105 protein-coding genes and 1 pseudogene (2 of these 106 cut by a window edge) are annotated in these 112,406 nt (G+C 62.8%); 62 read left to right on the top strand and 44 right to left on the bottom strand.

Annotation, left to right across the window (positions count from 1 at the left end; translation table 11 throughout):
- The 5 genes from M1D78_RS17525 to M1D78_RS17505 form a co-directional block, all read left to right on the top strand.
- Window positions 1-1,719: the 3' portion of a Lon protease family protein gene (locus M1D78_RS17525; protein ID WP_437421259.1), read on the top strand. Its footprint begins 732 nt before the window's first position; only the last 1,719 of its 2,451 coding nucleotides appear in the window; its start codon lies off the left edge, out of view; its stop codon occupies window positions 1,717-1,719.
- Between the two features lie 176 nt (window positions 1,720-1,895).
- Window positions 1,896-2,231 (top strand): PA4575 family protein, encoded by a 336-nt coding sequence (locus M1D78_RS17520; protein WP_437421258.1) that lies wholly within the window; start codon window positions 1,896-1,898, stop codon window positions 2,229-2,231.
- Between the two features lie 155 nt (window positions 2,232-2,386).
- Complete coding sequence (locus M1D78_RS17515) at window positions 2,387-2,875, top strand: TIGR00645 family protein (RefSeq protein WP_437421257.1); 489 nt, start codon at window positions 2,387-2,389, stop codon at window positions 2,873-2,875.
- A 105-nt stretch (window positions 2,876-2,980) separates the two neighbouring features.
- Entirely contained in the window at window positions 2,981-3,286 is a 306-nt protein-coding gene (locus M1D78_RS17510; RefSeq protein WP_437421256.1) for a DUF6482 family protein, read from the top strand.
- 72 nt (window positions 3,287-3,358) lie between these two features.
- Window positions 3,359-3,976, top strand: a complete 618-nt coding sequence (locus tag M1D78_RS17505; RefSeq protein WP_437421255.1) for an FKBP-type peptidyl-prolyl cis-trans isomerase — start codon at window positions 3,359-3,361, stop codon at window positions 3,974-3,976.
- Between the two features lie 9 nt (window positions 3,977-3,985).
- Here the strand turns inward: M1D78_RS17505 and M1D78_RS17500 are convergent, their stop codons facing one another.
- Both M1D78_RS17500 and M1D78_RS17495 read right to left on the bottom strand, forming a co-directional pair.
- A complete protein-coding gene (locus M1D78_RS17500; RefSeq protein WP_243605827.1) occupies window positions 3,986-4,213 on the bottom strand; it encodes a PA4570 family protein in 228 nt (75 codons plus the stop codon).
- A 108-nt stretch (window positions 4,214-4,321) separates the two neighbouring features.
- Complete coding sequence (locus M1D78_RS17495; protein ID WP_437421254.1) at window positions 4,322-5,290, bottom strand: polyprenyl synthetase family protein; 969 nt, start codon at window positions 5,288-5,290, stop codon at window positions 4,322-4,324.
- 247 nt (window positions 5,291-5,537) lie between these two features.
- Between M1D78_RS17495 and rplU the strand changes: the two genes are divergently transcribed.
- The 5 genes from rplU to M1D78_RS17470 all read left to right on the top strand — a co-directional run bounded on the left by rplU (window position 5,538) and on the right by M1D78_RS17470 (window position 9,211).
- Window positions 5,538-5,849 (top strand): 50S ribosomal protein L21, encoded by a 312-nt coding sequence (gene rplU / locus M1D78_RS17490; RefSeq protein WP_243605829.1) that lies wholly within the window; start codon window positions 5,538-5,540, stop codon window positions 5,847-5,849.
- 35 nt (window positions 5,850-5,884) lie between these two features.
- Window positions 5,885-6,142 (top strand): 50S ribosomal protein L27, encoded by a 258-nt coding sequence (gene rpmA, locus M1D78_RS17485; protein WP_437421253.1) that lies wholly within the window; start codon window positions 5,885-5,887, stop codon window positions 6,140-6,142.
- Between the two features lie 159 nt (window positions 6,143-6,301).
- Window positions 6,302-7,516 carry an Obg family GTPase CgtA gene (gene cgtA, locus M1D78_RS17480; protein WP_437421252.1) on the top strand — a complete coding sequence of 405 codons (1,215 nt, stop codon included), beginning with the start codon at window positions 6,302-6,304 and terminating at the stop codon, window positions 7,514-7,516.
- A 103-nt stretch (window positions 7,517-7,619) separates the two neighbouring features.
- The gene (gene proB, locus M1D78_RS17475; RefSeq protein ID WP_437421251.1) at window positions 7,620-8,738 is read left to right on the top strand and encodes a glutamate 5-kinase; all 1,119 of its coding nucleotides are present in this window, start codon (window positions 7,620-7,622) and stop codon (window positions 8,736-8,738) included.
- A gap of 11 nt (window positions 8,739-8,749) precedes the next feature.
- The gene (locus M1D78_RS17470; RefSeq protein ID WP_437421250.1) at window positions 8,750-9,211 is read left to right on the top strand and encodes a CreA family protein; all 462 of its coding nucleotides are present in this window, start codon (window positions 8,750-8,752) and stop codon (window positions 9,209-9,211) included.
- 83 nt (window positions 9,212-9,294) lie between these two features.
- On the opposite strand, the gene rpsT is transcribed toward M1D78_RS17470, so the two are convergent.
- On the bottom strand, window positions 9,295-9,570 hold the full coding sequence (gene rpsT, locus M1D78_RS17465; RefSeq protein WP_217477651.1) for a 30S ribosomal protein S20: 276 nt from the start codon (window positions 9,568-9,570) through the stop codon (window positions 9,295-9,297).
- 214 nt (window positions 9,571-9,784) lie between these two features.
- Here rpsT and murJ point away from each other — a divergent pair, with 214 nt between their 5' ends.
- The 6 genes from murJ to ispH all read left to right on the top strand — a co-directional run bounded on the left by murJ (window position 9,785) and on the right by ispH (window position 17,287).
- The gene (gene murJ / locus M1D78_RS17460) at window positions 9,785-11,332 is read left to right on the top strand and encodes a murein biosynthesis integral membrane protein MurJ (protein ID WP_437421249.1); all 1,548 of its coding nucleotides are present in this window, start codon (window positions 9,785-9,787) and stop codon (window positions 11,330-11,332) included.
- A gap of 84 nt (window positions 11,333-11,416) precedes the next feature.
- The gene (gene ribF, locus M1D78_RS17455; protein ID WP_437421248.1) at window positions 11,417-12,367 is read left to right on the top strand and encodes a bifunctional riboflavin kinase/FAD synthetase; all 951 of its coding nucleotides are present in this window, start codon (window positions 11,417-11,419) and stop codon (window positions 12,365-12,367) included.
- Window position 12,368: 1 nt separating this feature from the next.
- Window positions 12,369-15,200: an isoleucine--tRNA ligase gene (gene ileS, locus M1D78_RS17450; protein WP_437421247.1), complete on the top strand. Its 2,832-nt coding sequence runs from the start codon at window positions 12,369-12,371 to the stop codon at window positions 15,198-15,200.
- Between the two features lie 66 nt (window positions 15,201-15,266).
- Window positions 15,267-15,770, top strand: a complete 504-nt coding sequence (lspA, locus tag M1D78_RS17445) for a signal peptidase II (RefSeq protein ID WP_437421246.1) — start codon at window positions 15,267-15,269, stop codon at window positions 15,768-15,770.
- Window positions 15,763-16,200, top strand: a complete 438-nt coding sequence (fkpB, locus tag M1D78_RS17440) for an FKBP-type peptidyl-prolyl cis-trans isomerase (protein WP_437421245.1) — start codon at window positions 15,763-15,765, stop codon at window positions 16,198-16,200. The genes lspA and fkpB overlap by 8 nt, the downstream gene beginning before the upstream one ends.
- Window positions 16,201-16,342: 142 nt before the next feature.
- On the top strand, window positions 16,343-17,287 hold the full coding sequence (gene ispH, locus M1D78_RS17435) for a 4-hydroxy-3-methylbut-2-enyl diphosphate reductase (RefSeq protein ID WP_437421244.1): 945 nt from the start codon (window positions 16,343-16,345) through the stop codon (window positions 17,285-17,287).
- Window positions 17,288-17,339: 52 nt separating this feature from the next.
- Here the strand turns inward: ispH and M1D78_RS17430 are convergent, their stop codons facing one another.
- From M1D78_RS17430 to M1D78_RS17400, 7 genes are all read right to left on the bottom strand, one after another.
- On the bottom strand, window positions 17,340-17,783 hold the full coding sequence (locus M1D78_RS17430) for a type IV pilin protein (protein WP_437421243.1): 444 nt from the start codon (window positions 17,781-17,783) through the stop codon (window positions 17,340-17,342).
- Window positions 17,780-21,535, bottom strand: a complete 3,756-nt coding sequence (locus tag M1D78_RS17425) for a pilus assembly protein (protein WP_437421242.1) — start codon at window positions 21,533-21,535, stop codon at window positions 17,780-17,782. The genes M1D78_RS17430 and M1D78_RS17425 overlap by 4 nt, the downstream gene beginning before the upstream one ends.
- 1 nt (window position 21,536) lies before the next feature.
- Window positions 21,537-22,052: a pilus assembly PilX family protein gene (locus M1D78_RS17420; protein ID WP_437421241.1), complete on the bottom strand. Its 516-nt coding sequence runs from the start codon at window positions 22,050-22,052 to the stop codon at window positions 21,537-21,539.
- Window positions 22,049-23,122, bottom strand: a complete 1,074-nt coding sequence (locus M1D78_RS17415) for a PilW family protein (RefSeq protein ID WP_437421240.1) — start codon at window positions 23,120-23,122, stop codon at window positions 22,049-22,051. Before M1D78_RS17415 ends, M1D78_RS17420 begins: the two co-directional genes overlap by 4 nt.
- On the bottom strand, window positions 23,119-23,589 hold the full coding sequence (pilV, locus tag M1D78_RS17410) for a type IV pilus modification protein PilV (protein ID WP_437421239.1): 471 nt from the start codon (window positions 23,587-23,589) through the stop codon (window positions 23,119-23,121). Before pilV ends, M1D78_RS17415 begins: the two co-directional genes overlap by 4 nt.
- Window positions 23,586-24,068, bottom strand: a complete 483-nt coding sequence (locus M1D78_RS17405; protein ID WP_457933080.1) for a GspH/FimT family pseudopilin — start codon at window positions 24,066-24,068, stop codon at window positions 23,586-23,588. The genes pilV and M1D78_RS17405 overlap by 4 nt, the downstream gene beginning before the upstream one ends.
- Before the next feature lie 99 nt (window positions 24,069-24,167).
- Window positions 24,168-24,842, bottom strand: a complete 675-nt coding sequence (locus tag M1D78_RS17400) for a GspH/FimT family pseudopilin (RefSeq protein ID WP_437421237.1) — start codon at window positions 24,840-24,842, stop codon at window positions 24,168-24,170.
- Between M1D78_RS17400 and thiO the strand changes: the two genes are divergently transcribed.
- The 3 genes from thiO to speA all read left to right on the top strand — a co-directional run bounded on the left by thiO (window position 24,834) and on the right by speA (window position 28,478).
- The gene (thiO, locus tag M1D78_RS17395) at window positions 24,834-25,928 is read left to right on the top strand and encodes a glycine oxidase ThiO (RefSeq protein ID WP_437421236.1); all 1,095 of its coding nucleotides are present in this window, start codon (window positions 24,834-24,836) and stop codon (window positions 25,926-25,928) included. The two genes, M1D78_RS17400 and thiO, sit on opposite strands and share 9 nt — an antisense overlap.
- A 147-nt stretch (window positions 25,929-26,075) precedes the next feature.
- Complete coding sequence (locus tag M1D78_RS17390) at window positions 26,076-26,447, top strand: translation initiation factor Sui1 (protein ID WP_437421235.1); 372 nt, start codon at window positions 26,076-26,078, stop codon at window positions 26,445-26,447.
- Window positions 26,448-26,564: 117 nt separating this feature from the next.
- The gene (gene speA / locus M1D78_RS17385) at window positions 26,565-28,478 is read left to right on the top strand and encodes an arginine decarboxylase (RefSeq protein ID WP_437421234.1); all 1,914 of its coding nucleotides are present in this window, start codon (window positions 26,565-26,567) and stop codon (window positions 28,476-28,478) included.
- Window positions 28,479-28,627: 149 nt separating this feature from the next.
- Here speA and M1D78_RS17380 read toward each other — a convergent pair whose 3' ends face one another.
- Together M1D78_RS17380 and M1D78_RS17375 are read right to left on the bottom strand one after the other, a co-directional pair.
- Window positions 28,628-28,966, bottom strand: a complete 339-nt coding sequence (locus M1D78_RS17380) for a zinc ribbon domain-containing protein YjdM (RefSeq protein WP_437421233.1) — start codon at window positions 28,964-28,966, stop codon at window positions 28,628-28,630.
- Between the two features lie 99 nt (window positions 28,967-29,065).
- Window positions 29,066-29,548, bottom strand: coding sequence for an acyl-CoA thioesterase (locus M1D78_RS17375; protein ID WP_437421232.1), 483 nt, complete (start codon window positions 29,546-29,548; stop codon window positions 29,066-29,068).
- Window positions 29,549-29,798: 250 nt separating this feature from the next.
- Between M1D78_RS17375 and M1D78_RS17370 the strand changes: the two genes are divergently transcribed.
- The 3 genes from M1D78_RS17370 to M1D78_RS17360 all read left to right on the top strand — a co-directional run bounded on the left by M1D78_RS17370 (window position 29,799) and on the right by M1D78_RS17360 (window position 32,867).
- A complete protein-coding gene (locus tag M1D78_RS17370; RefSeq protein WP_437421339.1) occupies window positions 29,799-30,479 on the top strand; it encodes a c-type cytochrome in 681 nt (226 codons plus the stop codon).
- 217 nt (window positions 30,480-30,696) lie between these two features.
- Window positions 30,697-32,235: a catalase gene (locus tag M1D78_RS17365; protein ID WP_437421231.1), complete on the top strand. Its 1,539-nt coding sequence runs from the start codon at window positions 30,697-30,699 to the stop codon at window positions 32,233-32,235.
- Between the two features lie 80 nt (window positions 32,236-32,315).
- Window positions 32,316-32,867 carry an ankyrin repeat domain-containing protein gene (locus tag M1D78_RS17360; protein WP_437421230.1) on the top strand — a complete coding sequence of 184 codons (552 nt, stop codon included), beginning with the start codon at window positions 32,316-32,318 and terminating at the stop codon, window positions 32,865-32,867.
- Here M1D78_RS17360 and cynS read toward each other — a convergent pair whose 3' ends face one another.
- The gene (gene cynS, locus M1D78_RS17355) at window positions 32,868-33,317 is read right to left on the bottom strand and encodes a cyanase (protein ID WP_437421229.1); all 450 of its coding nucleotides are present in this window, start codon (window positions 33,315-33,317) and stop codon (window positions 32,868-32,870) included. It abuts the gene before it with no gap.
- Window positions 33,318-33,398: 81 nt separating this feature from the next.
- Window positions 33,399-34,160: a phytanoyl-CoA dioxygenase family protein gene (locus M1D78_RS17350; RefSeq protein ID WP_437421228.1), complete on the bottom strand. Its 762-nt coding sequence runs from the start codon at window positions 34,158-34,160 to the stop codon at window positions 33,399-33,401.
- A gap of 392 nt (window positions 34,161-34,552) precedes the next feature.
- Between M1D78_RS17350 and M1D78_RS17345 the strand changes: the two genes are divergently transcribed.
- Together M1D78_RS17345 and M1D78_RS17340 are read left to right on the top strand one after the other, a co-directional pair.
- Window positions 34,553-35,011: a tetratricopeptide repeat protein gene (locus tag M1D78_RS17345; protein WP_437421227.1), complete on the top strand. Its 459-nt coding sequence runs from the start codon at window positions 34,553-34,555 to the stop codon at window positions 35,009-35,011.
- Window position 35,012: 1 nt separating this feature from the next.
- Window positions 35,013-35,624: a superoxide dismutase gene (locus M1D78_RS17340; RefSeq protein ID WP_437421226.1), complete on the top strand. Its 612-nt coding sequence runs from the start codon at window positions 35,013-35,015 to the stop codon at window positions 35,622-35,624.
- 389 nt (window positions 35,625-36,013) lie between these two features.
- On the opposite strand, the gene M1D78_RS17335 is transcribed toward M1D78_RS17340, so the two are convergent.
- The 3 genes from M1D78_RS17335 to M1D78_RS17325 all read right to left on the bottom strand — a co-directional run bounded on the left by M1D78_RS17335 (window position 36,014) and on the right by M1D78_RS17325 (window position 42,142).
- Window positions 36,014-39,670 (bottom strand): AAA family ATPase, encoded by a 3,657-nt coding sequence (locus M1D78_RS17335; RefSeq protein WP_437421225.1) that lies wholly within the window; start codon window positions 39,668-39,670, stop codon window positions 36,014-36,016.
- Window positions 39,667-40,902 carry an exonuclease SbcCD subunit D C-terminal domain-containing protein gene (locus tag M1D78_RS17330; RefSeq protein WP_437421224.1) on the bottom strand — a complete coding sequence of 412 codons (1,236 nt, stop codon included), beginning with the start codon at window positions 40,900-40,902 and terminating at the stop codon, window positions 39,667-39,669. The genes M1D78_RS17335 and M1D78_RS17330 overlap by 4 nt, the downstream gene beginning before the upstream one ends.
- A 367-nt stretch (window positions 40,903-41,269) precedes the next feature.
- Window positions 41,270-42,142: a helix-turn-helix transcriptional regulator gene (locus M1D78_RS17325; RefSeq protein ID WP_437421223.1), complete on the bottom strand. Its 873-nt coding sequence runs from the start codon at window positions 42,140-42,142 to the stop codon at window positions 41,270-41,272.
- A gap of 325 nt (window positions 42,143-42,467) precedes the next feature.
- Here M1D78_RS17325 and M1D78_RS17320 point away from each other — a divergent pair, with 325 nt between their 5' ends.
- A complete protein-coding gene (locus tag M1D78_RS17320; RefSeq protein ID WP_437421222.1) occupies window positions 42,468-42,683 on the top strand; it encodes a hypothetical protein in 216 nt (71 codons plus the stop codon).
- A gap of 17 nt (window positions 42,684-42,700) precedes the next feature.
- On the opposite strand, the gene M1D78_RS17315 is transcribed toward M1D78_RS17320, so the two are convergent.
- Genes M1D78_RS17315 through M1D78_RS17300 form a run of 4 tightly spaced genes read right to left on the bottom strand, consistent with a single transcriptional unit; the run spans window position 42,701 to window position 45,313 of the window.
- Complete coding sequence (locus M1D78_RS17315) at window positions 42,701-44,038, bottom strand: sensor histidine kinase (RefSeq protein WP_437421221.1); 1,338 nt, start codon at window positions 44,036-44,038, stop codon at window positions 42,701-42,703.
- Complete coding sequence (locus tag M1D78_RS17310) at window positions 44,035-44,700, bottom strand: response regulator transcription factor (protein ID WP_437421220.1); 666 nt, start codon at window positions 44,698-44,700, stop codon at window positions 44,035-44,037. The genes M1D78_RS17315 and M1D78_RS17310 overlap by 4 nt, the downstream gene beginning before the upstream one ends.
- Window positions 44,700-45,005: a PepSY domain-containing protein gene (locus M1D78_RS17305; protein ID WP_437421219.1), complete on the bottom strand. Its 306-nt coding sequence runs from the start codon at window positions 45,003-45,005 to the stop codon at window positions 44,700-44,702. Before M1D78_RS17305 ends, M1D78_RS17310 begins: the two co-directional genes overlap by 1 nt.
- Window positions 45,005-45,313 carry a PepSY domain-containing protein gene (locus tag M1D78_RS17300; protein WP_437421218.1) on the bottom strand — a complete coding sequence of 103 codons (309 nt, stop codon included), beginning with the start codon at window positions 45,311-45,313 and terminating at the stop codon, window positions 45,005-45,007. The genes M1D78_RS17305 and M1D78_RS17300 overlap by 1 nt, the downstream gene beginning before the upstream one ends.
- A 159-nt stretch (window positions 45,314-45,472) precedes the next feature.
- On the opposite strand from M1D78_RS17300, the gene M1D78_RS17295 reads away from it, so the two are divergent.
- Window positions 45,473-45,832, top strand: coding sequence for a copper-binding protein (locus tag M1D78_RS17295; RefSeq protein ID WP_437421217.1), 360 nt, complete (start codon window positions 45,473-45,475; stop codon window positions 45,830-45,832).
- 115 nt (window positions 45,833-45,947) lie between these two features.
- Complete coding sequence (locus M1D78_RS17290) at window positions 45,948-46,211, top strand: PepSY domain-containing protein (RefSeq protein ID WP_437421216.1); 264 nt, start codon at window positions 45,948-45,950, stop codon at window positions 46,209-46,211.
- A 44-nt stretch (window positions 46,212-46,255) separates the two neighbouring features.
- On the opposite strand, the gene M1D78_RS17285 is transcribed toward M1D78_RS17290, so the two are convergent.
- Both M1D78_RS17285 and M1D78_RS17280 read right to left on the bottom strand, forming a co-directional pair.
- Window positions 46,256-48,046 (bottom strand): thiamine pyrophosphate-requiring protein, encoded by a 1,791-nt coding sequence (locus M1D78_RS17285; RefSeq protein WP_437421215.1) that lies wholly within the window; start codon window positions 48,044-48,046, stop codon window positions 46,256-46,258.
- Window positions 48,047-48,173: 127 nt separating this feature from the next.
- On the bottom strand, window positions 48,174-48,947 hold the full coding sequence (locus M1D78_RS17280) for a DUF899 domain-containing protein (protein ID WP_437421214.1): 774 nt from the start codon (window positions 48,945-48,947) through the stop codon (window positions 48,174-48,176).
- Between the two features lie 161 nt (window positions 48,948-49,108).
- Between M1D78_RS17280 and M1D78_RS17275 the strand changes: the two genes are divergently transcribed.
- From M1D78_RS17275 to M1D78_RS17265, 3 genes are all read left to right on the top strand, one after another.
- Window positions 49,109-49,990: an RluA family pseudouridine synthase gene (locus M1D78_RS17275; RefSeq protein WP_437421213.1), complete on the top strand. Its 882-nt coding sequence runs from the start codon at window positions 49,109-49,111 to the stop codon at window positions 49,988-49,990.
- A 320-nt stretch (window positions 49,991-50,310) separates the two neighbouring features.
- The gene (locus M1D78_RS17270) at window positions 50,311-51,087 is read left to right on the top strand and encodes a DNA-formamidopyrimidine glycosylase family protein (protein ID WP_437421212.1); all 777 of its coding nucleotides are present in this window, start codon (window positions 50,311-50,313) and stop codon (window positions 51,085-51,087) included.
- Between the two features lie 65 nt (window positions 51,088-51,152).
- Window positions 51,153-51,578, top strand: coding sequence for a DUF192 domain-containing protein (locus M1D78_RS17265; RefSeq protein ID WP_437421211.1), 426 nt, complete (start codon window positions 51,153-51,155; stop codon window positions 51,576-51,578).
- Window positions 51,579-51,653: 75 nt separating this feature from the next.
- Here M1D78_RS17265 and M1D78_RS17260 read toward each other — a convergent pair whose 3' ends face one another.
- Window positions 51,654-52,121 (bottom strand): Lrp/AsnC family transcriptional regulator, encoded by a 468-nt coding sequence (locus M1D78_RS17260; RefSeq protein ID WP_437421210.1) that lies wholly within the window; start codon window positions 52,119-52,121, stop codon window positions 51,654-51,656.
- A gap of 310 nt (window positions 52,122-52,431) precedes the next feature.
- On the opposite strand from M1D78_RS17260, the gene M1D78_RS17255 reads away from it, so the two are divergent.
- The 7 genes and pseudogenes from M1D78_RS17255 (at window position 52,432) to M1D78_RS17225 (ending at window position 64,403) form a co-directional block, all read left to right on the top strand.
- Window positions 52,432-55,902 carry an indolepyruvate ferredoxin oxidoreductase family protein gene (locus M1D78_RS17255; protein ID WP_437421209.1) on the top strand — a complete coding sequence of 1,157 codons (3,471 nt, stop codon included), beginning with the start codon at window positions 52,432-52,434 and terminating at the stop codon, window positions 55,900-55,902.
- Between the two features lie 256 nt (window positions 55,903-56,158).
- Window positions 56,159-57,253, top strand: coding sequence for a Glu/Leu/Phe/Val dehydrogenase dimerization domain-containing protein (locus tag M1D78_RS17250; protein ID WP_437421208.1), 1,095 nt, complete (start codon window positions 56,159-56,161; stop codon window positions 57,251-57,253).
- Between the two features lie 146 nt (window positions 57,254-57,399).
- Window positions 57,400-58,806, top strand: coding sequence for a sodium-dependent transporter (locus M1D78_RS17245; protein WP_437421207.1), 1,407 nt, complete (start codon window positions 57,400-57,402; stop codon window positions 58,804-58,806).
- 423 nt (window positions 58,807-59,229) lie between these two features.
- The gene (locus tag M1D78_RS17240; protein WP_437421206.1) at window positions 59,230-60,690 is read left to right on the top strand and encodes a sodium-dependent transporter; all 1,461 of its coding nucleotides are present in this window, start codon (window positions 59,230-59,232) and stop codon (window positions 60,688-60,690) included.
- A gap of 254 nt (window positions 60,691-60,944) precedes the next feature.
- Window positions 60,945-61,928 (top strand): annotated as a pseudogene (locus M1D78_RS17235) (cache domain-containing protein); the annotation flags it as partial.
- 141 nt (window positions 61,929-62,069) lie between these two features.
- Complete coding sequence (locus tag M1D78_RS17230) at window positions 62,070-62,834, top strand: methyl-accepting chemotaxis protein (RefSeq protein ID WP_457933599.1); 765 nt, start codon at window positions 62,070-62,072, stop codon at window positions 62,832-62,834.
- 885 nt (window positions 62,835-63,719) lie between these two features.
- Window positions 63,720-64,403: a type 1 glutamine amidotransferase domain-containing protein gene (locus M1D78_RS17225; RefSeq protein WP_437421204.1), complete on the top strand. Its 684-nt coding sequence runs from the start codon at window positions 63,720-63,722 to the stop codon at window positions 64,401-64,403.
- Window positions 64,404-64,411: 8 nt separating this feature from the next.
- Here the strand turns inward: M1D78_RS17225 and rimA are convergent, their stop codons facing one another.
- The 4 genes from rimA to phhA form a co-directional block, all read right to left on the bottom strand.
- The gene (gene rimA / locus M1D78_RS17220) at window positions 64,412-65,236 is read right to left on the bottom strand and encodes a S6 modification regulatory phosphodiesterase RimA (RefSeq protein ID WP_437421203.1); all 825 of its coding nucleotides are present in this window, start codon (window positions 65,234-65,236) and stop codon (window positions 64,412-64,414) included.
- A 233-nt stretch (window positions 65,237-65,469) separates the two neighbouring features.
- Window positions 65,470-66,666 (bottom strand): amino acid aminotransferase, encoded by a 1,197-nt coding sequence (locus tag M1D78_RS17215; RefSeq protein ID WP_437421202.1) that lies wholly within the window; start codon window positions 66,664-66,666, stop codon window positions 65,470-65,472.
- Window positions 66,663-67,019 (bottom strand): 4a-hydroxytetrahydrobiopterin dehydratase, encoded by a 357-nt coding sequence (locus M1D78_RS17210; RefSeq protein WP_217475340.1) that lies wholly within the window; start codon window positions 67,017-67,019, stop codon window positions 66,663-66,665. Before M1D78_RS17210 ends, M1D78_RS17215 begins: the two co-directional genes overlap by 4 nt.
- A gap of 276 nt (window positions 67,020-67,295) precedes the next feature.
- Window positions 67,296-68,081, bottom strand: coding sequence for a phenylalanine 4-monooxygenase (phhA, locus tag M1D78_RS17205; RefSeq protein ID WP_437421201.1), 786 nt, complete (start codon window positions 68,079-68,081; stop codon window positions 67,296-67,298).
- Window positions 68,082-68,351: 270 nt separating this feature from the next.
- Between phhA and M1D78_RS17200 the strand changes: the two genes are divergently transcribed.
- On the top strand, window positions 68,352-69,908 hold the full coding sequence (locus tag M1D78_RS17200; protein ID WP_437421200.1) for a sigma-54-dependent transcriptional regulator: 1,557 nt from the start codon (window positions 68,352-68,354) through the stop codon (window positions 69,906-69,908).
- 682 nt (window positions 69,909-70,590) lie between these two features.
- Here the strand turns inward: M1D78_RS17200 and M1D78_RS17195 are convergent.
- From M1D78_RS17195 to M1D78_RS17185, 3 genes are all read right to left on the bottom strand, one after another.
- Window positions 70,591-74,760 (bottom strand): CheR family methyltransferase, encoded by a 4,170-nt coding sequence (locus M1D78_RS17195; RefSeq protein ID WP_437421199.1) that lies wholly within the window; start codon window positions 74,758-74,760, stop codon window positions 70,591-70,593.
- Window positions 74,761-74,894: 134 nt separating this feature from the next.
- A complete protein-coding gene (locus M1D78_RS17190) occupies window positions 74,895-76,271 on the bottom strand; it encodes an L-serine ammonia-lyase (protein WP_437421198.1) in 1,377 nt (458 codons plus the stop codon).
- A 78-nt stretch (window positions 76,272-76,349) separates the two neighbouring features.
- Window positions 76,350-77,291 (bottom strand): NAD(P)/FAD-dependent oxidoreductase, encoded by a 942-nt coding sequence (locus tag M1D78_RS17185; RefSeq protein WP_437421197.1) that lies wholly within the window; start codon window positions 77,289-77,291, stop codon window positions 76,350-76,352.
- A gap of 357 nt (window positions 77,292-77,648) precedes the next feature.
- Here M1D78_RS17185 and M1D78_RS17180 point away from each other — a divergent pair, with 357 nt between their 5' ends.
- Both M1D78_RS17180 and M1D78_RS17175 read left to right on the top strand, forming a co-directional pair.
- Window positions 77,649-78,644, top strand: coding sequence for a TRAP transporter substrate-binding protein (locus M1D78_RS17180; RefSeq protein ID WP_437421196.1), 996 nt, complete (start codon window positions 77,649-77,651; stop codon window positions 78,642-78,644).
- Between the two features lie 346 nt (window positions 78,645-78,990).
- A complete protein-coding gene (locus M1D78_RS17175) occupies window positions 78,991-79,989 on the top strand; it encodes a TRAP transporter substrate-binding protein (RefSeq protein WP_437421195.1) in 999 nt (332 codons plus the stop codon).
- 2 nt (window positions 79,990-79,991) lie between these two features.
- On the opposite strand, the gene M1D78_RS17170 is transcribed toward M1D78_RS17175, so the two are convergent.
- Entirely contained in the window at window positions 79,992-80,393 is a 402-nt protein-coding gene (locus M1D78_RS17170) for a DUF488 domain-containing protein (RefSeq protein ID WP_437421194.1), read from the bottom strand.
- Window positions 80,394-80,592: 199 nt separating this feature from the next.
- Here M1D78_RS17170 and M1D78_RS17165 point away from each other — a divergent pair, with 199 nt between their 5' ends.
- The 14 genes from M1D78_RS17165 (at window position 80,593) to M1D78_RS17100 (ending at window position 96,786) form a co-directional block, all read left to right on the top strand.
- Window positions 80,593-80,913 carry a hypothetical protein gene (locus tag M1D78_RS17165; RefSeq protein WP_437421193.1) on the top strand — a complete coding sequence of 107 codons (321 nt, stop codon included), beginning with the start codon at window positions 80,593-80,595 and terminating at the stop codon, window positions 80,911-80,913.
- 87 nt (window positions 80,914-81,000) lie between these two features.
- Complete coding sequence (locus tag M1D78_RS17160; protein WP_437421192.1) at window positions 81,001-81,441, top strand: CopD family copper resistance protein; 441 nt, start codon at window positions 81,001-81,003, stop codon at window positions 81,439-81,441.
- 237 nt (window positions 81,442-81,678) lie between these two features.
- Window positions 81,679-82,950, top strand: a complete 1,272-nt coding sequence (locus M1D78_RS17155) for an acyl-CoA dehydrogenase family protein (protein WP_437421191.1) — start codon at window positions 81,679-81,681, stop codon at window positions 82,948-82,950.
- Window positions 82,951-83,400: 450 nt separating this feature from the next.
- On the top strand, window positions 83,401-85,575 hold the full coding sequence (gene nosR / locus M1D78_RS17150; RefSeq protein WP_437421190.1) for a transcriptional regulator NosR: 2,175 nt from the start codon (window positions 83,401-83,403) through the stop codon (window positions 85,573-85,575).
- Window positions 85,576-85,648: 73 nt separating this feature from the next.
- Window positions 85,649-87,553, top strand: coding sequence for a TAT-dependent nitrous-oxide reductase (gene nosZ / locus M1D78_RS17145; protein ID WP_437421189.1), 1,905 nt, complete (start codon window positions 85,649-85,651; stop codon window positions 87,551-87,553).
- A 68-nt stretch (window positions 87,554-87,621) separates the two neighbouring features.
- Window positions 87,622-88,935, top strand: coding sequence for a nitrous oxide reductase family maturation protein NosD (locus M1D78_RS17140; RefSeq protein ID WP_457933068.1), 1,314 nt, complete (start codon window positions 87,622-87,624; stop codon window positions 88,933-88,935).
- Complete coding sequence (locus M1D78_RS17135; protein ID WP_437421188.1) at window positions 88,932-89,858, top strand: ABC transporter ATP-binding protein; 927 nt, start codon at window positions 88,932-88,934, stop codon at window positions 89,856-89,858. The genes M1D78_RS17140 and M1D78_RS17135 overlap by 4 nt, the downstream gene beginning before the upstream one ends.
- Window positions 89,855-90,682: an ABC transporter permease gene (locus tag M1D78_RS17130; RefSeq protein WP_437421187.1), complete on the top strand. Its 828-nt coding sequence runs from the start codon at window positions 89,855-89,857 to the stop codon at window positions 90,680-90,682. The genes M1D78_RS17135 and M1D78_RS17130 overlap by 4 nt, the downstream gene beginning before the upstream one ends.
- 25 nt (window positions 90,683-90,707) lie before the next feature.
- Window positions 90,708-91,256: a nitrous oxide reductase accessory protein NosL gene (locus M1D78_RS17125; RefSeq protein ID WP_437421337.1), complete on the top strand. Its 549-nt coding sequence runs from the start codon at window positions 90,708-90,710 to the stop codon at window positions 91,254-91,256.
- 33 nt (window positions 91,257-91,289) lie between these two features.
- Entirely contained in the window at window positions 91,290-91,463 is a 174-nt protein-coding gene (gene tatA, locus M1D78_RS17120; protein WP_437421186.1) for a twin-arginine translocase TatA/TatE family subunit, read from the top strand.
- Window positions 91,464-92,150: 687 nt separating this feature from the next.
- Window positions 92,151-93,341, top strand: coding sequence for an NnrS family protein (locus M1D78_RS17115; RefSeq protein ID WP_437421185.1), 1,191 nt, complete (start codon window positions 92,151-92,153; stop codon window positions 93,339-93,341).
- A 98-nt stretch (window positions 93,342-93,439) separates the two neighbouring features.
- Window positions 93,440-94,183 carry an SDR family NAD(P)-dependent oxidoreductase gene (locus tag M1D78_RS17110; protein WP_437421184.1) on the top strand — a complete coding sequence of 248 codons (744 nt, stop codon included), beginning with the start codon at window positions 93,440-93,442 and terminating at the stop codon, window positions 94,181-94,183.
- A gap of 216 nt (window positions 94,184-94,399) precedes the next feature.
- Window positions 94,400-95,539, top strand: coding sequence for an HPP family protein (locus M1D78_RS17105; protein WP_437421183.1), 1,140 nt, complete (start codon window positions 94,400-94,402; stop codon window positions 95,537-95,539).
- Between the two features lie 107 nt (window positions 95,540-95,646).
- A complete protein-coding gene (locus M1D78_RS17100; protein ID WP_437421182.1) occupies window positions 95,647-96,786 on the top strand; it encodes an HPP family protein in 1,140 nt (379 codons plus the stop codon).
- Window positions 96,787-96,807: 21 nt separating this feature from the next.
- Here the strand turns inward: M1D78_RS17100 and M1D78_RS17095 are convergent, their stop codons facing one another.
- The 4 genes from M1D78_RS17095 to nirJ form a co-directional block, all read right to left on the bottom strand.
- The gene (locus tag M1D78_RS17095; RefSeq protein ID WP_437421181.1) at window positions 96,808-97,668 is read right to left on the bottom strand and encodes a LysR family transcriptional regulator; all 861 of its coding nucleotides are present in this window, start codon (window positions 97,666-97,668) and stop codon (window positions 96,808-96,810) included.
- A 186-nt stretch (window positions 97,669-97,854) separates the two neighbouring features.
- The gene (locus M1D78_RS17090) at window positions 97,855-99,351 is read right to left on the bottom strand and encodes a cytochrome D1 domain-containing protein (RefSeq protein ID WP_437421180.1); all 1,497 of its coding nucleotides are present in this window, start codon (window positions 99,349-99,351) and stop codon (window positions 97,855-97,857) included.
- Window positions 99,342-100,187, bottom strand: a complete 846-nt coding sequence (gene cobA / locus M1D78_RS17085) for a uroporphyrinogen-III C-methyltransferase (RefSeq protein WP_437421179.1) — start codon at window positions 100,185-100,187, stop codon at window positions 99,342-99,344. Before cobA ends, M1D78_RS17090 begins: the two co-directional genes overlap by 10 nt.
- Before the next feature lie 65 nt (window positions 100,188-100,252).
- Window positions 100,253-101,434, bottom strand: coding sequence for a heme d1 biosynthesis radical SAM protein NirJ (gene nirJ, locus M1D78_RS17080; protein WP_437421178.1), 1,182 nt, complete (start codon window positions 101,432-101,434; stop codon window positions 100,253-100,255).
- Between the two features lie 303 nt (window positions 101,435-101,737).
- On the opposite strand from nirJ, the gene M1D78_RS17075 reads away from it, so the two are divergent.
- Both M1D78_RS17075 and M1D78_RS17070 read left to right on the top strand, forming a co-directional pair.
- Window positions 101,738-101,986, top strand: a complete 249-nt coding sequence (locus tag M1D78_RS17075) for a hypothetical protein (RefSeq protein WP_437421177.1) — start codon at window positions 101,738-101,740, stop codon at window positions 101,984-101,986.
- Window positions 101,987-101,991: 5 nt separating this feature from the next.
- Window positions 101,992-102,225, top strand: coding sequence for a hypothetical protein (locus tag M1D78_RS17070; protein WP_437421176.1), 234 nt, complete (start codon window positions 101,992-101,994; stop codon window positions 102,223-102,225).
- Here the strand turns inward: M1D78_RS17070 and ahbB (M1D78_RS17065) are convergent.
- Genes ahbB (M1D78_RS17065) through M1D78_RS17030 form a run of 8 tightly spaced genes read right to left on the bottom strand, consistent with a single transcriptional unit; the run spans window position 102,203 to window position 107,745 of the window.
- Window positions 102,203-102,754 carry a siroheme decarboxylase subunit beta gene (ahbB, locus tag M1D78_RS17065; protein WP_437421175.1) on the bottom strand — a complete coding sequence of 184 codons (552 nt, stop codon included), beginning with the start codon at window positions 102,752-102,754 and terminating at the stop codon, window positions 102,203-102,205. The genes M1D78_RS17070 and ahbB (M1D78_RS17065) overlap by 23 nt on opposite strands.
- Window positions 102,729-103,172, bottom strand: a complete 444-nt coding sequence (locus M1D78_RS17060; RefSeq protein ID WP_437421174.1) for an Lrp/AsnC family transcriptional regulator — start codon at window positions 103,170-103,172, stop codon at window positions 102,729-102,731. Before M1D78_RS17060 ends, ahbB (M1D78_RS17065) begins: the two co-directional genes overlap by 26 nt.
- Window positions 103,165-103,680: a siroheme decarboxylase subunit beta gene (gene ahbB / locus M1D78_RS17055; protein WP_437421173.1), complete on the bottom strand. Its 516-nt coding sequence runs from the start codon at window positions 103,678-103,680 to the stop codon at window positions 103,165-103,167. Before ahbB (M1D78_RS17055) ends, M1D78_RS17060 begins: the two co-directional genes overlap by 8 nt.
- Window positions 103,677-104,135 (bottom strand): Lrp/AsnC family transcriptional regulator, encoded by a 459-nt coding sequence (locus M1D78_RS17050; RefSeq protein ID WP_437421172.1) that lies wholly within the window; start codon window positions 104,133-104,135, stop codon window positions 103,677-103,679. Before M1D78_RS17050 ends, ahbB (M1D78_RS17055) begins: the two co-directional genes overlap by 4 nt.
- A gap of 1 nt (window position 104,136) precedes the next feature.
- Window positions 104,137-105,312 (bottom strand): cytochrome D1 domain-containing protein, encoded by a 1,176-nt coding sequence (locus tag M1D78_RS17045; protein WP_437421171.1) that lies wholly within the window; start codon window positions 105,310-105,312, stop codon window positions 104,137-104,139.
- The gene (locus M1D78_RS17040; protein WP_437421170.1) at window positions 105,309-105,650 is read right to left on the bottom strand and encodes a c-type cytochrome; all 342 of its coding nucleotides are present in this window, start codon (window positions 105,648-105,650) and stop codon (window positions 105,309-105,311) included. The genes M1D78_RS17045 and M1D78_RS17040 overlap by 4 nt, the downstream gene beginning before the upstream one ends.
- A gap of 16 nt (window positions 105,651-105,666) precedes the next feature.
- Entirely contained in the window at window positions 105,667-105,981 is a 315-nt protein-coding gene (locus M1D78_RS17035) for a c-type cytochrome (RefSeq protein WP_437421169.1), read from the bottom strand.
- A 54-nt stretch (window positions 105,982-106,035) separates the two neighbouring features.
- The gene (locus tag M1D78_RS17030; RefSeq protein WP_437421168.1) at window positions 106,036-107,745 is read right to left on the bottom strand and encodes a cytochrome D1 domain-containing protein; all 1,710 of its coding nucleotides are present in this window, start codon (window positions 107,743-107,745) and stop codon (window positions 106,036-106,038) included.
- 329 nt (window positions 107,746-108,074) lie between these two features.
- On the opposite strand from M1D78_RS17030, the gene M1D78_RS17025 reads away from it, so the two are divergent.
- The 6 genes from M1D78_RS17025 to M1D78_RS17000 form a co-directional block, all read left to right on the top strand.
- The gene (locus tag M1D78_RS17025; protein ID WP_437421167.1) at window positions 108,075-108,881 is read left to right on the top strand and encodes a CbbQ/NirQ/NorQ/GpvN family protein; all 807 of its coding nucleotides are present in this window, start codon (window positions 108,075-108,077) and stop codon (window positions 108,879-108,881) included.
- On the top strand, window positions 108,865-109,446 hold the full coding sequence (locus M1D78_RS17020) for a cytochrome c oxidase subunit 3 (protein ID WP_437421166.1): 582 nt from the start codon (window positions 108,865-108,867) through the stop codon (window positions 109,444-109,446). The genes M1D78_RS17025 and M1D78_RS17020 overlap by 17 nt, the downstream gene beginning before the upstream one ends.
- A gap of 10 nt (window positions 109,447-109,456) precedes the next feature.
- Window positions 109,457-109,708, top strand: coding sequence for a cytochrome C oxidase subunit IV family protein (locus M1D78_RS17015; RefSeq protein ID WP_437421165.1), 252 nt, complete (start codon window positions 109,457-109,459; stop codon window positions 109,706-109,708).
- Between the two features lie 590 nt (window positions 109,709-110,298).
- Window positions 110,299-110,739 (top strand): c-type cytochrome, encoded by a 441-nt coding sequence (locus tag M1D78_RS17010; RefSeq protein ID WP_437421164.1) that lies wholly within the window; start codon window positions 110,299-110,301, stop codon window positions 110,737-110,739.
- Window positions 110,740-110,784: 45 nt separating this feature from the next.
- Complete coding sequence (locus M1D78_RS17005; protein ID WP_437421163.1) at window positions 110,785-112,212, top strand: cbb3-type cytochrome c oxidase subunit I; 1,428 nt, start codon at window positions 110,785-110,787, stop codon at window positions 112,210-112,212.
- An 81-nt stretch (window positions 112,213-112,293) separates the two neighbouring features.
- Window positions 112,294-112,406 carry the beginning of a nitric oxide reductase activation protein NorD gene (locus tag M1D78_RS17000; protein ID WP_437421162.1) on the top strand. Its footprint extends 1,732 nt past the window's final position, so only the first 113 of its 1,845 coding nucleotides appear in the window; its start codon is at window positions 112,294-112,296; its stop codon lies beyond the right edge, outside the window.

The following is a 112,406-nucleotide window of genomic DNA, read 5'->3' as shown; positions in this document are numbered from 1 at the left end:
ACCATCACCCAAGCGCTGCAGCCATTGCTCGCGCCGCTCTCGGAAAAGTACGCCGAGAACGCAGGGATCGAGGCTTACCTGCAGGCTGTGCAGGTCAACTTGCTAAAAACGGTGGTCGAGCAGCTGGTCGACGAGAACCGCCCCGACGCCCAGACCCGCCAGTTGCTCGAAGAGCAATACAGCCCCAGCCTGGTCGTAGGGCACCCGTTCGACGGCGGCGCGCCGGTGGTATTCGAACCGCATCCGACGTATGACAACCTCTTCGGCCGCATCGAATACAGCACGGATCAGGGCGCGCTTTACACCAGCTACCGCCAGCTTCGCCCCGGCGCGCTGCATCGCGCCAACGGCGGCTTTCTGATGCTCGAAGCGGAGAAGATGCTGAGCGAGCCCTTTGTCTGGGAAGCGCTCAAGCGCGCACTGCAATCGCGGCGCCTGAAGATGGAGTCGCCGCTGGCAGAAATGGGCCGCCTGGCGACGGTCACGTTGAACCCCGCAGTGATTCCGCTCAACGTAAAAGTCGTGATTATCGGGTCGCGGCAGCTCTACTACACCCTGCAGGACCTGGATCCGGACTTCCAGGAGATGTTCCGTGTGCTGGTGGATTTCGACGAGGAAATCCCGCTGGCCGAGGACAGCCTCGAGCAATTCGCCCAGTTGATGAAGACGCGGACCTCGGAAGAGGGCATGGCGCCGCTTACCGCCGCTGCGGTGGCACGCCTGGCGACCTACAGCGCGCGGCTGGCCGAGCACCAGGGGCGGCTGTCGGCGCGTATTGGCGACATCTTCCAGCTGGTCAGCGAGGCGGATTTCATCCGCCAACTGGCGAAGGACGAAGTCACCGATGTTGGCCACATCGAGCGTGCGCTCAAGGCCAAAGCCACCCGGACCGGGCGCGTCTCGGCGCGCATCCTGGAGGATATTCTCGCCGGGGTGATTCTCATCGACAGCGAAGGCGCGGCCATCGGTAAGTGCAACGGGCTGACGGTGCTGGAAGTCGGCGATTCGGCGTTCGGCATGCCGGCGCGCATCTCCGCCACCGTTTATCCAGGCGGTTCGGGTATTGTCGACATCGAGCGCGAGGTCAACCTGGGGCAGCCGATCCACTCCAAGGGCGTGATGATCCTGACAGGCTTCCTTGGCAGCCGCTACGCGCAGGAATTCCCGCTGGAAATCTCGGCAAGCATCGCGCTGGAGCAGTCCTACGGTTATGTGGACGGCGACAGTGCATCGCTTGGCGAATGCTGCGCATTGATCTCGGCCATCTCCCGCACACCTCTAAAGCAGTGCTTCGCCATCACCGGCTCGATCAACCAGTTCGGCGAAGTACAGGCCGTCGGTGGGGTGAACGAAAAGATCGAAGGCTTCTTCCGCCTTTGCGAGGCGCGGGGGTTGACCGGCGAGCAGGGTGCGATCATTCCGTTCGCCAACGTCACAACCTTGATGCTCGACGAGCGCGTGCTCGAGGCTGTGCGCCAGCAGCGCTTCCACATCTACGCGGTGCGTCACGTGGACGAGGCCCTGTCGCTGCTGGTCGGCGAACCGGTCGGCGCGGCGGACGAAAACGGCCACTTCCCCAAGGGCAGCGTCAATGCGCGGGTCGTCGAGCGGCTGCGGGATATCGCCGAAATCGAACTCGAGGACGACTCGAGGACCGATGCGGCTTCGCCGGAAGAGGTGCTGGCAACTGCTGCGGCGATTGCGGGTGAGAAAGGCTGAGGAACTCTGCGCTGACGATTATTTGAACGGAACGATACGGCCACCGGCGGGTCTGCACTGGAAGAGAGTTCCCACTCTTTTTCCACATGATTATCCACAGCCTTTGGGGATAAACAGGTTGACCTGCCGCTGCGTTCAAAAGCGACGCGGCGCAACCGAGCGCGAGGACCGCCGTCATGTCACATACACTTTGCCTCAACCGCCAGTGCCTGGGCCTGGTCACCCGAATCGAATGCGTTATTCGTCCGCTTTCCGGAGGCAACGGTTTGTGGACCTTGCTCTGCGCGGCCGGACTGGATGACGGTCAACCTACGGCGATCAAGGCGCAGGGCCCATTCCACGGGCCTCGGGCGGCTGAGTCGGTACTTGAGGCTATCGCCAATAATCTCTATGGGCAGGGCTACAGCCAGTCGGACTCGCCTTCGATCTGGCAGCTGCACATGCAGGCGGAGCTGCGTAAGGTCAACGCCAACCAGGCGCGCTACCTCGGTGGTTGGGAGTCGCGGACCTGAGCCACTTCAAGGCTCGATAGCCAGGGTCGCGCGTGCTGCTTGCACGGCTGCTGGAAATTGTTATCCACACATTTCATCCGCCGCGAGGCGCCTTGAATGGCGCGTTGCGCTGCGTATACTCGCCGGCGAATAACACACTCCCACAGTGAGATCAGATGGAACGTTTCATCGAGAACGGCATGTACGCGGCGCGCTGGTTGCTTGCGCCGATCTACTTTGGTTTGGCGTTCGCGCTGCTGGCGCTCGCCATCAAGTTCTTTCAGGAAATCTTGCACATCCTTCCGTCCATCCTCTCGCTAAGCGAGGGCGATCTGATCCTCAAGTTGCTGTCGCTGATCGACATGGCCCTGGTCGGGGGGCTGCTGGTTATGGTGATGCTGTCCGGCTACGAGAACTTCGTATCGCAGCTGAACGTCGACGAAGGCAAGGAGAAGCTCGACTGGTTGGGCAAGATGGATTCCGGCTCGTTGAAGATGAAGGTTGCCGCGTCGATCGTAGCCATCTCGTCGATCCATTTGCTGCGGATGTTCATGGATGCCCAGCAGCTCGAGAGCGAGCAGCTGATGTGGTACGTGATCATCCACTTGACGTTCGTATTCTCGGCCTTCGCGATGGGTTATCTTGACAAGCTCACCAAACACTAAGCCACGGACGGGGTCTGTGCGCGCCTAGGGCATAAGGCGCCTACGGTTGTAATGCGTTGGGCGTGCGTTGTACAAAAGAAGTCGTCTTGTAAAGGAGGCTTCTCGATGAACCTGCAGGTATTGCTTCAAGAGGCGCAGGCGTCGCGTGTCCAGTCGCTGGATCTGGTTTCGCTGGAGGGCGGGTTCTATCTGCTAAGCGTGCAGGCCCAGGGGCGCTCGCAGGTTTTACGCGACGAGCATGGCGCAGTCATTCATGTGCGGTCGGTCGAGCATGCGCGTGATTTGCTCAGCGAGGTTCCGGTAGTCCCCATGTACCTCGTGCATAGCTCGGCTTATGACGAGATGTGTGGCCTGGCGAGCGGTACGAGAGAGCCGTTGCGGGTAGCGGTCGGCATGCGCTCGGCCTGGTGAGCACCGGCTTCGGCGGTCAGGTCGGCGACGGCTGTGCTAGGCTGTGCGCCCTTTTTCCAGCGGAGCCCAGGCATGACCGATCTCAACTTAAACACCGACGAAACCCGGGTCAGCTATGGCATCGGTCGCCAGCTGGGTGACCAGTTGCGCGACAACCCACCGCCCGGGATTAGCCTGGACGCCGTCATTGCAGGCATCCGCGATGCATTTTCCGGTGCGCAGAGCCGTGTCGATGCCCAAGCCTTGAATGCCAGCTTTGCCGTCATCCGCGAGCGCATGCAGGCTGAGGCGCAGCAGAAAGCCGAGGCGGCGGCGGGTGAGGGCAAAGCTTTCCTGGCCGAAAACGGCAAGCGCGACGGCATCACTACCCTGGCGTCCGGTTTGCAGTACGAAGTGCTGAACGCAGGCGACGGCGCCAAGCCGAGTCTGCAGGACCAGGTTCGCACGCATTACCATGGCACCCTGATCGATGGCACCGTCTTCGACAGTTCCTACCAGCGTGGGCAGCCTGCCGAATTCCCGGTTGGAGGCGTCATTGCAGGCTGGACCGAGGCGCTGCAGTTGATGAGCGTTGGCAGCAAGTGGCGACTCTACGTGCCGAGCGAACTGGCGTATGGCGCGCAGGGCGTTGGCAGCATTCCGCCCCACAGTGTGCTCGTCTTCGATGTCGAACTGCTTGCCGTGCTCTGATACCTCTGCTCAGGGGCGCAACGCCCGGGCATAGGAGAACAGGAACAGGTTGCGCACCTGTTCCTTGAGCACACAGGGTTCGCTGGTGCTCAACTCCTGCAGATCAAGGTCCCCTTGCTCCCTCAATTCTTCGAGCGCGTCACCGTCGAGCGAGACGCATACTGCGCCCGTGTGGCGGTCGAGAATGCGCAGGTAAGGGTGTGGGCGGTCCAGCCAGGCGTCGATCAGATAAGTCATGAGAGCCTCCAATTAATCTCGTTAATGAGAATAATTGTTATTTGCAAACATGCAAGCGTAAAAGAAGGCGCGCCGATCGGTGGGATCGGCGGTGGGCGCTGGGATTTGTCAGTGGGTGCGTGCGACGGCGAAGCGGGTCAGTTCGACTAGAGCGTCACGATAAGGGTTGGCGGGGATCAGCTCGAGGCAGGCAATCGCCCGCTCGGCATAATCGCGAGCCAGGCGCGCGGTATAGTCGAGCGCGCCGCAGCTTTCGACAGCCTTGCGAATGTCTTCGAGATCTTCGATGCCACCCTTCTGAATCGCGCGGCGAACGAGCGCGGCCTGCTCTTCGGTGCCCTCGCGCATCGTGTAGATCAGCGGTAGCGTCGGCTTGCCTTCGGCCAGGTCGTCTCCGACATTCTTGCCGAGCGTCTCGGCGTCGCCCTGGTAGTCAAGCAGGTCGTCGACCAATTGGAAAGCGACACCCAAGTGGTCACCAAAGGTGCGCAGCGCCTCGCACTGTTCGTCACTGGCGCCGGCCAGTGTCGCGGCGCTGTGGGTGGATGCCTCAAACAGCATCGCGGTCTTGCCGCGAATTACCTCCATATATATGGCTTCGGTGGTGCTGGCGTCGCGCACCTTGGAGAGCTGGAGCACTTCGCCTTCGGCGATCACACGCGTCGCTTGGGAAATGATGCGCATCACCGGCATCGAGCCGAGGCTGACCATCATTTCGAACGAGCGGGCATAGAGGAAGTCACCGACCAGCACGCTCGGTGCGTTTCCCCAGAGGGCGTTGGCGGTCGAGCGGCCGCGCCGCATGCCGGACATGTCGACGACGTCGTCATGCAGCAAGGTAGAGGTATGAAGAAATTCGATGATCGCAGCCAGCAGGCGAAGCTGATCGCCCTTCAAGCCAAGCGCATTGCCGCTGAGCAGTACCAGTAGTGGGCGCAGGCGCTTGCCGCCGGCCGAGGTGATATAGTCCCCGATCTTTTCCACCAGCGGCACGCGAGAAGTCAGCTGATTGCGAATGATGCCGTCAACGGCGGCGAAATCATCAGCCACGACTTGGTAAAAGGCCTGGGGTTGCATCGGGGAAGCGTACTCCTCGGAGATTGCGCGGCATGCTATGGGGCGGGTCAGGCACTGTCAAGGCGAGCCCCGGCGGCTCTTGCGTCTCTGCTGGGGCATGCGTACAATCGCGGACCCTGAACTTTCCCCCTGGGCATTTCCCTGCCTTACGCAATTGCAAGGGCGTCCCTTCCGGCCCCGAGCAGCCATGCCAGCCCCTAACTATTTCGCTAAAGCGCTGGGTGAGCAGGATCAACGGAGATACACGATGTACGCAGTTATCGTTACTGGCGGCAAGCAATACAAGGTTGCCGAAGGCGAATACCTCAAGATTGAAAAACTCGAAGTTGCGACTGGCGAAGCTGTCACCTTTGACCGCGTTCTGCTCGTTGGCAACGGCGACGATGTGAAGATCGGCGCTCCGGTGGTCGATGGTGCCAAGGTCACTGCCGAAGTGATCGCTCAAGGTCGTCACGACAAGGTCAGTATCATCAAATTCCGCCGTCGTAAGCACCACATGAAGCGTCAGGGCCACCGTCAGTGGTTCACTGAGGTCAAAATCACTGGTATCCAGGGCTAATCGGGCCTGAATGCCCCAATAGGAGTATTGAACTCATGGCACACAAAAAAGCTGGCGGTTCTACCCGCAACGGTCGCGACTCAGAAGCCAAACGCCTTGGCGTGAAGATGTATGGCGGCCAGGTCATCAAGGCCGGCAACATCATCGTGCGTCAGCGCGGCACCCAGTTCCATGCCGGCTACGGCGTAGGTATGGGCAAGGATCACACCCTGTTCGCGAAAGTGGAAGGCGTGGTCAAGTTTGAAGTGAAGGGCGAGTTCGGCCGTCGCTACGTGAGCGTTGTCGCGGCCTAATCGCGACCTCGCTGGAAAAGCCCTGTCATGCGACGGGGCTTTTTTGTTTCTGTATCCTCCATAGGGCTCTTGCGCAAAGCTGCTGCGCCCCGGCTCCGCTGGGTTTCGCAAGACCCTTATTTCTGTTTCTAACCCGTCGTCGCGGCGGGAGGCGTTCCCATGAAATTCGTCGATGAAGTATCGATTTTTGTAAAAGCCGGCGACGGCGGTAACGGCATGATGAGCTTTCGACGCGAGAAGTTCATCGAAAAAGGCGGTCCCAATGGTGGTGACGGTGGAGATGGCGGCTCGGTATTTCTCGAGGCCGACGAAAATCTCAATACGCTGGTCGACTACCGCTATACGCGCAGGTTCAATGCCCCCAATGGCCAGAAGGGCGGCAGCACTGAGTGCACGGGCGCGAAAGGCGATGACCTGATCCTGCCGGTCCCGGTCGGCACGACGGTCATTGATGCGGCGACCCAGGACGTCATTGGTGACCTCACGCAGCCGGGGCAGCGCCTGTTGGTCGCGCAGGGTGGCTGGCACGGGTTGGGCAATACTCGCTTTAAATCCAGTACTAACCGTGCGCCGCGTCAGACCACCCCGGGTAAACCCGGCGAGGCGCGTGACCTCAAGCTTGAGCTCAAGGTGCTGGCTGACGTGGGCTTGCTGGGGCTGCCCAATGCCGGCAAGAGTACGTTCATCCGTTCGGTGTCGGCGGCCAAGCCAAAGGTGGCCGATTACCCCTTCACTACCCTGGTTCCTAATCTCGGCGTCGTCAGTGTCGGTCGTTACAAAAGCTTTGTGATCGCCGACATCCCAGGTTTGATCGAGGGTGCATCGGAAGGTGCAGGTCTGGGGATCCGCTTTCTCAAACACCTGGCGCGCACCCGTCTGTTGTTGCACCTGGTCGACATGGCGCCCCTGGACAACAGCGATCCGGCCGAGGCGGCTGAGATCATCCTCAACGAGCTGGAAAAGTTCAGCCCGGCCCTGGCGCAGCGCGACCGTTGGCTGGTTTTGAACAAGGCTGACCAGCTGCTCGAAGAAGAGCGTGAGGCGCGTGTGCGTGCGGTTGTCGAGCGCCTGGAGTGGACTGGCCCCGTGTTCGTGATCTCTGCGCTGGAGCGCGAGGGTACCGAGGCGCTTGCCCAGGCGATCATGCGCTACTTGGATGAGCGTACGGTGCGTATCGCTGAGGAGCCCTCATTTGCGGAGGCGCTCGCTGAGCTCGATCAGCAGATCGAAGACGAGGCGCGGGCGCGTCTTCAGGAGCTGGATGATCAGCGAGCGCTGCGTCGTGCGGGCGTGAAGTCGTCAGACACCGAGGATGACGATTTCGATGATGACGACGATGACGAAGGCGGCGCTGAGATTTTCTACGTTCGCTGATGATGCCCGCAGGGGTTGTTGATGTCCGAGCGAGTGGTTGGTGGGCGGGACGCGTGAGCTCACCGATGTGGTTTGGCCTGTTACGGAATTGAAGGCGGGATCGATGCGGGACAAGGTGAGCGGCGCGCGGCGCTGGGTAGTGAAGATCGGGAGCGCATTGTTGACGGCCGATGGTCGGGGGCTGGACCAGGACGCGATGGCGGTCTGGGTCGATCAGATGGTGGCCTTGCGCGATGCCGGCATCGAATTGGTGCTGGTTTCGTCCGGCGCTGTTGCTGCTGGCATGAGTCGGCTCGGCTGGGCTGCCCGGCCCAAGGCGGTGCACGAGCTGCAGGCGGCCGCTGCGGTCGGGCAGATGGGGTTGATCAGGGCCTGGGAGAGCAGCTTTGCGCGCTGCGGCCAGCAGACGGCCCAGGTGCTGGTTACCCATGACGACCTGTCTGACCGTAAGCGCTATCTCAATGCCCGTAGCACGCTGCGCACGTTGATCGATTTGCAGGTGGTTCCGGTGATCAACGAAAACGATACCGTGGTCACCGACGAAATCCGTTTCGGCGACAACGATACCCTCGCTGCGCTCGTGGCGAATCTCGTCGAGGCGGACCTATTGGTCATCCTCACCGACCGCGACGGTATGTTCGATGCCGATCCACGCAACAACCCCGACGCTAATCTCATAAGCGAGGCGCGCGCCGACGATCCGACCCTCGATGCCGTTGCCGGTGGCACGGGAGGAGCGCTTGGCCGTGGTGGCATGCAGACCAAGCTGCGTGCGGCCCGTCTGGCGGCGCGCTCCGGGGCTTATACAGTGATTGTGGGTGGCCGCATCGAGCAAGTATTGGCTCGTCTACAGGCGGGTGAAAGACTGGGGACGCTGCTGGCGCCTGAGTGCACCCGGCATGCCGCACGCAAGCAGTGGCTGGCGGGTCATCTGCAGACACGCGGCACCGTCACGCTGGATGAGGGGGCGGTGCACGCTTTACGCCAAGGCAATCGCAGCCTGCTGCCTGTAGGCGTCAAGGCGGTGCAGGGCGGTTTCAGGCGCGGCGAGATGGTGGTCTGCGTTGGCCCGGATGGTCGAGAGGTTGCCCGTGGCTTGGTCAACTACAGTGTGGCTGAGACGCAGCGGATCCTGGGGCGGCCGTCCGACGAAATCGAGAAGTTGCTTGGCTACGTCGACGAGCCTGAGCTGATCCATCGCGACAACATGATCCTGGTTTGAGGAGTTTGTCTATGCGCTTGGCGGGAACCCTGATGCTCCTTGCGGCGTGGCCATTGATTGGCATGGCACGTGAAGTCGGAGAGGTCGATACGGCGTTCAAGTGGGTAGGGCCGAACCACAAGATCGTCGTGGAGGCGTTCGATGATCCCAAAGTCGAGGGTGTTACCTGCTACCTGTCTCGTGCCAAGACAGGTGGGATCAAGGGTGGGCTTGGGTTGGCGGAAGATCGTGCCGAGGCGTCGATTGCCTGTCGGCAGGTTGGGCCGATACGCATGAGCGATACGCTAGAAGAGGGCGAGGTAGTCTTCAAGGAACGGACGTCGCTGGTGTTCAAGACAATGCAAGTGGTGCGTTTCTTCGACGAGCCGCGGAATACGCTGGTTTATCTTGTCTACAGTGATCGCGTTATCGAAGGCAGTCCGCAAAACGCGGTCACGGCGATTCCAATACTGCCTTGGGGTTCTGTTCGCTAGTTGACGGTGTTGTGGTTGCCAAGCCCTGGGATTCAGGCACAAAAAAACCGGCGCTAGGCCGGTTTTTTTCAAGAACGAACAGCTTAGGCAGCAGCGGCGCCGAGAGCCTTGATGTGGCCGTTCAGGCGGCTCTTGTGACGAGCGGCCTTGTTCTTGTGGATGATGCCTTTGTCGGCCATGCGGTCGATCACGGGCACGGCTGCGGTGTAAGCAGTACGAGCTTTTTCCAGATCTTTAGCATCGATGGCCTTGACTACATTTTTGATGTAGGTACGAACCATGGAGCGCAAGCTGGCGTTGTGGCTGCGACGCTTCTCAGCCTGAATTGCGCGTTTTTTGGCGGAAGGGCTGTTGGCCACCGTCGAACTCCTCGAAAACGTGGGATACAAAGCAAATAAGGCCGCGAATCATGCCGATGCGGCCGGGGGTTGTCAAGTGCGTTGAGGCTGTGATGAGCACTGGCCGGACAGGAGGCCTGTCGCTAAACTCGCCGCCTTTTCGTCTGTCGTATTTGCCCGTCGATCCGGTGGCGCAGGCCTGGCCGGACCTCTGCATCCCCATCTAGGAACCTACATGTCCGAGACATCCGGAAAAGGCGGATTGCTGCGCTCGAGCGCGGTAGTCAGCGTGATGACACTGCTGTCGCGCGTGCTGGGCATGGTACGCGACATGGTGGTGGCGAGCTACTTTGGCTCCGGCGCGTCTGCCGACGCCTTTTTCATCGCCTTCAAGATTCCAAATTTCCTGCGTCGGCTGTTCGCTGAAGGTGCCTTTGCCCAGGCATTCGTCCCGGTGCTGTCGGAATACCGCACCCAGCGCACCCTGGCCGAGGTGAAGCTGCTGGTGGATCGGACGGCTGGCATGCTTGGGCTGATCCTGACCGGCATCACGGCGATCGGAGTATTGGCGTCGCCCTATGTCGTGATGCTCTTTGCGCCCGGTTTTCATGACGAGCCAGCGAAAATGGCGCTCGCCGGCGACTTGCTGCGTATTACCTTCCCTTACCTGCTGCTGATCTCGCTGACAGCCTTCACCTCGGGTGTTCTCAACAGCTACGGGCGCTTTGCCGTACCGGGCTTCACGCCGGTCCTGCTGAACGTTTGCATGATCACGTCTGCGATCTTCCTGACACCTTATTTCGACGAACCGATCAAGGCGCTCGCCTGGGGCGTATTCATTGCTGGGTTCGCGCAGCTGGGCTTCCAGTTGCCCTACGTGGCGAAGCTCGGGCTGTTGCCGCGGCCGCGCCTGCGCATCGGGGACGAAGGCGTACGGCGCATCATGCTGCTGATGGTGCCGGCGTTGTTTGGCGTATCGGTCAGTCAGATCAACCTCCTGCTCGACACGGTTCTGGCGTCTTTCCTGCAAACCGGCAGCGTGTCTTGGCTCTATTACGCTGATCGCCTGTCGGAGCTGCCGCTGGGTGCCTTCGGCATCGCCATTGGTACCGTCATTCTGCCGAGCCTGTCGCGGCAGCATGCCGGAGCGGACCCGAAGGCCTTTTCCGATACGCTCAACTGGGCGCTGCGCATGGTCCTGCTGGTCGGCGTGCCGGCGGCGCTTGCGCTCGGCATTCTTGCCGAGCCGCTGATAGCCAGCCTGTTTTTCTACGGCGCCATGACCGAAGAGGCCGTGCTGCAGTCGGCCCGTGCGCTGGAGGCATATTCCCTAGGGGTCCTGGCATTCATGTTGATCAAGGTGCTTGCGCCGGGATTCTTTGCCCGCCAGGACATGAAGACGCCCGTGCGCGTGGCGGTGACCTGCATGATCGCCAACATGGTGATGAACCTGATCCTGATCTGGCCGCTCCAGCACGTTGGCCTGGCGCTGGCCACTTCGTTGTCTTCGATGCTCAATGCGGTCCTGCTGTTCTGGGGGCTGTACCGGATCGGCGTGTTCCGCCTCGCGCCGGGCTGGGGGCTCTTCCTGCTGCGGCTGTGCGGTGGTTGCGCTGCCATGGTCGCCGCGGTCTGGTGGCTGAACGTGCCAACAGCCGACTGGTTCGCTTGGGGTTGGCAGCAGCGCGCCTTGCAGCTGGGCATTCTTGTCGTGGCCGGCATCGTGGCCTTTGTCGCAGGCTTGGTGGTCTTGGGGCTGCGACCCAGGCATCTGCGGCATTGACGAGCCCGTACCGGGCAGCGCAAACCTGTCCGGCATCCGCTGCTCATGCGTATAATCGGCGCCTTTCCAAGCAAGAAGTGCGGTATGCAGCTGGTTCGAGGTCTTCACAACCTGCGGCCCCGGCATCGGGGCTGCGTCGCCACTATCGGCAATTTCGACGGGGTTCACAGAGGGCACCAGGCGATCCTGGCGCGCCTGCGTGAGCGTGCGGCCGAGTTGGGGTTGCCGAGCTGCGTGGTGATCTTCGAGCCACAGCCGCGTGAATTTTTCGCTCCGCACAGCGCGCCGGCCAGGCTGACGCGGCTGCGCGAAAAGCTCCGCTTGCTGGACGAGCAAGGCGTCGACCTGGTGCTCTGCCTGGCCTTCAATCGTCGTCTGCGTGAGCTGAGCGCAGCCGAGTTCGTTCATGCCACGCTGGTCGAGGGGTTGGGCGTCAAGCATCTGGAAGTGGGCGATGATTTTCGCTTCGGTTGCGATCGAGCGGGGGATTTCAACTTCCTGACGCAAGCTGGGGCGCTCGAAGGCTTTAGCGTTGAAGCGGCGCGCACCATCGAGGTGGCAGGCGAGCGGGTCAGCAGTACACGTATTCGCCAAGTGTTGGCCGCGGGTGAGCTGGCATTGGCGGAAAAGCTGCTCGGGCGCCCCTTCAGCATCACCGGGCGTGTCATGCACGGCCAGGCCCTGGGCCGCACGCTGGGTGCACCAACCGCGAACATCCAGCTCAAGCGCAAGAGCACACCGCTGAGTGGTGTGTTCATGGTCAGCACCGAAGTCGATGGCGGGCTCCAGCCTGCCGTGGCCAACATCGGGCTGCGGCCCTCCGTCGACAGCGATGGTAACCCTCATCTCGAGGTGCACTTGCTGGACTATCAGGGCGACCTTTACGGTCGCCTGCTGCGTGTGACCTTTCACCGCAAGCTGCGTGACGAGCAGCGCTTCGCCTCCCTCGAGGCTCTCAGGACGGCAATCGAAGCCGACATCGCCGCGGCTCGCGACTACTGGCGGGCTTCACTCTCTACCACGAGTCAGGACTGAAATGACCGATTACAAAGCGACCCTCAATCTGCCGTCGACGGCATTCCCGATGAAGGCCGGTCTGCCCCAGCGCGAGCCGGAGATCCTGCAGCGCTGGAGCAGCATCGACCTCTACGGGAAGCTGCGCCAGATTGGCGAGGGTCGTCCGAAGTTCGTCCTGCACGACGGCCCGCCCTACGCGAACGGCAGCATTCACATTGGGCACGCGGTCAATAAGGTGATCAAGGACATCATCGTTCGTTCCAAGACACTGGCCGGCTTCGACGCGCCGTACGTGCCAGGCTGGGATTGCCACGGCCTGCCGATCGAGCACAAGGTCGAGATCACCTACGGCAAGAACCAGCCTGCGGACCTGACCCGCGAACGCTGCCGCACCTATGCTGCCGAACAGATCGAAGGGCAGAAGGCTGACTTCATCCGGCTCGGCGTGCTGGGAGAATGGGACAACCCCTACCGCACCATGGACTTCGTCAACGAGGCCGGGGAGATCCGTGCACTGGCGAAAATGGTCGAGGGCGGTTTTGTCTTCAAGGGCTTGAAGCCCGTCAACTTCTGTTTCGACTGTGGCTCCGCGCTGGCTGAGGCAGAGGTCGAGTACCAGGACAAGAAATCCGATGCCATCGACGTCGCCTTCGAGGTTGAGGACGCCGACAAACTGGCCGCCGCCTTCGGGCTCTCTAACCTGCCGAAGTCGGCCAGCATCGTTATCTGGACTACCACCCCTTGGACGATCCCGGCCAACCAGGCGCTCAACGTCCATCCTGAGTTCATCTATGCGCTGGTCGACGTCGGCGACCGTTTGCTGGTGCTGGCCGAGGAGCTGGTCGAGTCGTGCCTCTCGCGCTATGGCCTGCAGGGCGAAATCATCGCCCGTTGCGAAGGGCAGGTACTTGAACTGATCCGCTTCCGCCATCCCTTCTACGAGCGTTTCGCGCCGGTCTACCTGGCCGAATACGTGGAAACCGGGGCGGGCACCGGCATCGTCCACTCCGCGCCGGCCTACGGTGAGGACGACTTCCGTTCCTGCAAGCAGTACGGCATGGAGAACGACGACATCCTCGGCCCTGTGCAGAGCAACGGCGTGTACGTACCGGACCTGCCATTTTTTGGCGGCCAGTTCATCTGGAAGGCCAACCCGAACATCGTCGCCAAGCTGGACGAAGTCGGCGCGCTGCTCAAGCACGAAAGCATCCAGCACAGCTACATGCATTGCTGGCGGCACAAGACGCCGCTGATCTATCGCGCCACCGCCCAGTGGTTCGTCGGTATGGACAAGGTCGCCCACGACGGCAGCTCGCTGCGTCGCCGCGCGCTGGACGCGATCGAACAGACCGACTTCGTCCCCGCCTGGGGCCAGGCGCGCCTGCACGGCATGATCGCCGGGCGCCCGGATTGGTGCATCTCGCGCCAGCGCACTTGGGGTGTGCCGATCCCGTTCTTCCTGCACAAGGAAAGCGGCGAGCTGCATCCCCGTACTGTCGAGCTGATGGAGCACGTTGCCCAACGTGTCGAACAGGGCGGTATCGAGGCTTGGTCAAGGCTGGAGCCGGCCGAGTTGCTGGGTGACGAGGCGGCGCAGTACGAGAAGATCAGCGATACGCTGGACGTCTGGTTCGACTCCGGCACCACCCACTGGCACGTGATGCGCGGCTCGCATCCGATGGGCCACGACAGCGGCCCACGTGCGGACCTTTATCTGGAAGGTTCCGACCAGCATCGCGGCTGGTTCCATTCGTCTCTGCTCACCGGCTCGGCGATCGATGGCCACGCGCCCTACAAGGGGCTACTGACGCACGGCTTCGTGGTCGACGAGAACGGACGCAAGATGTCTAAGTCGCTGGGCAACGTCGTGGCGCCGCAGGAAGTCACCGACAGTCTGGGTGCGGACATCCTTCGCCTCTGGGTGGCCTCGACCGACTACTCCGGCGAGATGGCGGTCTCCAAAGTCATCCTGCAGCGCAGCGCGGATTCCTATCGCCGCATCCGTAACACCGCGCGTTTCCTTCTCTCGAACCTTGACGGCTTCGATCCGGCGCAGCACCTGGTGCCCGCCGATCAGCTGATCGCTTTGGATCGTTGGGCCATCGACCGCGCTCTGCTGTTGCAGCGCGAGATCGAAGAAGCCTACTCGACTTACAAGTTCTGGAACGTCTATCAGAAGGTGCACAATTTCTGCGTTCAAGAGCTGGGTGGCTTCTACCTCGACATCATCAAGGATCGTCAGTACACCACCGGCACCGACAGCCTGCCTCGCCGATCCTGCCAGACCGCCCTGTACCACATCGCCGAAGCGCTGGTGCGCTGGATCGCGCCGATCCTGGCCTTCACCGCCGACGAAATCTGGCAGTACCTGCCGGGCGAGCACAACGAATCGGTGATGCTCAATACGTGGTACGACGGCCTCGTCGAACTGCCGACGGGCGCCGAGCTGGATCGGGCGTTCTGGGATCAGGTCATGGCCGTCAAGGCGGCCGTGAACAAGGAGCTAGAAACGCAGCGTGCCGCCAAGACGATCGGTGGCAACTTGCAGGCTGAAGTGGTGCTCTACGCCGACGACGCGCTTGCCGCGACCTTAGCGAAGCTGGGCGGCGAGCTGCGCTTCGTTCTGATCACCTCAGGGGTGCGTGTCGCTCCGCTGGCTGAAGCGCCGGCCGCGGCGGTCGTCAGCGAACTGGCTGGCCTCAAGTTGGAAGTCGTGAAGACCGCCGATCCCAAGTGCGGCCGGTGCTGGCATCACTTGCCTGACGTTGGCTCCAACGCGGCGCACCCGGAAATCTGCGGGCGCTGCGTGGAAAACATCGAAGGCGAGGGCGAGGTTCGTCACTATGCGTGACGGCATGATTGGCAGGGGTGCCCTGGTGCCCCGTGGGACGCATGCAATGACCGCGTGGTTTCAATCATGACTGCGCGTTTCGGCAAGCTTGCCTGGCTGTGGCTCAGCGTGCTGGTCATCGCGCTGGACCAGGCAACGAAGCATTATTTCGAGGCCCGGTTCGAGCTTTACCAGACGCTGGATGTCATCCCCGGCTATTTCGCCTGGACGCTGGCCTATAACACGGGCGCGGCGTTCAGCTTTCTGGCTGATCATTCGGGCTGGCAGCGCTGGCTGTTCGCGCTGATCGCTATCGGCGTCAGTGTCGTGCTGGTGGTCTGGATGAAGCGCCTCAAGCCTTCCGAGACCTGGCTGGCAGTGGCTCTGGCGCTGGTCCTCGGTGGTGCACTGGGCAACCTCTATGACCGCATGGTGCTTGGCCATGTCGTCGATTTCATCCTGGTTCACTGGCAGTACCGCTGGCGTTTTCCGGCGTTCAATGTCGCCGACAGCGCGATTACGGTCGGCGCCGTGATGCTGGCCCTGGACCTGTTCCGTAGCAGTAATACGAGAGAAACGGCAAATGAGTGAGCAGCGCATTGGGCCGGAGACGCAAGTGACATTGCATTTCGCCCTCGGTATCGAGAACGGCGAGCAGGTCGACAGCACCTTCGACAAGCAACCGGCCACCTTCAAGATCGGCGACGGCAGCCTGCTGCCGGGCTTCGAACAGCAGCTCTACGGCCTCAAGGCCGGAGACCGTCGTACCTTCCAGATCGCTCCGGAGCAGGGTTTCGGCCAGCATAACGAGCAGAACGTACAGGTGATGCCGCGGGCCCAGTTCGAGGGCATGGAGCTGTCGGAAGGCCTCTTGGTGATCTTCAACGATGCCGCTAAAACCGAGCTGCCCGGAGTCGTCAAGCGCTTCGATGAACGCCAGGTGACGGTAGATTTCAACCATCCGCTGGCAGGCAAGGCATTGACGTTCGAAGTGGAGATTTTCGAGGTCAAGCCGGTCTGAGCAGTCAGCTTATCCCTGACGAGGCGTTACAAGCGCTAGGGATAGGGGATCCTGGCTGGCAATTCATGCCGTAGCATTTCAGGTCACTGCTGGAACAGTCGGTACACTCACAACTTACCCGCTCTGAGCGTCGAGAATTCATATGCAGATCAAACTCGCCAATCCGCGCGGCTTCTGTGCCGGCGTCGACCGCGCCATCGAAATCGTCAACCGTGCGTTGGAAGTCTTCGGCCCGCCGATCTACGTTCGCCATGAAGTGGTGCACAACAAGTTCGTGGTTGAAGATCTGCGCGAGCGAGGGGCGATATTCGTCGACGAGCTGGACCAGGTGCCGGACGGTTTCATCGTCATTTTCAGTGCTCATGGTGTGTCTCAGGCCGTGCGCATGGAGGCTGAAGGGCGCGGGCTGAAGGTGTTCGACGCAACCTGCCCGCTGGTGACGAAGGTGCACCTCGAGGTGACCAAATACAGCCGCGAGGGCCGCGAATGTATCCTCATCGGTCATGCCGGGCATCCGGAGGTCGAGGGCACCATGGGGCAGTATGACACCGCAAACGGCGGCTCGATCTATCTTGTCGAGGACGAGGAGGACGTGGCCCGGCTACAGGTCCGCAATCCCGACGCCCTTGCCTTCGTCACCCAAACGACGCTCTCAATGGACGACACCAGCCGAGTCATCGACGCCCTCCGTGCGCGCTTTCCAAGCATCGGCGGTCCGCGAAAAGACGATATTTGCTACGCCACCCAAAATCGCCAGGACGCCGTCAAGCAGCTGGCTGCCGAGTGCGATGTAGTGTTGGTGGTCGGCAGCCCGAACAGTTCCAATTCCAACCGCCTACGCGAGCTGGCCGAACGCATGGACACGCCGGCTTACCTGATCGATGGCGCACAGGATCTCAAGCAGGAATGGTTCGGCGCGAGCACTCGTGTCGGCATCACCGCCGGCGCCTCGGCACCCGAGGTGCTGGTGCGAGGCGTGATCGACCAGCTCCGTGAGTGGGGCGCCACCGGAACCAATGAGCTGGATGGCCGGCCGGAGAACGTGACGTTCTCCATGCCGAAGGAGTTGCGGTTGAAGGCGGTTTGAACGTATCTGAAAGCAAGAAGCCCGGCATCTCGCCGGGCTTCTTGCTTTCAGGTTAGCGTTTCCAGCATTCGGCAAGGGTCGACGCACTTTGTCCCTTGGCACCCGTGTTTGACAGCGTCAAGGTGCCACATTTGTCATTCGCCATGCTTCCGGTCGGTACGGCCTGCAGCACATAGGCGGTAGCTGAGGTGCTGGCCGCGACCAAGCTGATGTCGTAGGCCTTGGTTCCGCCATCCTTGGGCGCTTGCGTAAAGGGAAGGTCGGGCTCATCTCCATTGCTTTCGTCGTAGCGCCCATTAGCGGTGTAGTAGCGCTCCATGAAGTGCGCCAGTTCCATCAGGGCGGTTTCGGCGTCCGCGCGCTTAGCGGCGCGGACGTATTCTTGATAGCTGGGATATGCGATCGCGGCGATGATGCCGATGATGGCCACTACAATCATCAGTTCAATCAGAGTAAAACCACGGCTCGACCGCCGAGTCGATAAGAACGTCTTCAAAGGTTTTCCCTCACTTCATGCCAGGACAGGCGATTGGAGTCGTTGTTGTCTCCCATGACCTCGATGCATACCGGGGTTACGCCATCCTCGTCGGTACTAGATGCCGAGCTGGCATAACACAGGTAGCGTTTGCCGGTTGTCTGGTCGTTAAGTCCGATGGTGCCCTTGACCGCACCCTCATCCGGGTCGGCAACGCCGCTTACCGGAACCTTGGTACCGTCTTCCAGCTCGATGTAGTCGTTCTCATCGATATTGCCGTCGCCGTTGTAATCGAAGTACGAATAGGCAAGGCGACTACCGGTTGCCAGATCAAGACTCATGATCCAGCTGGTGCCCCCAGCATCACATGGGTTGGCTGAGGGAATCAGGGTGCTGAAAGTGACGCGGTTGCCGCCGAGTTGAGCTTGGGAGATTACCCGCTCGCCCTTGGCACCCGGTCCGCCTTTGGAGGTTTTCCACAACAGATCCAGGTACCAGCCCTTATGGCTGTCGGTCATGGTGCTCCCGCTGACTGCTCGGCCATTGAGTTCAGTACCGGTTACCTCTCTGAGAATCTCTTGCTCCAACAAATTGCTGCGTCCATCGATTTGCTCGCCGCTATCGATAATGCCGTAGAAGGACTGGACTTGAGGGGAGGTCGGAATCTCGTTGTCCGTGGTTTGGTAGAAGCTGCCGGTTCCAAATACGAGCATTAACTGGCGGTCTTTCGTGTAGGCGGCATCCAGCGGGGCGGTGATCGGTTGCGCGGCGCCCGCGGAATCTTTAGCGAGGAACAACGGAGCGATATTTCCGCCTGACTTCAGATCGCTCGGCGCATCCCAGCCACTGGGTGTCGTGCCGTTGATGTCCAGGCGCCATACCTTGCCCAGCGTGTCGGCTACGTAGATGCGATCCGCTACACGGTCGTTATCCAGGTCGACCGTCAGCGGTGCGCCCAGGTCGCCGCTTTCTGGCAAATCGAAACGTTTGATCACGCTGCCGTCCGAGGCATCCAGTATCCATACATAACCAGCAGCGGTGTCAGTCGGGCGATCATAACCGCTGGTTACGATAACGCCGAACTTACCGTTGTAGAGCGGAACCAAGCTGGGACGGCCGAGGCTGTAGCCCATTTCCGCGTGGGTGAATTCCCAGAGAACATTGCTAGCGGACATGTTGTTTGCGTTCGAAATATCCAATGCGAAGATGCTACGACCTCCCGCGCCGGACGAGCCGACCACAAGCGTTTTCCAATGGCCGCTGACGAGTGCGTCACCGATACGGGGCGTACCGTCCACATAGTAGCGGTGCGCATAGGTCGGGTCCGTCAGTTCGTGAAGTTCGTCAATCAGGTCATTCGGGACATAGGCGAACAGTTCTTTGCCGCCTGTGGTGCCGAGACTCGCGTCGAAGCCGTGCAGCATGCCGTCGTTTGCCCCGACAACCACAAGCGGTGGACGGTTCTGATAGGTGCTTTGCGAGCGGAAGGTGGTGTATGCGCTTTTGATCGTGCTCGTGAATCCGGCGCTCTCGGGTAGCTGTGAATAACCGAAGTTCGGTTTGTAGATGTACTGCGGATCAGAGTTGGCAATATCACCCAGCCGGCTGTCACGCTGCCGGAACGGGTTGTTGGGCGCAGCATCGGTGCGCTCCTGGCTGCGGTCACCCCGAATGAAGGCGAGTCGCTCCTGACCACGTTGTTCAGTCACCAAGGTTCCGCTGGCGGTGGCGCGAAGAGCGTTCTGTTGTGCAGTGTCAAGCTGGCCCCAGAGAAAGGTCCGGCCTGTGTTCGATACCCGAGCGCCTGTCGTGGCGTCAGCAGTAGGCGGTGTGGATGTCAGGATGACGCGATCCGACGTTTGGGCGTTGGTCAGGGCATCGAGCTTCTGTGCAGCCTTCCAAGTAGGGGTTTCGCTCACGGTGCCGTTGCTCGAAACTGCCTTGGCCAGCAGGTCCCCACTCCACTTGGAGCTGTCGAGCATCGACTGAAATACGACAGTATCGGTTTCCAGCTTAGTCGAATTAGTCGAAAGAGCGGCCGTGGTGCTACGAACCTCTTTTGCGATTTTGGCAAACGCGATTTTCAAGCTTTCAACCATCTTGGTGGCGTCGCTTGCTACATAAAAATTACTAGGACGAAAATCTCCGCTCGAGAGTATCTCACCGGTATTCCAAGATTCGTCTGTAAGTGCGTCCCCGAATTTATAATCGTCGGGTACGTCAAAACCACCATATTTAGCGGCAAGCCAATACTGATTGGAAGCCTTTGGTTCGAGCGTCTGGCTTTCCCGCACGTCTACCCAATGAGTGGAGACGGTCTGATCTCCTGCTTTGTCCTCGCGTAAGTCCGAGGTGTTAGCATAGTAGGCCAAACCAGCAATATAGGCGGAATTGTCGCGACCAGAAAATTCATTTGATGCAGTCTTAACGATACCTTCAAGATCGAAGACCTTCTGGGTCCAAAGGTTCACGTTAAGATTATCCCCGGCGACGGGAAGATCACGATCAGCGTGCGTGTACACGTCGCCAATACCAAGGATAACGTTCTTTTGACAAGCGTACTGAATCGGGTCTGTCCAATCCGTAATGACTGGGAATTTATCTCGCTGTGCTTCATTGGTTATGTTTGAGTAGCCGGCTACATCGCCTAAATTACGAAAGTAACGAAGCGCGGCATAGTAAAGCTCGCTCACCGGATCTCTAGACTTGTGCTTGTTTGTTAGCTCGCCAAACTTGTTTATGTAGTTGATGACTCCGCTATTTCCGATACTGGAGCTGCGCGGATTAACATGGAGAATGCCCGTATCGGCTGACCACTCGCTGAGGCTGTTCTCTAGTTCATTCGGGTTGCCCGGTACACGTTTAGTCTGTCCCACGTAGTCTTGTGGCGCGCGCATTACCCCGCCGTTACGCCCATTGCCATCTTCGTTAACGTAGCTAAAAACGCTGTAACGAATGTCCTTGGAGTACTGCTGGATCAGGCCTTCAGGTTTCCATAGGTTGTCTCGGTATTTCGTACAGTTACTTTCTAACAAGCCAGCTTTGCAAACTTCAATCCTGACAGTAAAGTATTGAGTGACTGTGGCGTTGTTTTTCGTGTACGTGAAACGAACGGTTTTGTTTTTCTGAAAGTCAGTGCCGCTTGTAACTGAGCTGGTGAGTGAAATACTCCCAAAAGGCGTTGTTTTGTTTGCGTTTGTTCCGTTGATTGTACGGTTGGGAAAGTAGCTACTGCTGCCTCCGCGAGTGGCCTTTTCAAGTATCGTCATGGAGTCAGTGTCCACAACGCGGTATCCGCCAGTAAGGGCCTTTCGAAACGGGTCGATAGTCTGAGTTGTCGCCCAGTTTAGGTAGTTTCCGCTCCATTTTGCTTCGCTGTTTCCAGAGCAATCTCTAGCAGTATTCATCTCCGTCATTGGGGTGAAGTACCCGCCCCCTGATGCGGTTGTAACTGATCCAAAATAAGGATGGGTGAACGCTTCTGATATAAATTTATAGCACTTCCCGGAATCAAAGTAGCCAGTGTAAGTGGTGGTATTACTATAATCGCCTAAGTTGGCTACGCTGATGACTGTCGGGTGCTCTACGGATGGGACAAGTGCAAGATTGCCCGGAACATTTCCGCCGCCGAGAAGCAGCGGAGTTTGCGATACGTCGGCAACAGCCTGGCTGGCGCATAATGTCCAAGACAGTGCAGTTCCGGCCAGAAGCAACGGGCGCCACGTAGCGGCAAGGCCGTTCCAGGGCATGCGGCGATGGTTGAGCGGCATCATGTCACTCCTCTACGAAATACAGGGAACGAAGGGTTACCTTCGAGTCCGGGCTGGCGCCGGTGCCGGTTGCTTCGATGCGTACCAGAACGAAGTCGAGAATCAGCGACTCGCCGGCGGCGAGCGAGTCGCCGCCAGCTGTCATGGGATTGACCATGTTCTGCATATCGAGCTGTCCCGGATGGGGCAGGCGTGTAACGGTATACTTCGGGGCTTCGTATACGTTTCCGTTAAAGCCAGAAAAGGTCACGACGTCTGGAGATTCATCGTTGACCGGATAGAGCGTGTCGTTGATCAGATCTGAGTAGTCTGTCTTGACCTCTTGTTCGGCGAAGCGAAGGGCCGCCTCCGCCGCCTGGAATGCGAGTGCATGATCGCGCATGTTTCCCGCCATCCGTTCCTGCAGGTTGGTGTCACGCATAGCCGCAGCACCAAGAATGGTAAGGAGCAGAAGCATGATCAGAGCGACGAGCAGTACTGCGCCTTCTTGTTTGGATGGGCCGAAAGTTCCTTTTTTCATGGCAAGCGATTCCGGATGGCGACGGTGGCTGTGTAGACCTGAGCGACGCGGTTGTCCTTGATGGTGACGGTGCCGTCGTCCTCATAGAGAGCGAATTCGTCATCCCGGTCGATGCCGACGATGGCTGGAAAGACGAATTTCTGCGGTTCCTCAAGTACATTGGTTTCCGGACTTATCGCGATGACAGATATACGTGCCGAAACGACCTTGTCCCAATCGCCCTCTCCGGTGGAGACAAGATTGTTCGTACCAGCCTTTACATACTCATCCGCCAGCCGATCGCCGTCCTTGTCCAGGCCGTAGGTGACTTGCATCTCGATGATGCCCTCGACGAGCTCCTCTACAGTCGGGTTTGGACTCAGTACGCGGCGGTAAAGAGACGGAGGGCGGTCGTTATTCTCGCGGATGAAATAGGTATGGCTGCGCAGGACATGGGCCATGAATTTATTGCTGTACGCTTGGCTCATTCCAGTACCGTCGTTTCCAGGGGTAACGTTATTTCCCGCTGTTTGAAAAGTGTTAGCGTTTTGGTTGTTCGAGTTTTGAAAGAGATCGCAGCCAGTCGAATTGGCAACCATAACTACTTGGCCGCTATAGGCGCCTGTTGCACTTTTTACGCCGATGTTTTTATCTCCGGCTTTATTATTTCCGTTTGGTTCGAACTCTGCGCCATCGCCAGCGTACTTCACGATAAATGTATCCGTATCTGGGCGTACAGTATCGGCGGCATCGAAAAAGACCGGTTTACTGTTCTCCCAACCTTGGATTGCCGGAGTCGTGCTGTAAGCATTTTTAAGATCAGTTGAAGCAGCGGCAAGATTTAGATGGTTGACTGGCTCGCTTAAGCACTCGCCCTTATACCCCGCCTGCCTTACATCGAACGCCATGAAGTCAGTCGCAAAGCGCCCCGCTTCCTGAACACGGGCGACCGCCGTATTGGTGCGATACATGTCCTTGCTGGAAAGGAATACCTGCAGAACGCCGCCTAGCAGGATCAGACTGATCAACATGGCGACCATCAGCTCGACGAGCGAAAGGCCCGCCTGCCGGTAAAAGGAGACTGGTTTCATAGCTGCGTCCGGTAGACAAAGGTTTCGCGATCGTCGTCATCGGCTTCGTCGATGCGCCCTCGGTTGTCATTCCACTCGATGGAAACCGTGAACACTCTATCGTTACGGACGACACTGCCTTGCGCGTCCGCCGAAAGCAGGCACGAGAGCGAGTTCAGCCATTCGGCCACGTCTCTCTTGGCAAGTGTGCCGCTGGGGGCGATATCCGGATCACAGGTCTGGTTCTGAAGCGCGATGTCGTAGACGCCATTGAGCGCTTCGGTGCGATTGGCGCGCATGCGGTCGATGATGTCGTAGGCGAGTACCGTGGCTTGGGAGCGGTAGTAAGCGCTCTGGTTGCTTTTCAATGCTGTCATCTGCATGCCGGCCAGGCCTAACAGGCCGACGGAGAGAATCAGCATGGCCACGAGCACTTCGATGAGCGTCGCGCCTCGCTGGAGAGAAGAGGGAGGAAGGGGGCTTCTCATGGGCACGTTCCTTTTGTGCTCGTCACTCGTCCTGTGGCGGTGAGGGCGATGGTGTACTGCGGCTTGCCAGTGCAATTATCGAAGGCAACGGTGAAGGCGGAGTCGGTGGTCTTGGTCAGCAAACCATTGGGGCGGTACGTCAAGGTTTCATTGGGCCCAGAGACCGAATCCCGATCGCCTACCGCTTCCCATACGCGAAGTACGTCGCCACCGTTTACCTTCACCAACCACCCGTTGCCCCAATCGACGGCATCTGCGCATGCGTTCGCGGCGCGGCGGCAGATATCCACTCTCACACCTCGCTTGACCGCTTCGGAGCGAGCGAACTGCAACGCTGTCGTCAGGTCGTTGGCAATGGTCTGGGTTCGGTTGTTCTGAATGGTGTCTCGGAACGAGGGCGCCGCGATCGCCAGCAAGATCGCGAGGATCGCCAGCGTAATCATCAGCTCGATCAGCGTAAAGGCTCGGGAGTGATGCATGGTTTTTCTCAGTCTCAGGGTCATCGAATCATCCCGTTTTGCCGTTCGGCTTCCCACGTTGCCCAGATGTCCGGTCGGTTTCCGGGGCTGTGCGGCATGTTAGGTGCAAAGGTCGTCAGCTTCGGGTGCGTCAAGTCTCGCGCGGCCTGTGAGGTTGATCACAATCTTCTTTAGCGGCGTATTTTGTCGGCACAGAATGAAGGTGCCGTTGAGGCTGTGCGTCGTGCCATCGGGTTTGAAGGTCATATATCGCTGCTGGCGAAAGTTTCGCCATTTCCAGCTATGGCTCGCCGTGACCGCAGTGGTACGTAGCGTGGAGTCGCTCTCGTCGATCGCGCCGTTGCCATCCACATCGTCGAATATCAACACATGGCCACTCCACATCGCCTGGTCATCGCAGCCGGCCGCTCCAGCGCAAATGCTGACCGGCTGTCGAGTGGTTATCGCCCTGTTTCTTGCAAAGTTGAGGTCCGCTAGTAGCTGGTTGACAAGCGTGCGCTGGCGAACCGATTCGAGGGACGAGTTGAAGGTTGGGATTGCGATGCTCAACAAAACGGCCAATACCGTGAGGGTGATGAGCAGTTCGACAAGCGTGAAGCCTTGATCCTGATTCGGCATGGTGCGGTTCCTTTGCACGTATGATTGCGCCTTCCTGGCGGTGTCGCCTTGCTTCGCCAGCCCGTGGCGAAGCGGGCTTTTTAGATCAGCGCGGCGGCCAGTCCAAGAGTCAAAGCCCAAAAATGTGAACCTGAAGCCGGAGGCGGAGTGAAGCATCGGACGATTGTGGTGGGAGGCGGCGTCATCGGTTTGCTGTCGGCGTACACGCTGGCGGGCTTGGGTGACGAGGTGGCTGTGATCGAGGCGGGCGAGTCCGGACGCGAAGCCTCCTGGGCGGGCGGTGGTATCGTTTCGCCCCTTTACCCCTGGCGCTACAGCGCGGCGGTGACGGCTTTGGCGCATCCATCGCAGGACTTCTATCCACAGCTGGGCGCGGCGCTGGCCGAGCAGACTAGGATCGATCCGCAAGTCTACGAGACGGGCCTTTACTGGTTGGATCTGGATGACGAGGACGATGCACTGGCCTGGGCCCAGCGGGAGGGGCGGCCCTTGCGGCGATCGGCGATGGAAGAGGTGCGCGCTGGGGTGCCCTCGCTGGGCGAAGGCTTCTCCAACGCTATCTACATGCAAGGCGTGGCGAACGTACGCAACCCAAGGTTGCTGCAGGCGTTGCGCGCAGCACTGGCGGGTATGCCCAACGTGTCGCTCATCGAGCAATGCCCGGTCGAAGGCTTCCTGCAGGAGGAGCGCAGGATCGTAGGCGTACGCACGGCCCGCGGTGATATGCGCGCCGAGCAGGTCGTAGTGGCGGCTGGCGCCTGGAGTGGCACGCTGCTCGCGACGCTTGGGCTGTCGCTACCGGTCAAGCCGATGAAGGGGCAGATGATTCTGTTCAAGTGCGCCGAGGATTTTCTGCCGAGCATGGTGCTGGCCAAGCGGCGTTACGCCATCCCGCGGCGTGACGGTCATATTCTGGTCGGCAGTACGTTGGAGGATGTTGGCTTCGACAAGACGCCGACCGAGGACGCATTGGCCAGCCTCTGGTCAACTGCCATCGAGTTACTGCCCGGGTTGGCCGATGCCGAGGTGGTCAAGCATTGGGCTGGTCTGCGCCCGGGCTCGCCGGACGGGGTGCCTTATATAGGCCCGGTGCCGGGTCACGAGGGGTTGTGGCTCAACTGCGGGCATTTCCGAAACGGGCTCGTCCTGGCGCCGGCGTCCTGTCAGTTGCTGGCGGACCTGATGCTGCGACGGCCGTCGCGCATCGATCCAACCCCCTATGCGCCTGCCGGTCGGCTCTGACGGCGCGGCGATCACTGATGCTGGAAGGCGGATCGCTTCCAATGGCTGGCGATCCGAAGGGCGGGGCCCCTACGTCCAGGGCGCGTTTGCTGTTAAATTGCCCCCCTTTGTGGCATCTGGCGCGACAGCGATTTGCTCGAGGTTTCCGTGGTCAAGAAAACCAACTCCTTTTCCGGCCTTGGCGGGCTGGTGTTTTCCACCGACGCCGGGCGGCACTGCCCTGAATGCGGTCAGCCGCTGGGCGCCTGCGTGTGCAAGCAGGCTGCGGTACCAGAGGGTGATGGTGTCGCCCGAGTTCGCCGCGAGAGCAAAGGGCGAGGCGGTAAGACGGTGACGACCATAACCGGGGTGCCCTTGGCTGAGGCCGAGCTCAAGGAGCTCGCCAGCGCGCTGAAGCGACGTTGCGGCACGGGTGGTGCCCTAAAGGAGGGCGTCATCGAAATTCAGGGTGACCATGTTCAATTGCTCATCGACGAGCTGACCAAGCGCGGACTCAAAGCCAAGAAATCGGGCGGTTGACAGCCGCTTCAACCAAACTCGAGCCCTTGCGCTTATTTCTTTCCATCCCGGCGGTCCAACCCGGATAGCCTTATCGTTGCGCCCGCAACGGATTCATCCTTTTATCAGGAGGCCTAGATGCCCGTACGACGCACACGTAAAGACGACGGCAGCCAGTGGACCGCAGCGGACAGCCGCAGCGTATACGGTATTCGCCACTGGGGTGCCGGCTACTTTTCGATCAGCGATGACGGGCACGTCGAGGTGCGGCCGAAGGGGCCCAGCGGTGACGCCATCGAGTTCACCGGCCTGATCGAGCAACTGCGTGACGCTGGCCTGACCCTGCCGTTGCTCGTTCGCTTCCCGGACATCCTGCAGGACCGCGTCCGCCGGTTGACCGGCGCCTTTGACGCAAACATCGAGCGGCTCGAATACCAGAGCCAATACACCGCGCTGTACCCGATCAAGGTCAACCAGCAGGAAGCGGTGGTGGAAAACATCATCGCTACCCAGAACGTTGCCATTGGCCTGGAAGCCGGCTCCAAGCCGGAACTGATGGCCGTGCTGGCGCTGGCGCCCAAGGGCGGCACCATCGTCTGCAACGGCTACAAGGACCGCGAATTCATTCGCCTGGCGCTGATGGGGCAGAAGCTCGGTCACAACGTCTTCATCGTCATCGAGAAGATGTCGGAGGTGGGGCTGGTGATCGAGGAGGCGGCCGAGTTGAAGGTCGTCCCGCAGGTCGGCTTGCGCGTCCGGTTGTCGTCGCTGGCGTCGAGCAAATGGGCCGACACTGGTGGTGAGAAATCCAAGTTCGGTCTTTCGGCCGCCCAATTGCTTACGGTTATCGAGCGCTTCCGCGCCGCGGGCGTCGACCAGGGCGTGCGCCTGCTGCATTTTCACATGGGCTCGCAGATCGCGAACTTGGCTGATTACCGCGACGGCTTCCGCGAGGCGATCCGGTATTACGCCGAGCTGCGTGCACTGGGTCTGCCGGTCGACCACATCGATGTTGGTGGCGGCCTGGGCGTCGACTACGACGGCACGCACTCGCGCAACGCCAGTTCTATCAACTACGACATCGATGAGTACGCCGGTACGGTGGTCGGCATGCTCAAGGAGTTCTGCGACCGCCAGGAGCTGCCGCACCCGCACATCTTCTCCGAAAGCGGCCGGGCGATGACGGCGCACCACGCAGTGCTGGTCATGCAGGTGACCGACTTTGAGCGTCACAACGACCAGGCGCCCGAGATTGAGAACTATGAGGAGCTGCCGGACATCGTCCAGTCGCTGGCCGACCTCCTCGGGCCGACCGATCCAGAGATGGTCACCGAGACCTACTGGCGCGCGACCCATTACATGAGCGAGGCTGCCGCGCAATATGCCTCCGGCAAGCTCAGCTTGGCGCAGAAGGCATTGGCCGAGCAGAGCTACTTCGCCATCTGCCGCCGGCTGTACAACCAGCTCAAGGCCCGGCAGCGTTCGCACCGTGCGGTCTTGGACGAGCTCAACGACAAGCTGGCCGACAAATACATCTGCAATTTCTCGGTGTTCCAGAGCCTGCCGGACACCTGGGCGATCGACCAGATTCTCCCGATTGTGCCGCTGCAGCGGCTGACCGAGGAGCCGGTGCGTCGCGCTGTGCTGCAGGACCTAACCTGCGACTCCGACGGCAAGATCAAGCACTACGTCGACGAGCAGAGCATCGAGAACAGTATGCCGGTGCATGAGATCCAGGCGGGGGAGGAATACTTCCTCGGTGTATTCCTGGTCGGTGCCTACCAGGAAATCCTCGGCGACATGCACAACCTATTCGGCGATACCGACTCGGTGAACGTCTACCAGCGCGAGGACGGCACCTTCTATCACGCCGGCATCGAGACGCACGACACCATCGAGGACATGTTGCGCTACGTGCACCTATCCCCCGAAGAGCTGATGACCTACTACCGGGACAAGGTCTCCAGCGCGCGGTTGAGTGCCAAGGAGCGGACGCAATACATCGATGCGTTGCGTCTCGGGCTGACCCGGTCCTCCTATCTGACGCCTTGAGAGGTCAGGTGCAGCGGCGCGGTTTGTCTCGACGACGGCCGCTTCGCAACGCGTTTCTAGTCCGTCATTGAAGAAGCCAGCGTGCTGGGGATCGGCACGCTGATCTGTTGATCACCAGCACGCTGGCTCCTATAGCTGCGCTCTGTGCGTCATACCTTTCTGACGAACTCGGACTTGAGCTTCATCGCACCGATACCGTCGATCTTGCAGTCGATGTCGTGGTCGCCGTCCACCAGGCGGATGTTTTTGACTTTGGTGCCAACCTTGACCACCAGCGAAGTGCCCTTGACCTTCAGGTCCTTGATCACGGTGATGGTGTCGCCGTCCTGCAGGGGGTTACCGACCGAGTCCTTGATGACCGCGGCGGCGTCCTCCGACGTCATGGCGGCATCAGCCGACCACTCGTGTGCGCATTCCGGGCAGACCAGCATCAGGCCGTCTTCGTAGGTGTATTCGGAGTTGCAGTTAGGGCAGGCGGGGAGCGTCACGGTAGAGCCTCGGCGTGGAAAAGCCGCGGATTGTAAAGGGTTTTAGCGATGGGCGCGGAGCCGGCCGTGTTTGGCTCCGCGTCGATGGGCAGTGGGCGATCAGTACTCGTCCTTGATGGCGCGGTAGCGCTCTTCCAGTTCGCGGCGGATCTGCCGGCGTTGCTGCGCCTGGGCGAAGCGGCGCTTCTGGTCGGGAGTCTGCGGATGCAAGGTCGGCACATTGGCCGGCCGGCCATCCTCGCCCATGGCGACCATGGTGAAGAAACAGCTATTGGTGTGGCGGACAGTCTTTTGACGAATGTCCTCGGTGATTACCTTGATGCCGATTTCCATCGAGGTGTTGCCGGTGTAGTTGACCGAGGCGAGGAAGGTCACCAGTTCGCCGACATGGATCGGCTGGCGGAAGTTGACCTGATCGACCGACAGGGTGACGACGTACTGGCCGGCGTAGCGGCTGGCGCAAGCGTAGGCCACTTCGTCGAGGTATTTGAGCAGCGTGCCGCCATGAACGTTGCCGGAAAAATTGGCCTTGTCCGGCGTCATCAGTACGGTCATGGTCAGTTCGGCATGGGCATCTAACATGTTGCGCGCGGCTCGTGCTGGCAAAAAGGGCCGCTACTTTAGTCGAATACGCGGCGGTTGTGTTCGCCTATTTCAGATTTCCCTTCAGTTTTTCATTGCCTGGTCAATGCGGCATTAGCGCGCAGATGTTTCAAAGCTTGCGTGTGTCGGCGGTGTCGTCTGGGTATTCATTGACCTAGGCCAGTATCGGCGGGAATTTTCTCCCTATATTCGCGCCTGTGCCCGTCATCAGGATCATCCGGAAATGCCCATGCATGTCGCTGTGTTCGCCTTGTTCTGCTGCCTGACCTCGGTCGTTCATGCCGACGATGAGGCTATGACGCGGTTCAATTACCTGATGGAGGATGCCGGGCGCCGCGAGGCGGCCTATGCCGCCGGGAAAGAGCGCGCCCTGTTTTGTGGGTACTGCCATGGGGAAAACGGCAATAGCAAACGGGGGCACATTCCCAACTTGGCTTCACAGAACCCCGTCTACCTGTTCCATTCGTTCGAAAAGTTCGCCAAGGGCGAGCGCATCGACTACGTGATGTCCAACCTGGCCAAGAGCCTGACCCTCGAAGACCGCGTCAACATCGCGGTTTACTTCAGTCAGCAGACCGTGCAGCCGCATGAGGAAACCATCGAGCCGGGCTTGGCCCAGCAGGGTGCCACGTTGTTCAAAAGTACCTGCGTCGGCTGCCACGGCGACCACGCCCAAGGTATGGAAACCATGCCGAGGCTCGCCGGCCAACCTCGCGAGTACATCCGCAAGGCCTTGACGCGCTTTCGCAACAACGACCCGAGCCGCGCCGGTTCGGTGATGATCAGCATCGCCAGCAAGTTGTCCGAACCGGAAGTCGAGGCGCTCGCTGCCTACCTGAGCCAGCTTCGGCTGAGCACGGCGCAAGAACGCAAGGCCAGCGCCGAGCTGATCGGTGCAGCGGCTCGCTGACAGGGCCTGACGCCCGGCTTGCGAAGCGCTGTTCAAAGATCGCCAGGCGACACACGGCCGTGTGAGGCGGCGATGGAGCTTAACCATCTACCGCCTTCGGGCAACAGAATATGTCTATGGCGCCGCTTCGCTTATTCAATTGGGGCGGCGCAGCCCGTGCTTCTAGTCTTCCCGTCGCGCTCCGGACGCATCAAAAAAACGAGAAGAGGACGTGTAGATGACCCGTTACCTATCAGGCTCCCTGCCTGCCCGCACGCTGTTTGGCGTGCTTTCCGCCAGCCTGCTGACCTTGTCGGCCCATGCCGCTCCGCTGACCCGTGACAATGGCGCGCCGGTCGGCAACAACCAGAACTCCCAGACCGCCGGCGCCAACGGCCCGACCCTGCTGCAGGACGTGCAACTGCTGCAGAAACTGCAACGCTTCGGTCGCGAGCGCGTGCCCGAGCGCGTCGTGCACGCGCGTGGCACCGGTGCCCACGGCGAATTCACCGCCACCGAGGACATCTCCGACCTGTCCCTGGCCAAGGTCTTCGAGAAGGGCACCAAGACCCCGGTCTTCGTGCGCTTCTCCACCGTGGTGCACGGCCTCCACTCGCCGGAAACCCTGCGCGACCCGCGCGGCTTCGCCACCAAGTTCTACACCGCCGATGGCAACTGGGACCTGGTCGGCAACAACTTCCCGACCTTCTTCATCCGCGACGCCATCAAGTTTCCGGACATGGTCCACTCCTTCAAGCCGGACCCGCGCACCAACCTGGATGACGACAGCCGCCGCTTCGACTTCCTCTCGCACCATCCGGAAGCCACACGCACCCTGACTCTGCTGTACTCCAACCAGGGCACCCCGGCCAGCTATCGGATGATGGACGGCAATGGCGTACACGCCTACAAGCTGATCAATGACGAAGGCGAGGTGCATTACGTCAAGTTCCACTGGAAGTCGCTGCAAGGCCTGAAGAACCTGGATCCGAAGGAAAACCAGGAGATGCAGGGCAAGGATTACAGCCACCTGAGCCGCGACCTCATCACGGCGATCGACAAGGGCGACTATCCGAAGTGGGACCTGTACATCCAGGTGCTCAAGCCGGAAGACTTGGCCAAGTTCGACTTCGATCCGCTGGATGCCACCAAGATCTGGCCTGACGTGCCGGAGCGCAAGATCGGCCAGATGGTGCTGAACAAGAACCCGGACAACATCTTCCAAGAAACCGAGCAGGTCGCCATGGCGCCGGCCAACCTGGTGCCGGGTATCGAGCCGTCCGAGGACCGCCTGCTGCAGGGCCGTCTGTTCTCGTACGCCGACACCCAGATGTATCGCGTCGGTGCCAATGGCATGAGCCTGCCGATCAACCGCCCGAAGGTGCCGGTCAACAACGGCAACCAGGACGGCCAGCTGAACGCCGGCCACACCACCACCAGCGTCAACTACCAGCCGAGCCGCCGCGAGAACCGTGAGGAAACGCCACGCGCCGTCTACTCCAAGCTACCGCTGAGCGGGACCACCCAACAGGCGCCGATCCAGCGTCAGCAGAACTTCAAGCAGGCCGGCGATCTGTATCGCTCGTTCAGCAAGAAGGAGCAGACCGACCTGATCAACACCCTGGGCGGCGAGCTGGCGAAGGCGGACGAGGAAGCGCGCTACCACCTGCTGTCGTTCTTCTACAAGGCCGACGCCGAGTACGGTGCAGGGCTGACCAAGGTGGCCAAGTCCGACCTTGACCGGGTCAAGGCACTGGCGGCCAAGCTGCAGGATTGACGAAGCACCGGGCCGCTGCCACGCACGGCGGCCCATCGACCCGGGCGCCGCTCGGGTCACCTTATTTTCAGGAGCAGAACATGAAGCGCCTTTTCCTACTGGTTGCCTTGCTGCTCGGCGGCGGGCCGGTCTACGCCGAAGCGGAGCTCGCGGGCGTTGCCAGCGACACCGAGCAGGTCCAGAGCCAGCTGCGTGACTACTTCTTCAACGCTGCGCGCTATGGCGATAACGAAATACTCGACGAATTCATCCAGGCCGGTTACGACCTGAACACCGCTGACGACAAGGGATACACCGCGTTGATCCTGGCGGCGTACAACGGCAACGCGGACACCGTGGAGCGTCTGCTCGCCGCCGGTGCCGACGCCTGCGCCAAGGACAAACGTGGCAACACGGCGCTGATGGGCGCCATCTTCAAGGGTGAGCTGCGCATCGCCAAGCGTCTACTGGCCACCGAGTGCGACCCCGACGCGCGCAACAACGCCGGCCAGACCCCGGCCATGTACGCGGCACTCTTCCAGCGCGACGCCCTGCTCGAGGCGCTACGCGAACGCGGCGCGGATCTCGAGGCCAGCGACCCGCTGGGCAATCGGGTCGAGACGTTGGCGCGTGGCGAAATCCGCACCCGCTGATCAGTAGCTCTTGTACGGCAGGAACTTGCCCGACATCACCACCTTGACGCGGTCGCCCTTGGGGTCCGCTTCGCGCTGGATGTCCATCGAGAAATCGATGGCGCTCATGATGCCGTCGCCGAACTCCTCGTGGATCAGCTCCTTGATGGTGCTGCCGTAGACGTTGACCAGTTCGTACCAGCGGTAGATCAGCGGATCGGTGGGCACGGCGGTCGGCAGCGACCCTTTATAGGGCACGATCTGCAGCCAGGCGATGGCCTCGTCCGACAGTTCGAACAGCGTGCCCAGGCTTTCCGCTTGGACTTTGTCGAAGGCCATCTGGCCCAGGCAGCCGGCGGTGGTCCATTCCTTCGACAGGCCGATGGTTTCGGCCACCTGGCTCCATTTCAGGCCTTTGCACACCTTGGCGGACAGGATCATCTCGGTGACTTGGCTGCGGCACGTAATCATGGCGGGTCCTCTTTATTGGGGGGCGTGCCGCGGGTGGCGGCGCTCGGCCATGTGCAATGCAGAGGCTATGCCAGGCTGCGCTCAGTCGTACTCGGCGGCCTCGTGGTCACCGAGCAATCGACGCTGGCGCGGCGTGGCGGCCGCGATCACGGCCGGGTTGAACTGCCAGCGGAGATAAGGTGAAAACTTCTGCGCCACCATGCGTCGCCCGTAATGCACCTGCAACAGGTAGCGGCTGCGGTCGGCGGTGCGGTTGCGACTGCCGGCGTGCCAGAGGTCGCTGCGAAACAGCAGCAGGTCGCCGGCATTGCACAGCACCGGTTCCGGCTCGCGGCCCTGCCACCGGATTTCGCCAGGCCGCGGCTTGCGCCCGGCGCGGTGGCTGCCAGGGATCAGCAGGGTAGGGCAGAGGTCGGCATCGATGTCGTCCAGGTAGAGGTGAGCGGTGCAGACCTGCATTGGCAGTTCGAACGCCGGGTCGGCCAGCAACCGCTCGGGCAGCTCCAAGGCCAGGTAGTCCGCATGGAGTTCGCCGCCGACGAAGCCGGGGTGGCTGCGCCAGGCCGTCTGGCCGATGACGTGGCAGTCTTCACCGAGACAGGCTTCGACCAGGTCGATCACGGCCGGCAGGTCCAGAAGCAGCAGCCAGAACGGGTCCCGATTGAATACGCATTTGTAGTGGTCATCGACCATCCCCTGATAATCCCAGTGAATGGGTTCGAGCCGGTCGATGGCCGAGCGCACCGCCTGAACCTGTGCCGGCGGGATAACGCCGCGCAGCAGCACGAAGCCCTGCTGGTGCATGGCCTGAAGCTGAAGGTCGAGGGGGCTAGGTGGGTTCATGTCGTCGCTCACGGTAGCTGGTCAGTCGACAGCTGGATGAAAGATTGGGTTCGTATCCTGCTGCGGCTCGCGGCGATCCGCTCGGCGAGCAGGCGCGCGGTCACAAGCGGTGCGCTGGCAACTCTCCTCCCTGTGTGAACCTCGACGACATGGCCACAAGCGATGTCTGGCAGGTTCGCTTTTATCGTGCGTGCCCCGCGATTGCTCGTCCGGCAGCCGTCTCCGTTGCCCGTTTCGCCTGATTGCGCGTTCGTCGCCGCAACGCCAGGCATGCTTGTCTTCGTATCGCTCAAATGATAATTAAACTCATTAACGGAGCGACGCTAGCGCTCGCGCCGTGAGCCGTGCACCTTCCATCCTGCCGAAGCCTCGCGCTTCGAGGGAGGCAACCCGTGGAACACTGGAAGCGGACCATCGAGCTGGCCAACCGGTACTTTGACCAGGGCGAGTACATCGATGCGCGAGAGCACTACCTGCAAGCCCTGGCGCTAAGCCAGGTGCTGTTCGAACGCTGGCGTGACGCCGACGAAGCGGTCGCCGCCTACGTCATTTCCCACCACAACCTGGCCGACGTGCATCTGCGGCTACGGCAGCCCGAAGAAAGCGCCGAATACCTGTGCGCCATCCATGAACACCTGCTGCGCTGCCTGGCCGACCCGCGCCTGAAGGCCGAACTGAGGCAGGCCTGCCTGCGCCACAGCCGGCACAGCCATGTCGAGCTGCTGCACTTCACCACGGCGCATGGAGAGACGGCGCGCATCCGTCGCCTGCTCAAGCGCAGTGCCCACCCCCCGGCGGCCCGTTTGCAGCAGGCCCTGCTGCATGAAGGCCCCTATCACGGAGTTCACTGACATGCCCCATACGCTACCCCCCTTGCCCTACGCCTACGACGCGCTAGAGCCGCACATCGACGCCCAGACGATGGAGATCCACTACACCAAGCATCACCAGACCTATATCAACAACCTCAATGCGGCACTGGAAGGCACCGAGTGGGCCGAGATACCGGTCGAGCGCCTGCTGACGATGGTTGGGCAGTTGCCAGCTGAAAAACAGGCGGCCGTCATCAACCAGGGCGGCGGCCACGCCAACCATTCGCTGTTCTGGACGGTCATGGCAGTCAACGCCGGCGGTACGCCGGACGGCGAATTGGCCCAGGCGATCGACGCGCAACTCGGCGGGTTCGATCAATTCAAGGAGGCGTTCACCAAGGCCGCGGTGTCGCGCTTCGGCAGCGGCTGGGCCTGGCTCAGCGTTACGCCGGAAAAGAAACTGGTGGTCGAGCACACCGGCAACCAGGACAGCCCGCTGATGAACGGCAACACGCCGATTCTCGGGTTGGACGTCTGGGAGCACGCCTACTACCTGCGTTACCAGAACCGCCGCCCCGAATACATCAATGCCTTCTACCAAGTCATCAACTGGCCCGAGGTGCAACGGCGCTATCAGGCCGCCATGGGCTGACAGCAAGTACCCATCCATCGCGACGCCCCTGCATGACCAGACGTGGAGGCATTGCCGTCTGCTCCGTAGGGGCGAATTTATTCGCCCGGCTACTGGCCGGACGTGCAACGGCGCTATCAGGCCGCCATGAGCTGACGGCAAGTACCTATCCATCGCGACGCCCCTGCATGACCAGACGTGGAGGCATTGCCGTCTGCTCCAGCTACTGGCCGGACGTGCAGCGGCGCTACCAGGCCGCCACGAACTGACGGCAACTATCTATCCATCGCGACGCCCCTGCATGACCAGGCGTTAAGGCATTGCCGTCTGCTCCGTGGGGGCGAATTGATTCGCCCAGCTACCTCATCCTGAGCACGCCATCTCGTCATTCATGTAGCGCCTGCCAAGCTTCAAAGCCCGCCCGCACCCACGATCTTCAATGCGCTCTGGCCGTTGCCTTGGCGCTGCACCTGGATTTGTACCGGGATGCGCTCGTGCATTTCGGCGACGTGCGAAATCACCGCGACCTTGCGCCCCTGAGCCTGCAGCGAATCCAGGGCGTCCATGGCGATTTGCAGCGACTCGGGGTCGAGACTGCCGAAGCCTTCATCGATGAACAGCGATTCGATCTTCAGCTTGCTCGACGCCATCGAGGCCAGGCCTAGCGCCAGGGCCAGCGAGACGAGGAAGGTCTCGCCGCCAGACAGCGAATGCACTGAGCGCAGCTCGTCACCCATCTCCGTGTCCATGACCAAGAGCCCCAGCGGGCTGCCGCCGCGCTTGAGGCGATAACGCCGGGCCAGCTGGCGCAGCTGCACGTTGGCGTGCTGCACCAGCAGGTCGAGGTTGTAGGCCTGGGCAATCTTGCGGAAGGCGCCGCCATCGCTTGAGCCGATCAGTGCGGCGATGCGGCCCCAGCGCTGGCTTTCAGCCGTGGCGTCGGCGATCTGCCGAAGCAGCGCCTGGCTTGCGCTGCGGCGACGATCATCATCGAGCAGCCTCGCGCGGGTATCGGTACTGCGTTGCTCAGCGTTGTCGCACTCGGCTTGCGCCGCGTCCATTTGCGCATCCAACGTCTCGGCATCGGGTGCCTCGGGCTGGGTCGCCTGGTGCGTGGCGAGCCGCTGCTCGCAACCCTCCAGGCGTTCGCGACAACGGGCAAGCTGATCGGTGTTGGCGCGCAAGCGTTCGCGTGCTTCGGCCAGCAGGGCGTCGTCCAGCTGCAGCAGCTGCTCGAGCGTCGTATCGTCCAGGTCAGGATGCGCGGCGCGCCAGTTGGCCAGCTCTTCCGTCAGCGCGTTGCGTTCGGCCAGCAGTTCGTCGCGGCGCGCGCTGCAATGCTGTTGCTCGCCAGCGAGGCGGGTCAGTTCGACCTTGGCTTCGTTCAGCTGCCGGTCGACCTCAGCCTGGCGTTGCCGTGCGGCCTGGATGGCCCCATCGAGCTGCTGTTGCCAGGCGCCGGCGCTGGGCTGCTCGCCAAGGCTGGCACGCAGAGCCTCGCGGCAGGCCTGCTCGCGTGTTTGGAGTTCGGCGAGGCGGGTCGTGCAGGCTTGGTGCTGATCGTGGCGATGCCGTTGCTGCAGTTGCTCACGCTCCAGCGAAGCCTGTCCCTGCTGCTGCTCCTCGAGGAGTGCGGCGTGCTGGTCGACCTGCTGGCGCCGGGCCTCGACTTGCGCATCCAGCGCCATGAAGGTTTCGGCGGGCCGGGCCCGCCAACCGGTCAGCAGCGCGGCAGGGATCAGGTCGGCAAACGCTGCGAGTTCTTCGTCCAACCGCGCGTCATCGCGAGCCATGGCGTCGCGTTGCGCGGCCAGTGCCTGCGTGGCGTGGGCGCATACCTCTCGGGCACGCTGCCAGGCGCCGTTCAGCGTTTCGGCGCGTTGCTGCAGGCTGAGCAGCTCGCGTTGGCGCGCCCCGTCCTGCGCGAGTTGGGCCTTGAGTGCCGTCACGCGGGTATCGAGCCAGGCGCCGCGTGCGGCTTCGGCTTGTTCGACGAGTTCAGCATGGGCTGGCAGCGCAGCCAGGCGGGGCGCGAGCGCGGCCAATTCATCGTCGAGTGCTGCGCGCTGCTGAGCGTTCTGCTTCAGGTGAGTGGTAAGCGTAATGTGCTGGTCGCGCAGGGTTTGGAGCTTTTCATCCTGGGCCTTGAGCCGTTGCTGCGCCTGCACCAGCTCCTGCTCGTCATGGCCGCCCAGTGCGGCGAGCAGCGTTTCGCCCTGATGCCAAGGATGTTCGGTGCTGCCGCAGACGTTGCAGGGTTCCCCCGGGATCAGCGCGGCGCGCAGGGCTTCGACAGTAGCGCTGCGGGCCAGGCGTTGGCGATCGAGCAGGTCTTGTACGATCTTGAGCGCCTTTTCGGCATCGTCGCGTTCGGCGCGGGCGAGTTTGCCGGCTTCGGTCAGGGAGACGAGGGCAGCCTGGTCGCGAGCGTGCTCTGCCTGCAGGCTGTGCAGACGGGCGTCCAAGTGCTGCTGGCGCGACCAGAGCGTGTGCAGATCGTCGAGCGCCCGCTCGGTTTGGCGTGCGGCGTCGAGGTGGGCGGTCAACTGAGCCAGTTGCTCGCCAACGCCGGCTTCGCCACCGATCTGCGACTGCAAGGCATCCAGCGCTTGGCGCGCCTCGGTCTGAGCCGTTTCGGCGTCGCGGGCGGTGGTTTCCAGTGCGGGCAATTCTTGCCGGCCCTGCTGCAGGCGAGCGGCGATCTGTACGGCTTGCTGCAGCCGTGGGCGGTAGCCGCTCCAGGCCGCGCAGAGCGGTTGCAACCCGGCGCTTGCAGCGAGCGGTTCGGCGAGGGCGGTCAGCTGGGCTGCGGTCTCGGCCTGGCGTTCTTGCAGTTGGGCCAATTGCCTCTCGCCGGCCTTGTGCGCGGTGTCGGCCTGGTCAGCTTGGTCGCGGGCCTCGCGCAGGTCGTTGCCTAGATGCACAAGGCGTTCTTCCTCACGGCGTGCGTTGATCAGCGCGGGCTCGGCGGCCTTCAGCGCCTGCTCGGCAGCCCGCAATGCCGCCGTGGCATCCCGGCATTGCTGCGTCAGGGCGGTGAGCCGTTGTTCGACGGCACTGTGCTCGCGCTGGTGGCGGGCGAGGGTCTGCTCGACCTTCTCCAGCAACGGCGGCAGCTCGCGGGCACGAACGAAACGATGGCGCTCCGGCGCCAGCTGCTCGAATAGCGCAAGGATGCGGCGGGCATCGGCCAGGCCTTCCCGTTCCTGTTCGGTGGCGGCGAGGTGCTCCCGGGCGCTGTCGCGTTCGGATTGCAGACGTGTCAGGTCGTGCAGCCATTGGCGCTGCCCTTTGAGCGTGTCGAGCCGGTGCTGCAGGGTTTTGAGCTCGGCCTGCTGCTGCTGGTGCTCTGCCTCCAGCGCCGTGCGTGCTTCGGCATCTAGCGGCTCCAGGCCGCCAGCCTGCTGCTGCAAGCCCGCCAGGGTCTCACGGGCGCGCTTGGCCGCGTCAAAGGCGGCCTGCCCCAGGCGGCTGTAAAGGCCGGTGTCGGTGAGCTTTTCCAGCAGGGTGCCGCGGTCGTTGTCGTCGGCCTTGAGGAAGGCGGAAAACTCGCTTTGCGCCAGCAGCACGGCGCGGGTGAATTGCGGCAAGGTGAGGCCCAGGCGGGCCTCTAGCAACTCTTTGAACTCACGCTTCTTACCGCTGGCTAGCAGCTGGTCGCGGTCCAGGTCGAGCAGGCTCTGGCTGCTGGCCTGGAGTTTGCCGTCAATCTTCTCCTTGGCGCGCCTGACTTCCCAGCGTGCGCGGTAGCGGTGGCCGTCGACCCCGACGAAGTCCACCTCGGCATAGCCGCTGGCGCAGCCGCGGCGCAGCAGGTTGCGCTCGTCGCCGCTGCCGATCTCATCCTTGCCGTCCGGCACCTTGCTCAGCAGCGATGCGCCGTCGAGACGAGGCGTGCTGCCGAACAGCGCCAGGCACAGGGCGTCGAGAAGCGTGCTCTTGCCGGCTCCGGTCGGCCCGGTGATGGCGAACAGGCCTGCGCTGGCCAAGGGTTCGGCGGTGAAGTCGATGACCTGTTCCCCGGCGAGCGAGGCGAGGTTTTTCAGGCGGATGGCGAGGATTTTCATGCGGCGTCTCCTTCGCCGGCGAATTCGACACCACGCAGCAGGCTGGCGAAGTCATCCAGCGCCTGTTCGTCGGGCGGGTTGCCGAACTGCTCTTCCCAGGCGCGGGCAAAGAGCTCCTGCGGGGTGATCTGATCGAGGCCGAGTAGCACCTCGGAGTCGGCCTCGCCTCGTGCGCCCCGGTATTCGCTGGCGATGCGCACCAGCCGGCAGGCCTTGCCGGTGATGGCGGCCTCGATGCGCTGGCGCAGGTCCGGCAAGGGTTCGTCGAGCTGCACGCGCACTTCCAGCCAGGGCAGGTGTTCGGCGAACAGGCCCACCGGCGGCAGCGCTTCGAGCTCGCCGATCACCTCCGGCAGCGGCGCGCGGCCGATGCGGATCATCTCCACGGCGCGGGGCACGGGCAGCGCTTGGACGGTGTCGAGCCGGTCGCCCTCGAAGCTCACCAGCAACACCTGATGCGGGTAGTTGATCTCGCCGAACGAGAGCGGCAGCGGCGAGCCGCTGTAGCGGATGCGTTCCTGCCCGGCAACTTTCTGCGGCTTGTGCAGGTGGCCGAGGGCAACGTAGGCGATGGGCTCGGGAAACAGGCTGGCCGGCAGTGCCTCGGCATTGCCGATGACGATGTTGCGCTCGGAATCTTCCGACACCGCACCGCCGGCCATGTGGGCGTGGCTCATGGCGATTAGCGCCTGCCCCGGCTGGCGCCTGGCTTCGGCGGCGGCGATCAGGTGCTGGTGAACGTGGCGGATGCCAAGCATGTAATCCTCGCCCGCGTCGCCTCCGGTCACTTCCGCGGGCCGCAGGAAGGGCAGGGTGAGGCACCAGCCAGCGATCTTTCCCTCGGCGTTGTGCAGTGGAACCAGCAGGCGGTCATGGTCGAGCTGGTTTTCGGCGATCCAGCTGATGCGGCCGATCGCGTGGGCGTTGAGCCGCTTCATCAGCGGCCCAGGCAGTTCGATGCGTCCCCCAGAATCGTGGTTGCCGGCGATCATCACGATGTCCAGCTGCGGCAGCGCTTCGTGGGCGCAAACTATGAAGTCGTACAGGCGTTCCTGCGCTTTGAGCGGCGGGTTGACGGTGTCGAAGATATCGCCGGCGATGAGCAGGGCGTCGGGCTGATGCTGGACGAGTTGGTCGAGCAGCCAGGCGAGGAACTGGGTGTGTTCGTAGTCGCGGTCCTGGCCGTGGAGGGTCTGGCCGAGATGCCAGTCGGAGGTGTGGATCAGGCGCATACGAGGGGTCTTTTTTGATTGGAGTCGCGGTTAGGCGCGACCAGATAGAAGCTTATGGGGCGCAGCGCCCACGTGGTTCTTTGGCAAGGCGGACGTAGGTTGGCGAGATTGGGGCGCCGAGTCCTCAGTTGCGAAGGGTTTTGCGAAGCAAGCCGGGGACGCCCAGTCCGGATGCAGGGGTGGCCTTCTTTTTGGTTACCTTTGCTTGGTCCGGGCGGCGCTCCGCACACAAGAAAAAGTGACGCGCTGTGCAAGGCGCAGCATGCAGGTCGGGCTGAGAACGGCGCGGCGTCGCATGTGCAGGTCTGTGCCAGTATCTGATCGCGAGCAAGCTCGCTCCTACAACTGGCCACGTTACGCCTCACCCTCATGCGTACAACCATGCCTTCAGTCCCTGCAGATTTCTCACCTGAATCTGCTGTGCCGCCGCATTTGCCAATACCGTATTTGGATCGATCTGATACCGCTGCAACACGTATTGCACCAGCGCGCCACGCGTGGCGATGCGCAGCTCGCCATCCTGCATCCCGTAATCGGTTTCGATGATCGCCTTCTGCTCGGCGCTCAAGCGGACATCCGGCTCGATCACCACTTCCACCGGCGTGTTCCAGGCCTCGTCCTGCTCGACCCGGTTTTCGCTTTCATCCATCAGGTCCGGTTCGCCGCGGAAGCGACTCAGAACGAAGTCGCGGTATCCGCGATTCTTCTCGCAGTAAGCCCGCAGGTGCCAGCGCATTCCGGTGAAAACAAGCGTATGCGGCGCCATGACACGAATCTCTACTTCCGGATGGGCGAGCGAGACGTACTCGGCTTCCAGCCGCAGCCCTTCGCGGCAGGCCTTGAGGATCGGCCGCAGAACTTCGGGGCGGATGCTCCGGTCGGGGACACGCAAGACTTCAGTGTGGGCGTACGCCAGCGCCAGACCCTCGATGTGCGGGGCGCGGTCGCGGTTCTGGTCGAGCAGGTGCAAATAGGCGCTGGCGCTGCCGTCGATAAAGAGCGGCTCGAAGGCCTTGGTAGGCTTGTAGCCCTTCAGGTGACGGTCATATGTAAGGTTTTTCGGCGCATGGTCGGCCAGGTAGGTGTTGATGTCCTTAGAGGCCTGCTGACGGCTGATGCCGAAGCTCTGCATCAGGTGCCCCGTGGTCAGGCGGCCTTCCCACCAGGCAATCGTTTCGATCAGGCGGTAGCGCAGCGCCAGGTCCCAACGAATCTGGCTGATCGATTGCTTGCGTTTCATGCGAGGCCCCATCTGGTGGAAAACTTTACATGCGACTATCCGGTCGCTCGACGTGTCGCGCGAAGCTACATATATTCGGGGCGTACATCAAGTGAGCGAAACGAGGAGCACACCATGGGCCTGTTGTTGAACGCGCTGCTGATCTCGCTGACCGCCTTCGCCGCAATCGGCGTGCTTGCCTGGCTCGCCTACGGCATGAACGAGGGCGGGTGACCCGTTGGTCAGGATGACAATTTGGTGGCAGCCACCAGTCATCCGATGAGTGGTCGGGAATCTCCCAGCGCGTCGCAAGGTCTTTTTGTCAGACCCCGTGCAAGAGGCCCCCATGAAAACCCTGTCTCGTTACCTTGCGGACAATTTCCCGTCTGAATACAACACCCGCGTCGAGCCGCAGGATGACGGCTATCTGGTCGTACGAGTGGGGTACCCGATCAATGGCACCGAAGCCATTCGCATGGTGTCTGGGCGCCAGGTGCAGAACGGCCTGTTGGTCGAAACCATCCTGGAAGACATGCGCAACGAGTTGGCCCGTCCGCAGTAATCCTCGCTTCATCCCCCTCATTTCTCGCTCTGCATGCCGCGCTTGTGCGCCGGCAGGTGGATCTCCGCACGCAGCCCACCGAGTTCGCTCTCGCCCAGCGTAAGCTGACCATGCCAGGCCGCCAGAATGTCCCGCACGATGCCGAGCCCCAGCCCGTGCCCTTCGGCGCGCTCGTCCAAGCGGATGCCGCGCTCGAGGACCGCCTCGCGCCGCTGTTCAGGTATGCCGGGCCCATCGTCTTCGACCTGAATCAGGTAGCCGTTGGCCGTCGGCGCGATGTGCAGCGAGACGGTCGAGCGGGCGAACTTGCAGGCGTTGTCCAGCAGATTGCCGAGCAGCTCGAGCATGTCCTCGCGATCCCAAGGTAGACGGCAGCCCTCATGAACGTGCCAGCGCAAGTCGAGATCGCGACGGTGAATCATGCGCAGGGTATCGAACAGCGGCGCCAGTTCCTCCTTGCATTCGAAATAGGAGCCCGGCAGTACATCGCCGGCCAGGCGTGCACGGCCCAGTTCGCGGGCGACGCGCTGCTGAATCTGGTCGAGTTGTTCCGCGAGGCTGGCCTGTAGGGCCGGGTGTTGGGCCAGTTCCTCGCGGCGGGTGAGGCTGGCGAGCACGGCCAAAGGCGTTTTAAGCGCATGGCCGAGGTTGCCCAGCGCGTGGCGGGAGCGCTTGAGGGTGTCGTCGGTGTGAGCGAGCAGGTGGTTGATTTGATCGACCAGAGGCTGCAGTTCCACCGGGGCGCGAATGTCCAGTTGCTGGCGCTGGCCCTGCTGAAGCTGGGCGATCTGCTGGCGGGCCCGTTCGAGTGGCCGCATCGCCAGCTTTACGGCATAGCGCTGCAACAAGAGAAACACCAGGAGCGCGACGCCCACCAACCCCAGCCCGCCAAGGCGCACCTGGGCAAAGCTTTTCAGGATCGGGGTGTAGTCACGCGCCACACTGATAGCGATGGCCTGGCCGTTGCGCCGGTACTGCGCGCGATAGCTGAGCAGCCGCTGGTCCTGCGGGCCGTCAACCAGCTCATCTGCCAGGCCGGTCGCCGTCGGCCAATCGGGTTCGGCGTCCCAGACCGAGCGCGATCGCCAGCTGCGGTCCGGTAAGTCGATGCGAAAGTAGTGGCCGGAGAACGCACGCTGGTAGCGTGGATTGAGACGGCTGGAATCGAGTTTGAAGCCCTCCGGGCCTTGCACGAGTGCCAATAGCAGGCCTTCGGTTTCGGCCCGCAGATCGCTCGCCAGGTTGCGTCGCAGCCCGGCTTCGAATAACCAGAGGCTGGTTTGCACCAGGAGCAGCCCGACCAGTAGAAGTACCGAAATCAGCCCCAGGCTGAGGCTCCGCTGGATGGACTTCAAGGCGCGCCGCCGAAGCGGTAGCCCTGGCCGCGCCGGGTTTCGATGAGCGACCGGCCCAGCTTGCCGCGTAGGCGGTTGACGTGTACTTCAATGACGTTGGAATCGCGTTCTGTTTCGCCGTCGTAAAGATGCTCAGCCAACTGAGTCTTCGATAACAACTGACCCGGGTGCAGCATAAAGTAGCGCAGCAGGCGGAACTCGCCGGCGGTGAGGTCGATATCCTCGCCGTCTTTGCTGCAGCGCTGACGGGTTTCATCCAGCGACAGGCCACCGACTTGCAGGAGCGGTTGGTTGGCCACGCCATGCGCACGCCGCAGCAGCGCCTGGATGCGCAGCAGCAGCTCCTCGGGGTGAAAGGGCTTGGTTAGGTAATCATCCGCGCCGGCTTTCAGGCCCTCGATGCGTTCAGCCCAGGAATCACGTGCGGTGAGGATGAGCACGGGCGTCGCCACGCCCCGTGTGCGCCAGTCGCGTAATACGTCGAGCCCCGGCTTACCGGGCAGACCGAGGTCGAGCACGATCAGGTCATAGGGCTCGCTGCCACCCTGGTAATCGGCGTCGCGGCCGTCGGCCAACCAATCCGTTGCATAGCCTTGCCGGTTGAGGCTGGCGACCAGTTCATCGGCGAGCGGGACGTTATCTTCGACCAGTAGCAGGCGCATCAGTCTTCTTCATCCTTGAGCAGACGGCCGTCGCCCGCGTCGATTTCGATCTCTCGGGCTACGCCATCGGCTGTGAGCAATTCGATTTCATAGACGTAGAGGCCATCCTCTTCTTCCAGTTCGGCTTCGAGCAGCCGGGCGCCCGGATAGCGCGACATGGCCTGCTGGAGAAGCGTCTCCAGCGGCATGATCTGCCCGTCCCGGCGCAGGCGCAGGGCCTCGTCCTGGTCAAGGTCGCGGCTCGCCACCGGCATGGCGGCGAGCAGCAGAGCCAGGGGGAAGGTCAAGAGAATGGCGCGGCGCATTAGTCGTCCTGATGATCCTTGAGCACTTCGCCGGTCTTGGCGTCGAGCTCCATGTCCCATTGCACACCTTTGCCGTCACGCAATTCAAGCTGGTAGATGTGGCGGCCATATTCTTCTTCGAGCTCGGTTTCCTCGATGGTGGCGCCAGGATGCTTGGCCAGCGCGGCTTCGTTGAGCTTCTCGAAGGATTCGATGGTACCGGCATCACGCAGACGCATCGCTTCATCGGGGCCGAGGTCACGAGCCGTCGCGATGTTGGCGCCCAGGGCGAGGGTGGCAGCGGTAAAGAGAGTGGCGAATGTTTTCATGATGAGTCTTCCTGTGTGGGTTTCGACGATTCACAGGTTACGGGTGATGCCTTACGCCAAGCTGAACGGACGACGTCATGAGCCCGATGGGCGTGAGCAGCAAGACGGATGCACGGGTTGTCCAATACGCGTGTGTCCACCGTATACCGGAGGCCTGCCATGAAACCGCTGCATTGCATGACGCTCAGCCTGTTGTTTTTCGCCCACCCAACCCTCGCCCAGGATCTGTTGAAACCGACCGAGCCCGCTGGTTCGTCAACGATCAACGGCGGGCCGGCGACCGAAATCGTTTCCGAACCTGTGATGCGTGCGACCGGGCGCATCGAGTCGATCGACCGTGAGGGCGGCCGCGTGACCATCGCTCACGGGCCGGTGCCGACGCTGAAGTGGCCGGCCTCGACCATGGCGTTCGAGGCAAGACGAGAACAGCTCGAAGGGCTGTCCGTCGGGGATTCCGTCAGTTTCACCTTCCAGAGCGAAGGCGAGCAGGCGGCGCTGGTTTCCATCGAAACGCGTTGATACAGACCGCTCCGCTCGTGGTCGAGCGGCGGTGAACCTCTCGTTGCATGGGGTGCTCGTATTCGTAAGCGCCGCGTTACCGGCGCGCCCTTCCAACAGACGCGAGGATCACCGTATGTACAACAAGACGCTCACCGCCGCATTGGCCGTTGCCGTTCTTGGCGTCAGTCACGTCGCCTTGGCCGACAAGCCCGGCGCCGACTGGATCACCCTCGAGCAGGCAGTCGAAAAGGCCAAGGCCGCCGGTTACACCGCCGTTCATGCGATCGAAGCAGACGACGGTGCCTGGGAAGGCGAAGGCGTGAAGGCCGATGGCAAGGTTTGGGAGTTCACGATCGACGGCCGCACCGGCGAAGTGACCCGCGACAAGGAAGACTGATCCCCGCGCCGGCGGCGTTTGCCGCCGGCAGGTTCGGCGGTGCGTTAATCCTTCTTACCCGGCAGCACCTTGCTCAGCACCTGCTTGGCGGACTGCACGATGATCCCGCGCTCGTCGGGGTCGCCTTGCAGCAGCGCCGAAGCGTACCTCTTGATCTGGCCTGGTTTGATATGCGGCGGCAATGGCGGCACGTTCGGGTCGGTCTTGAATTCGATTAGCACTGGCCGGTCGGCGGCGAACGCTTCATCCCAGGCGGCAGCGACGCGCTCTTCGTGATCGACATAGATGCCCTTCAGCCCGATGGACTCGGCGAAGCGGTGGTAGGGCACGTCAGGAATATCCTGCGAGGCGGCGAATTTAGGGTCGCCCTCCATCACGCGCTGCTCCCAGGTGACCTGGTTGAGGTCTTCGTTATTGAACACGCAGCAAATCCATTGCGGGCTTTGCCACTGCCTCCAGTATTTGGCGACCGTGATCAGCTCGGCCATGTTGTTCATCTGCATGGCGCCGTCGCCGACCATGGCGACCACCGCACGCTGCGGATGGCAGAACTTGGCAGCGATCGCGTAGGGCACCGCCGCGCCCATCGACGCCAGCCCGCCGGAGAGCGAACCCATCATGCCGCGGCGCAGTTTGATGTCTCGGGCATACCAGTTGGCGCATGAGCCGGAGTCGCTGGTGACGATGGCGTCGTCGGGCAGGCGCGGCGACAACTCGAAGGCGACCCGCTGCGGATTGATCGGCTCTGCGGTGACCATGGCGCGTTTTTCCAGTAGCGCGTCCCATTCGGCCCGGGCTTTCTCGATGCTGTCGCGCCAGCTCCGGTCGGGCTTGCGTTCGAGCAGAGGTAGCAGGGCGCGTAGGGTTTCGGCCGAATCACCCTGCAGGTTGACCTCCATGGGATAGCGGATGCTCAGCATCTCGGGCTTCAGGTCGATCTGCACGCCGCGCGCCTGGCCTTCCTCGGGCAGGAACTCAGAGTAGGGGAAGCCCGAACCGACCATCAGCAGGGTGTCGCATTCGCTCATCAGCGTGTAGCTGGCCTCGGTGCCGAGCAGGCCGATCGAACCGGTCACCCAAGGGAGATCATCCGGCACTGCCGCCTTGCCAAGCAGCGCCTTGGCTACGCCTGCGCCGAGCGCATCGGCCACGGCGATGATTTCATCCGTGGCGTGCAGGGCGCCGGCACCGACCAGCATCGCGACCTTCTTGCCGGCATTGAGCACCTCGGCGGCGCGCTGCAGGTCGGCGTCATAAGGCACGATCCGGGGGCGGACATAACCGATACCTGAATGCACGGCGCCGTGCTGACGCGGCGGCTCGCTGTATTCCGCTTCCTGCAGGTCGTTGGGCAGGATCAGCGCCGTCACCCGGCGTTCGCCGACGGCGATGCGCACGGCACGGTCGACCAGGTGCCTGACCTGCGCCGGCGCGCTGGCCTGGTGAACGAAGGCACCGGCGACGTCCTTGAACATTGCAGCCAGGTCGAGTTCCTGCTGATAGTGGGAGCCCATGGCCGTACGTGCCTGCTGGCCGGCAATGGCCAGTACCGGCATGTGATCCATGCGGGCATCGTAGAGGCCGGTCAGCAGATGAGCCGCACCGGGGCCTGAGGTGGAGATGCAAACGCCCAGGCCGCCATTGAATTTGGCATCCGCTGCGGCCATGAACGCGGCCATTTCCTCGTGCCGCGCCTGAATGAACTGAATCTTGCCCTCGGCGCGTTGGAGCGCACCGAAGACACCATTGATGCCATCGCCCGGGTAGCCATAGATACGCCGTACGCCCCATTGATGGAGTCGCTCGACGAGGAAATCACCCACTGTCATTGCCATCGGACATCTCGCTTGATGAGGACTGGAAACGGCCGTGACGACTTGGGTTGGCAACACGGCTGTTCTTGTCTGGACCGGGCCCATCAGCCAGGGTTCGTCGGTCTCTGCTCGATGGGCCTGCCGTCGGTCAATGGCAGCAGTCGGTATCGCCAGGGTCGGCGGGTTGCACGCGGCCGCTGTCATCGACCCGGTCATCGCGGCCGTACCGATCGTGGTGGCGCACCCAGTCGGTGAGGTTGCGCCGCGGGCCGGTCTCGTTGCGCCCGTGCGGCGTCATGTCCAACAGAACGTAGGTGCCCAGCAGCTCCTCGGCGCCCCGGCCAAACGCGGAAAAGGTATGGAAGATGTGCCCCTCGTCGTCGCGCATGAATACGCTGAAGCCAGACAGCTCCTCGCAGATGAACGGTTGCCAGGCGTAGTTGTAGAAGACCTTGCCATCGACGACATCCTGCGGCTCGAACGAGACATGAAAGTCCCGGTTGAAGGTGCTGCCGGCCGACGACACCCAACGACAATGCCAACCCATGCGCCGGCGAAAGGCGTCGAGCTTGGCGAAGGGCGCGCGCGAGACTGCAACGACATTGACGTCATGGTGGAGCAGGTGAAGCAGCGCGCCTTGGATATGGTCCATCTCAAAAGAGCAGCCGATGCATCCTTCCTCCCAGTCAGGCGCGAACATGAAGTGCTTGATGACGAGTTGGCTTCGCCCCTCGAACAGCTCGCCCAGGCGCACCGGGCCTTGTGCGTCTTGAAAGACATAGTCCTGCTCTACAGCTCTCCAGGGGAGTTCGCGTCGCGCCGCGGCAAGGGCGTCACGCTGGCGAGTCAGTTCCTTTTCGTTCTTCAGGTGTTCGGCGTGCGCCGCCAGCCAGTCCTGGCGGGAAAGGATTGGGTGGGTCATCTCGAGTCTTCCTATGTTGGCGGTGCGCATGGCCGAGCACCTCGAAAGCTGGTCGAACGGCACGCAGGAGAATAGACAACCGCTCGCCGGCCATTGGCCAACTGGGGTGCCCGCCGGGGCTGCGTTATCATGCCCGGCCCCGAGTCGACCGAACCCTTGCCATGTCCGCTTCCAACGCTCGCAGTACGCTTCATCTGCCTCAGGGCGACTGGGCGACGGTGCTCGACTGCCTCTGTGCGCGATTTCCAGCCATCGAGCGCGCTACCTGGGTTGACCGCTTCGCCCGTGGCCGGGTGCTGGGTGCCGATGGGCAGCCGCTTTCGGCCGGGCATCTCTATCAGGTCGGTTTGAAGGTGCACTACTTTCGCGAAGTACCGGCGGAAAAGCCGATCCCCTTCGAAGCGAGCGTTCTCCATCTCGACGAGCACCTGCTGGTAGCGGACAAGCCGCATTTCCTGCCGGTGATGCCGGCGGGTGAGTACGTCAACGAGACGCTACTGGCACGGCTGAGCAGGCAGGTCGGCAATCCCGATCTGGTGCCGATCCATCGTATCGACCGGCTGACGGCCGGGCTGGTGCTGTTCTCAACCAACCCCGGCAGTCGCGGTCGCTACCAGGCGCTGTTTCGCGAGCGGCAGATCGACAAGCGCTACGAAGCGATTTGCCCGGCGCTGCCCAGCCTGACGTTTCCTCGTACGGAGCGCCTGTGCATGGTCGACGGCGAGCCGTTCTTCCTCATGAAGCAGGGCGACGGCGAGCCCAACAGCGAAACCCGTATCGAGGTGCTCGAACGCCGCGGCGAGCACTGGCGCTATGCGCTCTACCCGGTCACCGGACGCAAGCATCAGTTGCGGCTGCAAATGGCGACCCTCGGCGCGGGCATCTGCAACGATCCCTTCTACCCCGAGCTGCTGGAACGCGGCCGCCGCGATCAGGACGATTACGCTAACCCACTCAAGCTGCTGGCCCGGGCCCTGCAATTCAACGACCCGCTGACTGGCGAAAGGCGCCAATTCGAGAGCCGCCTGCAGCTGGAGTGGTAGCCCGTTTCGCTTCTTGTATGAACCTGGCGTAGTGGTTTTCTAGTGTCGATTCGATCGCCAGCAAGCTGGCGCCTACGGGCAGCGGTTCGATAGCAACGTACCGCCTGCGAACCATGCTGCTGCAAGTCACGCCGTCAGTGTTACTGCCACAGGATGTCGAGTCGCCGCCAACCCGTAGGAGCCAGCTTGCTGGCGATCCGGGCTGCCTCGATGGTGGGTTGAACGCCGGCAGCCGTCATATCTCGCAGCCCTGAGCGAGTCGCACCTTCTCGGCCGGCCTCAGTCGATATCGTTAACGCCCCAGCTGAAGTGATATCGCCATGCCTGAAGGTCCGTCGATTGTCATCCTGCGCGAAGAAGTCTCTGCGTTTGCAGGCAAGACCATCGAGCGCGCCGAGGGCAGCGCGAGGCTCGACAAGGCGCGGCTAGTCGGGCAGTCGGTGCGGTCGTTCCGCAGTTGGGGTAAGCATTTTCTGATCGAACTGGACGACGTCTCGCTGCGTGTCCATCTGCTCTTGTTCGGTAGTTATCGAATCAATGAGCGCAAGGAGTCCACGCCCCGCCTGAGCCTGGGATTCGTAGATGGCGAGCTGAATTTCTACGGTTGCTCGGTGCAATTTATCGAAGCCCCGCTGGATGAGGCGTATGACTGGGGCGCGGACGTGATGAGCGATGCCTGGGACAACCGGGCAACGCTGAAGAAGCTAAGGGCGCGCCCGCGCTTGCTGGCGTGCGATGCCCTGCTCGACCAGACGCTGTTCTCCGGTTCCGGCAACATCATCAAGAACGAGGTGCTGTTTCGCACCCGTATCCATCCGCTTTCGCTGATCGGGGATTTACCAGCGCCCAAGCTCAGGGAGCTGACACGCGAGGTTCGGGCCTACAGCTTCGAGTTTCTTCAATGGAAGCGCGAGGGCACGCTCAAGGCGCACTGGCTCGCGCATACCAAGACGACCTGCCCGCGCTGCAAGATTCCCTTCGTTCGGGCCAAGTCCCTAGGCCGCAGCAAGCGGCGCAGCTTCTATTGTGAGCGTTGCCAGAAGCGCTACGGTGACAGCGAGCAGGTTGCGGTCGAAGCCCCCGCTGCCAGCGAGTGACGTGCTGCGTTGTATGCTTTGCCCGATCCGACACCCTGCGCTTGACCCATCCGAGGCAATCATCGATGCGTACCGCTTTGCTGCTGTTTCTTGTTGCGTTGGCCGGGCCGGCTGCCGCCCAAGCTCGCGAGCCGTTGCTGAGTCTCCAATTAGCAGGCGCAACGATCGAGGCCGAGTACGCGCACTCGCCCGCCGAGCGCGAGCGCGGCCTGATGGAGCGCACCGAGATGCCTGCAGACCACGGCATGCTGTTCCGATTCGATGATTTTCGTCGCCACTGCCTGTGGATGAAAAACACGCCCTTACCCCTGTCGGCGGCGTTCATGGACGAGCAGGGGCAGATCGTCGACATCATCGACCTCGAACCATTGGATACGGCAATTCGCTGCTCGAGCGAGCCGGCCCGTTATGCGCTGGAGGTCAATCAGGGCTGGTTCGAGCGCAACGGAATCGAGCCCGGCGAGCAGGTGCTCGGGATACCCGAGCAGTAGCCTGGGCGGGATGGGTTGAGGGCCGGGTGGGTATCGGCGCTCGCCGATGGCCCGGTCATTCGGGCGCGACGGTTTTCAATCCAGCGGTAGCTCCGTGGTTCGTTTCACTTCGCTCATTGCGATATGCGAATGCGCTTCCTGCACGTGCGGCCGCTGCAGGAGCTGGTCACGCAGGAAGCGTTCATAGCTGTCGATATCCTTGGCCACGACCTTGAGCAGGTAATCCGATTCGCCTGCCATGGTGTGGCATTCCAGCACTTCGGGGTAACCCACTACGGCGCGTTCGAACTCATCGAGATTGCTGCGCCCATGGGCGGACAGCTTGATGTTCACGAACACCGTCATGTTGAGCCCGAGCTTCTTCGGGTTGAGCAGCGCGACCTTGCGTTCGATCAGCCCTTCTTCCTGCATGCGGTGGATGCGCCGCCAGCACGGCGATTGAGACAGCTCGACCTTCTCGGCAATCTCCGCGGCGGAGAGGTCGGCGTTGTGTTGCAGCAGTAGCAGAATCTTGCGGTCGATGCCGCTTAGCGGGGTCTGCATGGATGTACTCATTTTGTTGTTGTTAGTGAATGGATCATGCACGCGATGGCGCTTACATCGCAAAAGTAGAAAGAAAATCTCTCTTCGTCACGGCCAGACTCTTACCAACGCGTAACGGTGGGGTGATCCCCTTGCCGGTCGCTGGCGTGGGACGGCTTACCGTGCGGCTGCCCACGACTGTTGCAGAGCGTTGAAAGACGTTAGCGATAGCCAACGCAGTATTGGCAACGCAGGTAGCTTTTCAGCGTTCTGCTAGGCGGGATGTGAAACCCACATCCCAGACTCCGATAAAAACAAACAGGAGCGCCACATGTCTCTGGCCGAGATCCGCCTGGATGACAAGTACCGGCTCGCAACCGGACATCTGTACCTCACCGGCACCCAGGCGCTGACCCGCCTGCCGATGCTGCAGCATCAGCGTGACCAGGCCCGCGGCCTGAACACCGGCGGCTTCATTTCAGGCTACCGCGGCTCGCCGCTCGGCGGGCTGGACAAGAGCCTCTGGGAGGCCCGTGACTACCTCAAGCAGAACGCCATTCATTTCCAGCCTGGCCTGAACGAAGAGCTTGCTGCGACCGCTGTATGGGGCAGCCAGCAGACCAACCTGTTCCCCGGTGCCAAGTACGACGGCGTGTTCGCTATGTGGTACGGCAAGGGCCCGGGCGTTGACCGCGCCGGCGATGTGTTCAAGCACGGCAATGCGGCCGGCGTATCGCCCAATGGCGGTGTGCTGCTGCTGGCCGGCGACGACCACGGCTGCAAATCCTCGACGCTGCCGCACCAGAGCGAGCACGCGTTCATCGCCGCTTCGATTCCTGTACTCAATCCGGCCAACGTTCAGGAAATTCTCGACTACGGCATCATCGGCTGGGAGCTTTCGCGCTACTCCGGCTGCTGGGTGGCGCTCAAGACCATCGCCGAGAACGTCGACTCCTCTGCCGTGGTGGAGGTCGACCCGCTGCGCATGCAAACGCGCATCCCCGAAGATTTCGCACTGCCCGAGGATGGCGTGCACATCCGTTGGCCGGACCCACCACTGGCCCAGGAAAAGCGCCTCAACCTCTACAAGATCTACGCGGCGCGCGCGTTCGCCCGTGCCAACAACCTCAACCAGGTGATGCTTGATTCACCTAATCCGCGCCTCGGCATTATCACGACGGGCAAGAGCTACCTCGACGTGCGCCAGGCGTTGGATGACCTGGGCCTCGACGAAGCCCTGTGCGCGCACGTTGGCCTTCGCGTGCTCAAGGTCGGCATGAGCTGGCCGCTGGAACCGGTCTCGGTGCATGAATTCGCCGAGGGGCTGGACGAGATCCTGGTGGTCGAGGAAAAACGCAGCATTCTCGAGGACCAGCTCACCGGGCAGCTCTATAACTGGCCGCTGGACAAGCGCCCACGGGTGGTAGGCGAGTTCGATGAGCAGGGCAGTTCGCTGCTGCCCAACCTGTCCGAACTGACACCCGCGATGATTGCCCGCGTCATCGCCAAGCGCCTCGCGCCGATTTACACCAGCGACAGCATCCAGACCCGCCTGGCCTTCCTCGACGCGAAGGAAAAGGCACTGGCCGCGCGCAGCTACAGCACCGTGCGCACGCCGCATTACTGTTCCGGCTGCCCGCACAACAGCTCGACCAAGGTGCCGGAGGGCAGTCGCGCCTCGGCCGGTATCGGCTGTCACTACATGGTGCAGTGGATGGATCGCCGCACCGAGACCTTCACCCAGATGGGCGGGGAGGGCGTTAACTGGATCGGCCAGGCACCGTTCACCGAAACGCCGCACATGTTCCAGAACCTCGGCGATGGGACCTACTTCCACTCCGGCAGCCTGGCCGTTCGTGCGGCGGTGGCCTCTGGCGTCAACATCACCTTCAAGATTCTCTACAACGACGCGGTGGCGATGACCGGCGGCCAGCCCATCGACGGTGAACTGCGCGTCGACCAACTCAGCCGGCAGATTGCCGATGAGGGCGTCAAACGTATTGCCCTGGTCAGTGACGAGCCTGACAAGTACCCGAGCCGCGACACCTTCGCGCCGATTACCAGCTTCCATCATCGTCGTGAGCTGGATGCCGTGCAGCGCGAGCTGCGCGAATTCAAGGGCGTCTCGGTCATCATCTACGACCAAACCTGCGCCACCGAGAAGCGCCGTCGGCGCAAGCGCGGCAAGCTGGAAGACCCGGCCAAGCGCGTATTCATCAATGCGGCCGTGTGCGAGGGCTGCGGGGATTGTGGCGAGAAATCCAATTGCCTTTCGGTATTGCCGAAGGAAACCGAGCTGGGACGCAAGCGTGAAATCGACCAGAACGCCTGCAACAAGGATTACTCCTGCGTCGAGGGCTTCTGCCCCAGCTTCGTGACCGTACATGGCGGCGGGTTGCGTAAGCCCGAGGCCGTAGCAGGCGGTCTCGAGGCGTCCTCGCTACCTGAACCGCAGCATCCCTCCCTGGACCGGCCGTGGAACGTGCTGATTCCGGGCGTTGGCGGTAGCGGCGTGACGACCCTGGGTGCCTTGATCGGCATGGCCGCGCATCTGGAAGGTAAGGGCTGCACGGTGCTCGACCAAGCTGGCCTGGCGCAGAAGTTCGGCCCGGTAACCACGCATATCCGCATCGCGGCCAAGCAGAACGACATCTATGCCGTACGCATCGCTGCTGGCGAAGCCGATCTGCTGCTCGGTTGCGACCTGATCGTGGCGGCGGGTGACGAGTCGCTGACCCGCCTCAATGAGCAGATCAGCAACGCTGTTGTGAACAGCCACGAATCGGCTACCGCCGAGTTCACCCGCAACCCGGATGCGCAGGTGCCCGGCGCGGCCATGCGCCAGGCCATTAGCGACGCGGTGGGTGCCGAGAAAACCCATTTCATCGACGCTACCCGCCTGGCCACCCGGTTGCTCGGCGACAGCATCGCCACGAACCTCTTCCTGCTCGGATTTGCCTATCAGCAGGGGTTGTTGCCGGTTTCGGCTGCCGCCATTGAAAAGGCCATCGAGCTGAACGGTGTATCGGCCAAGCTCAACTTGCAGGCTTTCCGTTGGGGCCGCCGTGCGGTGCTCGAGCGTGAAGCGGTGGAAGGGCTGGCGCGCCCGGCCGAACTGGTCGATCCGCTGTGCAAGACCCTGGAAGAGATCGTCGACTGGCGCGTGGATTTCCTCACCCGCTACCAGAATGCTGGGCTGGCGCGGCGTTATCGCCAGTTGGTCGAGCGCGTACGCGAGGCCGATACGGCCGATGATCTGGCGCTGTCCAAGGCCGTCGCGCGGTATTACTTCAAGCTCCTGGCCTACAAGGACGAGTACGAAGTGGCGCGCCTTTATAGCGAGCCCGAGTTCCGCCAGCAGCTCGAGGCGCAGTTCGAGGGCGACTACAAGCTGCAATTCCACCTCGCCCCGGCCTGGCTGGCCAAGCGTGACGCTGTCACCGGCGAGCCGCGCAAGCGCGAGTTCGGCCCGTGGATGCTCGATGCGTTCGGCGTGCTGGCCAAATTCCGCTTCCTGCGCGGCACGCCGCTCGATCCGTTCGGCTATGGCCACGACCGCCGCGTCGAACGCCAGTTGATCGGCGAGTACGAGAAGACCGTGGACGAGCTGCTGGCCCAGCTCAAGCCGACCAACTACCGCACCGCTGTGGCCATCGCCGCGCTGCCGGAACTGATCCGTGGCTACGGCCCGGTGAAGGAACGCTCCGTCGCCAAGGCGCGTCAGCAGGAGAAGCTGCTCAAGGAGCAGCTCAACCGCGGCGACGAAGTGCAGACCGTGCGGCTGTTCGAGCCGGCGGCGTAGGGCCGGCTCGAGCGAGGTAGGAGCAGGCTCTGCCTGCGACCAGGGCGGTTGCGCTGACGCGGTCGCGGGCAGAGCCCACTCCTACAGCGTCTTGAGGTCGGCGGGCAGCGTTCTGCTTTAGCCGACCGTCGGGGCACGCCGCCGCTCTGATCGCCGAGGGCCAGATGAACCCACCGGGCCCATCGCCCGTTGATAACCCGACAAGCAGGCCCCGCCTGCCTCGGGGCTTCAAACTAACAAGAACGAGGAATTCGCAATGTCCGTTTTCACCCATCCCGATTTCGACGCCCACGAACAAGTCGTGTTCTGCCATGACCCGGCCAGCGGCCTGAAAGCGATCATCGCCATCCACGACACCACGCTCGGCCCGGCGCTGGGTGGCTGCCGTATGTTTGCCTATGCGAGCGACGATGATGCGTTGCGCGATGTGCTGCGGCTGTCGCGCGGGATGACCCTGAAATCCTCGCTGGCCAGGCTCAAGCTCGGCGGCGGTAAGGCGGTGATCATCGGCGACCCGCATACCGGCAAGAGCCCGGCGTTGCTGCACGCCATGGGCGACTTCGTCGACAGCCTCGGCGGGCGCTACATCACCGCGGCGGATTCGGGTACCGGTGAGCCGGAGATGCAGGCCTTCGCGCAGCGCACCCGGCACGTGATCGGCGCCACGCCTCGCGCGATGCTGGATGGCAGTATTGCCAGTGGTGATCCGTCGCCCTCCACCGCGCTCGGTGTATTCGTCGGGCTTAAGGCTGCGGTTCGCCATCGCCTCGGGCGGGACGACCTGATTGGGTTGAAGGTGGCCATCCAGGGCGTCGGTCATGTCGGCCTCGGCCTGGCCCGCCACCTAAAGGAAGCCGGAGCTCAGCTCTGGGTGAGCGATATCTTCGATGCCAACGTGCGCACCGCGGTGGAGGAGCTTGGCGCTTGCGCCGTTCGCCCGCACGACATCTACGGTCTCGATGTAGATGTCTTCGCTCCCTGCGCCATGGGGGGCATTCTGAACGCAGAAACGCTTTCGACACTGCGCGCCCCTGTGATTGCCGGCGCAGCGAACAACCAACTGGCGAGCCCGGAGATCGGCACCGAGCTGCAGCGCCGCAACTGCCTCTACGCGCCGGATTATGCGATCAACGCTGGCGGCATCATCGACGTCTACTACCAGCGCATCGGTGGCAGCCCCGCTCAGTCAGACGCCCACATCCGCGGTATCGCCGACACCTTGCGGCAAATCTTCGAACGCGCTGCCGCCAGCGGCGAATGCACGTCGGTGATCGCCGACCGGTTGGCTCTGGAGCGGCTACAGGGCCGCGAGCCATCGCAGGTGGCGCAACCGCACCGGCTGCACGCGTAGCGCCTACAGCCGGTCTTTTCGGCCCGGCTGACGGACGCTATCAGCCTTCGGCGTGGACCTGCCGTCATGCAGGCCGCGCCACCCAACCGGACGGCTGGCTGCCGTCCCGGACCCTCCCTGAAAACAACAACAAGCAGGAATCCGCAATGACTGAAAAAAGCCTGGCCGCCGGCACGCTCGGTGGTGCTTCCGATCATGCCCAGCAACGCGCGGCGCGCGGCCTTTGGTCCTCCCGCTGGGTGTTTTTCCTGGCCGCCACCGGCTCGGCGGTTGGCCTCGGCAATATCTGGAAATTTCCTTACATCACCGGCCAGAACGGCGGCGGCGCCTTTGTGCTGGTGTATCTGGGCTGCATCTTGCTGATCGGCATTCCATTATTGATGGCCGAGGTAATGATCGGTCGGCGCGGGCGACAGAACCCGGACGGCGCGGTGTCCCGGTTAACACGCGAGGCCGGCGCGAGTCCGCGTTGGCGCGCGGTCGGTTGGCTGGGTGGGCTGACTGGTTTCCTGATCCTGAGCTTCTATCTCGTGGTGGCCGGCTGGGCACTGGCCTATGTGCCGGCCACGCTTGGCGGCTCGTTCAGCGGCATCGGCGGTGAGGCCAGCGGCGCGCTGTTTGGGGCATTGCTCGCCAGCCCACTGCGGCTGGTGATCTGCGGCACGCTCGTCCTGGTCGCGACCATGCTGATTGTCGGGCTCGGCGTGCGCGGCGGGCTGGAACGCTCGCTGCGCTTCCTTATGCCTGGCTTGTTCGTCCTGCTATTGGTGTTGGTTGCCTATGCCGGGCTCAACGGCGAGTTCGCCCAGGCGCTGCAATTTCTGTTCGTCCCGGATTTCTCGGCGTTGACGGCCAAGAGCGTATTGATCGCTCTCGGCCACGCCTTCTTCACGCTCAGCCTCGGCTGCGGCGCGATGATGGTTTATGGCTCCTACCTGCCAGAAGGCACCTCCATTGCCAAAACATCGATCCTCGTTGCACTCGCCGACACCGCTGTCGCGCTGCTGGCTGGCCTTGCGATCTTTCCTCTGGTGTTCGGCAACGGCTTGGAGCCGGGCGCCGGGCCAGGCCTGATTTTCGTGACCCTGCCGATCGCCTTTGGCCAGATGCCGCTGGGGCAGGTGGTTGGCGGGCTGTTCTTCGTCATGCTGGTGATCGCGGCGCTGACCTCGGCGATCTCGCTGTCCGAGCCGAGCATCGCCTGGATGACCGAACGCTTCGGGATGAGCCGTCTCAAGGCTGTGCTGGTCAGCGGTGCGCTGTTGTGGCTGCTGAGCCTGGGGAGTGTGTTCTCGTTCAATCTCTGGGCGGACTACCAGGTGTTCGGCAAGACCTTTTTCGACAGCCTGGACTACCTGACCACCAACTGGCTGATGCCGCTGGGCGGGTTGGGCACGGTGCTGTTTACCGGCTGGGTGATGAGGGAGGCCACGGTGCGCGAAGCCATCGGCCTGAAACAGGCCGGGGTGTTCCGCGCCTGGTGGCTGCTGCTGCGCTTTGGCACACCGCTGGGCATCGTGCTGGTGTTCCTGAACCTGGCAGGGCTGATCTGAGTGCGGTACGACAAGCTGCCGCATCAAGGCGTCAACTATTCGTTACGCCTGGCGCGCCAGGCGCTCGGAAACGCTGCCGCTACAGCTGCTGTAAAGAAATACTGACGCAACGGGCCGGTTGGCTGCGTTTCGGAGTGCTGTGGCGCGCTTGTCGCACTGTGCGCCCTGGTTTCAGATGGCTCTGCCTGGCGCGGCCCGCAGACGACTGCCGGCCCGAGCCGCGCCGGGCAGGTATACAATGCGCGCCGTTTTGTCTGTGACCCCCGCTGCGTACCGCGCAGCTGCGAGTCGGTTGCGCATTGCTGGGGCCAGGCGGCGCCCTGCGTGCAGGCCGCTCGTCCCGGTGTTTTCCGCTTTCACTCCGCCGCGTCACGAGCGCGGCGGGTTCGATTCTCGTCACAGATAACAACAAACAGGTGGCGCATGACCCGTGAAAAACCGAAGAACCTCTGGCTGTCCCGCTGGGGCTTCATTCTTGCCGCAACCGGCTCGGCCGTCGGCCTCGGCAATATCTGGAAATTCCCCTACATCACCGGCCAGTACGGAGGCGGCGCCTTCGTCCTGATGTACCTGGCGTGCATCCTCGCCATCGGCATCCCGGTGATGATGACCGAGATCGCCATCGGCCGGCGTGGCCGGGGCAGCCCCATCGACGCCATCGGACGTGCGGCGCGTGAGAACGGTAGCAGCCCCTTGTGGAAGGGCGTTGGCGGCATGGCCATGGCGGCCGGTTTCTTGATCCTCTGTTTCTATGTCGTCGTGGCCGGCTGGGCCTTCGCCTACACCGTAAAGATGCTCGACGGGTCGCTTGCAGGCGGCTCGGTCGATGCACTGGCCCAGGTGTTCGAAGCGCACAACGCGAACGCGGTACAACTTGGCGCCTGGAGTCTGCTGGTGGCGCTGCTGACGCTGTGGATCGTCGCCAAGGGTGTGCAAGCCGGCATCGAGCGCGCCGTACGCTGGATGATGCCAGGGCTTGCGATCATGCTGTTGATCCTCGTCGGCTACGCCTTCACCAGCGGCGGTTTTGACCAGGGCTTCGCCTTTCTCTTCAGCTTCGATACCTCCAAGTTGACTGGCGAGGCGCTGTTGGCCGCGCTCGGGCATGCCTTCTTTACGCTGAGCCTGGCGTCGGGCGCGATCCTTACTTACGGCTCCTACATTCCGGATGGCCAGTCCATCGCCCGCACCACCTTCATGGTGGCGATCGCCGATACGGCCGTCGCACTGCTGGCGGGGCTGGCGATCTTCCCGATCATCTTTGCCAATGGCATGGACCCGAGCGCTGGCCCAGGGCTTATCTTCATGAGCCTGCCGCTGGCCTTCCAGCAGATGCCATTCGGTACGTTGTTCGGCGTGTTGTTCTTCGCCATGGTCTCGATTGCCGCGTTGACCTCGGCCATTTCGATGATCGAGGCCACGGTCGCCTACCTCAATGAAAAGCACGGCGTCAGCCGGCTCAAGGCCGCCATCGGTGCGGGTGCGGTGCTGCTGGTGATTAGCCTGCTGGCGATGCTCTCGTTCAACCTGATGGCGGGCTGGACACCGTTGGGCAAGAACTTCTTCGACTGGCTCGACTACCTCACCTCGCGCTGGATGATGCCGCTTGGCGGGATTTTCATCGTGCTGTTCGCCGGCTACGCGCTGCGCAGCGACATCATGCGGGACGAACTCGGCCTACCCCCGTTGGGCTACGCACTCTGGTTGTTCATGGTGCGCTACGTTTGCCCTGTGTTGATCACCATGGTGTTCCTGCATGCACTGGGCTGGCTCGGCTTTGACCCGCTGGTGCGCTGGTACTGGATTGCCGGTGCGGTCGGTGTATTGACGATTCTCGGCGAGGGGTTTCATCCACGCGTATGGCCGGTGCTGGCACGGCGCTAATCTGGCGGCGCGTCAAGGAGGCGCCTGGACCTGATCGGTCCAGGCGCCTTTTTCGTTTCGGATTGATGGCAATGCGCTACACCGTCTGTCGGGTCATGCCTTCCGATACGCTGGAGCCCCTGGTTTCCTAGGGCTGAGCGCTGTTGTGAGGGTTAAAGAAAGGCCCAGCCAAGCCGACATCGGTGTCACGCAGCGGACGCTTGATCAGGCCAGGGATTGCCAAGCCCGAATCAGAACAATCCGGACACGCGCCCATGCCTAGTCGCCTCAAGTTCAGCCACAAGATTCTCCTGGCCGCCTCACTGGTTGTGATGGTGACCTTCGCCCTATTTACGCTGTTCAACGATTACCTGCAGCGCAATGCCATTCAGGCCAAGTTGGAGAGCTACCTCCACGAAATGGGTGAGGTGACGGCGCATAACATCCAGAACTGGCTTTCTGGCCGACTGGTGCTGCTGGAAAACACCGCGCAGACCATCGCCCGAGACAGCTCCGGTGAGGCTGTCGAGGCGCTGGTACAGCAGCCGGCGCTCAGCTCAACCTTCGCTTTCACCTATCTGGGCCGTAACGATGGCGAGTTCATCGTGCACCCGCGCTTCGAGCTGCCTGCCGGTTACGATCCGCGTCAACGGCCCTGGTACAAGGATGCGGTGAATGCGGGCAAGACCACGCTGACCGAGCCCTATCAGGACGCGGCCACTAACGAGCTGATCATTACCGCGGCGACCCCGGCCAAGGCGGGGAGCCAGAACCTGGGGGTCGTGGGGGGCGATTTGAGCCTCAAGGTGCTGGTCGACATCATCAACGCACTCAACTTTGACGGCATGGGCTATGCGTTCCTGGTCAGCGGTGACGGCAAGATCCTGGTTCACCCGGACCAGAGCAAGGTCATGAAGACGCTTGCCGAGCTCTACCCGAAGAACACCCCGTCGTTGACGAGCGGCTTCGCCGAGGCCGAGCTCGACGGCCAACAGCGCATCCTCAGCTTTAGCCCGGTGCCGGGTCTGCCATCGGTCACCTGGTACGTGGGCATCTCGGTCGATAAGGAAAAAGCGTACGCAGCACTCACCAGCTTCCGTACCTCCGCCCTGGTTGCGGCCGTGATCGCGGTGATGTTCATCCTTGTGCTGCTGGGTATGTTGATGCGCGTACTGATGCGTCCGCTGACCGACATGGGGCGTGCCATGGCCAATATCGCCGAAGGCGAGGGCGACCTGACGCGTCGACTCACGGTGCAGTCGCAGGACGAGTTCGGCGAACTGGCCAAGGCCTTCAACCGCTTCGTCGAGCGTATCCATGGCTCGATCCGCGAAGTGTCGTCGGCGACGCAGCAGGTCAACGAAGTGGCGCAACGTGTGCTAGCCGCCTCCAACTCATCGATGGTGAATTCCGATGAGCAGGCCAGCCGGACCAACAGCGTTGCGGCGGCGATCAACCAGCTCGGTGCCGCCGCCCAGGAGATCGCCCGCAACGCGGCCGATGCCTCGCAGCAGGCCAGTGGCGCTAGCCATCAGGCCGAGGACGGGCGCAAGGTAGTCGAGCAGAACATCCAGGCGATGAAGCAGCTGTCGAGCAACATCAGCGCCTCCTGCGCGCAGATCGAGGCGCTGAACAACCAGACCGTCGGTATCGGCCAGATCCTCGACGTGATCAAGGGCATCTCCGAGCAGACCAACCTGCTGGCACTCAACGCAGCCATCGAAGCCGCTCGTGCCGGTGAAGCCGGGCGTGGTTTCGCCGTGGTAGCCGATGAGGTGCGCAGCCTGGCGCATCGCACCCAGACCTCGGCGCAGGAAATTCACGGGATGATCGAGAAGCTACAAACCGGCGCTCGTGATTCGGTCAGCACCATGACCCAGAGCCAGCGCCAGAGTGAGGCCAGCGTGGGTATCGCCAACCAGGCCGGCGAGCGGCTGAGCAGCGTGACGCTCAGCATCGGTGAGATCGATGCGATGAACCAGTCGGTGGCCACCGCTACCGAGGAGCAGACGTCGGTGATCGAGTCGTTGAATATGGATATCACCGAGATCAACACGCTGAACCAGGAAGGGGTTGAAAACCTTCACTCGACATTGCGGGCTTGCGGGGATCTGGAGCAGCAGGCGGCGCGGTTGAAGCAGTTGGTGGGGAGTTTCCGGATCTGATCCGGGGTTGATGAAAAGGGCGCTTCGGCGCCCTTTTTTATTTTTCAGGGGTTATAGGCTCGTTTTTCGTAGGAGCGAGGGGAACGCCAAGTTCTTGCTCGCGAAGCTCATGGGCTTTGAGTTGGCAATGATCCCTCTTCCGCGAGTTGGCTGAAGCACTGGTTTCGCCCTGCTGGGCGACTCACTTTTTTCAGTCGCGAAAAAAGTAAGCAAAAACGCTTGCCCCTGCATCCGGCCCCGGCTGCACCGGGGTTCCCTCGCTCCGGCGACGTTCCAGGGCCCCGCCGCGAAGGGCCATCCCTGGCCCATCGCGGCTCTCGCGGCATCCATGCCGCTCAACCCCTTCCACGCCACCTGCGTTCGGCCTCCTGAAAGGGGCGATTCGGTGGTGTCTGTTGGGCCGTACAGTGACAGTTTTCCACCCTACGAAGCTTTACCAACAAGCAAACCATTAGCGCCGCCGAACGCCCCTTTCAGGAGGCTGAATGGAATCGCTGCGTAGAGGGGCGAGCGGCATGGATGCCGCGAGAGCCGTGAAGGGTCGGGGCCGCCGTAGGTATGGATGGCCCTTGCGCGGCGACCCTCGGAGCAGCGATGGAATGAGGGAAGTCGAGCGCAGCGAACCGGGGACGCCTAGTCCGTATGCAGGGGCAAGCGTTTTTGCTTACTTTTTCCCCGGCCGGGCAGGCGCGTTTGAAAAAAGTGAGTCGCTCAGCAGGGCGAAACCAATGCTCCAGCCCGCTCAATAATCGCCTAAGCATCAAGCGTGGCCACCGGCTTCACGGCTTTGGCCGCCGCCAATGCCAATTGACCGAATCCCCCCTCCCATGGTCCAGATAAACCAAGGCCCCGCCAATCCGGGCCACCAGACCACAGGAGACCCTCATGAAAGTCCTCATCGTGCTCACCTCCCACGACAAGCTGGGCGACACCGGCAAACCCACCGGCTTCTGGCTCGAAGAATTCGCCGCGCCTTACTACGTATTCAAGGATGCCGGCGCCGAGATCGTGCTGGCCTCGCCCAAGGGCGGGCAGCCACCGCTGGATCCAAAAAGCGATGCGCCGGATGCCCAGACCGAAATGACCAAACGCTTCAAGAACGATGCCGAGTCACAGGCGCTGCTGGCCAACACTCGCAAGCTGGATGAGGTATCGGCGGCTGATTTCGATACGGTGTTCTACCCCGGGGGGCATGGCCCGCTCTGGGACCTGACCAGCAATCCAACCTCCATTGCGCTAATCGAAGCGTTCATCGAAGCGAAAAAGCCCGTCGGTGCGGTCTGCCATGCGCCGGCAGCGTTGGTTCAGGTACGCGGTGCGGACGGCGAATACCTTGTCAAAGGCAAACGCGTCACGGGGTTTACCAACACGGAGGAGGAGGGCGTGCAGCTCACCCAGGTGGTGCCCTTTCTGCTGGAAGACAAACTCAAGGAAATTGGAGGCGACTACAGCAAGGGGCCGGACTGGTCGTCTTATGTGCGGGTTGATGGCCTGCTCGTTACAGGCCAGAACCCGGCGTCCTCGGAGGCGGCCGCACGCGAGTTGCTCAAGCTGCTCAAAACGGGCTGAGTGCGTTTTTAGCCCGTCAGTCCGGTCGGCCAGGTCAAGCTGTTGGCCTGGCTGCAGGATTCGAACAGCGGCTTGCTGAACAGATACCCCTGCATCAGCCCAATCCCCAGGTCTCGCAAGGCACTGCACTCATCTGCCGTCTCCACCCCCTCGGCGATGACGTCGATCCCCAGCTCGCTGCAGATACCCACGGTGCCGCGCACGATCGCCTGCCGCGAGCGGCTCTGGTCGATACCGCGGATCAGTTCCATGTCGAGTTTGATCAGATCCGGCTGGAAATCGGCGAGCAGGTTGAGCCCGGCGAAACCGGCGCCGAAATCATCGATGGCGGTGAGAAAGCCAATGCGCTGGTATTCGCGGAACACCTCGGTCAGCCATTTCGCGTCACTGATGCGCTCGCCTTCGACGGTCTCGAAAATGATCTGGTCGATCGGAAAGTTGTGCGCGCGGGCGGCTTCCAACGTCGAGCGGATGCACAGCTCCGGCCGATAGATGGCGTTGGGCATGAAGTTGATGGACAACCGGCTCTGCATCTCGAGCTTGGCGGCCGTCTTGATGGCTTTGACGCGACAGGCCTGGTCGAAGCGGAAGCGGTTCTCGTCGGTCACGTTGGCCAGCACGCTCGGCGCTGGCTCACCGCCGACGCCGCGCACCAGCGCCTCGTGCGCGTAGATGTCGCGGGTACGGATGTCGACGATCGGCTGATAGGCGTAGCTGAAACGAAAGCCCAGTCGCTCGCCGCTGGCGCAGCTGGCACAGCCGCCATGCTCGCTGGCTGAGTGGCAGGCGTATTGATCTGGCTTGGGGTTACCGGCGGTGTCGCGTTGTGTCATGGCAAGCTCGTCTGAAACGGTGGCTGAAGCGTAGCGGCCGCGCTGGCGGGGGCTGGAGCCCATTCGTCACCGGACTGGTCAGTCACGTCGAAAAAGATGTACTGACCATAGTAGGCCAGAAAACTACTCGCAGTGATGGCAAGTTGCTATGACTTGGTGTGGCCAAGAGAGTTCCGGCCTGTGCGGGGAAAGTGAAGCAGGGCGCATCTGGTACCGATACGCCCGGCTAATCCTCAAGCGGTGACGCGGGCGATGGCGGCCGCCAGTTGATCGAGCCGCGCCGCATCCAGCCCGGCGATGTTGGCCCTACCGCTTTCGACCAGATACACCGAATCCTCACGGCGCAGTCTCAGTACCTGCTCGGCGGTGAGACCGGTGTAGGAAAACATGCCGCGCTGCTGCGCAATATGAGCGAAGCGTTGGGCCAGACCGTGCGGCGCGAGGGCTTCCACCAGCCCCTTGCGCAAACCGGCAATGCGCTCGCGCTTGGCGGCGACTTCCTGTTGCCAGAGCTGACGCAGTTCGGGGTTGGCCAGAATGGTCGCGACCACCGCAGCACCATGCGAGGGCGGTGTCGACCAGAGGTTGCGCGCCACCGAGGCGAACTGGCTGCGCACGTCGATCAGCGACGCCCCATCGGCGGCGACGACGATCAGCGCACCGGTCCGTTCGCGGTACAGGCCGAAGTTCTTCGAGCAGGAACTGGTGATCAGCACTTCCGGCAAGGCTTCGACGAACAGGCGGACGGCCCAGGCGTCTTCGTCCAGGCCGTCGCCGAAGCCCTGGTAGGCGAAATCGAACAGCGGCAGCAGCTCGCGGCGGCGCACGATGTCCAGCACCTGCCGCCAATCATCCTGGCTCAGGTCGTAGCCGGTGGGGTTGTGGCAGCAGGCGTGCAGCAACACCACGTCGCCGCTGGGAATCTGCTCCAGCGTGGCGAGCATCGCCGGCACATCCAGCCGGTTCTGCGCATCGACGTAGGGATAATGCTCGACCTTCAGGCGCGCCGCGGCGAACAGGGTTTCGTGGATCGGCCAGGTCGGGTCGCTGAGCCAGAGGCTGCGACCGGGCAGGCATTTGGCGATGAAATCGCCCACCAGCCGCAGCGCGCCGGTGCCGCCCGGCGTCTGGGTGCAGCCGGCGCGGTTGCCAACCAGTGCGGGCGAGCTTTCGCCAAGCACCAATTTCAACAGCTGCTCACCGAACAGCGGATCACCATGGCCGCCGATGTAGCTCTTGGTCTGTTCGCTGTCGATCAGCCGCTGCTCGGCCTGCTTCACCGCCTTGGGGATTGGCGTCAAGCCCAGGGCGTCCTTGTAGACGCCCACACCGAGATCCAGCTTGGCCGGATTCGGGTCAGCGCGATAGGCGTCCAGCAGCCCGAGGATCGGGTCGCCCGGGACGCGTTCCACCTGTGCGAAATGCTTCACTTGCGGCCCTCGGCAGTCTTGGCCACCTCGTCGGTACGCGCAGCCATGATGAAGTCGTTGCGGTGCAGCCCTTTGATCGAGTGGCTCCACCAGGTCACGGTAACCTTGCCCCACTCGGTGAGCAGGCCGGGGTGATGACCTTCGGCTTCGGCGATCTCGCCGACGGCATTGGTAAAGGCCAGGGCATGTTTGAAGTTCTTGAACAGGAAAACCTTTTCCAGCTCCATGTGGCCGTCACGGGTTTCGATGTTCCAGTCCGGGATCTGCCGGATCAGCTCGGCCAGTTCGTCATCGGACACCTTGGGTGCGTCGGCGCGGCAGGCTTCGCAGTGGGCTTGGGTCAGGGCGGTCATGGCTTCGGTCCTTGTGGTGAGGTTGATAAGAGTTAAGCAGCGTCGGGTGGACAACGCCGCAGGCTTGTACGCGTATGACGTTCGACAGGGCTCGGCGCAGAGAGGCTTCGTCGGGGATGAGCCTTCCACATCATCCATACTGCGAGCGACAGCACTTCGCGGCCGCGGCCGCTTCCACAAGGTGGCCCAAGGGGCAGATCTCGTGGGAGCGGTCTTGACCGCGAATCGGCCTCGTCGCCACGTCGGATGCCTCACGCGCCGTCATTTCGACAGTGATCAGGCCGCTTTCGGCGGGAACTTCGGCTGGTGCAGGCCCAGCTGCATGGCGGTGCGGACGTGGCCCATGATGTCTTCATGGGCCACGTCGAACAGCCGCTTGAGCTCCGGCAGGACGAAGTACACCGGCTGCAGAATGTCGATGCGATAGGGCGTGCGCATCGCCTCCACCACGTCGAATGCCTGGTGCTCGGGCTCTTCGGACAGGCTGTAGAGCGTTTCCTTGGGCGAGGAGAGGATGCCGCCGCCGTAGATGCGCCGTCCGGCGGAGGTTTCCACCAGGCCGAACTCGATGGTCATCCAGTACAGCCGCGCCAGGTAGACGCGTTCTTCCTTGGTCGCCTTGAGGCCGAGCTGGCCGTAGGTGTGGGTGAATTCGGCGAACCAGGGGTTGGTCAGGAGCGGGCAGTGGCCGAAGATCTCGTGGAAGATGTCCGGCTCCTGCAAGTAATCAAGCTCTTGTGGCGTGCGGATGAAGGTGGCGACGGGAAACCGCTTGCTGGCCAGCAGCTCGAAGAAGGTCTGAAAAGGGATCAGGGCCGGCACGCGCGCCACCTGCCAGCCGGTGGTGGCTTGCAGCACGCGATTGATCTCGTCCAGCTGAGGAATGCGGTCGCGCGGCAAGGCGAGCTGTTCGATGCCGTCCAGGTATTCCTGGCAGGCACGCCCGTCGAGCAGTTTCATCTGCCGTTCGATAAGGGTTTGCCAGACGCCGTGCTCGGCCTCGGGGTAGTCGATATAGCCGTTCGCGTCCGGCTCGCGGGCTACGTACTGGGTAGTTTTCATCTGACCTCCTGAGCGGGGCGGCCGCCTGAGCCTGTTGTTGTTATCGATGCCTCATCTGATCGCGAGGGGAGCTCCGACGCGAGAGCCGCAAGCAGTTCTAGGTGGGAGGCTAGGCGCTGCGCTCGTAACGAAATCATTACATATCTACCTTTCGGCATGGGTTACGCCTTGATCGCGCCTACCGCTGTCAAATAATCTTGACGAAAATCAACGGTCGCCTGCCGAAAATCTGCGCCGTCTACAACAACAAGCCCTGAAGGCGCTGTTTTCATGCGTATCAAGATTCTCTGCCAGAACCGCGTTGGCATCCTCCGTGACATGCTCGAGCTGCTGGTCGACTACGGCATCAACGTCGCCCGTGGCGAAGTGGGCGGCGAGCACGGCAACGCCGTTTACCTGCATTGCCCGAACCTGATGAACCTGCAACTGCAGGCGCTGCGGCCGAAGATCGAGGCGCTGCAAGGCGTCTTCGAGGTGCGCAAGGTCGGGCTGATGCCCAGCGAGCGGCATTCGCTGGAGCTCAATGCGCTGCTCGGTGCACTGGAGTTTCCGGTGCTGTCCATCGACATGGCCGGCGCCATCGTCGCGGCCAACCGCGCTGCGGCGCAGCTGCTCGGGGTTCGTGTGGACGAGGTGCCCGGGATGAGCCTGTCGCGCTACGCCGAGGATTTCGACCTGCCGGCGCTGGTGCGGGCGAACAAGGCGCGGATCAATGGATTACGCGTTACGGTGCGCGGGGACATTTTTCTCGCTGACATTGCCCCGCTGCAATCGGAGCATGACGACAGCGAGGCCTTGGCCGGTGCGGTGCTCACACTGCACCGTGCCGACCGCGTTGGTGAGCGCATCTACAACGTGCGCAAGCAGGAGCTGCGCGGCTTCGACAGTATCTTTCAAAGCTCAAAGGTCATGGCCGCCGTGGTGCGCGAGGCCCGTCGCATGGCGCCGCTGGATGCGCCGCTGCTGATTGAGGGCGAGACCGGCACCGGCAAGGAATTGCTGGCGCGCGCCTGTCATCTGTCCAGCCCGCGCGGACAATCGCCGTTCATGGTGCTCAACTGCGCCGGCCTGCCTGAATCCATGGCCGAAACCGAGCTGTTCGGTTATGGCCCCGGTGCGTTCGAAGGTGCGCGACCAGAGGGCAAGCTCGGCCTGCTCGAACTGACCGCTGGCGGCACGCTGTTCCTCGACGGCGTCGGCGAAATGAGCACGCGGCTGCAGGCCAAGCTCGTGCGCTTCCTGCAGGACGGCTGCTTCCGCCGGGTCGGCAGTGACGAGGAGGTGTACCTCGATGTGCGGGTGATCTGCGCCACGCAGCTGGACTTGTCGGAGCTTTGCGCCAAGGGCGAGTTTCGCCAGGACCTGTATCACCGCCTCAATGTGCTGTCGTTGCACATCCCACCCTTGCGCGAATGCCTGGACGGGCTCGAGCCGCTGGCGCTGCACTTCATCGACCAGGCCAGTCGGCAGATCGGCTGCGCTTTGCCAGGCCTGTCCCCCGAGGCGCTTGCGCGGCTGGCTGGTTACCACTGGCCGGGCAATGTACGGCAGCTGGAAAACACTCTGTTTCAGGCGGTTTCGTTGTGCGATGGCAAAGCGATCCGGCCGGAACACATCCGTCTGCCGGACTACGGCACGCCGCCGCCACTGGGTGATTTTTCTCTTGAGGGAAGCCTGGACGAGATCGTGGGCCGCTTCGAAAAAGCGGTGTTGCAGGACCTTTACGCCCGTCACCCCAGCAGCCGGCAACTGGGCAAGCGGCTCGGGGTCTCCCACACGACGGTGGCGAATAAGTTGCGTGACTACGGGATCGGCAAAGAGGGCTGATCGCTATGGGTGGATAGATGCCCAACACTGACCTGTAGGCGCCAGCTCGCTGGCAATCAACCGTGGCGCTGAGGAGTGCCTGATGCGCCGCGGATCGCGAGCGAGCTCGCTCCTACGAAGGGCGGCGAGCAGCTGCCGGTCAGAGAAGTGCCAATGCAACACCGACCTGTAGGAGCCAGCTTGCTGGCGATCGGCCGTGACGCTGAGTTGTGCCTGATGCGCGGAGGATCGCGAGCAAGCTCGCTCCTACGAAGGTCAGCAAGCAACTGCCGGTCAGAGAAGTGCCAATGCAACACCGACCTTGTAGGCGCCAGCTTACTGGCGATCAGCTGTAACGCTGAGGTGTGCCTGATGCGCCGCGGATCGCGAGTAAGCTCGCTCCTACGAAGGGCAGCGAGCAGCTGCCGGTCAGAGAAGTGCCGATGCAACATCTGCCTGTAGTAGCCAGCTCGCTGGCGATCAGCCATGACGCTGAGGTGTGCCTAATGCGCCGAGGATCGCGAGCAAGCTCGCTCCTACGAAGGGCAGCGATCAGCTGCCGGTCAGAGAAGTGCCGATGCAATACCGACCTTGTAGGAGCCAGCTTGCTGGCGATCAGCCGTGGCGCTGAGGAGTGTCTGATGCGCCGGGGATGGCGAGCAAGCTCGCTCCTACGAAGGGCTGCGAGCAACTGCGGTTCCGCTTATTGAACCGCCTGTGTCACCGCATCGATCAACGCCTGCAGGTCGATGGGTTTGCGCAGGTGGAGCGTGAAGCCTGCGGTCCGGGCTTTCTCGACGTCGCGCAGGGTGCCGTAGCCGGTCAGGGCGATGCTGGGTGTGTCGGTGTTGGCGCCGTGCTCGCGGATCGCAGCCATCATTTGATGGCCGTCCATGCCTGGCATGCCGATGTCGGAAACGATGGCATCGAATTCGGTGTGTTCGGCCAGTTCGACGGCTTTTGAACCGCCGTCGGCGGTGGTGACGACCGCACCCTCGCTTTCCAACAGCTCGCACATGGTTTCAAGGATGTCCGGCGAGTCATCGACCAGCAGGATGCGGATGCCGGCAAGGCCACCGATAGCGCCATCCTCGGAGCGCGCGCCGAGTTCCAGTTCGGCCTGCAGGTGAATGGGCAGCCAGACGCTGAACCGAGCGCCTCTGCTAAGCCCTTCCGAAAACGCTTCGATGCGCCCGCCGTGGGCTTCGACCAGTTGTTTGACCAACGCAAGCCCGATACCCAATCCGTGCTTGGAACGGTGTGCATGCTGGATATCGGCCTGACCGAACAGATCGAAGACCTTCGGCAGAAAGTCAGCGCTGATGCCTTCCCCCGTGTCGATGACATCGAGACGGGCCTGGTCGTCCTCCCGCTCGAGTTGCATGCAGATGCGCTCACCGCCTTTGGTGAACTTCCAGGCGTTGTTCAGCAGATTCCAAATGATCTGGTCCAGGCGTGTCGGGTCGGCGTGGACGTATATCGGCTGATCGGGTTTGGAGACTTCGAAGATAACGTTTTCGCCCTGTGCCAAAGGCGCGAACACCGCTTCGATGCCGCGCAGTACATCCTGATAGTGCAGGGTGGCGAATTGCAGCTTTAGCTTGCCGGTGCGGATGCGCGAGACGTCCATCAGGTCGTCGATGATGCGCGACTGGCTGCGTACGGCGTTCTGAATCGATTGCGTCGCCTTGCGCAGGTTCGGGTTGTTCTTCGCGGCCTGTGAGCGGGCAACCAGGTCGGTGTTGAGCTGGATGAGGTTGAGCGGGTGCTTGAGTTCGTGCGATAGCACGGCGAAGAACTGGTCCTTCTGCTGGCTTGCGGCCTGCACACTCTCCAGGGTGCTCTGCTGCTCGGCGTTGCGCTGTCGGTCCTCGGTAAGATCGCGCGCGATCTTGGCGAAGCCAGTCACCTGGCCGCTGGGGTCGACGAGGGGATTGACCAGCCCGCTGAAGAAAAACCGCGAGCCGTCCTTGCGCTGATGCCAGCGCTCATCGGATGCCTGCCCGTGCTCCAGTGCGCGCTTGCGCTCGGCAACGGCAACGCCTGCCTGGCGGTCCTCCGGGGTGTAGATGAGTTCGATGGGTTGGCCCAGCACCTCGGCCTCGGTGTAGCCGAAGATGAGTTCGGCTCCACGGTTCCAGGCGGTGATGAGGCCGTTGCAGTCGAGGGTGATGATCGCGTAGCCCTTGGTGCTCTGGGCAAGCAATTTCATGTGCGCTTCGCCGGCCCGCAGCTGGTCTTCGACGCGGCGCCGGTCGGTGATGTCGATGAACGTCAGCACCGCGCCCTGAATGCGGTCGTCCAGGGTGCGGTAGGGCAGGAAGCGCGCCAGGTACCACTGCGTGCGGTCCTTGCTGGCGACCTCTTGCTCCACCAGGCGAAGCTCCTCGAACGCGGCGGTGGCATCGCCATAGAGCTGCGAGTAATCCAGCCGATGGGTGATATCCAGCAGTGAGCGCCCGGCATCGTTTTCGATGACATTGAAGATCTGCTGTACCCGCGGTGTGAACCACTTGATGCGCATGTTGCGGTCGACGAACAGGGTTGCGATGTCCGTCGAGGAGATCAGGTTCTGCAGGTCGTCATTGATCTTGCTGGTTTCGTCGACCTTGGCCTTGAGCTCGTAGTTGACGGTCGTCAGCTCCTCGTTGATCGACTGAAGCTCCTCCTTGCTGGTTTCCAGTTCTTCGGTGGCCGAGCGCAGCTCGTCATTGATCGCATGCAGCTCTTCATTGGACGCACGCAGCTCCTCGGTCGACGTCTCCGAGTGCTCCATGGTGATCTGCAGCTGTTCCTTGGTTTGCTGCAGTTCGGATTCGAGCTGAGCGAGGACGCTGTCCTTGGTCAAGGCCTGGTCGGTCAGGCCCTCTTCCATGCAGGCTTCGACTTCCTCGAAGAGCACCAGCATGTAGTCGCTGTCGGCCTCCTCATCATGGAAGGGGCGAACCACCATATTGACGAAGGAGGTGCGCTCATCACGCTCCATGCGTACCCGCCGCGCCTCGACACTCTTGCCCGTGTACGACGCCTGATACAGCGCAGTGCGCAGCTCCAGACGCAGTTGTGGGTGCACCAGGGTGGTCAGGCTCAGGGAGGGCTCGCCTCCAACGTAGCGCAGGAAGTTTCCGGCGCGGTCGGACATGTGCACGATCTCGCCGTTCTGGCTGACGATCACGCTCGGCGGCGCGTAGTGCTCGAGCGCCCGCTGATGGATGTCGGCAAAGGAGAACTTGCGGTTGCGCCGGCCCCCGTCGTGTAGCGGCGGGCGCGTCGGTACGGAGGGGGAGAAGCCTTGATATGGGCCCGTGGGCGCTCGACGCAAGTGCGCGCTGACTTCACGGGCGCGGTAGATGCGATTCTTCTTGTCGACCACGGTGAACAGCTGGCTGCAGGCGTCGGCGGTTTCCGAATTGCCGAGAAACAGGTAGCCGCCGGGGTTGAGCGCGAAGTGGAACATGCGCAGCACCTCGATCTGGATGTCGCGGTCCAGGTAGATCATCAGGTTGCGGCAGCAGATCAGGTCCAGCCGTGAAAAGGGTGGGTCGCGCAGAATGTTGTGCTGGGCGAAGAGAATCAGCTCGCGCAGGCTCTTCAGGGTGCGGAACTGGTCTTGCTCCTGGGTGAAGTATTTGCGCAGGCGCTCGGGCGTGACGTCAGTCATGATCGCGTGCGGATAGGCACCCGTGCGCGCCGTCTCCAGCGCATGATCGTCGATGTCGGTGGCGAACACCTGCAGCTTGAGCGTGCCCGTGCCGCTCTGCTCAGCGTGATCGGCAAGCAGCATGGCGAGTGAATAAGCTTCCTCGCCCGTCGAGCAGGCCGCCGTCCACGCGCGCAATACGGTATCGCCAGCGCCGGCCTTTTGTTCGAACAGGGCCGGGATGATCTCGCGCTCCAGGGCATCGAAGGCTTCGCGGTCGCGGAAGAAATGGGTGACGCCAATGAGCATGTCGGCGAGCAGTTCGGGCGTTTCCTCAGGATGATCTTTCAGGTAGCTGGCGTAGGCGGGCAAGTCGCGCAGCGAGACGATCTGCATGCGTCGCTCGATCCGTCGTAACACCGTGGCTTTCTTGTAGTGGCGAAAGTCATGCCCGGTGCGTGCGCGCAGCACCGCAAGGATTTCTCGCAGCGCCAGTTCGGCGGGTTTCGCCTGGCTGTGCGCCTGCGCGTACTCCACCTCACCCTGCGCTTCACCGGCTTGCTCGGTGTTGCCGGGCGATTCGATCGGGATCTTCTGCGCAACAAGTGCTTGAAGCGTCTGGCCCAGTTCGATCAGTCGTTGGGGCATCTCGGCGACGGGCAGCACGATGTCCACTACGCCTTTGCGGATGGCGCTGTAGGGCATCGAATCGTATTCGGCATCTTCAGGCGCCTGCGCCAGCGTGACGCCGCCCTGTTCCTTGATGCGCGACAGCCCGACCGAGCCATCGGAGCCCGTACCGGACAGCACGATGCCGATGGCGTGCGTGTGGTGCACGTCGGCGAGGGTGCGGAAAAACAGGTCGATAGCCACCAACGGGCCGCGGGTACGCGCGGAATTACTCAGGCGCAGGTAGCCGTCAAGCATCGACAGGTCCATGGCCGGCGGGATGATGTAAATGTGGTTGCGTTCGATCGGAACCGGCCGAGTTACCTGCTTCATCGGCATGCGCGTCACGCTCTGCAGGATGCGATCAACGTTGCTTTCGTGCTTCGGCGACAGATGCATGATGACCACGAAGGCCATGCCGCAATCGCTGGGCATGTGCTCGAAGAAGGTCAGCAGCGCCTTGAGCCCTCCGGCCGAGGCCCCGATCCCGACCACCGGGAATTCCAGTGTGCTGCGGGCGTTAGCCTGGTTCTTGGGCGCGGATGGCGCGTGGCTGATGCTCATTGCTTCCTCGACGTGCGTGACGGCGGTTCCCTGCTAAAGGGAGACAGCGGAACGGCAACGGAGATTCAACCCGGATGCCGCGCGAGGGGCCGATGATACGGCTTTTGTCTGGCAGGTGATGCGCGGCGGTTAATTCAGCACTCGATGATGTTGACCGCCAAGCCGCCGCGTGCCGTTTCCTTGTACTTGCTTTTCATGTCCGCCCCGGTTTGGCGCATGGTGCGGATGACCTTGTCAAGCGAGATAAAGTGGCGGCCGTCGCCGCGCAGGGCCATGCGTGCAGCATTGATGGCTTTTACCGAACCCATGGCGTTGCGCTCGATGCACGGCACCTGCACCAGCCCTCCGACCGGGTCGCAGGTCAGCCCCAGGTTGTGTTCCATGCCAATCTCTGCGGCGTTCTCGACTTGCTGCGGCGTGCCACCAAGCACTTCGCACAGCGCGCCGGCAGCCATTGAGCAGGCCACCCCCACCTCGCCCTGACAGCCGACCTCGGCCCCGGAGATCGAGGCGTTTTCCTTGTATAGAATGCCGATCGCGGCGGCCGTAAGCAGGAAGCGAATGACCCCCTCTTCGTTGGCCCCTGGTACGAAGCGCACGTAGTAATGCAACAGCGCCGGGATGATGCCGGCAGCGCCATTGGTGGGGGCGGTCACGACGCGGCCTCCGGCGGCGTTCTCTTCGTTGACGGCCAGGGCATAGAGATCGACCCAGTCGAGCACTGTCAGGCTGTCGCGTAGATTGGCTTCCGGATTTTCGCTGAGCTGCCGGTACAGGGCGGCGGCGCGGCGCGTGACTTTGAGTCCGCCCGGCATCACGCCTTCGTTCTGGCAGCCTGCGCGGACGCAATCCTGCATCACCTGCCAGATCACCAGCAGCCCGGAGCGCGTTTCGGCCTCGGGGCGCCAGGCCGCCTCGTTGGCCAGCATCAGCTGGCTGATCGACAAGCCATGTTCGCTGCACAGCGCCAGCAGCTCGGCAGCGCTGCGGAAGGGGAAGGGCAGGGGCGTGCGATCCTCGACGATGCGGTCGTTGCCAGCCGCCTGCTCGTCGACCACAAAACCGCCGCCGACCGAATAGTATTCCCGGCTGCGCAATTGCAGGCCGGCCTCGTCGAAGGCGCGGAAAATCATGCCGTTGGGGTGGTAGGCCAGCGGCCGGCGGATGAACTTGAGGTCTTCGCCGACGGCGAAGCGCAGCGGCTTTTCGCCCAGAAGGTTGAGCTGGCCGGTTTCGCGCATGCTTGCCAGGCGCTGCGGAATGCTCACGGTATCGACCGCTTCGGGGCGCTCACCCTCCAGCCCGAGCAGCACCGCCTTGTCGCTGCCGTGACCCTTGCCGGTCGCGCCGAGCGAGCCATACAGCTCGACCTTCAGCCCTGCCGTCGCCTCCAGCAAGCCGTCGTCGCGCAATCCTCCGGCAAACCGCAGCGCAGCTCGCATGGGCCCGACGGTATGTGAGCTGGAGGGGCCGATACCAATTTTGAACAGGTCGAACACACTGAGGGACATAAGGGCTCCGGGGCGAACAGATCTCTGTAGCCTAGACCGGAAAGCACCCTGACTGTCTCATCAATGAGCGAAAGCGCACTAGCGAAGGCTAAACCCCGAGCCGCCCCAGGGGTTGGCCTCCAAGCTGTTGTGCACGGCGGTAGCCGCTTGCGCGGCCTGGCCGATCGCGACGCTGATCTGCTTGAGCCCCAGGGTGACGTCGCCGATCGCGTAGAGGCCGCGAAGCGTGGTTTGCAGATGGTCGTCGACCGCGATGCCGCCGCACTCGTCGCATTCCAGCCCGAGTTGAACGGCCAGCTCTGAGCGGTAACGTGCGCCGAGGCTCGGGTAGATGATGTCGAAGTGGTGCCAGTCACCGCTGCAGGTCAGCAGCTCGATGCCGGTTTCGCAGGGCCGGAGCGACTCGACACGGTCGCTGATCAGGCGGATGTCATAGTGCTCGGCGAGCGCAATGGCCTGCTCGCACGCGTTGGGTTCGCCGTGCACCACAACGGTCACGTGGCTGGTGAATGTGCGAAGGAACACGGCATGGGTGATCGCATTTTCCGCCTCGCCATATACCGCGACCTTGTGGCCATCCACTTCGTAGCCGTCGCAGATGGCGCACAGCCGCAGCTTTCCATCGCCGATCGCCTGCGCGACGTCGGGCATGTCCGGCAGCGTGTCCTCGATGCCAGTGGCGAGAATGATGCGCCTCGCCACGCAGTAGCGATCGCCGTAGCGCACGCTGAACCCTTCGACATGCGGCTCGATGTGCTCGACCCGGCCATGCTCCAGGCGCGCACCGTAGCCCTCGGCTTGCTCACGCAGCCGGGCCAGCAGGTCGTTGCCGTTGATGCCCGGCGGGAAGCCCGGATAGTTATGCGAGCGTGGAATCCAGGAGGCCCGGCTCGAGCCGGCGTCCACGACCAGGCAGCTACGGCGAAAGCGCGCCAGGTACAGCGCTGCGGTGAGGCCGCCGGGGCCGCCGCCGACGATCAGGCAATCAATGGCTGGCAGTGCTTCGCGTGTGTGGGTCATGGACGATCAGGTATCGGTTGGGTGTTGCCTGTAGAAGGGGTGGCGCGATCGAAAGTTTCCCCGGCCCGATGAGCGCAAGGTCTCGTTTTGAACGCTCAATTGGGCTTGAACCCTTGTGCCAGAGCCTTCGATGGCCAACACTGCGCCGCGCTGACCGGTGGGTCCTACCCGTACCCGGCGGTCATCGCCATTCCAATAAAGGCCAGCCCGTGACGTTGTCACCGTGCCCTGGCCGCCTCGCTGCACTTTCAGCACGCCCCCACACCGGGCGCCAGCTGAACCACATCCGAATGCAATACACCACCCGAACGGTGCTCACGAGGCGCCGGCTCGGGTCTATGTCCCGTGGGGGTAAAAATGTTCAAGTCGTTGTGTATCGCGCCCTGTACGGCGCTGTTGCTGCTGCTGGCACCGCTGGCCGTCGAAGCCGCCGAGCCGATCGTCATCAAGTTCGCGCACGTCGTGGGTGACGATACGCCGAAGGGCAAGGGGGCCTTGCTGTTCCAGAAACTGGTTCACGAGCGCCTGGCAGGCGAGGTGAAGGTCGAGGTCTACCCGAACTCCTCGCTGGTCGGCGACGCGGACGAGATGCAGGCGCTGCTCGACAACAAGGTTCAGATGCTGGCGCCTTCGCTGTCGAAGTTCACCGAGTATTCGCCCAAGCTGGAAGTCTTCGACTTGCCATTCCTGTTTGATGACGAGGCCGCGGTGGCGCGCTTCCAGAAGCGTGAAACCAGCCGCGAGCTGCTGCGCTCGATGGCCAGCCGCGGCATCTATGGCCTGGCCTACTGGAACAACGGCCTGAAGCAGCTTTCAGCCAGCCAGCCGCTGCGTAGCCCCGCGGATGCCGCCGGCCTGGCGTTCCGCATTCAGCCCTCGCCGGTGCTCGAAGCGCAGTTCACTGCGGTCGAGGCCAAGCCTGTAAGGCTGCCATTCTCGGAAGTCTCCAAGGCCATGCAGAGCGGAGTCGTGCAAGGCACCGAAGGGCCCTGGTCGAACATCCGTGGGCAGAACGCCGGAATCAAGCAGAGCTTCGTCACCGAGACCAACCATGGCGTGCTCAACTACATGCTGGTGACCAATTCGACGTTCTGGACGAGCATCCCGTTCGCCATACGTTCGGAGCTGGACAACATCGTGCTCGAGGTCACTCAGACGGTGAATGCCGAAGCCGCTGCGATCAACCAGCGCGAGCGTGAACAGTTGCTGGCCAGTGGCAGCACCACGTTGGTCACCTTGACGCCGCAGGAGCGCCAGGCGTGGCGCGCGAAGATGCAGCCGGTGTGGAAATCCTTCGAAGCGCAGATCGGCACTGACGTGATGCGCGCCGCACTTACCGTCAATCGCCGCTGACCAGACCTCCGTCGGCGTTCCCCGGCGCGTCTAGCCCGAACGTCGGCGCGCATCAACCCCGGCCATCGCCTCGTTTTGAGAGCTGGTTGGGGTTTCCGGCCTTGTGCAGCGCACGGTGATAGCCAAGACTTCTTCCCCGGTTGGCCCTGGCCCCAATGGCCATCGGTTGCCGACCGCATTTCAATAAAGGCCAGCCACCGACCGCCGCAATCGGGCTGATTTGGCCATCCAGACACACAAAAAAACGGACCGGATGCGCGCCGAAGCAGCCCGGCCCTATCGCCATTGTTAAACCACTCGAACGGTGCTCATGAGGTGCCGTCGGGCTTTTCCTGTTGGGGGTCAGATGTACAAGTCTTGTGTTGCTGCGCTGGTCGCAGCCCTGTATTGGTTGAGCGCCCCAGCGATCGCCGCCGAAGGCGAGCCGATCGTCATCAAGTTCGCCCACGTGGTGGCCGACGATACGCCCAAGGGCAAGGGCGCGCTGATGTTCCAGAAACTGGTCGACGAGCGCCTGGCCGGCAAGGTGAAAGTCGAGGTCTACCCCAACTCGACCCTGGTCGGTGATGCCGACGAGATGCAAGCGTTGCTCGATGGCAAGGTGCAAATGCTGGCGCCCTCGCTGTCGAAGTTCGACAAATACACCAAGAAACTGCAGGTCTTCGACCTCCCGTTCCTGTTTGATGACCAGGCTGCGGTGCAGCGCTTCCAGAATCGCGAGACCAGCCGTGAACTGCTGCGCTCGATGGCCGACTCGGGCATCTACGGCCTGGCGTACTGGAACAACGGCCTCAAGCAGCTTTCGGCAACCCGTGCGCTGGTCAACCCTGAGGACGCCGCCGGCCTGTCGTTCCGTATTCAGCCTTCGGCGGTGCTCGAGGCGCAGTTCAATGCCGTCGGTGCCAAGCCGGTCCGGCTGCCCTTCGCGGAGGTCTACAAGTCCCTGCAGAGCGGTGTGGTGCAAGGTGCCGAGAACCCTTGGTCGAACATCGCCAGCCAGAAGATGAACACCGTTCAGCCATTCATCACCGAGACCAACCACGGCGTGCTCAACTACATGCTGGTGACCACGTCGAAGTTCTGGATGAGCATGCCTTTCGCCGTGCGCTCGGAGCTGGAGAACATCGTGCTGGAAGTCACCCAGACCGTGAACAAGGAAGCGGCAGCGCTGAACCAGCGTGACCGCGACCGCATCCTCGCCAGCGGCACCAGCAAGCTCATCACCCTCACCCCGGAACAGCGTCAGGCCTGGCGTGAACAGATGATGCCGGTGTGGAAAGCCTACGAAACGGATATCGGCGCCGACGTGATCCGCGCTGCGATGACCGTCAATCGCCGCCGCTAACCCTACCCCAGGCGCTCGCCGGCATAGCAGGTCGGCGAGCTCTGATCCCCCCGCCGCTCGAGCGCGTCTTCCAGCCATTCGGCCAGTACCACCGCATTGTTCTGCTGCGGGTCACGCGCGGCGTACACCAGCGTCAACGTTCCGTTTTCCGCCTTTTCCAGCAGTGGCCACCAGTGTGCCGGCTGCGCTGCGAGCTCTTCGCGGTAGGCGTGCCGGAACGCAGCGAAGCTCTTCTCCCCCGACTTGAATGCCCGCCGCAGCGCGCTCGAAGGCGCCACCTCGGGCAGCCATTCATGCAGCTCAAGCTGGTCCTTGCGCCTGTTCCGCGGCCATAGACGGTCTACGAGCACGCGCTTTCCATCCTCAGCCATGGCTGGTTCATAGGCGCGTTTGCAGCAGATCATCGCGGGCTCCGTTTCGGTTCATGATCGATATACCTGAGCGTATTGGTTGGGTATTTATGACTTGAGCAGGTGTAAAAAATACCGTTATGACCTGGGTCATAAAAACCTTATTGCTTTCAAGTTACTGATAAATAGGAAATAAATAGTCGGTACGCTTTGTGATTGTGTTTGCCTCACACACACACAGCGAGGACACCCTATGAAGACTTTAGCCACCTGGATCGCGGGTGCGGCATTGATTACAAGCGGTTGGGCGGGTGCGGACGAGATTGTGGAGGCGCGACCGGATCGTGTCGTAGGAGGCGGTTTCGGCGGGCTCAGCGGTTTCATGCTGGGTGCCGCGGCAGGTGGGCCGATCGGTGCCTTGGTCGGCGGCGGTGCTGGCTATCTGCTGGGGCAGCAGGTGCAGGGTGCCGCTGGCCTCGAGCAACGGCTCTACGTGATCCGCACGGCGGATGGCCGTCTGCTGCGTGTGCGCCGGTCTGCTGAGGAAAGCGCCGAGGGGGTTGTCACTCCCTGAGCACTTGATCTGCCGGCCTGATATGGCAAGGTTCGCGGGGTTGCGACCGGTGGGTCGCAACCCCTGCACCGGATTCGAGGAGCCGAGATGAGCTATTCCCTGTTGCACGTCATCCATTTGTTGGCAGCGATCTTCTTCATCGGCACGCTGTTCGTCGAGGTGATGCTGCTCGGCCGAGTGCGCCAGCAGGTCGAGCCGGAGCGTATGCAGCCGATCGACAAGGCCATCGGTGCACGTTCGCGGGTGGTGCTGCACTGGGTGGTTTTGTTCGTCTATGGCGCCGGCATCGGCCTGGCCTGGTTTCATCGCCAGGCGTTGGCCAACCCCTTCGCCAGCAGCTTCGGCATGCTCCTGACGCTGAAGATCTTGCTGGCGATCGGGGTGTTCTTCACCTTCGGCATGGTCGCAATGCTGCTGCGCTCGGGCCGGATGACCCCGGCGCGCTACCGGCGCATCCACTGGGCGATATTCCTGCAGATGGTTGGCATCGTCCTACTGGCCAAGGGCATGTTCTACCTCCATTGGTGACGGGCGCTGGCGAAGCCATTCCGGCCGTTTGCGAGCGGCATGCTTGGGTAGGGGGAACTGTCGCGTCCGCAGTGCTGCCCTTAGCAGATTTGCCGCGTGTGCCGATGATTTCGATCAAGCAGGGCGTCGTTTGCTGGATGGCTGATGAGCACCGATTCAGCCGCGTTAGGCTCGTTTGCTTGCCCTGGCGCTCGGCTTAAGGTGCAGGCACCAGAGCGGCCATCCACCGAGGTTCACATGCATTTCGCCTATACCCCCCGCGTCCAGGCGCTGCGCCAGGAAATGCTCGCGTTCATGGAGCAGTACATCGTGCCGCGCATCGGCGCCTGGCATGCCGAGGTTGCGGCGGGGCAGTACCCGGTGTCGTTCATGGAAGACCTCAAAGCGTTGGCGCGGGAGGAGGGCCTTTGGAACCTGTTCCTGCCTTCGCTGGGCCAGGACGAGCCGGGCACCGGGCTGAGCAATCTCGAATACGCCCCGCTGGCCGAGATCATGGGCCGGGTGCACTGGGCCTCGGAGGTGTTCAATTGCAACGCTCCGGACACCGGCAATATGGAGTTGCTGCACCTGTTTGCCACGCCTGAGCAGCGCGAGCGCTGGCTCAGGCCGCTTCTCGAAGGGCAGATCCGCTCGGCCTTCGCCATGACCGAGCCGGACGTGCCCTCGTCGGATGCCACCAATATCCAGACGCTGATCCGCCGGGACGGCGACGACTACGTGATCAACGGCCGCAAGTGGTTCATCACCAATGCCTCGCACCCCAACTGCCGATTGCTCATCGTGATGGGCAAGACGGATCCGAATGCCGAGACGCACTGTCAGCAGAGCATGATTCTGGTGCCGTTCGACACGCCCGGTGTGGAGCTGGTGCGCAACATTCCGGTGATGAATCACCTGGCGCCGGAAGGCCACAGCGAGCTGGTCCTGCGTGACGTGCGCGTGCCGGCAAGCAACCTGCTCGGTGCCGAAGGCGATGGCTTCGCGATGGCGCAGGCGCGGCTCGGGCCGGGGCGTATTCATCATTGCATGCGCTCGATCGGCATGGCCGAGCTGGCGCTGGAGCTGATGGTCGAGCGCTGCCAGGAGCGCAAGGCGTTCGGCAAGTATCTGCAGCAGTATTCCAACATTGCCGACTGGATTGCCGAATCGCGCATCGAGATCGAACAGGCGCGCCTGTTGGTACTCAAGACCGCCTGGATGATCGACGAAGTCGGCGCCAAGGGCGCCCGCAAGGAGATCGCCATGATCAAGGCGCTGGTGCCGCGCATGCAGACAACGGTGGTCGATCGTGCGATGCAGGTCTACGGCGCCATGGGCCTTACGCCGGACACGCCACTGGCCGACATGTGGACGGGTGGCCGCGCCCTGCGCTTCGCCGACGGCCCGGATCAGGTGCATCTTCGCAGCATCGCGAAGATGGAGATCAAGGCCAGCGAAGCCAACCGTGGCGCGACGGCCGCCTACCTGACGCCGCCCGGCGGCGATAGGGCGCCACGACGTCGGGTGTGATGTTCGGTGAACGCCGAAGCCCGTCTTATCGCACGATGGCTGCGTTCGTAAGCGCGACTGTTCGCGCTCGTGGGGTCGGCGTGGCGTGGATCGCCAGCAAGCTGGCTCCTACGGATAAGGGGGCTGCTGTGGTTAAGGCTCGCCATCACGGTTTTTGTAGGGGCGGTCTTGCTCGCGATCATGGGGTCGGCGTGGCGCGGATCGCCAGCAAGCTGGCTCCTACGGATAAGGTGGGGCTGCTGGGGGCAAGGCTCGCCATCACGGTATTTCGGTGCGGCTGCTGATCGTCCACAGGGCGCCCATGGCTCGTGTGCTTGGCGGAACGGGTCGCGTTGATTGATATGGCTCAATGGAATCGCCCGCGCGAGGTCGAGCTTGATATCCGTCAAGGAGAGCGAGTAGCGGCGCTCCCTACCATGGCTGCACATTCAGCCGTGAAGTGGGCCGTCCATGAAGCCGCAACCTCATCTCCGCACAGGCCTTATCCGTGCATGGGAGCAAGGCTTCGCCATCGTGCTGGCGCTGCTGCTGATTGCATTTCCGACTCAAGCGCGGGACTACGACGTCGAACAGCAACGCATCGAGCACTTCTTCCCTCAGGCCGAGGTCTCCGAGCCCGAGGGTGAATACCAGCTACGAACCCTGCGCAAGGGTGACGAAGTCCTCGGCTATGCCTTCCAGACCCTCAATGTGGTCGACATCCCTGCCTATTCCGGCAAGCCGATCAACCTGCAGGTGCTGCTCGATCGCGAAGGTGCGATCGTCGATGCCTATGTGCTCGAGCACCATGAGCCGATCCTGCTGGTCGGCATCCCCGAGCAGAAGCTGCACGACTTCACTGCCAAGTATCAGGGCGTGAAGGCCGACCAACGCGTGGTGGTCGGCCATTCGGGCGACAGCAATGCGGTGACCATCGATGCCGTAACCGGCGCCACCGTGACGGTCATGGTGGTCAACGAGATCGTCATGCGCGCCGCCCATGAAGTGGCCGTCTCGCTCGAGCTCGTCGAACCGGCCGCGGGTGGGCGCAGCAAGCCGGCGACGATCCGCAACGATGTCTACGCGCCGGCGAGTTGGGCCGATTTGACCGGTAACGGCGCAATCCGCCGCCTGCTCCTGACCTACGGGCAGATAGATGACGCGTTCAAGGGCACCGAAGCCGAGGGCATCGACGAGGCGGCGCCGGAGGAGAAGGGTGACACCTTCATCGATCTGTACGCGACCGAACTCAATCCACCGACCATCGGCCGCAACCTGCTCGGCGACGTTCAGTACGCCGACCTGATGAGCACCCTCAAGCCTGGTGAGCACGCGATCGCCGTGCTCGGCAGCGGTGACTACTCCTTCAAGGGCTCGGGCTACGTGCGCGGCGGCATCTTCGATCGGGTGCAGCTGCGTCAGTTCGGCAACATCATCAGCTTCCGCGACCTGGACTTCATTCGCCTGTCGGACGTCTACGCCGACGGCATCCCGGAATTCCGCGAGATGGCGATCTTTATCGTCCGCGAACACGTGGCTTTCGATCCAGGCTCACCGTGGACGCTAGAGCTGCTGGTACGCCGTCAGACCGGCCCGGTATCAGGGGTGTTCACCAGCTTCGAGCTGCCCTACCAGATGCCCGAGCAGTACATCGAGCGGCCGCAGCCGACCGCCGAGGAGTTGGCCGCAGCGGAGGAGGCCAACCGGCCAATGTGGCTGAACATCTGGTACCAGAAGAGCTTCCAGATCGGCGTGATCGTTGCGGCGCTCCTGCTGCTGACCGTAATCCTCTTCTTGCAGGATTCGCTCACCCAACGCCCGCGCTTCCTGCACTGGCTGCGTCGCGGCTACCTGATCTTCACTGTGGTGTTCATTGGCTGGTACGCGTTGGGGCAGCTGTCTGTGGTCAACGTGCTGACCTTCGTCCATGCGCTGTTCCAGGACTTCCGCTGGGAGCTGTTCCTCACCGACCCGGTGATCTTCATTCTCTGGACGTTCACCGCCGCCAGCATCCTGCTCTGGGGTCGCGGTGTGTTCTGCGGCTGGCTGTGCCCCTTCGGCGCGCTGCAGGAGCTGATCAACGAGGCCGCGCGCAAGCTCCGTATCCCGCAATACGAGCTGCCCTTCGCTGTGCATGAACGGCTTTGGGCGATCAAGTACATCGTCCTGCTCGTGCTGTTCGGCATCTCGCTCGAGTCGATGATGGCGGCTGAACAGGCCGCTGAGGTCGAGCCGTTCAAGACCGCTATCACCCTCAAGTTCGACCGCCAGTGGTGGTTCGTCGCCTACGCCGTGTTCCTGCTGGTGATCAACGTGTTCACCCGCAAGGTTTACTGCCGCTACGTCTGCCCGCTGGGCGCGGCGCTGTCGATCAGCAGCAAGGTCCGCCTGTTCGACTGGCTCAAGCGCCGGCCGGAGTGCGGCAGCCCCTGCCAGCTGTGCGCCAAGGAATGTGAAATCCAGGCCATCCATCCGGACGGGCACATCAACCACAACGAGTGCCACTACTGCCTGGATTGCCAGATGACCTACCACAACGAAAACAAATGCCCGCCGCTGATCCTGAAGAACAAGCGCAACACGCGTGGAAAGAAGGCACCAGCCGCGCCGCAGTTGATTCCTGTGCATGTGGTGGAACCCGAGTGAGCGCGCATAGCGAATCGCTCGAAATCGGTTGTTAGAAATCGGTTGTTAGAGATGTCCCAAAGGAGCAGAACCCATGAGCGACAAAGAGGTTAAGAGCAATCCGAATGCGCTGGAAAAGACCGGCCTGAGCCGCCGCAATTTCCTCGGCGCCAGCGCCCTGACCGGCGCGGCGGTGGCAGCAACGGCGTTCGGCGGCGCAGTCATGAGCCGCGAGACCTGGGCAGCAGCGGTCAAGGACGCACAGCAGAAGATCCACGTCGCACCAGGCGAGCTGGACGAGTATTACGGCTTCTGGAGTGGCGGCCACCAGGGCGAGGTTCGGGTAATCGGTATTCCGTCGATGCGTGAGTTGATGCGCATCCCGGTGTTCAACGTCGATTCGGCCACCGGCTGGGGCCTGACCAACGAAAGCCGCCACATCATGGGCGACAGCGCCAAGTTCCTGAACGGCGACTGCCACCATCCGCACATCTCGATGACCGACGGCAAGTACGACGGCAAGTACCTGTTCATCAACGACAAGGCCAACAGCCGCGTTGCGCGCATCCGCCTGGACATCATGAAGTGCGACAAGATGCTGACCGTGCCGAACGTCCAGGCCATCCACGGCCTGCGTCTGCAGAAGGTGCCGCACACCAAGTACGTGTTCGCCAACGCCGAGTTCGTGATTCCGCACCCCAACGATGGCAGCTCCTACGACCTGCAGGCGGAAAACGCCTACACCATGTTCAACGTCATCGATGCCGAGAAGATGGAGATGGCTTTCCAGGTCATCGTCGACGGCAACCTGGACAACACCGACGCCGACTACACCGGCAAGTACGCCGCGTCCACCTGCTACAACTCGGAGAAGGCCTACGACCTGGGCGGCATGATGCGTAACGAGCGCGACTGGGTGGTGGTCTACAACATCCCGCGCATCGAGGCGGCGATCAAGGCCGGCAAGTTCAGCACCATTGGCGACTCGAAAGTGCCGGTGGTCGATGGCCGCGCCGGTTCGGAATTCACCCGCTACATTCCGGTGCCAAAAAACCCCCACGGCTGCAACACCTCATCCGACGGCAAGTACTTCATCGCCGCCGGCAAGCTGTCGCCAACCGTGACCATGATCGAAATCGCCAAGCTCGATGACCTGTTCGACGACAAGCTGAAAGACCCGCGCGACGTGGTCGCCGCCGAGCCTGAACTGGGCCTCGGCCCGCTGCACACCACCTTCGACGGCCGCGGCAACGCCTACACCACGCTGTTCATCGACAGCCAGGTGGTCAAGTGGAACATGGCCGACGCGGTGCGCGCCTACAAGGGCGAGAAGGTCAACTACATCAAGCAGAAGCTCGACGTGCAGTACCAGCCGGGCCACCTGCATGCCTCGCTGACCGAAACCAGCGAAGCCGATGGCAAGTGGTTGGTGGCCCTGTGCAAATTCTCCAAGGACCGTTTCCTGCCGACCGGCCCGCTGCACCCCGAAAACGACCAGCTGATCGACATCTCCGGCGAGGAAATGAAGCTGGTGCATGACGGCCCGACCTACGCCGAGCCGCACGACTGCATCCTGGCCCGTCGCGACCAGATCAAGCCGCAGAAGATCTGGAAGCGCGATGACCCCTTCTTCGCACCGACGGTGGAAATGGCGAAGAAGGACGGCATCAATCTGGAAACCGACAACAAGGTCATTCGAGACGGCAAGAAAGTGCGTGTCTACATGACGTCCATGGCGCCGACCTATGGCTTGACCGAATTCACCGTCAAGCAGGGCGACGAAGTCACCGTGACCATCACCAACATCGACCAGATCGAGGACGTGTCCCACGGGTTCGTCATGACCAACCACGGCGCCAGCATGGAGATCAGCCCGCAGCAGACCTCATCCATCACCTTCACGGCTGATAAGCCTGGCCTGCACTGGTACTACTGCAGCTGGTTCTGCCATGCGCTGCACATGGAAATGGTCGGCCGCATGATGGTCGAGCCGGCCTGACGCGCTTGGGGGGAGCAGAGGTTGGCTCCCCCATTTCACCTGCCTGGAAGCTGAAGAGGAATAATGCAGTGCTCAGATCTCAGGCGTCACCTTCATATTCAACGCTGGCAGCGCTGCTGCCGGCCATCTTCTGCGGTGCGGCCCTGGCGGCACCGCAATCGATCACCACCTTGCCGCTCGAGCCGCAGGGGGAAAATGTCTGGACATTGCCGGCGGGCGATTATCACGGTCAGTTCATCATCGACCAGCCGATGACGCTCACCTGCGCTTCAGGCGCCGTGCTGCACGGTGACGGCGAGGGCAACGGGCTGCTCGTCACCGCCGAGGATGTCCGCATCAAGGGCTGCACCCTGGTCGACTGGGGCCGCGACCTGACCGCGATGAACGCGGCAGTCTTCATCCAGCGCCAGGCGCATCGCGCCCGTGTGGAGAACAATGACCTGCGCGGTGCAGGCTTCGGTATCTGGGTCGATAGCGCACGCGATGTGAGCCTGATCGGCAACCGCATCGAGGGCGACGCGAACATACGCTCGCAGGACCGAGGCAACGGCATCCACCTCTACGCTGTGACCGGCGCGCGGATCATCGACAACCAGGTGCGCCATACCCGCGACGGCATCTACATCGACACCTCCAACGGCAACCACATCGAAGGCAACGTGCTGGAGGATCTGCGCTACGGCGTGCATTACATGTTCGCCAACGACAACCGCGTGATCGGCAATGTCACCCGCCGCACCCGCACCGGTTATGCCCTGATGCAGAGCCGCAAGCTGGAGGTCATCGGCAACCGCTCCGAGGGGGATGAGAACTACGGCATCCTGATGAACTACATCACCTACTCGACCATCCGCGACAACCGGGTCAGCGACGTGCGCAGCGGTTCGACGGGCGACAGCATGATCTCGGGCGCCGAAGGCAAGGCGTTGTTCATCTACAACTCGCTGTTCAACACCATCGAAGGCAACCGTTTCGAGAACAGCGCGCTGGGCATTCACCTGACGGCGGGCTCCGAAGACAACCGTATCGCAGGCAACGCCTTCATCGGCAACCAGCAGCAGGTCAAGTACGTCGCCAACCGCACCCAGGAGTGGTCGCAGGCCGGGCGCGGCAACTACTGGAGCGACTATCTGGGCTGGGACCGCAACAGCGATGGCCTGGGCGACGTCCCCTACGAGCCGAACGACAACGTAGACCGCTTGCTGTGGATGTACCCGCAGGTGCGCCTGCTGATGAACAGCCCGAGCATCGAGGTGCTGCGCTGGGTGCAGCGCGCGTTCCCGGTCATCAAGTCCCCCGGGGTGCAGGACAGCCATCCGCTGATGCAGCTACCGGCCAGAGCCGCCCCACTGTTGAGCCAGACGCAGGAGCAGACGCCATGAACGTCGTTGAAATCGAAGGCGTGAGCCAGCGTTACGGCAGCATGACCGTGCTGCACGGGTTGAACCTGAGCCTCGCCGAAGGCGAGGTGCTGGGCCTGTTCGGCCACAACGGCGCCGGCAAGACCACCAGCATGAAGTTGATTCTCGGCCTGCTCGCGCCAAGCGAAGGCCAGGTCCGGGTGCTCGGCCGCCAGCCCGCGGATCCAGGGGTACGCCGTCAGCTCGGCTACCTGCCGGAGAACGTCACCTTCTATCCACAGCTCAGCGGTCGCGAAACGCTGCGTCATTTCGCCCGTCTCAAGGGCGCAGCGCTGGGCCAGGTGGATGACCTGCTCGAACAGGTCGGGCTTGCGCAGGCCGCCGAGCGCAGGGTGAAGACCTATTCCAAGGGCATGCGCCAACGCCTCGGGCTGGCCCAGGCGCTGCTCGGCGAGCCGCGTCTGCTTTTGCTCGACGAGCCCACCGTAGGCCTCGACCCCATCGCCACGGGCGACCTGTATCAGGTCATCGATCGGCTGCGACAGGGTGGCTGCAGCATCATTCTCTGCTCGCACGTCTTGCCAGGCGTCGAAGCGCACATCAACCGTGCCGCCATCCTCGCCAGAGGCGAATTGCAAGCGATCGGCAGCCTGGCGCAACTGCGCCGCGACGCTGGCCTGCCGACGCGCATCCGTGCCAGCGGCATCGGTGACAGCGCCGGCTGGTTGCAACGTTGGGATGCCGCCGGGCATGCCGCTCGAGCTCTGGGCGAGCGCAGCGTCGAGGTGTCGGCCATCAATGGCCACAAGCTGCCGCTGCTGCGCGAATTGCTCGGCGAGGGCGAGCCGGACGACATCGAGATCCACCAGCCCTCGCTGGAAGACCTCTACCGACACTACATGACACGCGCCGGCGATCCTGGCGCCTCGGAGGGCCGGCCATGAACGCCATCTGGAACATTGCCCGCAAGGAATTCAGCGATGGCCTGCGTAACCGTTGGCTGCTCGCCATCAGCCTGCTGTTCGCGGTACTGGCGGTAGGCATCGCCTGGCTCGGCGCAGCGGCGTCCGGCCAACTGGGCTTCACGTCCATTCCGGCGACCATCGCCAGCCTGGCGAGCCTGGCCACGTTCCTGATGCCGCTCATCGCGCTGCTGCTGGCCTACGACGCCATTGTCGGCGAGGACGAGGGCGGCACCCTGATGTTGCTGCTGACCTACCCCTTGGGCCGGGGGCAGATCCTGCTCGGCAAGTTTCTTGGTCACGGGTTGATCCTCGCGCTGGCGGTACTGATTGGCTTCGGTTGCGCGATGCTGGCCATTGCGCTTCTGGTCGAGGACATCGAACTGGGCTTGCTGCTCTGGGCCTTCGGCCGCTTCATGCTGTCCTCGACGCTGCTCGGCTGGGTGTTTCTCGCCATGGCCTACGTGCTGAGCAGCAAGGTCAGTGAGAAATCCAGCGCGGCGGGGCTGGCGCTCGGCGTCTGGTTTCTCTTCGTTCTGGTGTTTGACCTGGTTCTGCTGGCGCTGCTGGTTTTCAGCGAAGGCCAGTTCAGCCCGCAGCTCTTACCGTGGCTACTGCTCCTTAATCCCGCTGATCTTTACCGCTTGGTGAACCTTGCCGGCTTCGACGGCACGGGTGCGATGGGCGTGCTGTCGCTGGGGGCCGAGCTGCCGATGCCGGTGGCCGCGCTCTGGGGTTGCCTGCTGCTCTGGGTCGCCGCGTCGCTTTCTCTGGCCTACGGCGTATTCCGCCGCCGGCCCGCCTGATCCTCTGATTAAAGGAACTGCAATGATGAATGGGTTATACAAGCAGGCTTCGCGGGTGCTGGCCGCAGTACTGCTCGTGGGCCTGGCCGGCTGCAACGAGGCCGAACAGACCGAGCGGGTACTTGAACCGGTTGCCTTCCACGCCAGCGATGAGTGCCACGTGTGCGGGATGGCCATCGGTGATTTCCCTGGACCTAAGGGCCAGGCGGTCGGGAAGGGCGGGGTGAAGAAGTTTTGCTCTACGGCGGAGCTGCTGGGCTGGTGGCTGCAACCGGAGAATCGCGTGGGCGACGCCAAGCTCTACGTGCACGACATGGGGCGCAGCACCTGGGAGCAGCCGGACGACCACTATCTGATCGACGCGACCACCGCCTACTATGTCGCTGGCACTGATCTCAAGGGGGCGATGGGTGCGGTGCTGGCGACCTTCGCCGACGAATCCGCGGCCAAGGCACTGGCAACGATGCACGGTGGCAGGGTTTTGCGTTTCGATGACATCGACCAGTCGGTCCTGCAACAGACACAAGGCATGCATGACATGCACGGCCAACATCAGGCGCACGCCGGTCACTAGACCGGCAGCCTACACACGACGAGGTAACGAACGATGATGGGCATCAGTATCTGGCAACTCCTGATCATTCTGCTGATCGTGGTCATGCTCTTCGGCACCAAGCGCCTGCGCGGCCTGGGCTCGGACCTGGGCGGGGCGATCAGCGGCTTCCGTAAGTCCATGCATGACGGTGAGAAAGCCGAACCGGTGAAGCAGGAGCTGAAGTAAGGCGCTTCTGTAGGCGCGCACCGCCCCCCATCGCTTTCCGTAGGAGCGAGCTTGCCCGCGATCCGGTCGTGACCGCTGAGTCGGCGGGTGTTGGGATCGCCAGCAAGCTGGCTCCTACGTTCGGCGTGGCCCATCCGGCAATGTGCATCGGCGCGTACCGCTCTTCGTAGGAGCGAGCTTGCTCGCGATCCGGTGGTGATTGCTGAGTTGGCGGGGTGTCAGGATCGCCAGCAAGCTGGCTCCTACAGTTGACATGGCCCACCCGATTGCGCGCACCGGCCCGCATCGCTCTTCGTAGGAGCGAGCTTGCTCGCGATCCGGTGGTGATTGCTGAGTTGGCGGGGTGTCAGGATCGCCAGCAAGCTGGCTCCTACAGTTGACATGGCCCACCCGGCAGTCTGCACCGGCACGCATCGCTTTTCGTAGGAGCGAGCTTGCTCGCGATCGGGTGGTGCGGCTGCTGAGTTGGCGGGTGTCGGTATCGCCAACAAACCCGGTGCGGTTAAGAGTCTCTAGCGGCTACCGGTCGTCGCCCGCCACCCGGCTCCTGATAAACCTGATTGCAATCAAGTCTGTGCTGCCGGCCTACCCTGTAAAAAGTAGGCCTGGCTCACGAAATCTCTCGGAGCCCCGGTTTTCGGCCCGCCTGGTAAGGGCAGGCCGTCGCAGTAAGTGTCAGGAGGCCTCGTGCAAGTCATCGACCGGCGAAAAGCCCTCAGTATCCCGCCCATCTGGCGCCTCGCGTTTCGCCCGTTCTTTCTCGCCGGGAGCCTTTTCGCGCTGCTGGCAATCCCGCTCTGGGTCGCCGCCTGGACCGGTCTATGGCCGGGCTTCCAGCCCACCGGCGGCTGGCTCGCGTGGCACCGTCACGAAATGCTGTTCGGTTTCGCCATGGCGATCGTCGCGGGTTTTCTGCTGACTGCCGGCCAGACCTGGACCGGTCAGCCGGGCGTCTCAGGCAATCGATTGGCGGCGTTGGCGCTGGTCTGGTTGCTGGCCCGGCTGGGCTGGTTGCTCGGTGCGCCGCTCTGGCTGCTGGTGATCACCGAGCTGCTGTTCATGTTCGGCGTGGCCCGGCTCATGGGTCGCATGCTCTGGGCCGTCCGACAAAAGCGCAACTACCCGGTGATTGCGGTGCTGGCATTGATGACAGCTGCCGATATTCAGGTGCTCTGGGGCGTGGGCCTGGCCGATGACGGGCTGCAGCGGCAGGGCGTACTGGCCGCGCTCTGGCTGGTCGCGGCGCTGATGGCACTCATTGGTGGGCGTGTGATTCCCTTCTTCACCCAGCGCGGCTTGGGGCGCACCGAACAGGTGAAGGCTTGGGCCTGGCTGGACGTCGCGCTGCTGGTCGGCTCCGCGCTGGTCGCCGTGCTCTATGCGGTGGGCGTCGCGCTGCTGCCCAACCCGCTGCTCGGCGTGCTCTTCTTTGCCATCGCGCTCGGCCATCTGGTACGCCTGGTGCGCTGGTACGACAAAGGTATCTGGGGTGTACCGCTGCTGTGGTCGCTGCACCTGGCCATGCTCTGGCTGGTCGTGGCCGCGGGTGGTCTGGCGCTGTGGCACATCGGTCTACTGGGCACTCCCAGCCCTTCGCTGCATGCCCTCTCGGTCGGCTCGATGAGCGGCCTGATCCTGGCGATGATCGCTCGCGTCACCCTCGGGCATACCGGGCGGCCGCTGCAGTTGCCGTCGGGCATCGCGGGCGCGTTCGTGCTATTCAACCTGGGCGCTGGGGCACGCGTGTTCCTCGCCACCGCGTTGCCAGTGGCCGGGCTATGGCTCGCAGCGACCTGTTGGGCGCTGGCATTCGCGCTCTATGCGTGGCGCTACGCTCCCATGTTGCTGAGCCCCCGCGTAGATGGCCATCCCGGCTGATTGACGCCTACCGCCTCCTTCTCGTGTTTCAACCACCTGCCTGCCCGCTCCGGGACGGGCAGCCAGCGGCTCGGCGATCGCCGGCATCGGAGATGAAGATGAAAAACGAATTCACGGACCGCCTCGCAGTGGTCACCGGCGCAAGCTCCGGCATTGGCCTTGCGCTTTGCTCCGCGCTGCTGCAGCGCGGCGCGAGGGTGCTGGCGATGTCGCGCAACCTTGGCGCGCTTGGCCAGTTGCTGGAAAGCTACCCCGAGACGCTGCACTGGATCGCCGGCGACGTCACCTCGGCGGACGACCTGCAGGCATTGAGCCGGCAGGCCGCGCTGCTCGGCCCGGTGGACTACCTCGTGCCCAATGCCGGCATCGCCGAGCTGGGGGACAGCCTGGACATGGCCTGCTTCGATCGCCAGTGGGCCGTCAACGGGGCGGGCGCCCTGGGCACGTTGGCCGCACTGCGCGGAGGGCTGGCGACTCCGGCCTCGGTGGTTTTCGTCGGCACCTTCCTGACGCGCACGACCTTCCCCGGATTGGCGGCGTACATCGCCAGCAAGGCTGCGCTGGTTGCCCAGGCTCGCACGCTGGCGGTGGAGTTTGCACCGCTGGAGGTGCGGATCAACGTCGTTTCGCCGGGGCCGACCGCCACGTCGATCTGGGGCACGTTAGGACTGGCCGACGATCAACTCGAGCAGGTCGCCGAAGGTGTCAGTAAACGCTTGCTGCCGGGGCGCTTCCTCGATGCAGCGGCGGTGGCCAATGTCATCCTCTTCCAGCTTTCCCAAGGCGCGCGGGGAGTGTTCGGGCAGGATTGGGTGGTCGATAACGGCTACACGATTACCTGATCGGCCACCGTTGGGCTGGCGCACCTGCCGGCCATCGCCAGGTTTGCATCAGAAATATTGCAGCCAGACAGCAATAGCATTCATTAGCCGCTTCTGAAGCGTGCACTGATAATGTGCGCCCTTGCCGTCGACGCGACATTTTGGCGCGTCGCCTGGTCAAAGCCTTGTCGGGTTTGCACAAGGCCCCCGACCAAACGAATCTCAGAAACGGAACCTATGCAAGAACGCCTCTTCGACTGGTGCCGCTCCTTCGTGCCCGCGCCACTATCGGCGCCACCTGCTGAATGGCTGCGCGTGGCGCTGGGCGTCGCGCTGGCGATGCTGTTAGTGCTGCCTGCCTGCGCCTGGGTCTTCGGTGCCGCGCTTACCCTGCCGCTCGCCGCGCCAGCGGCAGCTTCGGCAGTGCTGGTCTTTGCTGCACCTTCAAGCCCGTTTGCCCAGCCTTGGTCAGTGCTGGCTGGCAACGTGTTGGCGACGCTGATCGGTGTGGCGCTTGGGGCCAGTGGGCTGCCCGTGCTGTTGGCCGCTGGGATCGCGGGTGGGCTGGTGATCATCTGCCTACTGGGTGCGCGCTGCCTGCATCCGCCGGGCGCCGCGCTGGCGTTGGTGGCGGTGGTCGGTAATGCGCAGATCCACGCGCTCGGCTACGGGTTGCTCTATCCGGTGACGTTCAACTCGGCACTCCTGGTGGCGGTCGCGCTGCTCTATAACAACCTCACCGGGCATGCATACCCGAAGCCGCGCACGCCGCGCGGCAACAGTCACCATACCCGCGATGCATTGCCCAGCGACCGGATGAGCTTCAGTGAAGATGACGTCGCCAGAGCCCTGTCGGAATTCGGCGAGTATGTCGACGTAACGCGCGACGACCTCGCCCAACTGATCAAGCAGACCGAAAAACATGCGCTGCGGCGCAGCATGGGCGAGGTGACCGCGGCGGACATCATGTCCCGCGACCTCTACTGGGCTACGTCCGACTGCACCACTCAAACCGCCTGGCGAACGCTGCGCGAACATCGCCTGCATTCTCTGCCGGTCGTCACCGGCGACACGCGCGAGCTGGTCGGCATCGTGACCTTGGTAGACCTGCTCAAGTATCTGCGTTCGACACCGGCGCGCATTCGCATCGGCCAATTCAAGCGCGAGGGTGGGCAGCGCCTGGGCTCGATCATGACGTCGCCGGTCGTCACGGTCAGCGCCGACACCCACATGGTGGACTTGGTGTACCTGCTGTCCGACCGCGGCCTGCACTGCCTGCCAGTGGTCGACAGTGAGCAGCGACTAGTGGGCATGATTACCCAGACCGACCTGATCGCCGCGCTTTACCAGAACTGGCTGAAACACCTGCCGGATTGACACAGGCCGCTCCGATCGCGCCGCCAGCGCAATGAGGGGCTGGGAAGGGCTGGAACCTGTGGCATAGTCCAGTGCCTGAACGCTTGACCCCCTTCCAAGCCGAGCCCATGCCTGACCCTCTGAATAACTGGCTGCGATCCTTTCTTCCGATGCCGCTCAGCGTGGGGCCGCGGGAATGGTTGCGCGCCGTGCTCGGCGTCGGGCTGGTGGTGCTGCCGATGGTCTCGCTGGGCCTGTGGCTTTTCGGTAGCCAGGTCACGCTGCATATCGTTGCGCCGGCCGGTGCTTCGGCAGTCATCCTCTTCAGCGCCTCGTCGAGCCCCTTCGCACAGCCTTGGTCGGTGATCGGCGGCAACCTCATCGCGGCGACCATCGGCATCTACCTCGGCACCAGCGGCTTGCCGACGGTCGCCGCAGCGGTGCTGGCGGTCTGCTTGGCGATTGCCTGCCTGTTCTCGCTGCGTTGTATGCATCCGCCCAGCTGCGCCTTGGCGATGGTCGCCGCAATCGGCGGGCCGGGGCTCAGCGAGCTCGGCTACGGGCTACTGCTACCGGTAGGCTTCAACTCCGTGCTTCTGGTTGCCGTGGCACTGGTCTACAACAATCTCACGCGGCATCCCTATCCCAAGCCGCGCGCAGCGATCGGCGGCGTCAAGAACGCTAGCGTGCCCCTGGGCGACGAGCATCTGAGCTTCACCAACGACGATGTCACCCATGCGCTGGAAGAGTTCGGTGAATACGTCGATGTGTCCCACGATGACCTGCTGGACCTGATCAAACGCACCGAAAAGCACGCCATCCGTCGCAGCATGGGGGCGGTCGCAGCAGCCGATATCATGTGCCGCGACCTGCATGGGATCGCGCCTTCCGCGCGCATCCGGCAGGCCTGGGAACTGGTTCGCCAGCACCGCCTGCATTCGCTTGCCGTCGTCGAGCCGGTTAGTGAAAGACTGGTTGGAATCGTCACGCTGACCGACCTTTTACAGCACTTCGAACCGAGCCCCTCTCGGCTCAACCTGCGGCGCCTGACATTTAATCGCGACGTCAGGGTCGAGCGTGTCATGACGGCGCCCGTGGTCTCCGTACGGGAGGATGCGCACCTCAGCGACCTTGTTTTCTTGCTGGCGGACCGTCGGATGTCCTGCCTGCCCGTGATCGATGCCGAGCAACGGCTGGTGGGTATGATCACCCAGGGCGATCTCGTTGCCGGGCTTTACCAGAACTGGATGAAGCGCCTGAGCGACTAGGCCAGCCGGGCAGTGGGGGTTTCAGATTTCATAATTCCAGCGCGACCAGTCGTACTCATCTTCCGCGACTTCACGCAGCAGAGCGATCGCCTGCGCCAGCGCAGGGGATTCGGCCGCTCGCGAGTAGACGAGGTAAACCGGGTAGCTGAACTCCGGGGTCTGCTCGACGCGCTTGAGTAGACCCTCGTCGAGGTAGCGCTGGACCACGCGCGTGCGGAAGTAACCGCGGCCGCCATGCTGCACGAGGTACTGCAGGGCCAGTGGACCGAGGCTGAACGAGAGCGCGGCGCGGATGTGCTCGGGCAAGGCAAGGTCATGCTGGCTACGAAACGCCGGCCCCCAGTCAATGTACAGATAAGGCTCGGGGACTCGTGCATGCACGACCTGGATCAGCTTCTCCTCCAGCAGCTGCTCGACCTGCAGGCCGGGCAGGTACTCGGGCTGATGCACCAGCGCGGCGTCGAGCACGCCGAGGTCGAGCTTGTGTTGCAACTCGGTGTCGGTGGCTACTTCACTGCGCAACGCATGGTCGGGCAGCGCCTGCCGTAACCGCTTGACCCAGGCGAGCATCAGCGGATTGCACAGGCTGACCTCAGCACCGAGTGAAAGCAGCTTGTCGTAGCCCTTGGGCAACGGTAGATCACGGCGCGCCGCCTCCCAGGTCTGCACCAGTTGGTTGGCGTAGGCGACGAAGCGCTCGCCATCGCTGGTCAACCTCGCCCCGGCCCGGTTGCGCACGAACAGCCGGCAGCCCAGTTGCGCTTCCAGGCTACGAACCCGCGCTGTTACAGCAGTCTGCGTGATGTGCAAGCGATCGGCGGTGGCGATGAAGCTGCCGCTGCGAATGATCTCGAGAAATGTGCGGGCGAGATCAATATCCATGGCGGGCGGGGCTCATATCAAAGGGAGTGATATGAAATCAGGTTGGGATGAAAGATAAAAGCCGACAGATGACGGCGGCTGGAGGGTCGGCTGGCTTGGCGTGGTTTGCAGGCTCTGGGAGAGCCGGTCAGCTGAAGAGCGGCCCCGTTGCAGCTTCCCAGCCCGCCGGCCCTTCAGGTCTCTCCCTCAGTGCGACGTGCCTTCGGCGAACTCGATCTTGTTACCGACGTTGTACTTGCCGGACGGCTTGTTCATCGGGATGCGCTTGATCTCTTCCAGCGTGTTGGCGTCGTAGACGATCAGCGCGCCTTCCGTGTCCCAGACGCTGAGCAGTGCATAGCGGCCGTCGTTGGTGAATTCGACGTGAGCGGCATTCTTGCCGGGCATCGGGCGTAGGGTGTGGGCGATCTCCAGGGTTTGCTTGTCGATCAGGTGGACGGCGTCGTTGTTGGGTCCAAAGAACACGTCGGTCCAGGCGTAGGGTGAGTTTTGCTGGCTGCGCATGAAGAAGCCGGGCCCTTCGGTGGGGATTTCCTTGATCAGCTTCCAGGTATCGAGGTCCAGCACCGAGATCAGGCCTTTGCTGACGTTTGGCGTGGCGAAGACCCACTTGCCGCCGCGCTTCCAATAGATGCCAGAGCCCAGGTGCGGCATGCCCGGCAGCGGTATGTCGGTCACCGACTTGCCGGTGTCCAGGTCGATCACCTGGCCGCCGAGGGCCTTGCGCGAGGTGGCGAGCAGGTAGCGGTAGTCGGGCGTGAAGGAGAAGTCGTCAAGGAAGTCGGCGGCCTCGATGCGCCGCGGTTGGAAGTCTGGCTCGCCCGCGTAGGACAGCTCCCAAGCCTCCTTCACGTCCTTGAGCGCGACCACGAAACTGTTGCGCGGCGGTGCGGTGTAGACGGCGCTGACGCGCGATGGCGTGCCATCGGCCGCCACCGCCGGGATGTGCTTGACTAGCGACAGGTCACGCGCATCGAGCAGCACCAGGTTGCCAGGCAGGTAGTTGCCCACCAACACCCAGCGGCCGTCGTTGCTGACAGCCAGGTTGCGCGTGTTCAGCCCCGCGCGGACCTCGGCGATCATGGTCAGGTTGTGCAGGTCATAGACGCTGATCCAACCGTCACGCGAGGCGAAATAGACGAAGCGGCCGTCCGGCGAGAACTTCGGCCCACCATGCAGGGCGAAGTGCGAGGGGAAGTTGGCCAGTTCCTCGAAGCGATCGCCATCGAGCACGCGCACGTGGTGGTTGCCTGCCTCGACCACGACGAACAGGTTGAGCGGATCGGCGCCATGCTGCGGGGTATCGGGCAGCTTTGAGACGTCATTGAGGATGCGATGACTGGCGCGGATGTCGGCGTCGCTCCAGGTCGGCGGCGTCGCAGCGGGTTGATAGAGGTAGCTGACCAGCCCGTCGATTTGCGCGCCGGAGAGGCGGTCACCGAAGGCGGCCATCTGACTGGCAGGGCGGCCGTCGCGGATTACCTTGCGCGCTTCGTCCGGCTTGATGCGGCTGAGGCTTTCGGGCAGCAATGCCGGGCCGGCACCGCCGAGGCGCCCGGCGCCATGGCAGCTCTGGCAATACTGCTCGTAAAGCTGCCCGGCCTGCTCGAGGCCAACTGGTTGCTCGGCGGCTTCGACCGCGCCGGCCAGCGCCAGCAAGATGAAGGGGATGGCTACTCGCATAGGGCCTCCGCGACGGCTGGTTGCCCGGTGTGCGGGGTGAACAAGCGGGCCGGGTATTCCATGCGGCGGTCAGCGAACAGGCCGACGACCTGGCCGATCACCGTGAGCGTCGGTGGGACTAGCCGCTCCTGGTCGGCGACGGTGGGCAACTGCCGGAGCGAGCAGCGCACTACACGCTGCTCGGGTCGGGTGCCGCTGCTGATCAGCGCCGCCGGGGTGTCCACAGGCAGGCCTGCGGCGATCAGGTTGCGCGAAATCTCGCCAAGGCTGGCCAGGCCCATGTAGAAGACCAGCGTCTGCTTGCCTTCTACGAGGGCGCGCCAGGGCAGCTGCAGCGCACCGTCTTCCTGCAGGTGGCCAGTGATGAACTGGCAGGAGTGCGCCAGGTCACGGTGCGTCAGCGGAATGCCCGCATAGGCGCTGCAGCCGGCGGCGGCGGTGACACCCGGGACCACCTGACCGTTGATGCCGTGTGCCAGCAGGTATTCCAGCTCTTCGGCGCCGCGGCCGAAGATGAAGGGGTCGCCGCCCTTGAGCCGTACCACGCGCAGGTTTTGCCGGGCGAGGTCGACCAGCAATTGGTTGATCTGCGGCTGCGGGAGGCTGTGATAACCACTCGTTTTGCCGACGTAGTGGCGCGCGCAGCTGGCCGGCAGCAAGTCCATCAGGCTGGTGCTGACGAGGCGGTCGTAAACGACGGCGTCGGCCTGTTGCAGGAGGCTCCAGGCGCGCAGGGTGAGTAAGCCGGGGTCGCCGGGGCCGGCACCGACCAGGGCGACTTCGCCCGCGGCCAGGGTCGCGCCGAGCGAGGCGGGGAGGGTGAGTGGCTGGTCCATGCGAACTCCTGAATTCTCATCGGGCTGGCGGTAGGTCCGGGGCGGCTTCGGGGCCGCTCTCGATATCAAATGGCGACGCTGGGGATGCGTTGTGGTTGGGCGAGGCCGATCTCCTGATCGCTGAGGTAGCAGCCAGGGTCTTCGCCCCAGAGATTGCCTTCGGCCCAGGCGCGGGTGCGGGTGTTGCCGTTGCAGATCGACAGCCAGCGGCACTCGGCGCAGCGGCCCTGTACGGCCCGCGGGTGCTGGCGCAGTTCGGCCAGCAGCGGCTCGGGGCGCTCCAGCCACAGCTCGCGAAAAGGCTGCCGGCGCACGTTGCCAACGGTGTGCTGCCACCAGTAGGTGTCCGGGTGAACGTCGCCGATATTGTCGATATTGGCGATGCCGCTGCCCGATGCATTACCTCCCCAGGCGCGCAGCATGCGCTCCAGACGATCACGGTGCTGCGGCAGGTTCTGCTCGGCCCACTGCAGCAGCAGAATCGCGTCGGCATCGTTATTGCCGCTGACGAAATCGGTTTCGCGGTCGTGCTGTACATCGTCCCAAGCTTGTTCGAACAGCTGGTACATGGCGTCGCGCGTCATCTGGTGGTGCGCATCGGCGCCGCGACTGCGTTTGCCACGGCCGCTGTAGTTGAGATGCGAGAGGTAGAACTTCTGCACGTCATGTTCACGCATCAGTTCCAGTAGCGCAGGTAACTGCGGGTAGTTGTGCTGGGTGAGCGTGGTGCGCAGGCCGACGCGTATGCCGTGCTGGCGGCACAGGTCGATGGCATGCATGGACGCAGCGAAGCTGCCCTTGAGCTGCCGCCAATGATCGTGGACCGCTTCCAGGCCATCGATGCTGATGCCGACGTAGTCGTACTGAGCGGCGGCGATCTGCTCGATGTTCTGCTCGTCGATCAGCGTGCCGTTGGTGGACAGTGCAACGAAAAAACCGCGCTGGCGGGCATAGCTGGACAGCTCGAAGATGTCATCGCGCAGCAACGGTTCGCCGCCGGAAAGGATGAGCACGCGCACCCCGGCGTCATGCAGGTCGTCGATGACCTTGAGCGCCTCGCCCGTATCCAGCTCGTCGCGGAAGACGCTGTCGGCGGAGGTGGCATAGCAGTGCCGGCAGGTCAGGTTGCAGCGGCGCAGCAGATTCCAGATCACCACCGGAGGGCGGGCGGCGCCGGTGCTGCGGGCGCCGAGAACCGGCATCTCAGGCCGGGCAAGCGCGCGCAGGTAATGGCTGATTCTCAACATGAGCGTCTCCTCGGAGCGGGCCCCTGTCACGCCGTGTGGCGTGGTTCGATGGGCGCAGCATCTCCGAGCGGTGGCAGCCCATCCTTGACCGGAAACAATAAAAGCCTTGGTTTGGGTAAGGTCATCGCCGAGTGGTACAGGTCGCGTTGCCGATCTGATCCTTGTCACAAATGGCGGGGTTGAGCGCGGCGTGCGATAGACGCTGGTGATCTGGGCGGCTACTGTCGCGAACGCACCGTTTCCAGTGGCGAACCACGGGCGGGATGCCCGTTTACAGTGATCTGCATGCAAAGGGATTTGAGAATGGAAGGTTCAGAAGCGGTAAAGGTCGATATCGACTATTCGCAGGTGCCGTTATTTCGGCGGCGCTGGTTCATTTTCGTGCTAGTGGTGGTCTGCATGCCGGCGGCACTAATCGTCGCGCTGACGGGTGATGTCTATCTCAAGTGCAAAGGCGCGGTTTACCGGCTGCCGCCCAACCGGCTCAATCATCTGGTGCTGTTCGCCTACGTGATGATCGTGATCGGCTTGGTGCGGCTGTCGCTCGGTTAGCGAACATGATGTCGACGACCAAGTTCGTCCTGCTTTACCTGCTCAATAGCCTGTTCTGGAAGTGGATCATCAGCTGGGGTGGCGCGCAGTTTCTGGAAGGCTGGAAGAGTTTTTTCATCATCGACTGGTTCACCTGGGGCTGGACGGCCGAGCAGATTCGCTTGTACGCACTCGTCGTCTGGGTGTTCTCCACACTGTTTTTCCTGGTCGGGTTGTTCAGGCCCGAGTGGCGGTTCTAGCCGCCGCGCCCGCCCCAACACGCAACCCGGTTTTCTTCAGAATGCGGCTGCTGACGAGCATGTCGTCGCTGCGGCAGGCAACGCCAAGCAGGCGGCGGATCTCGGCGCGGTAGGCTTCGATCTCTTCGGCGCTGCGGCCGTGCACCATTGCGAACAGGTTGTAATGCCAGCCCGGCCGGCGTGGGCGACGATAGCAATGGCTGACGAAGGGCTGCCCGCCGATCAGCGGGCCGAGCCGGGCGATCTCGGTGTCATCCACTTCCCAGACCGTCATGCCGTTGTGCCGATAGCCCAGGCGATAGTGATTGGGCACTGCAGCGATACGCCGAATGGCGCCTTCGGCCTGCAATCGCTGCAAGAGGCCAAGCGTGGCCTCGACGCTGATCTCCAGCCGTTCGGCTACCCAGGCCCACGGATCATCGACCAACGGCAGACCCGCTTCGGTCAGCGCGACCAGCCGCGTCTCCAGCGTGGCGATGCCAGGATCAGACGGGTCGCAAGGCTCAGACGGCAAAGTGCAGGCCGACATGGTAGGTCTCCTCCTTGGGCAGGTTGAGCACCGGCAGGCCCGTCTCGGACTCGATGCGAGCAATGGTCTCGGTAATACCTTCGGGCGTTGCGCAACCGAGCACGAACCACATGTTCCAGGCGTGTTCGCGGCGGTAGTTATGCGCGACCTCCGGCATGGCCGCGAGCTGTTCGGCGACCTCGTCGAAGCGCGCCTCGGGCACCGAAAGCGCGGCAAGGGTAAAGGCGCCGCCGAGCCGCTCGATATCGAACATCGGGCCGAAGCGGGTCAGGGTGCCGTCGTCGAGCAGCGCCTGGACGCGCTCACGCAGCTGTTCCGGCGCGGCGCCGAGCTCATCGGCCAGCGCCTGCCAGGGGTAGCGAACCAGCGGCAGGCCGTGCTGCAGGCGATTGATCAGGCGGCGGTCGAACTCATCCATGGGCGGACTCCGGCGCGGGCGGCGGTGCGTAGCGGCCACCGCACTGCTTGAATGCACGGGTGCTGAACAGCAATTGATGCGGGACCTGGCTCAGCCCGTGCTCGGCCAGCAGCGCCTCGATCAGCACGATGACCTGCTGGCGCTCGCGCCCGTGGACCATGCAGAACAGGTTATAGGGCCAGTCGGGCAGGCGCCGTGGACGCTGGTAGCAAAGGTTGATGCCGCGGGCCTGGCCGAGTGCGCCACCGACCTCGTCGACGCGATCATCGGGGATATCCATCACCAGCATGGCGTTGGCACGAAAGCCCAGGGCGCGGTGCTTGAGTACCAGCCCGACACGGCGAAACAGCCCGCCCTCGCTCCAACGCCTGACTTGTTCAAGCACGGCCTCTTCGGTCGCACCGACGCGCTCGGCCAGCACCTGGTAGGGGCGCGCGGCCAGCGGCAGGCCGGCTTCGAGAAGGCGCCGCAGCTGCAGGGCCTGAAAATCGTCGAGGAGGGCGTTCATGATGCGTCTCCGATCGGAAAACCAAGATCGATGCGGTAGGCCGCCTGCATGGGCAGGTCGAGGGGGCTCAGCCCGGTCTGACGCTCGATCCGCGCAAGCAGTGCGTCGATATGTGGGCGATCCGGCCCGGTGAGCACGAACCAAAGGTTGTAGACGTGCTCGCGAAGGTAGTTGTGGTTGACCTCCGGCAGCTGGTTGATCTGCTCGGCGACGTCCTCAAGCCGATCCTCCGGCACGGCCAGGGCTACCAGGGTGCTGGCGCCGGCGCGGCTGTGCTCGAACACCGGACCGATGCGCGACAGGCCGCCGTCGTGCTCCAGGCTTTCGAGGCAGGCGAGCACGTCCGCTTCGCTGCAATCGAGCGCTTCGGCCATGGCACGATAGGGCTCGGCGCACAGCGGCATGCCGTGTTGGAAGCGGTCGATCAGGCGGCGGCTGAGGGTATCGATGTGCATGTCATAGCCCTGTCTCGTGTGCGCGGCTACTGAAAAAGATGCCGCTCGGGCTCTCGGCCGGCAGCCGCTTGATCTGCTTCAAGGTGTAGGGGTCCCAGACCTGCAGCTCGTTGCCGTCGCGAACCGACAGCCAGAGCTGGTCGCCGCGCGCCGTAAATTCCATGTGCAACACGGCCGGACCGGGTTCGAGCGTGGCGATGATTTCGTGGGTCTCGCTGTCGATGACCTGCACCTTGCCGTTATTCGGGTGCGCAAAGTTGACCCAGATTTGCCGTGCATCCGGTCGCGCCATGACGAACACCGGTTGGCCGGCGACATCGATGGCGTCGGTCTGCTTCCAGTTTTTTGAATCCATCACCAGCACACGGTGCTGGCCGATCGCTGGGACAAACGTCTGGTCGCCCGCGACCGTCCAGCCCTCCAGGTGCGGCATCTTGTAGACCGGTAGCTTCTCCTGGCCACGGCCGTAACCGTCGAGGATGCGCTCGACGCCGCGCGCTGTGTGCCAGAGGTCGATCTTGGCCATGCCGTCCTCGCCGAACAGGCCAGCGATGTAATAGCGGCCTTCGGGCGTGAGCAGGGCATCGTAGGGCTGCTTGCCGATGTTCTCGAAGCGCGTGACCTTTGGTGTGTTGCCTTCGCTGAAGTCCAGCAGCCACGTCTCGTCTGTGTCGAACAGGCTATAGATGAACCGTCGCCCCGGGGCGTCGATCACGCCGACGACACGTGAGTTGCGACTACCGTCAGCGAGCGGCGTGGCGGGCACGTCCGCTACGAGCTCCAGCGTTTGGGCGTCGAAAACTTTCACGCCGCCCGGCTCGTAGTTGCCGACGGCGATCAGCTTGCCGTCCTGGCTGATGGCGCCGCCGATGCTGTTGCCGCCCTGTACGACGCGCTTGTCGATGCGTTGCTCGAGCAGGTCGACTTTGGTCAACCCGCCGTCACGGCCGAAGACATAGGCGAAACGCTCGTCGCGGGAGAACACCACCGAGGCGTGGGACAGGTCGCCCAGCCCCTCGATGCGCGCCAGGCGCGTCTGGCCGCTGGTTTCGACGATCTGCAGGGTGCCACTCGCGCGTTCGACCACCACGCCCAGGTCGCCGGTGCCACGCAGGGGTTGTTGGGCGCAGGCGCCGAGCAGGCTTGCCGCGGCGAGCAGCAGGATCGGGCGAATCATGGCTGTGGATATCCTTGCAGAAGTTGATCGACCAGCCAGGCGATGTCCTGCTCGTTGAGCAGCGCATTCCAGCCGGGCATGGCGGTGCCTGGCCGCCCGTGGGTCACGGTGGCAATCAGGCTTTCTCGGGGTTTGCCGGCAAGCGCCTCGCGGGTCAGTGCGGGGCCGAGGCCGCCGGTCATGCGCAGGCCGTGGCAGGAACCGCAGTCCTGCAAGAGCAGGTTGCCTAGCTGAGCCTGGCGTTCGGCGGTAGGGCCGTTGGCCAGGGCAGCGGAATGAGGAAGGAGGGACACCAGGGTGAGCCCCAAACCGATAACTGCATGTCGGGACCGGATCATGATGTCCTCCTGGGGATTACTTCAGGCTCAAAACCCACTCAGCGAGGGCTTTGGCTTCTTCGTCGGTGACTGGGTTTGGCGGCATCGGGATCGGGCCCCAGTTGCCTTGGGTGCCGTTCTTGATGTGGCCGGCGAGCAGGTCGGCAGCGCCATCCTGGCCGGCGTACTTGGCGGCAACTTCCTTCAGTGCCGGACCAACCAGCTTCGCGTCGATGCTGTGGCAGGCGGCGCAAGGCTTGCTCTTGAACAGCGCTTCACCGTCCTGCGCCACGGCGGGCTGCAGAACCACGGCGCCGCCCAGGGCAAGCAGTGGGATTAGAAACTTCTTCATGAGTTACTTCCTCAAGGCTAATTGGGGGGATCTTGGCGTCCCCCCGGTTTGCACTCAGTACACGTCGTGCTGAGTGTTATGGACGTTAAATTTACCGGTCGGGGTAATCAATCTTTTGTCCTTGATCACCTTTTTCAGCTTTAACGTCTTGTCATCGACCACGACGATGGCCGATTGCTCCTCCTGGCCGCTCCATACCGAGAACCAGACTTCGTCACCCGCCTCGTTGTATTCCGGCTGCACGACGCGCTTGGCACCGTCCTTCAGGCCGGACCATTCGCCGATCGGCAGCACGGTGTAGCCGGCGCCCAGGTCGTTGATATTGAACACGGCGGCCGACTGGCTGATCTTGGCGTCCGGGTTGAAGGTGGTGTCCAGGTAGATGTGGTTGGATTTCGGGTGGGTCTTGATGAACAGCGAGCCACCGCCCTGGCCTTTGAGCGTCTCGACGACTTTCCAGGCCTGGTCGGGATGCTTGTCCGGGTCGGTGCCGATTAGCGAGATGGTTTCGTCGCCCAGGTGGCTGGTCGCCCAGACCGGACCGTAGGTCGGGTGAACGAAGTTGGCGCCGCGGCCGGGGTGCGGGATCTTGCCTACGTCGACCAGCGCAGCGAGTTTGCGGTCCTTGGAATCGATCACCGCCACCTTGTTCGAGTTGTTGGCCGCCGTCATGAAGTAACGGTGAGTCACGTCCCAGCCGCCGTCATGCAGGAAGGGCGCGGTGCCGATGATGGTGGTCGAAATGTTTTCGATGTCCTCGTAGTTGACCAGCATGACCTTGCCGGTTTCCTTGACGTTGACGATGAACTCCGGGTGCTCGTGCGAGGCGATTATCGCGGCTACGCGGGGCTCCGGGTGGTATTCCTGCGTGCCGACGGTCATGCCGCGGGTCGAGACGATCTGCAGCGGCTCGAGGGTCTCGCCGTCCATGATCGTGTACTGCGGCGGCCAGTAGTCGCCGGCGATCACGTACTTGTCCTCGTAGCCCTTGTACTTCGACGTCTCGACCGAACGGGCTTCGATACCGACCTTGATTTCGGCAACCTTGGTTGGCTCCTTGGCCCAGAGGTCGATCATGTCGATCTTGGCGTCGCGACCGATCACGAACAGGTAGCGGCCGGAGGCGGACATGCGCGAGATGTGTACCGCGTAGCCGGTGTCGATGGTTTTGACGATTTCCTTGGTGTTGCCATCGATCAGCGCGATCTTGCCGTCGTCACGCAGGGTGACCGAGAACAGATTCGGCAGATCCAGCTTGTTCATTTGCTTGGTCGGCCGGTCTTCAGGTTTGACCAGCACGTGCCAGGTGTCCTTCATCTGGGCCATGCCCCACTCGGGCGGGGTCGGCGGGGTGTGCTGGATGAATTTCGCCATGAGCGTGATTTCATCTTTGGTCAGCGCGTTGGACGTTCCCCAGTTCGGCATGCCCGCCGGCGAGCCGTAGGTAATCAGGGCTTCGAGGAACTGCTGGCCGCGTTCCTGCGTGATGTCGGGCGTCAGCGGCTTGCCGGTCGCGCCCTTGCGCAGCACGCCGTGGCAGCCAGCGCAGCGCTGGAAGTAGATTTCCTTGGCCTTTTCGAATTCGGCTGCGTTCAGGTCCGGTGCACCGGGCGTATGGACGACCTGGGCACTGGCCGGATCGATGGTGGTCGCTTCGCCCTTGAGCGCCGCGTTGGCGTTTTCCGCGTTCACCGCAGCCTGGGCGACGGCCAGACCAAGAAGTGAAAGGCCGGCGAGTACGCCTGCCAGTAATGGTTTGCTCATACCTTTTCTCCTCTGACCGCGTCGTGCGGTTCCTGCTAATGGCAACGGTGTGGCAGTTCCTGGATTTCGCTGTGTGCGGGTGCATCCTATGGCGAGGCCGTTGGCGGAGCGCTTGATGACAATCAAGAGTCGATTCGTGATCCCCCGGGCGTGACGCCGTGTCGCGGGGCGCACGGTTGCAGATCCGTACTGGGAAGCCCGGCCAGCGGCTATTTCGCCTCGGGCTTGACCGTAATCAAGCTTCGCCGGCGGATGGCTTGAGGCAGGGGCGGGGCAGGGCTAGCGTGGCGGCATCCGATTTTTCCAACCGCTGCAGTGAGGTATTGCCCATGAACGCGCCCGAGACGCTCTTCGGCCCGGCAGGTGCTCCGTTCTATCAGTCACTAGGTAACGAAGAGGCGCTCTTCGAGCAGGCCTGGCGCCATGGCATGCCGGTGCTGATCAAGGGGCCGACCGGCTGCGGCAAGACCCGCTTCGTGCAATACATGGCGCACCGGCTGAACCTGCCGCTGTACACCGTCGCCTGCCATGACGACCTCAGCGCCACCGACCTGGTCGGCCGCCATCTGATCGGTGCCGAGGGCACCTGGTGGCAAGACGGCCCGCTGACCCGCGCGGTGCGCGAGGGCGGCATCTGCTACCTGGACGAAGTGGTCGAGGCTCGCCAGGACACCGCTGTGGTACTGCACCCACTGGCCGACGACCGCCGCGAGCTGTTCATCGAGCGCACTGGCGAGACGCTCAAGGCGCCGCCGGGCTTCATGCTGGTGGTCAGTTACAACCCCGGTTACCAGAACCTGCTCAAGGGCATGAAGCCAAGCACGCGCCAGCGTTTCGTGGCGATGCGCTTCGACTACCCGCCGGCTGAAGAGGAAGTGCGCATCGTCGCCAACGAGGCCCAGGTGGACGTGCAGTTGGCCGCGCAGGTGGTCAAGCTCGGCCAGGCCCTGCGCCGGCTCGAACAACATGATCTGGAAGAGGTCGCCTCGACCCGCCTGCTGATCTTTACCGCGCGCATGATCGGAGCCGGGATGAACCCGCGCGAGGCCTGCCTGGCGTGCCTGGCAGAGCCTCTGTCGGATGATGCGCAGACCGTCGCGGCGCTGATGGATGTGGTCGATGTCCACTTCGCTTGAGGTCTCGCATGGCCGTCGCCTGCCCGGCGACCTGGCGATGTGGTTCTTCATCCTCGCCGAGCTGACCGTCTTCGCGATCCTGATCCTTGCTTTTGCCGTGGCGCAGTGGCTCGATCCCGCACTGTTCCGCGAAAGCCGGGCCGCATTGGATACGTCCATGGGCCTGGCGCTGACGCTGAGCCTGCTGACGTCCGGGCTGCTCGCCGCGCTGGCGGTCGAGCAGGTGCGCGGGGGGCGCGGACGACGAGCCGGCCTGCTGCTGGGCGCCGCACTGGCTTCGTCCTGCATCTACGTCGTGCTCAAGCTCGGTGAGTATGCGCACCTGGCTTCACTCGGCCTGGGGCTCGAGCACGACACCTTCTTCACCCTGTACTGGATCCTGACGGGCTTCCACTTCCTGCACGTGCTGCTCGGAATGGTCATCCTCGGCTGGATGGCGCTGCGCAGTTATCGCGGCCAGTACCGGCTGGACGACTGCGCCGGGCTCGAATCCGGAGTGCTCTACTGGCACATGGTGGACATGGTCTGGGTGGTGCTGTTTCCGCTTGTATACGTAATCGACTGACGAGGTCGCGATGTCCGCTTCGAAGGTGCTGGTCGGCTGCTGGCTGGCGCTGGCGCTACTCTCGACCGCAACGGTGGTGCTCGGCAATGCCGGCTCGACCCTGCTGCTCGCCGGTGCGGTGCTTGCCGTCGCGCTGGTCAAGGCCTGGGTCATCACCGAAGGCTTCATGGAACTGCGCCACGCCCCCGTGATGTGGCGCCTGCTGCTGCTCGGCTGGCCACTGGCGATGGCGGGCGGGGTTTTGCTGGTGATGAGCCTGTAACGCATACGCCAAAGCGTCGGCACGGTCGCAGGCAGAGCCTGCTCCTACAGGGGGCGACGTCGGCGAACGGTGAACCCACGCCGAGCCGTGTAGGAGCCAGCTTGCTGGCGATCAGTGCTTCGGTATGGCTTTCGCCTTCATCAATCTGCGCGGCGAGTGACCAAATCTTCGGATCGCGAGCAAGCTCGCTCCTACGAAAAGCGTCCGGCTGGGCAGGCGATCCGTACTTGCATGATCTGAAACAGGCCTCCCGGACCTGTAGGAGCGGGCTCTGCCCGCGACCTGGTGTGTACAACACGCACACGGTCGCAGGCAGAGCCTGCTCCTACAGGGGCGACGTCGGCGAACGGTGACCTCACGCCGAGCCATGTAAGACCCAGCTTGCTGGCGATCAGTGCTTCGGTATGGAATTCGCTCTCATCAATCAGCGCAGTGAGTGACCGAATCTTCGGGTCGCGAGCCAGCTCACTGGCGATCCGTATCCGTCGCTAAAACCCGACCTTCACGTTCAGGTTTTTCTTGATTGTCATCAAGCAGGTTTCGATAGCTCCCTTCTTAAACTGGCCTCGCCAAGCCATGAGGAGGCGACCATGTCCGAGACCTTCACCAAAGGAATGGCCAGGAACATCTACTTCGGAGGAAGCGTCTTTTTCCTCCTCGTATTCCTGGGCCTGACCTATCACACAGAGCAGACCTTTCCAGATCGATCCAACGAGTCGGAGATTTCCGAAGCGGTGGTTCGCGGTAAAGCGATCTGGGAAAACAACAACTGCATCGGCTGCCACAGCCTGCTCGGTGAAGGTGCCTACTTCGCGCCGGAGCTGGGGAACGTGTTCGAACGACGTGGTGGCGATGCGGCCTTCAAGCCGTTCCTGCAAGCCTGGATGAAAGCCCAGCCGCTGGGTGCACCGGGTCGCCGCGCGATGCCGCAGTTCCACCTCAGTGACCAGGAAGTCGACGATATGGCCGAGTTCCTCAAGTGGACCTCCAAGGTCAACACCAACGGCTGGCCGCCAAACAAGGAAGGCTGATCGTGGGCAATTCTGAATTCGATTCCACCCTAGGAGGGCCACGAGATGGGCATTCTTAATCCGCATCTCAAATTCCAATCGCAGGCCGTCGCCAAACCCTACTTCGTGTTTGCGCTGATCCTGTTTGTCGGGCAAATCCTGTTCGGTCTGATCATGGGTTTGCAGTATGTAGTCGGTGACTTTCTGTTCCCGCTGCTGCCATTCAACGTGGCGCGCATGGTGCACACCAACCTGCTGATCGTCTGGTTGCTGTTCGGCTTCATGGGCGCGGCCTACTACCTCATCCCCGAGGAAGCGGACCGCGAACTTCACAGCCCGAAGCTGGCCGTCATCCTGTTCTGGGTGTTCGCCGCCGCCGGCGTGCTGACCATCCTCGGCTACCTGTTCCTGCCTTATGCGGGGCTGGCCGCGCTCACCGGCAACGACCTGCTGCCGACCATGGGCCGCGAGTTCCTCGAGCAGCCGACAATCACTAAGGCCGGCATCGTCGTGGTGGCCTTGGGCTTCCTCTACAACGTCGGCATGACCATGCTCAAAGGCCGCAAGACCACGATCAGCATGGTCATGATGACGGGCCTGATCGGCCTGGCGGTGTTCTTCCTGTTCTCCTTCTACAACCCGGAAAACCTGGTGCGCGACAAGTACTACTGGTGGTTCGTGGTGCACCTGTGGGTTGAAGGCGTGTGGGAACTGATCATGGGTTCGATGCTGGCCTTCGTCCTGATCAAGATCACCGGCGTGGACCGTGAAGTGATAGAGAAGTGGCTCTACGTGATCATCGCCATGGCCCTGATCACCGGCATCATCGGCACTGGCCACCACTTCTTCTGGATCGGTGCGCCTGAAGTCTGGTTGTGGCTGGGTTCGATCTTCTCCGCCCTGGAACCGCTGCCCTTCTTCGCCATGGTGCTGTTCTCCCTGAACATGGTGAGCCGCCGTCGTCGCCAGCACCCCAACAAGGCTGCGTCCTACTGGGCCATCGGCACGACCGTGACTGCATTCTTCGGCGCTGGCGTGTGGGGCTTCCTGCACACCCTGGCTCCGGTGAACTACTACACCCACGGCTCGCAAATCACCGCCGCCCACGGCCACCTGGCCTTCTACGGTGCCTACGCGATGATCGTCATGACCATGATCAGCTACGCCATGCCACGGTTGCGCGGCCTGGGTGAAGCACCCGATGCCCGTGCTCAGCGCGTCGAGATCTGGGGCTTCTGGCTGATGACCATGTCGATGGTGGCGATCACCCTGTTCCTCACCGCCGCCGGCGTGGTGCAGGTCTGGCTGCAGCGGATCCCGGCCGATGGCGCTGCGATGTCCTTCATGAACACCGCTGACCAATTGGCCATCTTCTTCTGGCTGCGGCTGATCGCCGGGGTGGTCTTCCTGATTGGGCTGGTCTGCTACCTGTACAGCTTCAAGCAGCGTGGCCGGGTGCCGGCCGACATCACCGCCGCCGTTGCTGCGGCCTGAGGCGAGACGCTGATGTAACCGACGGCCCGGCTGACCCAGCGGGCCGTTTCTGTTTTCGAATTGCGCTACGGAGTGATTGCCATGGCCTTTACCATCGAAGTCGAAGAGTGGGTCGGCAGCGTCTGGCACCGCTTCATCACCCGTCGCGCCAGCCCGGATTTCCCCGAGGCAGCCGTCACTCTCGACAGCATGCA

Source organism: Pseudomonas sp. SA195, from assembly GCF_054131565.1.
This window is presented reverse-complemented; position numbering and strand designations above follow the sequence as displayed.

Excerpts from the sequence above, each read along its gene's own strand:
- M1D78_RS17165 (WP_437421193.1), top strand. The coding sequence starts at position 80,593 with ATGAAGACTTTAGCCACCTGGATCGCGGGTGCGGCATTGATTACAAGC.
- M1D78_RS17010 (WP_437421164.1), top strand. The coding sequence starts at position 110,299 with ATGTCCGAGACCTTCACCAAAGGAATGGCCAGGAACATCTACTTCGGA.
- M1D78_RS17035 (WP_437421169.1), bottom strand. The coding sequence starts at position 105,981 with ATGAAGAAGTTTCTAATCCCACTGCTTGCCCTGGGCGGCGCCGTGGTT.
- M1D78_RS17365 (WP_437421231.1), top strand. The coding sequence starts at position 30,697 with ATGACCCGTTACCTATCAGGCTCCCTGCCTGCCCGCACGCTGTTTGGC.
- M1D78_RS17305 (WP_437421219.1), bottom strand. The coding sequence starts at position 45,005 with ATGCGCCGCGCCATTCTCTTGACCTTCCCCCTGGCTCTGCTGCTCGCC.
- M1D78_RS17245 (WP_437421207.1), top strand. The coding sequence starts at position 57,400 with ATGACTGAAAAAAGCCTGGCCGCCGGCACGCTCGGTGGTGCTTCCGAT.
- ahbB (WP_437421173.1), bottom strand. The coding sequence starts at position 103,680 with ATGAACGCCCTCCTCGACGATTTTCAGGCCCTGCAGCTGCGGCGCCTT.
- M1D78_RS17325 (WP_437421223.1), bottom strand. The coding sequence starts at position 42,142 with ATGAAACGCAAGCAATCGATCAGCCAGATTCGTTGGGACCTGGCGCTG.
- M1D78_RS17275 (WP_437421213.1), top strand. The coding sequence starts at position 49,109 with ATGTCCGCTTCCAACGCTCGCAGTACGCTTCATCTGCCTCAGGGCGAC.
- M1D78_RS17200 (WP_437421200.1), top strand. The coding sequence starts at position 68,352 with ATGCGTATCAAGATTCTCTGCCAGAACCGCGTTGGCATCCTCCGTGAC.
- M1D78_RS17505 (WP_437421255.1), top strand. The coding sequence starts at position 3,359 with ATGACCGATCTCAACTTAAACACCGACGAAACCCGGGTCAGCTATGGC.
- M1D78_RS17420 (WP_437421241.1), bottom strand. The coding sequence starts at position 22,052 with ATGAAAAAAGGAACTTTCGGCCCATCCAAACAAGAAGGCGCAGTACTG.
- M1D78_RS17495 (WP_437421254.1), bottom strand. The coding sequence starts at position 5,290 with ATGCAACCCCAGGCCTTTTACCAAGTCGTGGCTGATGATTTCGCCGCC.
- M1D78_RS17425 (WP_437421242.1), bottom strand. The coding sequence starts at position 21,535 with ATGATGCCGCTCAACCATCGCCGCATGCCCTGGAACGGCCTTGCCGCT.
- M1D78_RS17405 (WP_457933080.1), bottom strand. The coding sequence starts at position 24,068 with ATGCATCACTCCCGAGCCTTTACGCTGATCGAGCTGATGATTACGCTG.
- M1D78_RS17190 (WP_437421198.1), bottom strand. The coding sequence starts at position 76,271 with ATGTCCCTCAGTGTGTTCGACCTGTTCAAAATTGGTATCGGCCCCTCC.
- M1D78_RS17075 (WP_437421177.1), top strand. The coding sequence starts at position 101,738 with ATGGAAGGTTCAGAAGCGGTAAAGGTCGATATCGACTATTCGCAGGTG.
- M1D78_RS17050 (WP_437421172.1), bottom strand. The coding sequence starts at position 104,135 with ATGCACATCGATACCCTCAGCCGCCGCCTGATCGACCGCTTCCAACAC.
- M1D78_RS17110 (WP_437421184.1), top strand. The coding sequence starts at position 93,440 with ATGAAAAACGAATTCACGGACCGCCTCGCAGTGGTCACCGGCGCAAGC.
- fkpB (WP_437421245.1), top strand. The coding sequence starts at position 15,763 with ATGAGTGAGCAGCGCATTGGGCCGGAGACGCAAGTGACATTGCATTTC.
- M1D78_RS17070 (WP_437421176.1), top strand. The coding sequence starts at position 101,992 with ATGATGTCGACGACCAAGTTCGTCCTGCTTTACCTGCTCAATAGCCTG.
- M1D78_RS17515 (WP_437421257.1), top strand. The coding sequence starts at position 2,387 with ATGGAACGTTTCATCGAGAACGGCATGTACGCGGCGCGCTGGTTGCTT.
- M1D78_RS17350 (WP_437421228.1), bottom strand. The coding sequence starts at position 34,160 with ATGAACCCACCTAGCCCCCTCGACCTTCAGCTTCAGGCCATGCACCAG.
- M1D78_RS17005 (WP_437421163.1), top strand. The coding sequence starts at position 110,785 with ATGGGCATTCTTAATCCGCATCTCAAATTCCAATCGCAGGCCGTCGCC.
- ahbB (WP_437421175.1), bottom strand. The coding sequence starts at position 102,754 with ATGTCGGCCTGCACTTTGCCGTCTGAGCCTTGCGACCCGTCTGATCCT.
- M1D78_RS17255 (WP_437421209.1), top strand. The coding sequence starts at position 52,432 with ATGTCTCTGGCCGAGATCCGCCTGGATGACAAGTACCGGCTCGCAACC.
- M1D78_RS17210 (WP_217475340.1), bottom strand. The coding sequence starts at position 67,019 with ATGACCGCCCTGACCCAAGCCCACTGCGAAGCCTGCCGCGCCGACGCA.
- proB (WP_437421251.1), top strand. The coding sequence starts at position 7,620 with ATGCGGGACAAGGTGAGCGGCGCGCGGCGCTGGGTAGTGAAGATCGGG.
- M1D78_RS17250 (WP_437421208.1), top strand. The coding sequence starts at position 56,159 with ATGTCCGTTTTCACCCATCCCGATTTCGACGCCCACGAACAAGTCGTG.
- M1D78_RS17280 (WP_437421214.1), bottom strand. The coding sequence starts at position 48,947 with ATGACCCACCCAATCCTTTCCCGCCAGGACTGGCTGGCGGCGCACGCC.
- M1D78_RS17320 (WP_437421222.1), top strand. The coding sequence starts at position 42,468 with ATGAAAACCCTGTCTCGTTACCTTGCGGACAATTTCCCGTCTGAATAC.
- M1D78_RS17135 (WP_437421188.1), top strand. The coding sequence starts at position 88,932 with ATGAACGTCGTTGAAATCGAAGGCGTGAGCCAGCGTTACGGCAGCATG.
- ileS (WP_437421247.1), top strand. The coding sequence starts at position 12,369 with ATGACCGATTACAAAGCGACCCTCAATCTGCCGTCGACGGCATTCCCG.
- rimA (WP_437421203.1), bottom strand. The coding sequence starts at position 65,236 with ATGACACAACGCGACACCGCCGGTAACCCCAAGCCAGATCAATACGCC.
- M1D78_RS17025 (WP_437421167.1), top strand. The coding sequence starts at position 108,075 with ATGAACGCGCCCGAGACGCTCTTCGGCCCGGCAGGTGCTCCGTTCTAT.
- M1D78_RS17040 (WP_437421170.1), bottom strand. The coding sequence starts at position 105,650 with ATGATCCGGTCCCGACATGCAGTTATCGGTTTGGGGCTCACCCTGGTG.
- M1D78_RS17415 (WP_437421240.1), bottom strand. The coding sequence starts at position 23,122 with ATGAAACCAGTCTCCTTTTACCGGCAGGCGGGCCTTTCGCTCGTCGAG.
- M1D78_RS17240 (WP_437421206.1), top strand. The coding sequence starts at position 59,230 with ATGACCCGTGAAAAACCGAAGAACCTCTGGCTGTCCCGCTGGGGCTTC.
- M1D78_RS17335 (WP_437421225.1), bottom strand. The coding sequence starts at position 39,670 with ATGAAAATCCTCGCCATCCGCCTGAAAAACCTCGCCTCGCTCGCCGGG.
- M1D78_RS17095 (WP_437421181.1), bottom strand. The coding sequence starts at position 97,668 with ATGGATATTGATCTCGCCCGCACATTTCTCGAGATCATTCGCAGCGGC.
- rplU (WP_243605829.1), top strand. The coding sequence starts at position 5,538 with ATGTACGCAGTTATCGTTACTGGCGGCAAGCAATACAAGGTTGCCGAA.
- M1D78_RS17470 (WP_437421250.1), top strand. The coding sequence starts at position 8,750 with ATGCGCTTGGCGGGAACCCTGATGCTCCTTGCGGCGTGGCCATTGATT.
- speA (WP_437421234.1), top strand. The coding sequence starts at position 26,565 with ATGCCCGTACGACGCACACGTAAAGACGACGGCAGCCAGTGGACCGCA.
- M1D78_RS17015 (WP_437421165.1), top strand. The coding sequence starts at position 109,457 with ATGTCCGCTTCGAAGGTGCTGGTCGGCTGCTGGCTGGCGCTGGCGCTA.
- phhA (WP_437421201.1), bottom strand. The coding sequence starts at position 68,081 with ATGAAAACTACCCAGTACGTAGCCCGCGAGCCGGACGCGAACGGCTAT.
- rpmA (WP_437421253.1), top strand. The coding sequence starts at position 5,885 with ATGGCACACAAAAAAGCTGGCGGTTCTACCCGCAACGGTCGCGACTCA.
- cobA (WP_437421179.1), bottom strand. The coding sequence starts at position 100,187 with ATGGACCAGCCACTCACCCTCCCCGCCTCGCTCGGCGCGACCCTGGCC.
- M1D78_RS17370 (WP_437421339.1), top strand. The coding sequence starts at position 29,799 with ATGCATGTCGCTGTGTTCGCCTTGTTCTGCTGCCTGACCTCGGTCGTT.
- M1D78_RS17125 (WP_437421337.1), top strand. The coding sequence starts at position 90,708 with ATGAATGGGTTATACAAGCAGGCTTCGCGGGTGCTGGCCGCAGTACTG.
- M1D78_RS17090 (WP_437421180.1), bottom strand. The coding sequence starts at position 99,351 with ATGCGAGTAGCCATCCCCTTCATCTTGCTGGCGCTGGCCGGCGCGGTC.
- M1D78_RS17180 (WP_437421196.1), top strand. The coding sequence starts at position 77,649 with ATGTTCAAGTCGTTGTGTATCGCGCCCTGTACGGCGCTGTTGCTGCTG.
- M1D78_RS17510 (WP_437421256.1), top strand. The coding sequence starts at position 2,981 with ATGAACCTGCAGGTATTGCTTCAAGAGGCGCAGGCGTCGCGTGTCCAG.
- M1D78_RS17360 (WP_437421230.1), top strand. The coding sequence starts at position 32,316 with ATGAAGCGCCTTTTCCTACTGGTTGCCTTGCTGCTCGGCGGCGGGCCG.
- M1D78_RS17270 (WP_437421212.1), top strand. The coding sequence starts at position 50,311 with ATGCCTGAAGGTCCGTCGATTGTCATCCTGCGCGAAGAAGTCTCTGCG.
- M1D78_RS17195 (WP_437421199.1), bottom strand. The coding sequence starts at position 74,760 with ATGAGCATCAGCCACGCGCCATCCGCGCCCAAGAACCAGGCTAACGCC.
- M1D78_RS17105 (WP_437421183.1), top strand. The coding sequence starts at position 94,400 with ATGCAAGAACGCCTCTTCGACTGGTGCCGCTCCTTCGTGCCCGCGCCA.
- M1D78_RS17260 (WP_437421210.1), bottom strand. The coding sequence starts at position 52,121 with ATGCAGACCCCGCTAAGCGGCATCGACCGCAAGATTCTGCTACTGCTG.
- M1D78_RS17500 (WP_243605827.1), bottom strand. The coding sequence starts at position 4,213 with ATGACTTATCTGATCGACGCCTGGCTGGACCGCCCACACCCTTACCTG.
- M1D78_RS17175 (WP_437421195.1), top strand. The coding sequence starts at position 78,991 with ATGTACAAGTCTTGTGTTGCTGCGCTGGTCGCAGCCCTGTATTGGTTG.
- M1D78_RS17340 (WP_437421226.1), top strand. The coding sequence starts at position 35,013 with ATGCCCCATACGCTACCCCCCTTGCCCTACGCCTACGACGCGCTAGAG.
- M1D78_RS17155 (WP_437421191.1), top strand. The coding sequence starts at position 81,679 with ATGCATTTCGCCTATACCCCCCGCGTCCAGGCGCTGCGCCAGGAAATG.
- M1D78_RS17290 (WP_437421216.1), top strand. The coding sequence starts at position 45,948 with ATGTACAACAAGACGCTCACCGCCGCATTGGCCGTTGCCGTTCTTGGC.
- M1D78_RS17225 (WP_437421204.1), top strand. The coding sequence starts at position 63,720 with ATGAAAGTCCTCATCGTGCTCACCTCCCACGACAAGCTGGGCGACACC.
- M1D78_RS17265 (WP_437421211.1), top strand. The coding sequence starts at position 51,153 with ATGCGTACCGCTTTGCTGCTGTTTCTTGTTGCGTTGGCCGGGCCGGCT.
- M1D78_RS17300 (WP_437421218.1), bottom strand. The coding sequence starts at position 45,313 with ATGAAAACATTCGCCACTCTCTTTACCGCTGCCACCCTCGCCCTGGGC.
- nirJ (WP_437421178.1), bottom strand. The coding sequence starts at position 101,434 with ATGTTGAGAATCAGCCATTACCTGCGCGCGCTTGCCCGGCCTGAGATG.
- ribF (WP_437421248.1), top strand. The coding sequence starts at position 11,417 with ATGCAGCTGGTTCGAGGTCTTCACAACCTGCGGCCCCGGCATCGGGGC.
- nosR (WP_437421190.1), top strand. The coding sequence starts at position 83,401 with ATGAAGCCGCAACCTCATCTCCGCACAGGCCTTATCCGTGCATGGGAG.
- tatA (WP_437421186.1), top strand. The coding sequence starts at position 91,290 with ATGATGGGCATCAGTATCTGGCAACTCCTGATCATTCTGCTGATCGTG.
- M1D78_RS17230 (WP_457933599.1), top strand. The coding sequence starts at position 62,070 with ATGGTGAATTCCGATGAGCAGGCCAGCCGGACCAACAGCGTTGCGGCG.
- M1D78_RS17375 (WP_437421232.1), bottom strand. The coding sequence starts at position 29,548 with ATGTTAGATGCCCATGCCGAACTGACCATGACCGTACTGATGACGCCG.
- M1D78_RS17295 (WP_437421217.1), top strand. The coding sequence starts at position 45,473 with ATGAAACCGCTGCATTGCATGACGCTCAGCCTGTTGTTTTTCGCCCAC.
- M1D78_RS17520 (WP_437421258.1), top strand. The coding sequence starts at position 1,896 with ATGTCACATACACTTTGCCTCAACCGCCAGTGCCTGGGCCTGGTCACC.
- M1D78_RS17130 (WP_437421187.1), top strand. The coding sequence starts at position 89,855 with ATGAACGCCATCTGGAACATTGCCCGCAAGGAATTCAGCGATGGCCTG.
- pilV (WP_437421239.1), bottom strand. The coding sequence starts at position 23,589 with ATGAGAAGCCCCCTTCCTCCCTCTTCTCTCCAGCGAGGCGCGACGCTC.
- M1D78_RS17045 (WP_437421171.1), bottom strand. The coding sequence starts at position 105,312 with ATGATTCGCCCGATCCTGCTGCTCGCCGCGGCAAGCCTGCTCGGCGCC.
- M1D78_RS17330 (WP_437421224.1), bottom strand. The coding sequence starts at position 40,902 with ATGCGCCTGATCCACACCTCCGACTGGCATCTCGGCCAGACCCTCCAC.
- M1D78_RS17170 (WP_437421194.1), bottom strand. The coding sequence starts at position 80,393 with ATGATCTGCTGCAAACGCGCCTATGAACCAGCCATGGCTGAGGATGGA.
- M1D78_RS17100 (WP_437421182.1), top strand. The coding sequence starts at position 95,647 with ATGCCTGACCCTCTGAATAACTGGCTGCGATCCTTTCTTCCGATGCCG.
- M1D78_RS17310 (WP_437421220.1), bottom strand. The coding sequence starts at position 44,700 with ATGCGCCTGCTACTGGTCGAAGATAACGTCCCGCTCGCCGATGAACTG.
- M1D78_RS17400 (WP_437421237.1), bottom strand. The coding sequence starts at position 24,842 with ATGCTTCACTCCGCCTCCGGCTTCAGGTTCACATTTTTGGGCTTTGAC.
- ispH (WP_437421244.1), top strand. The coding sequence starts at position 16,343 with ATGCAGATCAAACTCGCCAATCCGCGCGGCTTCTGTGCCGGCGTCGAC.
- nosZ (WP_437421189.1), top strand. The coding sequence starts at position 85,649 with ATGAGCGACAAAGAGGTTAAGAGCAATCCGAATGCGCTGGAAAAGACC.
- M1D78_RS17160 (WP_437421192.1), top strand. The coding sequence starts at position 81,001 with ATGAGCTATTCCCTGTTGCACGTCATCCATTTGTTGGCAGCGATCTTC.
- M1D78_RS17030 (WP_437421168.1), bottom strand. The coding sequence starts at position 107,745 with ATGAGCAAACCATTACTGGCAGGCGTACTCGCCGGCCTTTCACTTCTT.
- lspA (WP_437421246.1), top strand. The coding sequence starts at position 15,267 with ATGACTGCGCGTTTCGGCAAGCTTGCCTGGCTGTGGCTCAGCGTGCTG.
- M1D78_RS17060 (WP_437421174.1), bottom strand. The coding sequence starts at position 103,172 with ATGGATGAGTTCGACCGCCGCCTGATCAATCGCCTGCAGCACGGCCTG.
- murJ (WP_437421249.1), top strand. The coding sequence starts at position 9,785 with ATGTCCGAGACATCCGGAAAAGGCGGATTGCTGCGCTCGAGCGCGGTA.
- M1D78_RS17185 (WP_437421197.1), bottom strand. The coding sequence starts at position 77,291 with ATGACCCACACACGCGAAGCACTGCCAGCCATTGATTGCCTGATCGTC.
- cgtA (WP_437421252.1), top strand. The coding sequence starts at position 6,302 with ATGAAATTCGTCGATGAAGTATCGATTTTTGTAAAAGCCGGCGACGGC.
- M1D78_RS17285 (WP_437421215.1), bottom strand. The coding sequence starts at position 48,046 with ATGGCAATGACAGTGGGTGATTTCCTCGTCGAGCGACTCCATCAATGG.
- cynS (WP_437421229.1), bottom strand. The coding sequence starts at position 33,317 with ATGATTACGTGCCGCAGCCAAGTCACCGAGATGATCCTGTCCGCCAAG.
- M1D78_RS17020 (WP_437421166.1), top strand. The coding sequence starts at position 108,865 with ATGTCCACTTCGCTTGAGGTCTCGCATGGCCGTCGCCTGCCCGGCGAC.